The organism is Streptomyces asoensis (assembly GCF_013085465.1).
Taxonomy (GTDB): Bacteria; Actinomycetota; Actinomycetes; order Streptomycetales; family Streptomycetaceae; genus Streptomyces; species Streptomyces cacaoi_A.
In genome coordinates, this window is record NZ_CP049838.1 from 9,726,540 (window position 1) to 9,839,534 (window position 112,995).

Here is a 112,995-nt window from a genome sequence, read left to right on the forward strand (position 1 = left end):
GACGCCACCGACTCGGTGACCCGGTCGAGCCGGCGCGGGTCGCGCTCGCCGACGCGGTAGGCCCGCAGGGACGCCTGCCACGCCGCGTGCGCGATGTCCCGGAAAGGGAGGTCCGCGACCGTGAGGGCCACCGGGATGGTCTGGAAGAAGGTGCCGACCGAGTTGCGGCTCTCCACGGACGTCCGGTTGGCGCAGAAGAGCCGGAACGTGACGTCCTCCAGCTCGCTGATCGCGCTGATCAGCACCGCGAGGGCGCCGGTCAGCACGGCGTTGACGGTTGTGCCGTGGCGTGAAGCCGCCTCCGCCAGCGCGCGCGCCGCCGTTCGGGAGCGCATGGTGATCTTCGGGAACCGAGGGGATTCGGGAGTCCGCAGGGGGAAGGGGAAACGGTCGTTGGGGAAGCGCGAGAGCTGGGCGGTCCAGAACGCCTCGGCCCGGGCCTCGCTCCGGCCGCCGGCCCGGCGCTGCGCCGCGGCGTGCTCCCGCGGCTGCACCAGAGGGCGGGGCGGTCGGGCGGACAGGACGTCACGTTCCTCCGGCGCCGCCGCCAACAACTCTCTGATGTCACCGGCGATCACCTCGATGCCCCAGCCGTCGGTCGCGACATGGGAGAGACACAACGCCACACCGGAGACGATGCCCGAGACGGTGACCACCGCGACGCGCAGGGGCCACTCGAACACCGTGAAAGGAAGGCGTCTGAGCTCCTCCAGGACCGCCTCGGACGCCTCGAAGGCGGCACAGTGGTGGACCTGGACAGGGACCCTCCCGCTCGCGCAGACGAACTGCCGGTACCCACCGTCCTTCTCTACGTTGAGCCGCGTCCGCAGGGACTCGTGGCGCTCGATCACCACCCGGAGAGCCTCACGGACGTCGTCGAGCGTCGTCCTCGCGCCCGTCTCGCACTCGATCAGCACATCGAGGTTCATGTGCTCTATGTGAGGGGCGGAGTTCTCCATCCACAGACACACCTGTTCCTGACCCCAGGTGAGGTCGGCGACGCCCGAGGTGCCGGCGCTGAACTCGACCAGGACCAGCTCGGTTTCGTGGCGTTCCACAGGACGGCCGACTCCTCGCTCGCTCGGGTCGTACGGGACAGCCGGCCAGTCGCTCGGACCCGACGTCACCCGAGTGGTCTTCGCAGGCCAGGTGGAGCGAAACAGACGGGCAGGACCGTAGTGGAGCGATCACGCGCCGCGCAAGGGTTTGGTCGCGTTGCGCCAACTGCCTTGCCTGGCAAGGCAGGACGACAGTGGTGTGAAGATTCCCAAGGACTGGTGATCACCCGATCGAACTCACATATTCTGTCCGGCGTCGCGTTCGGAAACATAGGGCTTGCGTGGCGCGGGTGCGCTGGGCAGGCCGGGAGAGGAGCGGACGGGTGAGTCACGCACGCGGTCCGGAAACGGACCCGACGGGGGACATGCGATGACCGACGGTCTGGCGGCTCGACTACCTCTGGACCTACTGCGCGAGCGCAACCTGCGACGGTTGTTCTGCGCGCAGGCCGCCTCGGTGCTGGGCAGCAGCATGATGCCCATCGCCCTGTCCTTCGCCGTGTTGGAGCACGGCGGCGGGGCGAGCGGGGTGGGCCTGGTGCTGGGCGCGCAGACCGCGCCCCTCATGGTGTTCCTGCTGGCGGGCGGTGTGCTCGCGGACCGGTGGGGCCGCCGGGTCACCATGATCGGGAGCGACCTGGTCCGCGCGGCCATCGAAATCACCGTGGTGGTCATCCTGTTGACCGTCGGTATGCCGCTGGGCGGCTTCGTCGCCTTCGCCGCGGTGCTCTCGGTCGCCGCCGCGTTCTTCCACCCCGCCTTCCACGGCTTCGTCCCGGAGGTCGTCTCCGGCAAGCGCCTCCAGGAGGCCAACGCCCTCGGCTCCACCCTCAATTCGATCGGCTCGCTGTTCGGACCGGCCGTCGCCGGCGCGCTCGTGGCCTGGACCGAGCCGGCCTGGGTCATCGCCATCGACGCGGCCACCTTCCTGGCCAGCGCGCTGTTCCTGGCCGGAGTGCGCACCTCGTCCTCCGCCACGGACCCCGCTCGCGAGGACGAGAGCTTCTGGCACCAACTGCGGCACGGGTGGCGTGAGTTCAGCTCCCGCACCTGGCTGTGGTCCCTGCTCGCCTACACGTCGTTGGCGTCCACCTTCGTCCTGGGGCCCGTGATGGTGCTGGGGATCACCTTCGTCGGCGGTAAGGAGAACGGTGCCGCCCAATGGGGCACCGTCATGGCCGCGCAAGGGGTCGGCTCACTCCTCGGCGGATTCGTGGGAATGCGGCTGCGCTTCCGCAGGCCGCTGCTGGCGTCCGTCTTCTGTACGTTCGGCCTGGGAGCCTTCGCCGGCCTCCTCGCGCTGCGCGCGCCCGTCTACGTCCTGGTCGTGGGCTCGTTGCTGTCCGGCGCGGGATTCGCGCTGCTGCACATCCTCTGGACGAGCAGCCTCCAGGCCGATGTGCCGTCCGATGCGATGTCCCGCGTCAGCGCGTACGACGGTGTGGCGACCGTGCTCTCCATGACCGTGGGCTACTGGTGGGCGGCTCCGACCGCGGACCGGGTCGGGGCCGCACCGTTGCTGTGGTTCGGCGTGGTGTGGACCGTGGCGAGCGCCGCCGTGATGGTCACGCTGCCGCAGATCCGCCGGTCCGCGCCGGGCGCGGAGAAGGGCGGGGGCGACGACGGGGTCACCGCGGAGGCGCGAGAGCCCTCCACGGCGCGCTGAGAAGCGTGACGGGCGACAAGGGGCGGTAGGGCGGCGCCTGCTGCCCAGGGGGAGCCGGCCGCTGTTGCCCTCCCGGGTGGCGGGCGTTGCCCTGCCGCGCGATCCCCGGTTCCCCGAGAGGTTTCCCGAAGAGGTTTCCCGAAGTGGCAGGTCCCCGAGCGGGATGCCGTCCAACCGCAAGGAACGAAGGGGAAGTCGATGCCGGAGCCCGGTCTGTCGATCATCGCCGGAGCCATGAGCCCTGTCCCCGACCACGTGTACGCCATGTTCCGCGCCCAGGCCGAACGCCACCCCGGGCGGACGGCGGTCCGGCATGGTGGCGAGGCCTGCACTTATCTCGAACTGCATGCCAAGGCGGAGGAGTTGGCAGCTCGGCTGTTCCGCCGAGGGGTACGCCCCGGCACACCGGTCGCCGTGTACACGGAGCGCGGCCTCCACGCGGTCGGTGCCCTGCTGGCCATCCTGCGGCTGGGAGCCACGTATGTGCCGATCGACGTGCACCATCCGCTGGAGCGTTCCCGGGCCGCCCTGCGGGCCGTCGGTGCGACCTGCGTACTCGCCTGCGGCGACGTGCCGTTCGACTGCGCCGAAGCCGTGGATCTGCGCCGTCCCGAGCCGGGGGAGGAGGTTCCCGCCACCGCGCCGCTGCCCGCCCCCGACGATCCCGCCTACATCCTGTTCACGTCGGGTTCGACCGGCGTGCCCAAGGGAGCCCTGCTTCCCTATCGTGCCCTGTCGAATCTGGTCTCCTGGTTACGGCGTATGGCGAGCGTGGGCGTGGGGGCCCGTACGGTCCAGTTCTCCCGGGTGAGCTTCGACGTCTTCCTCACGGAGGTGCTCGGCACTCTGACCACCGGAGGTGAGCTGCTGGTGCTCGACGAGTCCCGCCGGGCGGACGTCGAATACCTCCTGCGGTTCTGCGAGGACCGGCATGTCCAGCGGCTCCATCTGCCGTTCTCGGCGCTCCGCCCCTTCGCCGAATGGGCGGAGTACAAGAAGGCGTTGCTGCCGAGTCTCGTCGAGATCTCCACGGCCGGCGAACAGCCGTATGTGACAGCCGCGTTGGAGCGGCTCCTGGGCGGTGGCGCCCGGCCGATCCGGCTCACGAACCAGTACGGCCCCACGGAGACCCACGTGGTCACGGAGGCGATCCTCACCGGCGATCCGGCCGGCTGGCCGCGCACGCCGTCGGCCGGAGTCGCTCTCGACAACACCGTCGTCGCCCTGCTGGACTTTGCGGGCGCCGTCGTACCGGTCGGCGACGAGGGCGAGGTGAGCGTCGTCGGCGCGCCGGTGGGGCTGGGCTATCTGGGGCCGGCGTCCACGGAGTCGGGCGCGGGTTTCGGCCCGATCGAAGCGCTGGGGGGACGCTGGGGTTACCGCACCGGCGATCTGGGTCGGATCGAGGGCCGCGAACTGCTCCTGCGCGGCCGGATCGACGACCAGGTGAAGATCAGCGGACACCGGGTGGAGCCCGGCGAGATCGAGATCCTCGCCGACCGCGCCGCGAGCCTCGCCGAAGTCGCCGCCGTGGCCGTGGACGCGCCCGGAGGTACGCGGGCCATGGCGCTGTTCGCGGTACCGGCGCCGGGGGCCACCGTGGACCCGGACGCCCTGCGCAGTGCACTGGCCCGCCGCCTGCCGGAGGCCGTGGTGCCCAGCCGCATCGTCCTGTGCGAGGCGCTGCCCCGCACCAGCACGGGCAAGATCGACCGCAGAACCCTGGCCGAGCGGCCCGCCGAGCGCGAAGCCGACCGAGCAGCCCCGGCCGTCCTGTCGGCCCCGAAACCCGCGCTGACGGCGGACGAGGCACGGATCGCCGGACGCCTGGCCGCGGTGCTGGGCCTGGAGGAGGTCCTTGCATCGGATTCCTTCCTCTCCCTGGGCGGCAGCTCGTTGCAGGCGATGACCCTGATGACCGGGCTGGCGGCCGAGTTCGGCAGCGCGCCCGGGATCGACCGGCTGCTGGCCGGAGCGACCGTGTCCGACCTGGCCGGTCAGCTGCGGGCGGGCCGCTGGGAGGAGGCCGACGACAACCGCTCGCCCCACGAGGCGAATCCCTCCGTCCCGACCGCCCCCTCCGGCTCCCACGTCCCGACCGTCCCGAGCGACCCGACCGTCCTGTCCGTGCCCGCCGGCGCATCCGGGGAGAGAACGACGCGGTTGCTCCCCGCATCCACCGTGCAGTCCGAGATCTGGCTGGCCGGCCGGCTCGGAGACCCGACGGCGTACAACGTGACGATCGCCCTCGACGTCACCGGCACGCTGGACCACGCACGACTGCGACACGCCCTGCGGCGCACCATCGCCCGGCACCCGGCTCTGCGCGCACTCCTGATGCGCAGGCGTGACCGTATCCTCGTCCACCACCCGGAGGACTGGCCCACCCCGTTCGAGTTCGAGGAAGTCGGCCCGGCGGAGACCCGGACCGGCGCGGAAGCGAGTGAACGAGCCTTCGCGGAGCGGCCGTTCGACGTGCGAACGGACCTGCCGATCCGCCTGGCCCTGCTGCGCGGCCCGAGCCGGGACCGGCTGGTGGTCGCCTTCCACCAGCACGCGGTGGACGCCCCCGCCATACAGACGGTCATCGACGATCTGGCCCACTGGTACCGCAGCCCGGACGGGGCCCCGGAAGGGGCTGCGGATGACACCACGGGCGCAGCGGCGTTCGGTCCGCAAGCCGGTCCGGGCCCGGCGGAAGCCGCCACGCTGGCGTACTGGAGATCGGCTCTCGCGGGCGTCGCCCCGGCCCATACGACCTGGCTGCGGCGTGAGGGCGCGTCCCCCTCCGGACGGCCGGTGCATCGGCGCCTGGAACTTCCCTACGATGTGCTGCGCCCGGACCGGAGCGCACCCGAGAGCGGCACGGTCACCCGGTTCGCGAGGATCATCGGCGCCTTCGCCCACGCCGCGCACGCTGTCGGAGCACCCGAGGAGTTCCTCACCGGTGTCGTCTCGACGCGCCGAGTCCCAGGGGTCTCTCCCTCCGTGGGCTGCCACTTGGGCCTCCTGCCGATCCTGCTGCGGCCGGCGGCCGAGCTCTCCGAGACGGTGACCGCCGTACACGCCACGATGGCGACGGCGCTGTCCCACCGGCAGATCTCCCTCGGCGAGCTGGCCTCCGTCCTGCCGAGGGGCTCGGCCGTGACCACGACGTTCGGACTCGACGACGCGGAGACACGCGAGATCGACTTCGCGGGAACGCGCGCCACGACCCGCTACGTCCACGCGCGCACTCTCCAGTTCCCCCTCGCCCTCACCCCGTGGACGAGCCCGCTGGGCACCGCGGGCCTGGACGCGGTCTTCGACGACGGCCTCTACCTGCCCCACACGGTCGACGCCCTGCTCAGCGAATGGTCCCGCCTCCTCCGCCACTCCGCGAAGCCGCGCTGACCTGCTTTCGGCGTCTCGCTCCTTCCCCGAGGGATCGCGACGCGGACTCCCACGTGTGGTCCTCACACGAAAGCGGTGAGTGTCCGGGGGACGGAGCTGCTCTGCTCTGGGCGCGTGACGTTGGGAAGACTTCACAGGCAGCCGCCCGCTGCGCGCCGTCGCACACGCCCGGTTCGCCCGCTGGCGCCCGGCCGCCCGCGGGGCGACGACCGTCACACCGTCCTCCGACCCCCTCACTCCCCTCGGGCACCGCTTCGCCCAGCACATGCTGACCACTCTGGACACCCTGTGCCGTCCGCGCGTCCCGGACCCGGCCCTGCGCCACGCAGAATCGGCGGCCCGCGCCCACCGCAGTGCCTGGCGGAACCGGAACGGGGACGGGCCCCGGAAACGGCCGGCATGACTCCGGGCGGCCGACGTGCCCCCGTTGTGAATGAGCAGTGCGTTGGCCGGTCCGAGCGTCGTCCGTGGTTGGGCCCGTCCCAAGTCACTGATCGCCGGCCGACGGTTGTCGGGCCAGGAATTCTTCGAATGCCGCCGCCTGCTTGGGGTCCATGAATCCCTGGCGCGTATGCATGGCTCTGTCCACGAACCATGCCGCCTCGTCGGCGGTCATCTGCACGGCCACCACCGTCCCGGCCCGGGCGAAGCTGACGCGCCTGCCATCGGCGCGCACGTACCGGGTGTAGGGCCCGTACTCCTGCGGGCGGGCCAACGGTTCGACCCGCAGTCGTCCGACGTCCCACGTCGTCTCGTTCGCCTCCTCCTCTTCCGGGGCCTGCGGCATCGGTGCGGGTGTGGGGTGGTCGGCCCGGGCCCAGTGCTCCAGCTCGGCCACCACCCGCGCCGGGAACAGCACGCTCACCGGCACATCGGCCTCGGTGAGCACGACGCGTTCGCCGGTGGACTCGACCAGCGAGACAAGACGCTCATAGTCGATCGGTTCCGGAACGTAACGGCGCTCAACAACGATTTTCACATCTTCCACGGAGTCGGACGCTATCCGTTGAGCCTCGGCTCCAGGCGGTCGGCAGTGCCCAGCCGGTAAGTCTTGTACGGCTCCATGAGTTGCGGGGCCGTTGTGGGATTCGGAGGAAGTGGTGCCCCGAGGGGGACGGTTCTGCCACGATGACCTCGGCACGCCGGCGCGGACTTACGGGGGAAAGATGGGGGAAGCGGAGGTCGTCGAACTGGAGTTGCCCGACGGCGGCGCGCTGTTGGTACGAGCGTTGCCGGTGTCGGTCAGCGGGGACGATCTGGATCACGAGCATGGCGGGCCGTCGAACATCGGGCTCCGTGACGCTCTCTCCTTCACGGCGGTGAGCACCGCGCTGCGAGGAGTGGCGGCCACCGTGCAGGACGCGCTCCAGTCGGTGCGACCTGATGTGGTGGAGGCCGAGTTCGGACTCGAGTTCGCGCTGAAGGGCTCGCAGGTGGTGTGCCTGCTGGTCGGCGGGGAGGCCACAGCCACCTTGCGCGTACGCCTGGAGTGGCAGAACGGTTCGGTATCCGGCGGCCGGTGACGCGTATGGACACCGGTTCACGAGAAGTCCTCGACCTACTGGGCGGCTTCGTCGTTCGAGTCAGCGGTCCTGGGCTGCGCGGGGGCAGCGGATTCTTCGCGGGACGTGGCCTCGTTGTCACGTGCGCTCATGTCGTCGCACTGCCGCCTGAGCGAGGTGGCCGGGCGACCGCCGGGCGGGCCCAGGCCACCTGGCGGGGCGGCCACGCCGAGGGAACCGTGGTTGCGTTGCCGCCGACACACAGCGGCGAGGACTTGTGGACGCCTCCGGACCTGGCAGTGATCCAGCTGGACGAGCCGGTGCCGGATCACCCATGGATCCCGATGGCCGCACAGTCGCCGGGCCTGGGACAGCGGCTGTACGCTGCCGGCTACAGCACGGTCTACGAGCGGACTCCGAGACTGGGAGTCAGTGCGGTGGAGTACGAGGGGCCGCAAGAATTCGACGGCACCGGCCAGGTCTTCCTTCAGTTGAAGAACGGCGAGCTGGCCCCTGGGAAGTCGGGCGGACCGCTGCTCGACCTGGAACGGGGTGAGGTGTGCGGGGTCGTCACCACCACCCGCAGGGAGAACCTCGACATGGGCGGCCTGGCGCTCGATGTGTCCACGATACGGGCCGAGTTTCCTGAGCTGTGGCAGGCGAACAAGGCCCCGAATCCGTTGGACACGGAGCTCTGGCGGCTGCGCGCTGCGCTCCAGCACGAGTACGCGCCGGGCGGGGTACTGTCGCTGCGCGAGGAAGAAATGCTGCTCCGCTCGGCTCAACGCTGCGGTCTGGCGCCCGCCGCCTTGTACTGGCGCTCGGTCCATCGCGACTACGGTGAGCCGTCCGGCCCTCTCGACAACATGGCCGACGTGCTCCGGGAGGTCGCGGACGCACCGGCCATGCTGGACGGACCGCATCCACTTCTGATGTTCATCCGGCAGGTCGCCGATGCGGCCCCGCCGAAGGGCGTCGGTCCGCTCACGCGATTGATCGGTCTGGTGGCCCATCGGCTGGGTGTGTCCGCGCCGCCTCCCACAGCCGGACTCTCGGTGGCTTCGAGCGACCGTGTCGCAGCGATCAGCGTGCACCTGGACGCACAAGGTCCGGACAGTGAGCACTACTTCCTTCGCGTATGGAAGTACCCGGATGTGAACGAGCCGCCTTACGCCGTCCTGTGCGACGACCGACCGCTCACCCTCGCCGAGGCACAGGAACAGTTCCGGGCCGTGGTCCCGCCGGCAGTGGGGGACCTCGCGGAGATCAGCAGCAATGTGCTCATGGAATTCGCGCTGCCCGCAGCCAAGTTGAGTGCCGTGGACGTCGACTCCTGGTACCTGTCACAGTCGTGGGCGCCGGTCAGTCGCCAGTACCCCGTGGTGCTCCGCGTCCTGGACCGGAAACTGGAGACGTACCCGTCCTGGACAGCGCGATGGCGACGTCTGCGCCATGGTTGCCTCGACGGCGGTCCGGCAACGATGGACTGGGTGGACTGTCACAGTGACATGCGCCCCGAGCAGTTCTACGCCCGGTTGCAGCAGCGGCCGGCCCTGTCCGTGCTGGCGCTCCCCTTCAGCCCGGACGCCACGGAGCGTCAGCACGTGCTCGAGACGGCGTTGTACGCGGGCATCCCGGTGGCTGTGTGGACACGCGCCGGATGCTCGGCGCAGTGCCGCCTCAGGCGCACGCCGGGTCAGGACGAGAGAGCCACTTCCGGGGCCGACGAAGCTTCCGGGGCATGCGCCGGCGTGGACTTTCGCGACGCGGTCGACGCGGAACTCGCCAGCAGCAGTATCGGCAACCTCCCGGAGTTGATCATGAAGCTGCGCGTCGATGCCGCCACCGCCACCAGTCCCGGCCACTGCGGGGAGAACGTCGTACTGCTGTGGGACGACGCCACCCGCAAACTGCCCGGCGACGGCCCCGCCCTGCGGGTTCCCCAGCACACCGCCCAAGGAGGGCAGCCGAGTTGACCGACTGGCGGATTTTCCTAGGAACCAACGCACCCCACGACGGGATCACCCGACTTCCTCCACCACAGTCATGGCGAGCCTTCGACGGCGGTCCCCCCATCACCGCCGAACTGCCCGCATGGTCGCCCGTCGACATCGTGCGCGCTTCGCTCTACCAGGCTGACCCGCAGGTGTTCGACCTCGTCAACGCAGCCCTGTACCTGCGCCGCCCCCTGCTCGTCACCGGCAAGCCCGGCGTCGGCAAGTCCACCCTGGCTCTGGCCGTCGCCCACGAGCTGGGCCTCGGCCCGGTGCTCCGCTGGCCCGTGACCAGCCGTACCACGCTCAAGGACGGGCTGTACACCTACGACGCCATCCGGCGCCTCCACGACGTCTCGACCGCGAAGGAACAGGATGACGCCGAAACCGACATCGGCCGCTACATCACCCTCGGCCCGCTGGGCACCGCTCTGCTGCCTCGCGAGCAACCCCGCGTCCTGCTGATCGACGAGATCGACAAGAGCGACATCGATCTCCCCAACGACCTGCTCAACGCCTTCGAGGAGGGCGAGTTCACCATCCCCGAACTCGAGCGTGCCGCCCGGGGCGAACAGACAGAGGTCAGCGTGTCCACCGCCGACCGTGACGTCGACGGCGTTGTCGTACAAGGCGGGCGGGTCCGCTGCCGGGCCTTTCCCTTTGTCGTCCTCACGAGCAATCAGGAACGCGAATTCCCACCCGCGTTCCTGCGCCGTTGCGTTCCGCTCCAGATCCTGCCCCCGGACCACGACGAACTGATGCGCATCGTCGAAGCCCGGCTCGATCCGGAGATCAGCACGGAGGCCGCCGTCCTGGTGACGGAGTTCCTGCGCCGGCGCGACGCAGACGACTTGGCCACCGACCACCTGCTGAACGCCTTGTACCTCACCTTCCACGCCGCCCGTGGCGGCGGTGACCGAGAACAACTCGCCCACCAGCTCTTCGGCCACCTCTCGCCGCCGGCTACATGAGTACCGACTTCGACCGAGTCCTGGCCGCACTTGAGGGAATCGGGGTCGAGCCCACCGCCCGCGAAGCAGCGGAAGCACTGTGGCTCGCCACGTACATTTCCGACCCGGCAAGCACGAGTGCACCCAAGCCCGTACCCCCGGCTGCACCCGACAGCGACCAGGCCACCCGTGCGCCCCGTGCAGCCAGGCCCACCAACCGGGTCACACCCGCCACCCTGCATGCCCCCACCGCCGCCAAGGCGGTTCCAGCGGTCGGTGACGGCTCCACACTCGCCGTCGCCGTCCGCGTCGCCGATGCCCCGGCACTCACCCATGAGCTCGAACTCCTGCGAGCCTTACGCCCGCTCAAGCGCCAGGTCCCCTCTCGCCACCGCGTGCTCCTCGACGAGACCGCCACGGCCGAGCGCAGCGCAGAAGAGCGACTGTTCCTCCCGGCAACCCGCCCCGAGCCCGAACGCTGGCTCAGCCTCGCTCTCGTCATGGAGACAGGGCCCACCATGACCGTCTGGCACTCTCTCGTGAGCGAGCTCATGGCCCTGCTCCAGCGCACGGGCGCCTTCCGCGACATCCGCCTCTGGCATCTGCACACCGCGCCGGACGGTTCGACCGGCCTCCATCCCCAGGCGATACCGACGAGCGCGCTCCACAGCCCCCGGGAGATACTCGATCCGACCGGCCGACAGGCCATCTGGTGCGTCAGCGACTGCGTATCGGCCCTATGGCACGACGGACGCGCCGACCGCCTCCTCGAACTGTGGGGACACAGCGGCCCACTGGCGATCGTCCAACCCCTCCCTCAACGGCTCTGGCGACGCACCGGACTACGCCCCGAGCGCGTCCGCCTGCACACCGACACGCCTGGCCGCGCCAACTCCACGTTCCGCGTGACCTCGTCCGACAGCTCGGCCCTCCTCCGTGGACCGGCCTCAGGCATTCCTGTGCCTGTCCTCGAACTCGACCCCTCTTGGCTCACCCCGTGGACTCACCTGGTCACCGCGACCGTCCCCGGTGGAATCCCGGCAGTCGTCACCACGACCGGCACCACCCGTGATGCCGCCACCACATCCGACAGCGGCATCGTCCCTCCTGAACCCCCGCCCAACGACCCACTGAGCCTGGTTCGTGAGTTTCGTGCACACGCTTCCCCCCAGGCCTACCGCCTCGCGGGCTGCCTGGCCGGAGTACCGCTCACGCTTCCCGTCATGCGACTTGTGCAGCGCGTCATGCTCCCCGAATCACGCCCCGCCCACCTGGCGGAGGTATTCCTCAGCGGCCTCCTCCAACACACCCGTCCGATCTCGGCCACCTCTGAGTACGAGTTCGTGGAGGGAGTTCAAGAGGTCCTGCGCGGCACCTTGCGGCGCTCCGACACCAGCCGCGTCCACGACGAGGTCTCCGCCTATCTCGCGGCCCATGCCGGCGATGCCCGGGACACACCGGCTCTCGCCGTGCTGCCCTCCGGCCAGGGCAATCACACCCTGGACACGCCAGGCCGGCCCTTCGCGGAGATCGTCCTGCGCGGCGAATCACACATCCCTCGACCCGATCCTCAGCACGGACAACCCTCGAGCGACCAAGACCTCCTACTGTCGGGCGACAGACCCAGGTCGGACCTGGCCCGGAACGAGAGAAGTCGGGAGCGTGTGCGCAACGAGCTGGTCGTCAGCATCGTGAACGTACTCGCAGGCTCGCCCACGGTGGGGCAAGCCACCTCCCGAGAGGTCTGGCGCGACCTGCTCGCGGATGAACTCGGCTCGCCCGTCGAGCCGCACGTCGGGGACAGGCTGCGTCCTTGGCTGAGCGCAGTGGTGAGAGCGTGCACCACTGTGGTGGACGGGCTCTCTTGTCTGTGCCGGTCGCTGGAATACGTCGAGCAGCAGTCGCCCACTGTCGCCGCCCTGTGGCCGCTCGTGGACGAGTGGGAAGCCATCGACTTCTTCGACTACGCGGACCTCGGCGACCTACGGCCCGTGCTGTCGACCCTGTGGTTCTCGGACCTGGATGCCATGGCGCGGCGCGCGAGCCGGTCCCGGGTTCAGGAACTGCCCTGGTGGTGCCGGACGGCGTGGCAGACCTTCCTGCGGCTGGCCGGCGAGAACGTTCGGGTCGGAGAGCTCCCGCCCAGCATGGCGTTTCTCGCGCTGGCTGCCGACCGGCTGATGGAGGAAGGCCGGACGGACGCCGCCGAACTGGTGCGCCGCTTCAATCGAGACAGAGCCCAGGAACTGGGCCTGGCCGTCCCGCTGGCGGACTGGCAGCACACGGGATTCCCGCAGCCGGCGCCGTCCCTCGTACCTGCGTATGTACTCATCCAGGTCGAGCCAGATCGCCTTGAGCCAGAGCACTTCTACCTCTCGTACTGGTACCAGTCCGATCCGGAAGGCTGGCACCCCGTACGCGGCAAGACTGCCCGGTTGAACCGGGAAGAGCTGCCGGGCGCTGTGGAGCGGCTGATCGAGGAGGTCGAGGCGAGGTGGGCCGATCTGCGCCGGCCTGTGGTCCTCGAGTTCGTCCTGCCGTGGGAGCTGGTCAACGAACCGGTCGAATGGTGGTGGAAAGAGTCCGACTCTGCCTACCCGACTCCGCTGGCCCTGGACTATCAGGTGGTGGTGCGTAGCCTGGAGCGCCTACAGCGGCCTGCCTGGCACCGCCCCTGGCACAGCAGATGGCGGCAGTTGAGGGAACATCCCGAGCGGTGTCGTGCCCACTGGAGCAAGCCGAGCCCGGACGGCTCCCATTTCTTCCGCCTTGAGCGCGAACTCAAAGAGGACCCCGGCGTGGTGATCCTGATCCTCAGTCGGCCGCCGTCGGAGGACTCCGGCACAGGCCACCGCGAACTGCTGGCCGGGCTGCGGGCCGGTGTACCCGTGATGATCTGGCAGCGCGGCGACTGCACGGACGCAGCTTTCCGCGAAGCAGTCGGCCGGCTCGTGCAGGGCTTCGACCTGGGCAGCCTGACCGCTGACGTCAGGCGGTTGCGCAATGAGGCACTGGCCCTCGGCCCCGACGGATGGGACCAGCACGTCGGCCGCCACTTGACGATCCTGCTCGACGATCCGGAGCGCAAGCCCGGCCCGCCCGGCCCAGCGGTGTAGTCCGTACAGCTGTGGAAGTGCCCCACACCTGCGGCCGTTCCAGCCACGACCAGCCGGCCCGCGCGGTCGGCTCCCGCATGGAGCCGATGCTCGGAGCAGCGGACGGTAGACGCGCGACGGCACCCACGGCGAAGGCCGGATCGTCGGGGGCCGGGGTCCCGAGGTCGGGGCGGTTCGCGATACCTTCGATCAGCGCCTTGAGGTCCGACCTGCTCACAAGAGTGGCGGCGCGTCGATTTCCCTGATGCATCACCTGTCGGGGTGCGGGGCTGTCGCGGGTAGTTCCACGGTGATGCGGATCCCGCCGGCAGAGCGCGGGGTGAGGGTGAGCGTTCCGTCGTGTGCGTGGGTGATGGTCTTGACGATTGCCAGGCCGAGGCCGACGCCTGCGCAGTCGGCGTGTATGCGCTCGGTGCCGCGCTGGAATGGTTCGGTGAGTGTCGAGGCCAGCTCTGGAGTGAGCTTCTCGCCGGTGTTCTCGACAGTGAGCACCACAGCTTGGGGGCGGACGCTGGAATCGACCCACACGGTGCCCTGTTCAGGCAGGTTGTGGACGATCGCGTTGTGCACGAGGTTCGTGGTCAGCTGTAGCAGGAGCGCTTGCGATCCGGTCGTGGGGGTGATGTCGCCGGAGGTCTCGATGGTGACGCCGCGTTTCTCCGCGAGGGGGAGGAGCGTCTCGGTGGCCTCTTCTACGAGCAGGGACAGGTCGACAGGTTCCCGGGTGAAGGACCTCTGGTTGGCGTGGCTGAGCAGGAGCAGTGCTTCAGTGAGGTTGATCGCTCGGGTGTTGACGACGTGGAGGCGGTCGATGACCTCGCCTGCGTCATGGTGGGGATCGGTGCGGGCCACGTCGAGAAGCGCCTTGGAGATCGCCAGCGGGGTGCGCAACTCGTGAGAGGCGTTGGCTGCGAATCTCTGCTGTTCGGCGACGTGGGCTTCGAGCCGTTCGAGCATCGTGTCGAAGGCGTCGGCGAGTTCGCGGAACTCGTCTCTGCGCCCCGGTAGCCGGATTCGGTGGGAGAGCGATCCGCTCGTGGCCATGCGTGTGGCGCCCGTGATGCTGATCAGCGGGGCGAGCATCCGGCCGGCGAGGAACCACCCTCCCACGAGGCCGAACACCAGCAGGAATGCCAACACTGCGGCTGCCCGCGGAGCGAAAACGTGCAGGAGGTTGGACCGGACGGGGAAAACACCATGAGTGGGGGTGCCGGTGGAGCCGGGGACGATGAGCGCACGGTCGGGGACGTAACGCAGGAGGAACAGCCACACCGCCGCGAGCAGCAGGGCGCCGGCAAGCATCAGGAATCCGGTGTAGCTGAGGGCGAGTTTGAGGCGAACGCTCAACCCAGGTGCCCTATCCACGCTCGCCTCCCTCGTGTCCGGCCTCTGGTTGCGTGTCGATGCGGTAGCCGACGCCTGGCACGGTGGCGATGATCCAGGGTTCGCCGAGGCGCTTGCGCAGTGCCGAGACGGTGATGCGCACGGCGTTGGTGAACGGGTCGGCGTTCTCATCCCACGCGCGTTCCAGGAGTTCCTCGGCGCTGACCACACCGCCTTCGGCAGCGACGAGGACTTCGAGTACGGCGAACTGCTTCCTGGTCAGCGCCACGTAGCGGCCGTGCCGGTAGACCTCTCTGCGAAACGGGTCCAGCCGAAGACCCGCGATCTCCCGCACGGGCGGCCTGTGGTGGCTACGTCTGCGGTCGAGCGCTCTGATCCTGAGCGCGAGTTCTCGGAGTTCGAAGGGCTTCGTGAGGTAGTCGTCGGCGCCGAGTTCGAACCCGGAGGCCTTGTCGTCGAGACGGTCGGCCGCGGTGAGCATGAGGATCGGCATGCCGCTGCCGGAGGCGACGATGCGTTGGGCGATTTCGTCTCCGGACGGTCCGGGAATGTCTCGGTCGAGGACGGCGATGTCGTAAGTGTTGATGCTCAGCAGTTCCAGAGCTGTGTCGCCGTGACCTGCGATGTCGGCCGCGATCGCTTCCAGGCGTAGGCCATCGCGGATGGCTTCTGCCAGATACGGTTCGTCCTCGACGATCAACACGCGCATGCCGCTGATGCTACGAGCCGACGCATATCGTCGGCGTATCGAAAACCACATACATGCCGGCAACACCGCGCTGCCTTGACTGGCGGCATGGCTCAGATCCCATCATCGGCACGAAGAACGACCCGCCGGTTTCAGCAGGTGGACACGGTGGAGACCGGGCAGGGCGGCGACGGTCGCCGGGACACCGGCCCAGGTACCCGCCGCGCGGACATCCGCCGGGCGATCCGCCGGGCGATCCGTGTCGGCTCCCGGCTGGGGCCCTGGAAGCGCGGCCTGGTGCTCGCGGCACTGGCGCTGCTGCTGGGCCTGGTCATGCTGCTGCACGCGAAGATCCCGAACCGGGTCGGCAACCTCGGCAGTCTGGCGGAGACGATCCTGCCGTGGTTCGGCTTGTGCATCCCGGTGCTGCTGGCCGGGGCGCTGTGGCGCCGCTCCGCCTCCGCGGTGGTCGCGCTGCTGCTGCCGGTCCTGGTGTGGCTGAACCTCTTCGGCGAGCTGCTCAGTGACAAGTCCAACCCGGGCAGCGACCTCACCGTGGCCAGCCACAACGTCGGCGCCGACAACCCCGACCCGACCGGCACCGCCCACGCCCTGGCCGCCTCCGGTGCGGACGTGCTGGCCTTGGAGGAGATCACCCCGCAGGCGAAGGTGCTGTACGAGAAGGAACTGGCGAACGCGTACCCGTACCACACGGTGCAGGGCACGGTGGGGCTGTGGAGCAGGCTGCCGCTGTCGGACACCCAGCCGGTCGACATCGAGATGGACTACGGGCCGCTGGCGGACACCAAGCCCGTCGCCGTCAGGATGGCCTACACCCGGGCGCTGCGCACCACGGTGGCCACGGACCAGGGTCCGCTGGCGGTATATGTGGCCCACCTGGGGTCCGCACGGGTGAATCCCAGGGCGGGCTTCTGGACAGTCTCGCGGGACAGAGGCGCGCACGCGCTCGGCAAGGCCATCGCCGCGGAGCGGAATGAGCGGGTGGTGCTGCTCGGCGACCTGAACGGCACCATGGACGACCGCGCGTTCGCCGACATCACCTCGCAGCTGCGCTCGGCCCAGGAGGCGGCCGGGAAAGGCTTCGGCTTCAGCTGGCCGGCGAAGTTCCCGGTGGTGCGGATCGACCAGATCCTGGTCCGGGGCGTGCAGCCGAAGAGCTCGTGGTCGCTGCCGGCCACGGGCAGTGACCACCTCCCGGTGGCGGCCGGAATCAGCTGGTGAACACCGCACAAGGGCCGGCGCTCCACCTGCTGTGGATGGCACTTGGCTCTCGGGATCACCAGTCGAACGGGCCAGGAAGTCCGGTCAGGTTGTGTCCAGGTCGGTTTGCAGCAGGTGGTGGTCCGAGTACGGGGTCGGATGCACACGGTGCTCGAGCGGGACGACACCTCGCAGGAAGATGTAGTCGAACTTGCTCTGCCAGTCGGTGGTCGGCTTGCAGTTGCCGGTGAGCGAGGGACGGCACTGGGGGTCCGTATCCGCGGCCAGTGCCCATATCCGGGTGAGTTCGGGTGCGTCCGGCACGGCGTTGAAGTCGCCGAGAACGATCGCGCGCTCGTGCCGGGCGACGGCTGCGGCGAGTACGCCGGTCTGGTCCGCTCGGACTGCCTCTTGACGTCGTTCGGCAAGGTGCGTGTTGAAGACCCGCAAGCGCTGGCCGCCCACAAGCGTGGTGACTGCCATGTACCCACGGTCCTCGGATCCGCCGTCGGGGTACTCCACGTTGACGACGTCTGTCATCGGTGCCGCCGAGAGAACCGCCTGGCCGTAGGCTCCCGGACTCCACGGCGTCCCCCCGCAGCGGCCCCAATTCCGAAGAACCGTCCCGTACTCGACGTGGTAGACCAGCCCGTGGAGGTCCTCCAGATGGTCCCGGATGCTTTCGACGTCCCGCACGCACGCTTCTTGCAGGCCGATGACCTGGGGCGCATACGTGGCAATCTCCGCAGCCCGGTCGACGTTGCTCTCCTCGCAGGGATTGCAGATGTTCCACGTCATGACCCGGTTCGGCACGACGTCCCGGACGGCTTCGTCGGGCAGTGATCTGGCGGAGGGGTCACCGCCTGGTGCGCTGTGGCCTACCAGCACCACGCAGGCAACGATCAAGGCACCCGTGAGCAAACGCATACCCCTACCGAGCACCATCGCCTCCGCGAAGTGGATATCCATGGCATCTGACGTCTCCGTGCACGAGGTTATGCGACGGGGTTGTCAACAACACATACGGTGGCCCGGATGGCCTCCTGCGCGACGCGAGACGGAGGGGGCTGCGCGGCCGTGGAGTCGAGGCGGGCTCCGCAGAACAGGCGGGTCGCGGTGAGCCCTGTTTCCCGGTGGCGGACTTGAGCCGGATGCCCTCCGGGCTGGGGCTGGATGCTCTCGACGAAAGATGTGGCCGAAATATCGGGACCGGCGTGGCGGCTTCGTGTCGGGGGAGCTCTTTTCGCTGCATGACGCCCCCTGGTGCGACTTTCCCGCCGTGACCGTGACAGGCGACCCGGTCGCCACCCATTTCGAAAACGGCGTGGCACTTCTGCGCTACGAGGTCGAGAAATAGGCGGAATGCCCCGAGCCTTCGAAGAATGGGACGCCGGTGATGCAGTTCGTTCGGGCATCGGCCGACGTCCGCTCTTCCGCTACCGGCCCATCCCCGCGTCGATGGCGAGGAGTCGAGGAACACGTTGAGCTGACCCTCGTAGTTCGGCCTTGGGACTGGTGAGGTCGCACCTCGAGGTGTCGCGTACGGCCCGATGAGATCGCTCCTGCCATCACTGTGTGTGGTCGCCGGAGCCCCGCTCCAAGGTTGTCCCGTAACTACTGGTCAGGGGTAGATGATCTTGCTGTGGCTGGTGTGATGACGGCGTCCGGGCCGTCCTGAACTGCTCGCCGTCACGACAGCTTGGTTTGATAACCTGTAGCGATGAGCGAGGCGTTGGACGAGGGTCCGTTCTTTCACGGAACAAAGGCCGAGCTGCGGGTCGGAGATCACCTCACCGCCGGTTTCCGTTCCAACTACCGGCCCGAAATCGTGATGAACCACATCTACTTCACCGCGTTGCGTGACGGCGCGGGACTCGCCGCCGAACTCGCTGCCGGCGACGGGGTCCCGCGCGTGTATGCCGTCGAACCGACCGGGGAGTTCGAGAACGATCCCAACGTCACCGACAAGAAGTTCCCCGGCAATCCCACCCGCTCCTTTCGCAGCAGGGAACCGCTCCGGATCGTTGGTGAGGTCACCGACTGGACGCGACAGACACCCGAAGCTCTCCAGATGTGGCGAGACCGGCTGGCCGCAATCCGTCTGGATGACCGCGCTGAAATCATCAACTAACCTCGATCTTTCGTGATTGGCCGTCAGCTCCTGTTGGCGGCCGATCTGTGTTCGGCGGTGTGTTTCGGGTGTGACGGCGGTCCGACTGTCGCGTCGGGTGGGCGCCGGGTTCCACGGCTCCGGTGGGGCGGTGCTACTCGTAGGGATGGGAACGTGCTTGTCAGCCCGGGTCCGGAAGGGTTGCGAGTCGCTGGATCGCCTCCGTGATCACATCGGTCCAGGGCCAGTGGCGGGCGAACCTGAGGTGTCGGCGGCGGGCTGTGGTGACGAGCTGGGCGGCGGCGGAGAGCAAGCGGAGTCGCAGGCGGTGGGGCTCCCAAAGCCGGGCCGTGCCGGTCAGGGCGAGCATCGGCATCCAGGCCAGCAGGTCCAGGGCGATCTGGACGATCTCCAACCAGATCTGATTCTGCGCGCTGTCGTACAGGGGCAGGTTGCGCAGGCCGGTTGAGCGGGCGGCGCGGATGCGGTCCTCGGCGCGGGCCCGCTGGCGGTGCCGCAGCTCCAGCTGGGCGATCTTCTGACCGGTGGTGTTGGTGGCGAAGCAGGTCAAACGCAGCCCGTCGGCGTCGGTGAAGCGCAACTGGGCGCCGGGGTGGGGGCGTTCCTTGCGGACGATCAGCCGCATCCCCTTGGGCCAGCCCTTCAGACAGTCGCTGCCGGCGTCGAGTTCGGCGACCCAGGCGCCGTCGCGGACCTCGCCGTCCGGCTCGACGGCCGGTGTCCACGCGGATTGTGCCGCATCGAGCTCTGCTATCTCGTCCCACACCTGCCGGGATGGTCCCTACGGATCCGGAGATCGAGGTTCGAATCCTTGCTGCTACCTGCTACCTGCTACCTGCTACCTGCTACCTGCTACCTGCTACCTGCTCCTTGCTCCCTGCACCCGCGGGGATGGTCCCCAGGGCACCACCTATCCATGGGGCAAGCTGCATTGCTTCCCGCGCCCGCGGGGATGGTCCCGACCACATTGCCAAGGCGATGACGCGCGGGTCTTCGGTTCGGGATCCGCTGTACCTGAAGGGTGTTGGGTTCGCTCAGTGGGCTGGTGGGGTGTGCGGGGGGTGTGAGCTGGGGTTGTGGGGTTCGCTCGGTGGGTGGGTTTGGGGCGGGTGTGGTCGGGATTCGTGAGGGGTGGCAGGTATCCAGGGGGAGGGGCCACCGGGTGGGAGGGGTTGGGAGTGTGGTGTTGAGGCTGGTGCGGTTGGTGTCCGATGACGGTGACGGCGGTGCGGGGCGGGTGCGGGGGCGGGGGCGGGTGCTGGCGGGGTGGGGGAGGAGGGGTAGCGCGCCGCGGCCGCCGGCCTCGCGCTGCTCGGCTACCGCCTGGCTGAGGAAAGCACTTGGCCTCCCGCCCACGTACCTCCGGCGTAGCCTGCTCGGGAGCACGGACCGTGACGATGCGCCTGGTTCGGCTCCGCTGGGCTCAAGGAGACTGCTCGTCTGCGGGATCGGTGTCAGCGGTCCCTGCGAGCATACGGATCATGAAACGATCCGACGATCTCTTGGCAGGGCTGGACGACATCGACTGGGCAGCCCTAGGGCACGCCTACGGCAGCGCCGAGGACGTGCCCGGCCAGCTCCGGACGGTGTGCGGGCCGGACCAGGAGGCCCGGGAGAACGCCTTCCGCAGCCTGTTCAGCAATATCTTCCACCAGGGCACCCGGTACTCGGCCTCTCCGTACGCCGTGCCGTTCCTCGCCCGAATCGCTGTCGCAGGGCCGACCGGCGCTCGGGCCGACGCGCTGCTGCTGCTGACCCGTCTGGCCATTGATTGGCACGACGAGTACAGCCTCCCGCTCGGCATCGACACCGCCGCGTGGCGCGCCGCAGCCATCAGCCCCGAAGAAAATCTGCGCTGGTACGACGAGCAGATCGCCGCCGAGACCGACGAGGAGCGGCTGAAGAACTTGCGCGAGGGACGGGCGTACTGTGCGGCCGGGCACCCCGTCGATGCCCGCGAGGGCGCACTGCGCTCCTACGACGCGGTCCGCGCCCAGCTTCCCGTCCTGCTCGAACTGCTCGGCGACCGGGACCCGGAGATCCGCACCAAGACCGCGTACCTCCTCGGCTGGTTCCCCGAGGAGGCCGACGCCACCCTGCTCCCGTTGCTGGCCTGCCTCGACGGCGAGCGGGACCCAGGCTGCATCGCCACGGTCCTCGTCGCGGTCGGACTACTCGCCGACCACGACCCGGACGGCCGGGTCCGGCACCACCTCAACCACGAGCACCCCTTGCCGCGCTGGGCCTCCGCCACCGCCCTGACCCGCTTGCTGGTCGCGCACCCGGCTGCCGCGCCCGGCCTGCCGCCGGCGGAGCGCATCGCCGCCGAGCTGGCGGCCTTCGGCGCCGGGCCGGCCCCCGAGTCCGCCACCGCCCACCATGCAGGAGACCTGCACAGCTACACCGTCCGAAGCCTGCTGCACCTGATGGGCGCCACCGAGGACCCGGACGGGGTCCTCCTGGAAATCGTCCGCGCCCTGCCCCATCTCGAGAAGACCGGAGTCGTGCCCCGCCCGTTGGCAGCCCGCGCCGAGAACCTGCTGGAAGCCCTGTTCGAACCCACGGACACCACAACGGTGTTCACCGAGCTCTCCCCAGGACGCCAAAAGCTGCTGAAGGTCCTGGCCGAGCTGCTGACCGCCGAGGACTTCCAGCCCGTGCCGTTCGGCTCAGACCTCCACGAGCAGTTCACCCAGTACGGACTCCCCGGCACCTGCCCCGCCCTCCGCGCCTACGTCGGACTGTCCACCGCAGGCGAGGACCCCAGCGCTCCCCTACCCGACCCCTGGGAACCATTCCGCAACCACTGATCCCACCGTCCCTCACCGAGCGCTGGCCGCTGGCCGAGATCGGGTGACAGGAACCGAGCACCGGTCAAACTCACCTGACAAACGGTCAAGATCCCCTGTCAGAGGACACCTTTCCCTACTTCTTGCGAAGGTGCTCAGGTGTCAGGCCAGCCGTTGGGCAAGCCGTGGCGACTGTCCGCCGAGATCCCCTACGACGGCACCTCGGTGACCACCGGCCCGGCGATCGCGAGTCCGTGAGCTATTTACATCATGATCAGGTGGCGAGTTCGAGGGCGACGACGGCTCTGATGACGGCACTGATTGATCCGGGTGGTGCTGCAGCGGAGCTTCCGCAGGAGCCACCAGGATTTGAGGGTGGCCATGGCGCGTTCGCCAAGGCTGCGGATCTTGGCGTGATCGCGGTTGTGGCGCCGCTGCCAGCCGCACAGAGTCTTGCCGTGGAACGGGACGCGGACAGCAAGACCTGCGCCCTGATACGCCTTGTCCGCCCAGCACTTGATGTCGTCGGCGGCGAGTGCGGCGGGAATGCCGTGGGTCCGGGCCCAGGGCTTCGGCGTAGTCACTTGACGTCCGGTTCGTGACGATCCGTCGGCTCGGCGGATCCGGGGAATGCGACAGGAACGGCTTCCAAGATCATGGAGTTCTCGACGCCCCGTGATCCGACTGGAAGACCGTGCCTGCCGACGCATCATCGCCGATCCCGCCTGCCTTTGACCAACTCCGCGAGCATCCCGAGGCCGTACCCGAGGAGATCCCGGACCTGCTGGCGCGACTGGCCCAAGTGCCCGACCCGCGAGATCCGCGCGGCGTACGGCACGCACTGGTCGTCGTACTCGCGCTGACCGCGTGCGCGGTTCTGGCCGGAGCGACCTCTCTGCTGGCGGTCGGTGAGTGGATCGCAGATGCCCCGCCGTCCGTCCTGGAACGCCTCGGCATACGGCCAGATCCACTGTGCCCGAAGCGGTTCCTGCCTGAGGAAACGACAGTCCGACGGCTGCTGGCCCGCATCGACGGCGACGCGCTGGACCGGGCGGTCGGACGCTGGCTCGCCGACAGCCGCCCGAAGGCGACCGGGCTGCGCGGCCTCGCCGTGGGCGGAAAGAGCCTGCGCGGCGCGGCCAGAGCGAACGGCCGCAAGATCCACCTGCTCGCCGCGCTGGAGCACGCCACCTGCCTGGTCCTGGCCCAGCTGGACGTCGGCGAGAAGACCAACGAGATCACCTGCTTCCAGCCGCTGCTGGACACCGTCGCCGACCTGGCTTCAGCCGTGGTCACCAGCGACGCGATGCACACCCGGCGCGAGCACGCCGACCACCTCCTCGGCCGGGGCGCCCACTACATCGTGATCGTCAAGGGCAACCAGAAGAAGCTGCGCAAGCAGCTCAAGTCCCTTCCCTGGAAGGACATCCCGCTTCAGGGCCGCACCCGGGGCACCGGCCACGGCCGCTCGGAGATCCGCCGGATCAAGGCCGCCACCGTCAACAGCCTCCTCTTCCCCGGAGCCCGCCAGGCCGTCCAGATCAAGCGCCGGCGCACCGACCACAAGACCCGCAAGACCACCGTCAAGACGGTCTACGCCGTCACCAGTCTGACCGCCGAACAGGCCACCGCGGCCCAGCTCGCCGAACTCGTCCGCGACCACTGGAAGATCGAGACCCTGCACCACGTCCGCGACACCACCTTCGCCGAGGACGCCTCACAGCTGCGGACCGGCAACGCGCCCCGAGCGATGGCCACCTGGCGCAACCTCGCCATCGGAGCCCTCCGCACAGCAGGGGTGAAGAACATCCCAGCCGGCCTCCGCCGCAACGCCCGCGACCCTCGCTGCCCCCTCACACTCCTCGGCCTCGGATGATCACGAACCGGACGTCATGCGACTACGCCGAAGCCCTGGGTCCGGGCCGCGGTCAGATCGTGCACGGCCCCGGGCAGTGCGTCCGATGCCCAGATCAGGCGTCCGGCGGGATCGGCTATCTTGCGATCCGGGGGCTCACGGCGCCGCGAATCCAATCAGATCCGATGGTGATTGCTGACAGGGTTTGATGACAGATAGGGTCCGATCCTCCGTACGGAAGGAGCCCCTCGGTGGCGAACCTGGTCTACAAGCGGGTCTCGACCGACCAGCAGTCCACCGCCCGGCAGAACCTCGTCCTTGACGAAGCCGGGATCGAGGACCCGGTCGTCTTCGAGGAGGACCCGGGCACCTCCAGCCGCCTCCACCCCCTCCAGCGCCCGAAGTTCCGCGAACTGCTCACGTACGCGCGGCCGGGCGACACCGTGCACATCTCCGAGATGTTCCGCCTCGTCCGCGGTACCGGCCACATCCTCGACGTGCTCGACGTCCTCCACCGTGACCAGGTGGCACTGCGCATCCACGACGGCGCGTTCTCCGCGATGGACCTCACCGCCCGCCGCCCGCGCACCGGCGAGCTGCTCTCCACCGTGAAGTTCATGGTGCAGACCCTCGCCGCCGCCGGCGAACTCCAGCGCGACCTCCAGCGCGAGCTGACCTACGACGGACTGCGCGCCGCCGAGGCCAAGGGCAGCAAAGGCGGACGCCGCCCCGCCGTGGCGGCAGACAAGACCGACGCCGTACGCACCGCGTACCTGGAAGGCCGCTCCATCGCCGCCCTCGCACGCGACCACGGCGTCAGCCGCGGCGCGATCCGCACGGCCGTCACCGACCTCCTGCCCGACCACACCGCCATCGAAGAGGACGTCCCAGCCCCGGAGCTGCCGGTCACCCTCGACATGCCGGGCAAGGTCGCCGACTTCCTCCGCGCGGCCGACCTGGAGCCCGCCGAGCGCGCCGCGCTCGACCAGGGGGTGACCGTACGGCGCGGTCAGGGGTACACCCTTCGCGTCACGGCTGTGCCAGCGGTCCACCGCCAACTCCTTGCCCGCTGCCAGCCGCTCGACGCCGGCCAGGGCGTCCCCGCGGTCCCGGCCCAGCGCAAGGCCCGCCGCGAGTACGAGAACCGGGTCAGCACACTCGTGCCGCCCGAACCATGATCGTTCTCATCGATAACCGCTGTACCGATTATTCGACGCTCGGGGTAACGGAGAAGGTACTCGGGAGGGTGAGTGTGCCCGCGCTTTGCCTCTGCCGGCTGCGGTCGTGTGGTGCTCTGGTCGTCGGACGGGTCAGCGATGGCAGGGTCGCTGGCCAGCCGCCGGGTCCGGACCGGCCCTGCGGAATGGCACACAGGAGTCACGGGCATGTGCGGAATCAGCGGATGGATCTCCTACGACCGGGACCTTTCCCTGGAGGCCAGGACGCTTGAGGCAATGACGGAGCCGATGGCCTGTCGCGGTCCCGACGCGGCCGGGTCGTGGCTCGCCGGACACGCCGCCTTCGGCCACCGCCGCCTGGCCGTCATCGACATCGCGGGCGGTACGCAGCCCATGACCGTCGAGCGAGACGGCCGCACGGTCCTGGTGACCACCTACAGCGGTGAGGTCTACAACTACCGAGAGCTGCGCGCCGAGCTGGAGGGTCTGGGGCACATCTTCCGCACGAGCAGTGACACCGAGGTGGTGCTCCACGCCTATCTTCAGTGGGGCGATGAGTTCGCGGGCCGCCTCAACGGCATGTACGCGTTCGCCTTGTGGGATCCCCGTGACCAGGAACTCCTCCTGGTGCGCGACCGGATGGGCATTAAGCCCCTGTACTACTACCCGACCCGTGACGGGGTGCTCTTTGCCTCGGAGCCGAAGGCCATTCTGGCCCATCCCGCGGCGCGCGCCTGCGTCGACGCCGAGGGCCTGGCGGAACTGATCGCGTTCACCAAGACACCCGGGCACGCGATCTACAAAGGCATGTACGAGCTGAGGCCCGGCCACACCGCACGGGTCAGCCGAAGTGGTCTGGCGGTCAGGCGCTACTGGGCCCTGGAGGCCCGCGAGCACACCGACGACCTCGACACCACCGTTGCCCGCGTACGCGAGCTCCTGGAAGACATCGTGGCCCGCCAGCTCATCTCGGACGTGCCGCTGTGCTCCCTGCTCTCCGGCGGCCTGGACTCCTCGGCCATCACCGCCCTCGCCGCCCAGCGCAGCAGCGGACCGGTTCGCACCTTTGCGGTCGACTTCAGCGGCCATGCCGAGAACTTCAGCGCCGATGGCCTGCGCTCCACCCCCGACACCCCCTACGCCCATGCCCTGGCCGCGCACGTGCGCTCCGACCACACCGACATCATCTTGAACACGGCCGACCTGACCGACCCCGGACACCGCGGGGCCGTGCTGGCAGCCCACGACCTTCCCACTCGGTTCGGCGACGGCGATACCTCCCTCTACCTGCTGTTCAAAGCGGTCCGCGAACATTCCACGGTCGCGCTCTCAGGCGAGTCCGCGGACGAAGTCTTCGGTGGCTACCGCTGGTTCCACGATCCCAAGAGCGTGAATGCCGACACCTTCCCGTGGATCGCTGCCGGCGTCGCTGGCGGATTCTCCGGCAGCACAAGCACCCGCGAGGCCCTGCTGGACCCAGGGCTGCGCATGAAACTCGACCTGGACGGCTACACGGACGGGCGCTACCGCGATGCCCTGGCCGAAGTCCCGTACCTGGCCGGCGACACGGGCCTGCAGCACCGGATGCGGGAGATCAGTTATCTCCACCTGACCCGCTTCGTGCAGATCCTGCTGGACCGCAAGGACCGGGCCAGCATGGCGACAGGCCTGGAGGTCCGCGTCCCCTTCTGCGACCACCGACTGGTCGAATACGTCTTCAACACCCCCTGGGCCATGAAGACCTTCGACGGCCGGGAGAAGTCCCTCCTACGCGCCGCCACCCGCGACCTACTGCCCCCCGCCATCGTTCAGCGGGCCAAGAGCCCCTACCCCAGCACGCAGGATCCCCACTACGCGCAAGCCCTGCGCGCCGGGCTGAGGGCAGTTCTTCGTGACGGTGATGCGCCGGTGCAGCCCCTGCTGGACGCGGCCGTCGTGGCCCAGGTATCCGCGGCCGACGCGAGCCAGGACATCCGGCCGGGGGCCGAACTCGTCCTGGGTCTGAACGACTGGCTGCGCCGCTACAACGTGGCACTGGAGATCTGACCCCGCGGTACAGCCGTCAGGGAAGTCCCTGTCATGCCGCTTGCGTCTACGCAAGGGGCCAGTGGGGCCAGTTCCAGGAGCTGGAACTCCACTTCGAACGAGCCGGCCTGCCGCTTCGCGCTCACCAACGGCTGGACGCGCAGGCCCAGGCCCTCGGCGATGCGGTGGAGGGCATAGAGATTCCCCAGGCTGTTGAACCCGAGGAGAAGGCGGCCACCGTCCGCGAGCCGTTCGACGCCTTGTCGCAGGAACCGCTCGTGAGTGACGTAGCCGCTGTCGAAGATCGCCAACTCGATCTCGCTTGTGCACTCAAAATCGCCGGGAGCTTCCACGACATTGGAGTTCCAGAAGATGAGGTCGAACCGATCGCCGGGCTCCAGAGCGTCAAAGAGGTCACTGCGGAGGGTGCGGACCCGCTCCGTGACGCCATGCCGAGCGGCGTTCATCCGGGTATTGCGCACGGCAGCCTCGGTGATGTCCACCGCGGTCACCTGTGCGCATCCACGCAGCGCCGCGGTCACCGCGGTCACACCGGTACCGCTGCCAACCTCAAGAAAACGACCCCCCACCGGGTACGGAACCCAACTGGTAAACAACTCGGTGGAAGCGGTGTGCAAGGGCGAGAAGACTCCCGGCAGTAGATCCCAGCGCATGTCCAGGAGATCGAACCCTCCAGGGCGCCCTTCCACCGCTCCGTGGCGGTCAGCGAGCCTCACGCCCACGGCGTACTTCTCCAGTCCGTCCCGCACAACGCAACTCCCTCATCGGGTGAATCCGGCACTCCCAAGAACGATCACTGGAGCGGGCAGCGCCGGGTTGCGTGGATTTTCACTCAGAAGTGACACCGACGACCTTGCCTGAAGGCAGGCATTCCCCTTCAGAGCATCTGATCGACGGCGGCCAGGGCGCCCCCGGCAGTCCAGGCCCAGCGCAGGCCCGCCGCGAGTCGAGAACCGGGCCAGGGCGCTCACGCCCTGACCATGATCGTTCTCAGCGCCAACCGCTGTACCGATGTTCCAACCGACGCCAATTGCATTGGATGCGAATAGGAGACACTCGTCCTGGAGGCAGGCTCAGGACCGCACGGAAGCGGCTTCACCAGGGTCTTGGCCTCAGAAGTACGGTAACGGTCTCGTCGGCGAGTATCTGTGTGTCTCACTCCATCGGGCGATTGAACTGCGAAGACACCCCCGGGTCGCATCTGATGCGAAATTCTCGCGTCAGATGCGATGGACGGAGAGTGATGGCGGATGGGTGGGGACGGTCTCGTTCCAGGGTCTGCTCGACTGCACGTGGTAGACGGTCTGCCGCTGCTGCGGCCGGATGAGCAAGTCTTCGAGGCGATGATCAAGGGCTGGCGCAACCAGCAACTCGCCCGGAATCTCTCGCCGGGATACGTCGATGACCAGGAACGCACCGTCCGGGCCTTCACCCGGCATGCCGATGCCATGCAGTGGCAGTGGACGCCACAGCACGTCGACGAATGGTCGGCCGACCTGCGGGCCGTGCACGGCTGTGTCCGCTCCACACTGCGCAACTACCAGGGGTCGGTACGACAGTTCTGCGACTTCCTGACCAACCCCGCCTACGGCTGGGGCGACGAGTGCCTACGGCACTTCGGGACTCACCCCGTCCAGGTGGTCTACGACTGGAACGCCGCGACGCACGCCGACGAGGCCGAGGGCGAGCCAGAACGCCGAGCCAGAACGCCGAGCTTTCACCAGGCCCGAGTTGGAAGCGTTCTTCGACCATGCTGACGAGGAGGTCCTGCGCGTTCGTGGCAAGGGCCGCAAGGGCTGGTTACCGGCCTTCCGGGACGCCGCTTTGTTCAAGGTCGCATACGCCTACGGCCTGCGCCGCAATGAGACCCGGATGTTGGATCTCACCGACTTCGGCGTCAATCCGGAGGGCCGGGAGTTCGGAGAGTACGGCACCGTGCTGGTCCGCTATGGCAAGGCCAAGAAGGGGTCGCCGCCCAAGCGTCGCAGCGTGCTGACCGTCTGGCACTGGACACCCGGCATCGTCGAGGAATGGATCAGCGAGGTCAGGCCCGGGATGCGGCATTCGACCAGCCGGGCCCTCTGGCCCTCCGAGCGAGGCCCGCGACTCGGGCTCCAGCGGCTGGACTCCCGCTTTGCCGCCTACCGGGACGCCCTCGGTCTGGACCCCGCGCTGGAGTTCCACTCGCTGCGCAGGTCCTACATCACCCATTTGATCGAGGACGGCCACGACCCGCTGTTCGTCCAACAGCAGGTCGGCCACGAGCACGCCTCCACCACCGCGATCTACACCTGCGTCTCCTCCGACTTCCGCACCCGCTCCCTGCGACGGGTCCTGGACGCCACCATCGAGGCCGCTCCTCGGCCGGGAAGGACCTCCTGATGCCACGCCAGATCAGCTATCGGTGGCGCCTGCGCGAGTTGATGGCTGCCCGAGGTATGTTCACCGTCGCCGAGCTCATGCCACACCTGACCGAACGTGGCATCACGCTGTCCTCCTCCCAGGTCCATCGCTTGGTCTCCGGCACCCCGGAACGGCTGTCCCTGCCGGTGCTGGCCACCCTTTGCGACATCCTCGACTGCACGCCTACCGACCTGATCGCCACCTCGGCCCAGAACCTCCCGGCCCGCCGCGCGGCCGGCGAAGAAGCGCCGATCAACCTCGCTGCCCGGCGGCCCACACGGGTCCGGCTGACGCCCGAGGGATGAGCGGTGACGCCGGAGGAGTACGAGCGGTGGGTGATCCGCGACTGCGCACGCTGCGGCCGTCGAGCCTCGAAGTCCGCCGAGTGGTCGGACGGTCCGATCTGCCGGGCCTGCTACGACCGCGCGATGCGCGTCCGCGGCCTCTGCCCCGGCTGCCGAGCCGACCGACTGCTGCCCGGCCGAGACACCGGCGGCACACCGATCTGCCGTGACTGCGCGGGGATCGTCCGCGACTTCTTCTGTGACCGCTGCGGCTTCGAGGGATTGCTCCTCGGCGGACGCCTTTGCGAACGCTGCACCCTCGGCCGACTCCTCAACGACGGCACCGGCCGCGTCGCTCCCTCACTTCAACCGCTGGTCACCGCCCTGCTGGAAATGGACCGTCCCAAGAGCCGCCTGAGCAGATGCAGCCAGTTGCTAGGGCGGGGCGGCGGGGTCGAAGCATGGGCCGTCGGTGAGCTGGCGCAGGCGCAATATCGGGAACTGAACCTCCCTCGTCGAATCGGTCGAGCGGCCCGCTTGCTTGTGCGCGCCGGAGGTGAGCTTCAGGAACGCCTCGTGGATGTCGTCGCGGATCTCCCAGCGGATCCGTAGCCGTCGGAAGCTGTGGATCCACACGTTCGTCCGCTCGACTACCCAGCGGACCGAGCCCAGGCCGGGGCCGTGCGGAACTCGGCGTCGGGCGATGACCGGCTTGATGCCGCGCTTCCACAGGAGCCGACGGTACTTGTCGAAGTCGTAGCCCCGGTCGGCGAACATGCCGCGGCTGGTGACGGGGGCGACCGGTCACTCACCCAGCTACTGCCCCTGCTCGACGCGATCCCGCGGATGCGCGGACGCCGCTGCCTGACCCGACACCACCCGCAAAGCATGGTCGCTGCACCTGGCACCGACCACCAGCGGCCGCACCCCGCCCTCACTCATCAATTGCCCGCGCCACTACCGCACCGGATGAGTTGCGCATACCGAAACGACCCCCACACGCCCCTCCCGGCAGGCCCCCACGCCAGACCACCGCTGCGTTCAGCGGCGAGAGGTTGATGGCGACCCTGCGCCATCAACCCTGACGGTAGTGCCGGACCCTTCAGGGACCCCCATGCGTGGGGAGAACGAGCTTGCTCGCGGCGTGACAGCGGCTGCCCTGGGCAGACCCCACTCGTGTGGGGAGGGCGGCAGCTTGGGCGAGAACGGTGACGTGATGCAGGACGCACCCCCACACAGGTGGGGAGAGCCCTTCCCGACGTGCCTGTTCACGGGCGGTCGGCTCGGCCTCCTACTCGCTCGACTTATCCGCTGCGGCGACCGAAAGCAGGACAGCGCCAGTGGGCCCGGTTGCGGCATGTGAAGGTGCGGCGCGACCGTTGCACGCCGCAGTCCGCCTTTAGCCGGGCTGCAAGCTTGTGGCGCGGTCCACTCAAGGCGACCGCGCCCAAGGACCTGCCTCGCTGCAACAAGGACAGGCCGACTTCCCCTGTTTTCCCGAGTGGTCACGGCAGGGGACGCCGTGGTCTGAGCAGAGCTCGAGCAGTCCCGCCTCCAAGGCCGGGCCGGGAAAGCACCCAGCAGGCGAGGACGGCGAGGCGAGCTGTCGTAAGTGCACACGCCGACAGGACGCATGCGGCCGGGCTCTTGGCCGGCGGCCCTCTCGGGCCTGTTCCCGTGGCGGGCGCTCACGTGAGGTGGCAGGAGCGCGAGAACGGCCGCTATGGCACCGGCGAGAGGCCCGACTGCGGCCATGCCCACGATGGCGACAGGCCACCGGCTGACGGCAGCGCCCGCCGATAGACGGCCCGCCGCGCCGAGAGAGCCATCGTCGGGCCGGCCCAGGACGTCCCCGAGCAGCGGCGTGCCGCGCAGCGCGACGCAGTTCATGGCGTTGCAGGTGGCGCTGTGCGGCAGCGGGCTGCCCGGTGCCCCCGTGAGCGCCTGCACTGTTTGCGTGGACCTCGCACGTCGGACAGCCGGAAGGAACGTCCGGCCACACAAAGCGACGGCGGCCCAAGCGGACAGTGCCCAGCTCGCCCGGGGCGCCGTCAGCCGCGGACCGTCTGCACAGCCGCAGCCCCAGTGTCCACAACCCGTCAGCCACTCCGTAGCCTGCAGTTGCAGCGCAGCCGCACGGGAAACGACGGGGGAGTGCCGGTGCTGACCGTTCCAGGCGGGCCAGCCGGCCGCAACTGCATCCCCACACGTCGTCATCAAATAGGCCGACTTCGAGGAGTTCCCGTTGGAGTCGGTGAGAAGACCGGTTCCGGGCAAGTCGACCAGCACCACGTAGGGAACACTGTCGGCCAGGATCGCATTGGCGACCTCCCACCAGGCACAGGTAGAGCACTGGTACGTCCCCGACGCACTCCATGAGTTTAGGGGCGAATACGGGGCGGGCTCATTGCAGTCGCGGCACCGCTGCATGTACCGCTCGTCCCAGCACCACTCCAGCAGCGCCGTTACGCGCTCCCGCATACGCATCCTGGCCGCCATGCTCGCCCTGGCCGAGAAGTCCTCCACGTCGATCCAGAGCACCCAGCGGCTGGAGACCAGTTCGGTCAGGCTTCCCATGGCCTTACACCCTTCTTGCTGGACGCTGCTGTGATGTGGAGAGCGCTCCGACCCATCCGGGAAGGCGGCCGGTGCCCGCACTCGTGTTAGCTTCCGCTGCCCTGCCCGTCCGGGGAAGAGCCCGCCGGCTCACCGTTGTGGGACACGTCCTGCGGATTTCAGCGCCCTGTTGCGAAAAGATGCTGATCAGAACAGGTCCATGTCTCAACGGAGATGGGACAACTTAAGACACCGCTCACCTGTTCGCTTTACGGTGCGCGGCGTGGTTGCCCAGGATGCTCCAAAGGTCTCAAGTTCGCTGGGCTGCAACCCGGTTGGACTGCTTTGAGGCCTCCCGAGTGGCTCACAGCAGAGATGAGTGCAAATGGACATCATCAACAGCCGCGCCCTGCCGAGGCGAGGCCGCCCCCGCCGCCGGAACGGGATCAGCTGGCCGGAGTGCGTAGTGATCATCATCGTGATCACCTCGGCCGCCGTCCTGGCTGTGCTGGGCATCTCGCCCACCAGCACAGCCCTGACTCTCAGCGCAGGCAGCGCAGCAGCCGTTCACCTGTTGATCCGGCTGAAGGGAGCGACCGTACGCAGCCAGCGCTGACACCACCATGAGGCGTCCCATTGACGCCCAGTCGGCAGCACACCCCCCACCAGCCCACGGCTGGCCAGCTTTGGCGCACTGGCTCGAACAGCTGCGCCAAAGCCGCGGGCTGAGCTTCCGCAGGATGGCGTCGGTATCGGCACGTATTCACAACAGCACCGCGGAGCCCTACAGTCACGCAAGCTTCGCTCGGGCAGTAAGCGGGCGCCCTGTGCGCTGGGCCCTGGTGATGGCGTTCACCACCGTCTGCCGTGGCGACCTCGCAACGGCCCAGCGCCTGTGGCGCAAGGCGGCCGGAACCCTGCCGCCCCGGCCGGACGCCGGCACGAAGCCGGAGTTCATCACCACCCCGGACCAACTACTCAACGCTATGAGGAGGATCCACACCGACTGCGGGGAACCCACCCTGCGGGAGCTGCGTCAGCGAGCGGAGAAGGCTGCTCTTGGTGACCTGCTCGCCCCCAGTACCAGCAGCGACATCCTGGGCGGCAAACGACTGCCACACCCCGCATACCTCACCGCCTTTCTCCAGGCATGCGCCCAGCCCGAACACACCTGGCCGGCCTGGCAGGCAGCTCTGCAGCGCGCAAAGCAGCACTCCCGTGCCCAGTACGCCGCCTGGCGTTAGGACGATGATCACGGGCGCTGCGGCCGGAGTCACTCCGGCCGCAGCGCTTAGCTGCGGACCTCACGCGCGGTGGGGAGGGCTGCTGGAAGTCTGGCGCCCGCGGTGAGTGGGCCCGACAGGCCCACAAGCCTGAACGACCCGCACCCCTGCTGCACGGCTAGATGCCGTGAGCCATTCCATGAGCCCCGAGTGAGCGCTCGGCGCTGTCCAGGAGCTCCTTGTAGGTCAGTACCTCGATGCGGCCCAGGTGGGTGTTGATCGTGCGCAGCACCTCATTGATCGTGCCCTCCGGGACCCCGGGCTGCGCGGCCGGATGGCCGATGAGGACGAGAGCGCGTGCTCGCCGCGTCTCCAGAGCGAACTGATCGCGGATGCGCAGCCGGTGCTCGTCGAGGTTCACGAGGTAGTTGAGAGCCTGGCCCACTGCGTCATGGATCTGTGCACTGGGTACCCAGCTTCCGCGGTGCCGCTTCACCAGTGGTCCGCGCAGGGCCATCGAGCGTTTGATCTCCACGATCTGCAGCGTGCCGTCACCGCGGATCAGCGGGATGTCCAACTCGTCGCCGGGCACCAGCCTGCGCCGTGCGGCCTCGCCGGCGAACTGCCCCCCGAAAATCCAGAACTGCCCCTGCAAAGCCCTCTGAAGGTCGTGTTCCGAAGCGTGCGGGTCTTCGGCCACCTGTCGCAGTGCCGTCAGGCCCGCCCTGCGCTGCGCGAGCTGCAAAAGCGCGGCGAGAGCATGCGCGTCGTCCAGGGCGTCGAGCGCGTCCAGGGCCTGGGCGCGCGCTGGACGATTCCCAGCAGGCGCTTGAGGCTGCGACGGCCCTCCTCGGTGTCCGCGGACCCCTTGGCTGCCGTGCGCGCGCCACCTCGGGCCTGCGGCGGCCGCGGGGCACCCGAAAGCACAAGCTCCAAATCCATGCGAGGAGCCTGCTCGAAGGCCGGGGCGGAGCTGTCGAAGCACGGGCCGCCACTGAGCTGGTGCAGGCGAAGCAGCGGGAACTGGACCTCCAGCGTTGCGTGGGTCGAGCGGCCCACTGGCTTGCGCACGCCGGTGCGGACCCATGATGCGGCGGGTGTCTCCTGGTCCACGGTGAACTCGCCGAGATACCGGCACAGCTGCTTGCGCTGCTCGAGGACCCGCAGAGGCAGTCCGCGCCGCAGGTGATGGATCAGCATCTGATTGTCCCGGCTGACGTAGTCGCCGTCCTGCAGACACCCCGGCACACGAAGGACGTCGCCGTCCCAAGAGGGGGCCGGCTGCCTGTCGGGCGCTGTCCGTACGAACAGGAAGGTGTTCGGGGTGGTGCCGCTGGAGCCGCCGTTGCCGGACCGGTTCCCGCCGTACACGTCGTGGAGCTGGCGACGCTGCACGACGGTTCCCGGCGGAACGATCCAGGGGATGCAGCCCACGGGATCTTCTGCCGCGGTTCTTTGCAGGTGCGGTAGTTGTTCCCACTGCTGCCGGGACAGGTCCAGGCGCGGGATCTGCCGCTGTGACGGCTTCCGTCGTGACAGCAGGGTGAGGTTTCAGCTCGCCGTTGCGTTCGATACTGGCTTTCGACACGGCGCGGTCCGCAACCGCGAGGCATCCCTGCACCGATCCCTCCCCGAGCCGGTACGCCTCCGCATGCCCGTGCCCATCATGGTCGCCAGCACTGACAAACGACCCCGTCCCCGCCACCGGGCGGAAGCCGGGAACCGGTGGCGCCGCTTCCGGAATGTCCTAAGCGGGCAGTTGACGTGGAGGCGAGCCGCGACGCGCGGAATTCCGACCCATCGCCGACCCACGACCCCCGGCATTCCCAATAGCTCCGCCACGCGCCGGGTACTGCGCTGGTGCTGCCGGACCAGGTAACGCATCTGCGCCCCCGCGGACTTGGGAACGGGGCGCGTGAACGCCCCCTGCACCGCCTTGTCGAGCTCTTCCTCGACCGTGACCATCGTCTCGACCCCTCCTGCTCTCCGGTGTCCTTGGCGGTGACCTCACCGGTCTTGATGTAGCGGGCGAGGTTGGCGGTCTTGCCGTCGGCGGTGAGCTGCTCGAGGACGTCCGCCCCCCACAGCACGCTCTGGGTGCCCTCGTGCTTGACCATCCCGGGCGACACTCCCAGCCGGAAGCTGCCCGGCACGGTCTTGCCGTCGGCGCCGTAGGGAAGGACGTCCAGGGGGCTGGGGCCGTCTGCGGCGTACACGGCGCAGTCGGAGAGGACCGCGACCGGATACTGTCCGGTGGCCGCTGCCAGGTGGAGCGTCTTGCGGTGCATGTTGATGCGGGCCCGGGAGATGACGGTGGCGCGGATGTCCGGGCGCCAGGTCGGGCGGGCGAGAGCGGGCCGGACCTGTCCCGGCTTCCAGCCGCCGCCGCGGGCCTTCCCCTGCCGATGCCGCCCTTCACGGTCATCTTGACCGCGTCCACGACGATTCCCAGCTCCGGATCACGGCTCTTGTATCCGTCCATCGCCTCCAGGAACTGGTGGGGGGACAGCTTCTCCGCGACGCCGAGGTCCGCCATGGTGGCGACGTAGGCATCGCGCAGCCGCTTGTACCAGCCGTCCAGGAACCGGCCGCTCTCACGGCGTACCCAGGCCTCCACGGGCGCGACGTCGTAGCCGAGCTCGACGGCGTACGCCACGGTGGGCGTGGCGTACCAGGCCGGACCGGTCGGGCGTTCGCCGGTCGGCGTGAACGGGCTGGGCATCAGCGCGGCGTCGAGGTCGCGCCACTGCTTGCCGACCTTCACCCGGGACAGGTCGACGTGGGAGAGGTCGACCAGCCAGGAGCCGGGCACCGCTGCGTCGAAGACCGGACCGGTGACGTGCACGGGCCGTGTGGCCAGGCCGACGACGGCGCCGTTGGCAGCCGCACCGAAGGCAAGGTTCACATCCAGGCCGACCAGGTGCCGCTGCATGCACTCGGCATCGGTCAGATCCCGCGCCCAGTCGTAGGCCTCCTCGAACAGCCTCTCGCCGGGCCCGCGCACGTGGAAGCGGGGCAGGTGCGCCAGGACGGGGTGCCCATCGGTCGCCTCGCACGGCGCGGGGTCCATCGGCTCCGTTCCCAGCGAGCCGGGCCGGTGCTCGCGGTGCCGTCTGCCGTTCTCGTCCGGCTCGCTCGCGCGGGTCGGCGGATTGAGGGTGGTCATCAGCTGCAGTCCCGTCACCGCGGTGGAGCCGACCGGCGTCATCACCCGGGCCGCGTACACCCCAGTACCCGGGCGAGTTCTGCGGGCTCCAGCTGGGCGGCGTGTCCCCAGGCGCGGCCGTCGAGGGCACGCCAGGAGGGGATGCACAGCTGCACGCACTGCCGGCGGCCGCCCTGGGCGGGTCGGTAGATCCGCGCCCATGGCCCCAGCCCCCGCTTGGTCAGCTGCCAGTCCGCGCGCTCAAGCTGCCTGATGGCCTTGTGTCCCTCCGGCAGCCGCCCGGCGAGGCGCTCGGCCTCCGACAGGACGGCGGGCAGGCCGTAGCGCTCGCACGCGGCTTCGGTGAGGACCAGCAGCGGGTCGGCGTCCTTGCCCGAGCCGTGCAGCTTCTCCGTCCCCAGCTGTGCTTCGGTCAGCGTCCACTCCACCAGCGCGGGCAGTGACTTGGCGGGCACGTCCAGGATCAGGCCGCCGACGCCGTACCCGGTCACCTGCCGCTCGGCGTCCGCGTCGAGGACGAGCAGCGGACCGTGCGCGTACGTACTGCCGGGGGCGGGAGGGGCGGCCGGGGCGGCCTTCTGCGCGCCCGGGCGGCGCGAGGCCGGTGAGGGCCGGGCGGCACGGGCCGCACGCGGCGCGGTGGCCGCAGCACCCGCCGCGGCGGGGGACGCAGACGGGGGCGGGGTCGTCTCGGGCGTGTCCCTGGCCGCAGCCTCGGGCACCCCGCCCGCGGGCGCATCCACTGTGGGCGCCGGTCCGCTGAACGTCTCCGCCACCGGGGCGTCGTCCGGCGGTGCGCCGGTGGGTTCGGGGGCGGGATAGAGCTGCGCGAGCTGCTTGAGCAGGCGTGCGTAGGCCTCCCGCTCCGGCGGCCGCGGCTCGGCCTTGCCCGACTCCCAGCCGCTGACGGTGGCCCGCCGTACGTCGAGGGCGGCGGCCACCTCGTCCAGGGTCAGGGCATGGGCCTGGCGCAGCCGCTTGCGCTCCGCCGGTGGCGGCAGCGGGGAGCGGGACGCGACCAGCGCGTCGACCGCGTCGAACAGCTCGGACATGGGACACCTCCGCTCTCACTCTACCCCATGAAACGTACGTATCGCGTACGGAGAGCGTGCTTTTCACGTACATCTTGCGTACGCGGGTGGTAGGGTGCTCGATCGGAGGTGCCCTGACCGTGTGCCTGCGAACCTTGGGCGCGGCGTTCGCGTCATCGACGCTGATCGCGCTGGTCGGTCCGATGTCGGACCCGGGTGCGCGTGTGGGTGCGAGAGCCTGCGACATGGTGGAGGGGGATCGATGACAGTGCAGAGCGACGGCTGGGCCGGCATGGGCTGGGACTGGACGGATGTCGGCGACATTCGCCGGCGTCTCGACGAAGGCGCTGATCCGGAGAGATGGAGCGGGGGCCGACCGTTGCATCGCGCAGCGGTGTTCGGGTCCCGGGAGGTCGTCGCGGAGCTGGCCGGCAGGGTCGCTGATGTGGACGCCCTGGAGGACGGTGTGACGGCGCTGTGGGAGGCCGTCGTTTCCAGGAAGCCGGACAACGCACGAGCCCTCGCCGCTGCCGGGGCCGATCCCTGGCGGCTGTCGCTCGGCGGCTGGTCACCGGGGCGGCTGAGCCTCGCCGGACCGACGCCGGGCCTGTTCCCAATGCCGGACGGGGTAGCCCTGACCGACACCGAGCGTGCGGCAGCGCAGGAGGCCGACCGGCTCACCACGGCACTGGGCGCATTCGACTACGACGGCACTGGCCTGGCCTGCGTGGCCGGCATTGACGCGGCCGAGGCGGTGCGCCGTCTTCAGGCGACACCGGTGGACGGCGAAGTCATCGATGAACTGCTGGAAGATCCCTACGCGTACGACATGGACGAGAGCCTGCAGATTATCGGCGTGACGTCGGTGCCGGGCGGCTGCGTCGTCACCCAGCCCTGGGGATACGCGCCGAGCATGCCGGGCGTGCTGGCCCGGTTGTCCGCCGGCGCGGTCTGCTACGGCCTGTACGCCAATCCCAAGAGCGGCAACCAGGGCAGCATCGCCCGTCATGGAACCATCGAGGGCTCAGACCTGCACCCCGGCGGAGGACCGCACGAGAACGACAGCCCCGGGGAGGTGCTGGCCTCGTACCTCTACCAGCACAGCGCCGTCGCCTACGCCTGCGCCTTCGCAGAACTGCGCCTGAACGACAGGCGCGCCGTGGCCGGACCTCCCGACATGTGGGTCGAACTGCCCCGACGCGACTACTGGAGTCACTGACTCACCCAGGCCATCGTCGCCGTGCTGCCACACGCTCGGACAAGCGCGCGACAGGCCGCACCGTCTTTCCGGCTCCGGGCCGCCGCCCGGAGGCCGTCCTTTCGGGATCGAGAAAGAGCTGTCATGACTGTGGTGGAACTGCCGCGCCCCGGCCACCCCGAGCGCGCGCGGCTTTTTCCCGACCAGACCGAGGCCGTCCAGCGGCTGGCCCGGCATCTGCGGCGCCTCGGAACGCGGGGCCTGTTCGTGTCGGCGACGGGCACCGGCAAGACGCTGGTGTCCATCCGGACGGCGGACGAACTCGACGCCCGGCTGCTGCTGTTCGTGGTGCCTACCCTGGACCTGGCGGTCCAGACGGCGCTGGCCTGGCGCCGCGACGGCCACAGCGAGCACATGGTGATCGTCTCCTCCCTCGACGCGAGCGGACACGACGGCCTCGTCGCCGCCCGTGTCATGTCGACCACCGACCCGCACGCACTGGGCGGCCTGATGTCGGTGGTGGGGGAGGGCGACGACCAGATCCCCGCGTTGACGGTGATCTGCACCTACGACTCCCTGAACAAGATCGAGGAAACCCAGAACACCGGGTACGCGGTACCGCCGTTCGACCTGGCGATCATGGACGAGGCACACCGGATCGCCGGCCGCACCGACAAGAAGTGGGCCGCCGTCAACGACGCCACGCGCATCCACGCGGAACGCCGCCTCTACATGACCGCCACCCCCCCCCGCATCTTCGCCGCGCCGGAACTGGCCGAGTCCGCCGACACCACCCGCCCCCGCCGCACCCGCCCCGCCGCCCCCGCCACGGACGCGGAGGCGTTCGCCAACTCCATGGACAACGAGGCCGTCTACGCCAAGAAGGTCTTTGAGTACCCGCTGGCCCAGGCTGTCGAGGACGGCCGGGCGGCGGACTACCGCATCGTGGTACCAACCCTCACCGACACCGACCTGCGCCACCGCCTCAACCTGCCCGCCTCCGGCACCACTCCTGGCGACAGCGGTGAGGCGGACGGCGCGCTGCGCACCACCGCCCTGCACCTCGCGGTCCTGCGCGCCATGACCGAACACGGGCTGAAGAAGGTCCTCGTCTACTTCAACCTCGTCTCCGACGCCCGCCTCTTCGCCCGCGAACTCCCCCACACCCTGCGCCTGCTGACCATCTTCAGCCTCGCCCGGGAGATCCGCCGCGGTTTCCCGACTTGAGCTCACCGTCCCGGACCGGCTGCCCAGCGCCTGACCTGACCCCGCGACGCGTCAACCGGCGGATTACCGAGCAGGCGCGCCGGCTGCGCCATCGGGTGCTGCCGCAGGTGTCCCGCCGCAAGGACCAGGACGGCTTCGCCGTCCTGGCGAAGCGATGGCGTGTCGAGCGGGCGATCTCGTGGATCATGAGAGCCAGGAGAAACGTGCGGGACTACCAGCGGCTCATCTCCCACAGCGAGGCCCACATCACCTGGACCTCCATTACCCTGATGGTCCGCCGGCTTACCCGACCTCCCCGGCCACCGCGCCACACCCCGTCGAACCGGCGAAAAACAGCCGCCAAGCCCAAGCCCATACGCATCCGGATGCAGCAGCCACAGGCGATCCGACTGGCCCCCACCGTCTTGCGCTTATCTCGGGCAGCCCACCATTTGGCCGGCCGTGAACCAAGTGCTGGCCGACCCCTCCGATCCGTCTCACGCGAACCAGGCGTTCGGATCATCCGGGACCCGGCGGCCTCTGCCCGGAGCGGCAGCCATGATCGTCTCTAGATAACCAGGCAGGGCGGATGCGGGAGTGATGTCATGCACGTCGACGATGCCGTCCATGAGCACGACCGCAGGCCCGACCTCGTCGAGGTTGGCGCGTGGGTACCGTGTGACCAGACTCCACCAGCCGCCATGGACTCGGACCACCCGCCGCGGCTGCTGTGGTGCCCAGGACTCGTACACCGCCACCGCGTTCACAGCAGATGGATCTCCCGCAGCGTATTCAGTGGCGTACTCGCCGAGCTCCTACAGCAGTCCAGCCACGGACGGATGCTGCAAGGCAGTGGGCACAGCGATGTCGACCAGGCGCAACTCGCACGGGTCAGGAGCCGTGATGCCGTCGTTGTACTCGCCCCACAAATACCGTTCGCGGTAAGCCTCCCAGGTACACCAATCCGCAAGCTCCCGGATGAGCCGACTGGCCAGCTCATCCCGGACTGCCAGGGCTTTGTCCCGTGGCGCCGCCGCGGCAACGGATGGTGGGGTTCCCGAGCCCTTCTCCGTCGGGAACGGCGGGTGCCTACGACGTTTACCCATGCCGCTCACTCTGGCACCGCCGCGCCTTCAGCGGGAGGGCGCATTGGGGTGCGAGCCCAGACGTATCCCACTGCCCAACACAGAACGTCACAGATCACCGGATGTGAAACAGCTTCCGAGGGGGCGTTTACATCACTTTTAGTGCGTTCTTAACTGGTATGTGGTCTGGCTGTGATGAGGCCAGTGATCCTGGAGGTGCTGGCGGGTCCTGAGGGGTGATGACCCCGTGGTCTCGCCCGCACTCCTCCTGTTTCATCCCGGGATGCGCCGTCGTACACCGTTCGCCTCGCGCGCCTGGTGCGCGTTCCTGGGCCAGGCCGGCAGCTGGCCGGTACTCCAGAATCATGGCTGAGCGTCGTCGCTATCCGAGTGATCTGTCCGATGCCCGCTGGGAGTTGGTCGAGCCAGTCCTGACCGCATGGCGGGCCGAACGCCGCGGCCGCGGGCTGGACATCGGCCGACCGCCCAACCATGACCTGCGCAGTCTCCTGGACGCAGTCCTCTACGTGAACCGCACCGGGATCCCCTGGCGCTACCTCCCGCACGACTACCCGCACTGGAACACCGTCTACGCCTACTTCGCCCGATGGCAGGAGGAAGGCGTATTCGACCAGCTCAACAGCCTGCTGAGGCGTCAAGTGCGCCGGAAGGAAGGCCGGGAGGAGGAACCGAGTGCGTGCGTCATTGACTCCCAGAGCATCAAGACCTCTACCAACGTCCCCGCGGCCGGCCAGGGCATCGACGCCGGCAAGAAGATCGTGGGCCGCGAGTGGAGCATCGTGATCGACACGGTCGGCCTGCTCCTCGAGGTTCTGGTCACCGCGGCCGGCGTGCAGGACTCGATCGCCGGCCAGGCCCTTATCGACAAGGTCGCCGCCAAGCGCCCCGCCGTCCGCAAGACCTGGGTCGACGGCGGCTACCGCCAGCACCTCGTTGAGCACGCCGCAACCCTCGGCATCGACATGCACTTCGTCCGACGCGCCCCCGCCACCAGGGGATTTGCCGTCCTGCCTCGCCGTCGGACCGTCGAGCGCACGCTCGGTTGGCTGATGAATCACCGCCGTCTCGCCCGCGACTACGAAGCCAAACCCCACCGCTCCGAAGCCATGATCTACGTCGCGATGATCAACCTCATGACTCGTCGCCTCACTCACGAATCCACCCCTACATGGCGCGGCACCTAGAACCCGCCGAATCGGGACATCAAGAGGCTAAACATTAGGAGGAAACACCCTCTGAGCTTGAGCTTTAACTTCGCTGGTAGGGGCGCTTCCGCTGCGGCGCAGTTCAGCGCCTTGACGGGCGGGCGAGGGCCCAGGGCGGGAGGGGTTTCGGAACTCCACCCCGGCGCGGTGCCGTTGCGCAGGTGTTCCGTAACCTCTGCGAGCCGGGCAAGCGATGCTGGGCACGGCCTTGTGCGAGGGTCGTAGGAACCGCCCCATGGAGCCAGGATGACGGATCGGCACGACGAGTGGCGACTCCTGAGCGGCAGCACTCTCGTTGGCACAATTTACGTCGACGAGCCGGGTATGCCCTGGCAGCGCGGGCGCTTCTCCGCGGAGCCTGCTTTCAGCCAGTTCAAGCCCTGGTTCGACGAGATCAATGCCCTCGTCGAGGCAGGGGAGTTCGAACGGTTCGACGTCGTCTACGACCTCATCGAAGGTGCCCTGACCCTGCAGTCACCGTCGGGACCCGTTGCGGAGTTCCTCCTCCACATCGATCAAGAGTGCGCCTGTTTTCGTTGGGACGAGGCCCCAGCAACAAGTTAAAACTCAAGCTGAGAGGTCGTTTTCGTCCTTGAAGTGAATATTCCACCGTATTCCTCGGCGTGTGGGTGTCGTCGTGGCGGGGCTGACGAGTCGGATGCAGGGCATGGGTCGTGTGGGGTGACCCGAGAGGCGGAACGCGCCTTACGCCTGTCTCATCCCAGGACGTCCGCCGCATGGTCGGTTCAGTGACGAGGGATCACCGCCGCCGCCAGCACCGGCGGACCGGAGCCGATGTATTTCCACCGCCTTCGCGCTGGGACTCGTGCCAGCGACGACGTTTTCGGCGAAGACGGCGCCGTAATCGGTATCTGCTGATGCGCATGCCGCACTCGGTTCCTGCACCCAGGATCAGCAGCACTGCCAAGACCGCCTGAGACACGCAGGCCACCGGCAGATCAGCCCAAGAGAAGCCGTAGCTGATCAGCGCCGAGCAAGTCGACCCCACGCCCAGGACCAGGAAGAGCCGACTCGTCTCACCGGGAACCGGCCCTCCCTTGACAGCCCACTTCTTCATGCCTTCGACGAACAAGAAGGCAACCAGCGCCGCCACTTCGAGCCCTGCCAACAGGACCGCCAGGCCAATGTCCAGGATCCACTTCAACATGCTCACCATACTGAAGCGGGCGGACAGCCACACGCCTGAGTACGGCTACTCAAGTGGAGTGGCCATCAAGCGGGACTTCACAATGTGGCCGTCGCAAAGGTTGCGGCAGGAGCACTTTCTGACGAGGCCACCTGGTCCGTGCTTCCAACGCCGGGACAGACGCCTGGGCGCACGCCCTCTGTCCGGCGGTATCACCTGGTCATGACCAAACGCCGTGCGTATCCAAGTGACCTGTCCGATGCCCGCTGGGCGTTGATCGAGCCGGTGCTGTCGGAATGGCGGGCCGAGCGGCGCCGGTATGTTCAAGGGTCCGCTGGATCATTCAAAGGCCGAAGATGTAGGGACGCGCGCCAGGCCCCGCCATACAGCATGCCACCCGCACCGGCACGACGATCAGCGTGAGCGGCATCGCCCGGCAGGCCGGCGTCGACCGCACCTTCCTCTATCGTCACCGCGACCTGCTCGCCCTCATCCACGCCGCCGAACGGGCACTTTCTGCCTCGGACCCCGGAGTCGGGCCCTCGGCCAGCCTCGCCTCGCTCCAGGCTGACCTCGCCAACGCGCACGCCCGCAACACTCGGCTTGTCACCCAGACCCGGCGCCTGGAGCGACGATTGTCCGAGCTGATGGGCGAGCAGACGTGGCGGGAGTCGGGACTCGGTGCCCCCGCTGACCAGGAAGAGCTTCAGCGCCAGGTCTCCCGCCTGGAACAGGTGAACACCGAGCTGTCGGCGCGGTTGGCGAAGAGGGACGCGGAGCTGGAAGCTGCCCGAGCGGCCAACTGCGAGCTGGCCGTGGTGGCCGGCGCGTCACGGCCGCGGGTGCGGACGAGGTCATCGACCACCTGGCGGCGTGGGCGCTGGTGTCGGCGGGCGGCGTACGCGTCTTGCCGAGCGGGATCGTACCGCGCCGCCGGCCCGGGTACGGCCGCCTTTACCGGTTCACGGTGCCGGGGGCGGGTCGTCCGCCTGCCCTCGCCCGAGGGCACGGCGGCGCATCCCCGAGCGCCCACGGGCCGTACATGCCAAGGTTCTGCTTCCTCAGGTCGCGGGGGATCGGGAGGGACGCGCTGGTAGGGCGATCAGCTCCACCAGGGAGCTCGGCGAGTGCTGTCGGATTCGCTCGACGTACATGTGATCCGGCTCTGGTCCACTTCGTGTGGTCGCGTACACAGGGTGACTGTTGGTCTTCGCCCAATGGTGGGTGGATTGAGTGGTCGTAGGCGGTCAGTGCGCGCATGACTGGCTGGCCGCGCATGAAGCTGGCTCCCCGCATCAGGCTCCTGGAATCAATCTCCTAGGCTGGCGCGGTGACTGATGAGCAGGAGTGGGTGCAGCCGTCGGGGGTGTGGGCCACGGCGGTGGGGGTGGCCAGGGTGCGGGCGCTGGAGACCGAGCGGGAGAACGCGCTGTTCCGCGACCCACTGGCACAGGCCTTCGCCACCGCCGGCGGCTTGTGGCCCTCCTCGTCGCCGCTGCCCGATGACGAGGCCGCGCGACGCCGTCGGCCGGCCGTGGCGTTCTCCATCGTCATCAGGACGAAGTTCCTCGACGACCTGTTGCAGCAGGCCTCCGCGTCCGGGGTCCGGCAGGTCGTGCTGCTCGGCGCCGGCATGGACAGCCGGGCCTTCCGGATGGACTGGCCCGAGGGCACCCGGCTGTTCGAGGTCGACACCGCCGCGCCACTGGACTTCAAGGCTTCGGTGCTGCGCCAGGAACGGGCCGTCGCACGCTGCGAGCGGATCACCGTCGCGGTGGATCTGCGTGAGGACTGGCCAGGCGCGCTGGCCGCCGCAGGGCACGACGCGGCCGTGCCGACCGCGTGGATCGCCGAAGGACTACTGATCTATCTGCCCGAGGACGCGGTGGAGCTATTGCTGGCCCGGATCAGCATGCAGTCGGCGGCAGGCAGTCGTATGGGGCTGACATTGGGCTCGCGCGGCGTGATCGAGCGCTTCGGCGCGGACGCCGCGCCGGGATCGGCGGCGTCCATGTGGGTCTCGGAGATGTCCGACGACCCGGTGGGCTGGCTGGCCGGGCACGGCTGGGAGGCCGACAGCCACACCCTGCGCGAGCGCGCTGCCGCCTACGGCCGTCCGATCAGCACCCCGCCGCAGCGCGAGGAGCGGCCCGGCGGGTTGATCTCGGCGGTCCGCCGGGAGAGCGCCTCCCGGTTCCCTGGATGATCGATTCCAAGGGGGCCTGATGAGTGGAGCCAGGTTCATGCGCGGCCGGCCGGTCATGCGCGCACTGAGCGCCTACGACCACTAAAGCCGGCCCCGGCCTCGCGGCCGTCGAAGAGCCGCTGAGCGTACTCGGGAGGCAGGTGGACGGTGAGGCGGCGGAAGCGTCCGTCGTCGGTGGTGCCGGCGGGGGAGCGGTAGCCGAACCTGGCGCGGGTCTCGATGGTGATGCCGGTGGCCGTGGCGGCTGCCTTGCGCCGGCGCTTGCAGACCAGCGGCTGCCGGCGCGCCCTGACGGCCCGGGTGCTTACGAGCTGCCGCATCAGGTAGCCGATCTGCCCCTTGAGTGTCTTCGGCGGTTCCTTGGTGAATGTCTCGCGTCCGGCGCGTTCGAGGGCGTCGTCGATGTCTCCCACGGCGGGTCATTCTCCTTCGTCGTAGGTGGCGTCGTGGCCGTCGCCCTTGATGTGGCGGGTGGGGTTGCGGTCCTGCCCCATCAGGTCGACCGCCCACGCCATGCTCTGCACACCCTCCACCTTCATCCCCGACGAGGTCGATCAGGCGCGCAACCGCCGAAAACCGGCTCTCGCGGCGGACGGCCACCGCATTTCGCCCCGGCCGACTATCGCGAGCGCCACGCGGTCGAGTGCGGGATCAACCGCCTCAGAGGCACCGCGCCGTCGCCACGCGATACGACAAGCTCGCGGTCCGCTACGAGGCGACTGTCCTCATCGCAGTGAGCTTTTTCAGAGCGGCCACTGATCGAGTGATGGCTGAGCCGAAGCACGCTGGTTGTCACATAGGCAGGCTTGCTGTCGCTGTGGCCGAGGCTGCATGCGTTGGACCCGCCGGTCATTGCTGTGGCCAGGACCCCTCGCAGCCGACCAAGGTCGAAGTCGGCAGCACCGACAACATGCAGATCTACGTCTGCCCGACCTCTCCCGAGCATCCGCACACCGACCTGATCCAATGAGCTGTCGAGCCTGTCACACACCCCGCAGTCGGTGGCAGAAGTGCCGCCGCGTCAGAGTGTGTGACAAGCCGTTGCCTCACGGCGGAGTGACCCGCAACGCACGGGGCTCCTGTGCCGTTTGGGGAGGTGTTCGAAGTCTCAACTCATCGGCACAGGAGCCTCGTTGGTGGCCCATCCTGCCGCACTCGACTTGCCGCGCGCGCTGGTCGCCTTGGTGTACCTGCGCAAGCACGACACCCTCGCGCAGATCGCCGCCGGCTTCGGCATCTCGGTGGGCACCGCCCACGCCTACACCCACACCGTGGTCGACCTGCTCGCGGTGCGGGCACCTGGCCTGCTCAAGGTCCTGCGTGAAGCCGACCCGGACTTCGTCCTGCTCGGCGGCACCCTCGCCGCATGCGACCGCCTCGGCGACGGCCGGGCGGACTACTTCGCCAAGCACCGCCGCCACGGCGTGAACGTCCAGGTGGTCACCGATCTGACCGGACGCCTGCTGTGGATCTCGCCCGCCCTGCCGGGCCGGACCCATGACCCGACCGCGTCCCGCACCCACCGGATCATCCGGTTCTGCGAACGCCAAGGCGTCCCGATCCTTGCCGACCGCGCCTACATCGGCGCCGGACCGTGGGGCACCACACCGGTCAGACGCCCACCCGGTCGCGACCTGTCGCCAACCCAGAACACCGTCAACCGCGCGGTCTCGGCAGTACGGGCACCGGTCGAACGGGGCGTGGCCCGCCTGAAGTCCTGGCGGATCTTCCACCACGCGCGCTGTAGCCCGAATCGAATGTCGTAGCGGGGGAAGACGCAGCAGGCGCTGACCGAGACGACTGCCAAGGCTCATCGGTATGTCCTCCGTCCGCTCGTACGTGGTGACTCCTGACGCATACCGATCCTGGTCTAGGTCTGGGACTGATCCGCGGCAGCCATGGCAGGTTTGCGGCGGTTCGCGATGAGGCCGCCCGCGGCACCCAGTGAGACCAGGCCCATGCCGGCGGCGGTCGCCATCCCCTTCACTTCGGCTCCGCGGCCCAGCCGGGTGGCAGGGCGGCGTCGGCGGTCGGTGCGGTCGGCATCGGTTTGGCAGGTGCCACGTCACTGGAGGTCTCTTCCACGGGGCGGCCGTGGCATTCGGGTGCACTCCCGGACGGTCCGACACGCGGCGCTGGGCGCGCTGACCGGCTAGGTCTTGTCCGGCCGATCATGTGACTGGTCCGTGTCCGGGTCGTTGCTGTGGACACGGGGCGAGGGGATGAGATGTCCTCTCAAGCCGGCCGAGTTCGTCCGCTGCTCCGAGTCGGGATGCCGCACACGGCGCAGCGGATCGGGACCCAGCAGCCTCTCTGTCTCCAGTTCAGCCCAGTCCGCAGCGATCGAGTGCGGCACGGACCTGGTTGAGCCCCTCCACTCTCCAGTGGCCCCGGTCAGGCATTTGGTCGTCTCGGCGCCAGCGCCAGGCCGAGAACATCGCCCAGTTCAGGGCTCGGCACCGGTGAATCAGACCGTGGTCAGCCCCCGCATAGTGCTTTGCCACTTCTTCGGGCGCATGGGCGAGGTCGAACTCGATCGGCCCACGGCAGCACGTGGCGAGGTCTACGAAAAGCGGCCCTCTCCTCGTGTTCAGGAGATTGCCCGGATGAGGCTCGCCGTGCAACAACTGGTCGCCGGTTTTGTCGATACTGATCGCGGCGCTCAGCCCACGGAGTGTGTCGCTGAGGAGTTCCCGGTCAGAGTCGGGCAGTTCGGGGGACCGCTCCCGGTCGTTCACCTCTCTCAGTGCCACGGCGACTCGATCGGTGAAATGCGGTGCGCCCAGATCGATCTGGCGCAGGGCGGCATGGTGCCGCAGGAACACGTCTGCGTAGTCGGCCGGCGCGATCTCTGATCGCACAGGTTCGTAGTAGGTCCAGAGCGAGATGGCGAAGGCGTCACGCAAATAGACTCGGTGCTCGACCCGAGGGTCGAGCTCGGCCACCGGAGCGTCGACGTCGGCGAGACGGCGAGCAACCTCTACCTCGAACTCGGAATCAGCCAGATGTCCCGAAGGCGCGACCCGAGCCAGAACATCGCAAGGGAGCAGGCGCAGCGCGACCCGGTCCGAGTTGTGGATGACGATCGCATCGTCGACCTGAAGGCCCAGCTCCGAAGCGGTCGCCCGTCCTGCCTCAACTGCGCGGCGGAGTTCCAATGGCTCCATACCGTTCTCCCTCATGGTTGAGTACACATACACGTCTGGGGCAACGGCGACGCCCCCGGAGTCCTCGTGAACATCATTCGGCAGCCACACCCGGACCCGGCGACAAGCATCGCAAAACGGGACCTGCACAAGCCCTCGGATTTATTCGGCCGATCATGTGACTAAAGCGTGTTGCAGAAGGCCGTTATTTTGCAGGTCAGAGCCCGTCCCTGGCTGTTCTAATCACGCGGTCAGGGCGAGGTTGTGCATGTGGGCGACAACTTGGACCGCGTGGTGGAGGCCATCGCCGTGCTGTCGGCAGTCTCGGAAGGTCTTGTAGTTCTTCAGCCGGCCGATCGCATGCTCGACGCGTGCACGGACCCGGCGATGCTCCGCGTTGTCGGCTTCCTCGCCAGCCAAGAGAGGCCGGCCGGGTCGTTTGCGATGCGGCACGACCAGGCCGGTGTTGATGTAGGCGCCGTCACCGAGCACGGTGACGCCCTGGCAGTGCTGTGGCAGGCCGGAGTTGCGCCGCACGTGGGCGTCGGCCCTGTTGCCCGGGGCCGGACGGGCGGTGGCCACGACCAGGCGTGTGTCGGCGTCGATGATGACCTGCACGTTTGCGGAGAACCGGTAGTTGCGGCTCGAGGCGCCGACCTTGCGGTCGCGGACCGGGACCAGCGTGCCGTCCACGATCCACAGCCGGTCTGCAGCATCGACGGGACGTGGGCCGGCTCGAGCGCGAGGAGGGGCCGCAGCCGCTGGATGACCCTGCACACCGTGGCCGGCGAGACTTCGAACAGGGGTGCGAGCTGCCGCGTGGTGAGGTTCGTACGGTAGTAGACCGCCACCACCAGCACCCGGTCGGCAAGCGGCAGACACGATGGCCGCCCAATGCGCGGCCCCTCGCCACCCTGCTCCCGCACCACCTTCAGCAACCGCTCGAACTGCTTCATCCCGACAGTCCTTGAGGGACGTACACCCGATGGGCTGTTCGAGCAGTGGACGCGTTGGTCGCGATGGCGGTCACGTGGGTGTCGGGCCGACGCCTTGAGCCGTCTGGGGACTTGATCCCCATATCCAGGGCGGTGGTGGTGCCCGATGCTCTCGTGACCGCCAGCATCGTCAACACTGCTCGCGTGCTCTGGCTGCCCTGGGTGAAGTGCGAGCCCCCAGCCGGGCCTCCCAACGAACCGGTGCTGGGAGCCGACCTGAGCTAAGTCGGTGCTTCGTTCTGACATCCGGTCCCTCGTCCCTGGAAGCTGTACCCGGTGTGACCGCTGCTGCCGCCGTTCGGCCGGTGACCGCCTGGGCTGTGGAAGGCCACGTGGCCGCCGTGCTGACCATCAACGACGCAGACTTTGACTTCCTGGAACCGCCTGCGCTTGACGCCGGGTAACGGAGGAGTCTGAAGCCGGGCCAGGGACTCTTCGCCGAGCCAGACGACGAAGCCATTGACGCCGCTCTTGACGCTGCACGCGAGCGTTGCAGTCGGATCCTCGTCTTGGACGAGTGACCGTCTGCTTGGGCTGGTGGGCTCACCAACAAGGGCGTTGACGGCGTGGTCTTTGCCTTCGGTGCCGGCGAGTATCCAAGGAGGACGACTACTCCGGCGTGGCGCCGTGAGCGGGGGCGGAGACTGATCGGTGGATCGCCTTCCGGTCGCACTTCGGGAAGAGCCAGTTGATCACCAATTGCCGCCAACAATCGGCCGCCGCTGAACATGAACGAAGCCACAGGCGGCTATGCCGACCATGGAGCTACTGCGCTGTTCGCCACGGCGGTCTTTTCTGCGCCGCAGCGCAGATGGCTCTGCCCGCCCGCGCGGTGGTGGGCGGGGAGATGTGTGAAGTCCTCAGTGAAGGCGTACCGAGGCGCCGTAGCTGTCCCTGGAACGGCGCACGGTGACGGGTACGGCAGGTGCCGGCCACGCTTGGATGAGGTACCACTCAGTGACCTCATCAGGGGCGAGGTCAACTGCGATGTCTCGGCCGCGGGCGTGAATGCGCAGCCGGTAGTCGCCAGGGCTGTTGAACGACAGGACGGGAAGTTCTTCGTCCAGGTCGTCCATCAGGCCGCGGACCATGAGATCGCCCGACGCGGAGTGCGCGGAGAGCTCCACGATCTTTTGCGAGTCGTCGTTGCCGGGTGCGGGGGCGGTTTCGTGGATCGTGACGGTGACGTCCACCATGGCAGCGACGGCGGAGGGGTATTCGCCGAGGAGACCTTCGATGGCGACGGCCTGGCTCATCCCGGATCTGAGCCGGCCGGATATCAACCGGACCGGGCCCTGCACGCCCGGCCCGACTCCGCGCCCTGGGCACCGGCACCGCCCCGGACCCGGACTATGACGGCGACCGTCCACGACTTCCGTCGCGCCGCAGCGGCTGCCGTCGCGGCAGGCGCCGCCGGCGTGGAGATCCACGGCGGCAACGCGGCCGTGACGATCGCCGTGACATCCAGCAGTGACGGCCAGGGCCGTGCCGACCCGTACGGCCTCGCGCACACACGCGTGAAAACGCGGGGCAGGCGGCACTCACCGCACGCAACACGCACAGCATGCGTTGCCGGTCCCCAGAGCCGGCCCCGGGCCGAATCGAGGCGTCACTGCGCGTCAAGCGCTGCGCGTCCAGGAGCCGAGCACCATCAACGTTTTGGTGCCGGTGACGCCCCTCTCCCGGCGGAGCCCGTCGATGACCTTCTGCAAGTGCGCGATGTCCCGCACCCGTACATGGACGAGAGCGTCAGGGTCTCCTGCGGTCGTGAAGGCCGCCTGCACCTCGGGCACTTTGTGGGTGGTTCCCAGGATCTCGCCGACGGCCGTATTGCCGGTGTAGCTGAGCTCGACGAAGGCTTCGATACCCCAGCCGAGTTTCGTGTGATCGATCTGCACGGTGAAGCCGGTGATGACACCGATGTCCCGCAGCCTGTCCACGCGGCGTTTGACCGCGGCCACGGACAGTCCGACCTCCGGGGCCATCTCGGAAAAGGAACGGCGGCCGTCCTCCCGCAGCAGGTCGAGCAGCTTGCGATCGACGTCGTCGATCTCATTCAGCGGCATCTCTTGATCCCCTTCTCGACGCAATAAAACAGAGACGATCGGGCCCTATGTGCAAAGAGTTTGCACGTACAAGGTTGAGTGCCGCAACAACTTGCGTCAACGGGTGCGCTCTGTTGTGCTGGTCTCCAGCCCGGCTGAGGGTTGGCCGTCTGCGAGGCCTGCCCCGGCTGCGGGCACGCGACGGCGTTCCAAGGACCTGCGGGTGCCTGCAGGCCGCCTGCGGCCGAATCTGAGAAAGGGCAACCGCACCATGCCTAAGAAGATCATCGACACCGGATCGTCTCTCGGTCCGTACTCGTCCGCCGTGGTGGCCGGCAACCACCTCTACGTGGCGGGTCACTGTGGATTCCTTCCCGGCACCCCGAACATCGCGGAGGGCGGGCTGGAGGCGGAGTTCCGGCAGACCCTGAAGAACCTCGAAGCGACGATCCTGCAGGCCGGCTTCCGCCTCGAAGACGTCGTCTCAACCACCTGCTACCTGCGCGACATGGACCACTGGCCGCTCCTGAACAAGATCTACAGCGGCTACTTCACCCAGGACGTGCCCGCTCGCGCTGCGGTCGCCGTTGTGGGCCTGCCCCTCGGCGCGAACCTTGAGATCACCTGCGTGGCCTGGCGCGACGACACCGGCACAAACTGAGCAGCGCCGCCGAAGACCTCTCCACCGCTACCAAGAGTCTCTCCATGCACATCCCATCCCCTGCCGTGTCCGTCGACTCTCCCGAGCACGCGCCTGCGTCCAAGTCCTCGTCCGAGGCCCCGGCGGCGCTGAAGGACTCCGGGGCTGTCGGCCTGGGCATGTTCCCTCTGGGCGTGGCTTTCGGGGTGCTGGTCGTGCATTCCGGGCTGAGCTGGTGGTGGGCACCGGTCATCTCCGGTCTGGTCTACGCCGGCTCGCTGGAGTTCCTGCTCGTGGGGATGATCGTCGCCCTCGCGCCGCTGGCGCAGATCGCCCTGTCGGCCTTCCTGATCAACTTCCGGCATGTGTTCTACGCGCTGTCCTTCCCCTTGCACCGGGTCAAAAGCCCGGCCGGGAAGACGTACGCCGTCTTCGGGATGACCGACGAGGCATACGCGCTCACCTCCGGCGTCGCGGCCCGGTCCTGGTCCGGCCGGCGCATCCTGTGGCTGCAGGCGTTCCTGCAGACCTACTGGGTGTCGGGAGCGACCGCGGGCGCCCTGCTCGGGGCGGTGATCCCCCCGCAAGTGGTGGGTCTGGACTTCGCCCTGACCGCCCTGTTCGCGGTACTGACAGCCGACGCCGTACGGGCGCGGCGCGAGCTTCCCACGCCGGTACTGGCCCTGATCTGCGCGCTCGTCGCACGGTTCGCCTTCCCCAGCCAGATGCTCCTCGTCGCCTTTGCCCTGTTCACCACCGCCCTGTTGGCCCGCTACGCACTGACCGAGAGGGCCGCCCGTGCCTGACACGCCCCACGTCTTCGCCGCCGTCGCCGTGTGCGTCGCCATCACCTTCGGCCTGCGGGCTCTGCCCTTCGCCGTCCTGACGCCCCTGCGTACCAGCGCGGTGGTGCACTACCTCAACGCCCGCATGCCGGTCGGCGTGATGCTGATCCTCACCGTGTACACGCTGCGCGACCTTTCCCCGGCCGCCCCGCGCCAGCTGGTGGCGCCCGCGATCGCCCTGGCCGTCACCCTCGGCCTGCACCACTGGCGGCACCACGCCGTGCTGAGCATCTTCGGTGGCACCGCAGTCCACGTAGCCCTCGCCAGCACCCTCACCTCCCACTGACCTCACCAGGCCGGCCGCGAACGCCTTCAACCCGGGCGTCCGTCGCGGCATCCACCAGCGTCGCGGCCCTCCTTCCGGCGAGGCCGACACGCGGGCGGATCGTCGCCACCGTAGGCGGCGAACCCGGGAGAGCGACGATGAAGGCCGGCCAGCAGCTGCCCAACTGCCCGGCAGAAGACGGGGCGTCCCGGGCAAGCAGCTTCTTGGCCAGGCCCACGACCGAAGCAGGGAGGGATTCATGTACGGAATCCAGGTTTCACAGTTCGGCACCGAGGACGTCCTGACCTACACCGAACTGCCCGCTCCCGAGCCCGGCCCCGGGCAGGTCCGCGTGCGGATGCACGCCGTCGGCGTCAATCCCGCCGACACCTACATCCGCTCCGGCGCCTATGCGTTCTACACCCCGCAGCTGCCCTACACCCCGGGCTTCGACGGGGCCGGCATCGTCGATGCGCTCGGCCCCGGCGTCGACACGGTCAAGACGGGCGAGAGGGTCTTCGTGGCGGCGCTGGGCACGCCGGGATGCTCTGGAACCTACGCCGAACTGGCGGTCGTCGACGCCCGCGCGGTTCACCCGCTGCCGGCCGCCCTGTCCTTCGGCCAGGGCGCGGCGGTCGGCGTCCCCTGCCTGACCGCTTGGCGCGCCCTGTTCCAAAAGGCCCGGCTGAAAGCCGGCGAGAAAGTTCTCATCCACGGCGCGAGCGGCGGCGTCGGCATCCACGCCACACAGCTGGCCCACGATGCCGGAGCCATCGTCATCGGCACCGCAGGCTCCAGCACGGGAGCAGATCTCGTCCGCGCCGCAGGAGCCCAGCACGTCCTCGACCACACCACCCCCGGCTACCTCGACGAACTGGCCCAGATCACCGACGGCCACGGCGTCTCGGTGATCATCGAGATGCAGGCCGACATCAACCTGGAGCGTGACCTCGAAGCCCTCGCCACTTACGGCCGGGTGGTCATCGTCGGCAGCCGCGGCAGCCTGGACTTCACCCCCCGGCTCACCATGCTCAAAGAAGCCACCATCCAGGGCACCGCACTCTGGCACGCCACCACACAAGAAGCCGCCGACGCCCTCACGGCCGTGGCGAACGGACTCGACAACGGAGTCATCCAACCGGTCGTCGGAGATGAGATCCCCCTGCGTGAAGCGGCCGCAGCCCACCGCAGGGTCCTCGAACCCGGAACCCGAGGCAAGCTCATCCTGACCACCAACTGACCATTGTCCGCTCGGCTGGCACGGCGCCACCGTGCCTCGTCGCCGCCCCACTTCTCCTCAGCCTCCGCTGCGCTCATGGAGACTGCGTCCCCGATGACCTCCCAACCTGCCCCCCCCGGGCCCGCTCAGCGATCACCAACGCTGTCACGAACGTGGACTGCACCGAGTCCGCCAGGTGCACCGCCTTGCGCACGTAGTCGCCGACCTGCGCCAGATTCTCAGCCACCATCTGCGCGAAGTCCCTCTAACCCTCCGCGCGCAGTTGTGCGGCCCTCACCATCGCGATCCTGGCGATGTCGGAGTCGGTGAAGCTGTCCACCGGCAACTCTGCCGGGTTCACCTGGACGGTGACCGTCTCGCTACTCATGGCGAGGATCGTAGAGGCGCTCAGCCGCCTCACAGTCCTCTGGCAGCTACAAGGCTCACGGCCCATTTCCCCAGGTAGACACGTCGAACTGCGAGCCTGTGAGGCTGCGAGGTGCAGCGCGACAACGCATGTCCACCGCCGTATCCACGCCCGTATCCAGCGATAGTCAGTGGCATCGGATCACCCGGATCTGGTGAACCGACTCCTTGGCTCTGACGACAGTCACAACGCCGGCTCTGCGCGGCCGCCAACGGCAGCTGCGCGGAGCCGGGAGCCCGGCGTGATGGTGCCTGCTCAGGCCGCCGGGGTGTGCCTCCCTTCGGCTGCCTGCACCTGGCCCATGGCCGCGGCCATGAGGACGCCTGTGACCATCGGTACCTGTGCGGGGTCGGCCAGTTCGAAGCCGGGCAGCTTGCGGATCACGGCCGGGATCAGATCACCGAGCGGATCGAGGCGGTCTTCGTCTCCGTCGTCCTGCTGGCCGATGATGTGCGCGGTCAGCACACCCACCAGGAAGACCGCGCCCCGGGACACTTCCTCCCGGCCGTAGGCGTCCATCGCGGCCTGGACACGCTGCTGCGCCCGCTGGCGCTCCTTCTCTGGCGTGCGCTTTTCTAAGATCCGGTACGAGTGGCAGTCGGCCGTCGTGCTCTGGGATCGCCTCTCTGCCGCTCGCGATCTGGCCGACCTGCGTGCAACGGAGGGGCCGCCGTTTCGGTACTACGAGCAAGCCATCCACGAGATCGCGGGCGACGTGGACGACTACGAGCGAAAAACAGGGCTCACTACCTGGCGGTACGCGGCCTCTGCCACGGTCCTGGGCGTCACTGTGCTGGAGCGCATTGCCAGAGCGAAGCCGCCGCTGACAGCCACAGCCGTGGAAGAGCTGTGCCAGGAGCCCACCCTTGGCCGGCTGCGCGAGGCATTGTCGGTGTCGGCGGCCGACTTCCTGCCCGCCCGCGAGCGCAGCCCCCTTGACGAGCGGAAGGAAATGGCGCAGCGGTGGGCAGAGCTGCGCGACGGCGTGGACAGTGCGCTCGAGTCTATTGTCGAGATCGCCGAAGACAAGGGAGCGGCCCATCCCAGGACCGAGGAGGAGGCGGCGGGCTCGCTTGATGACCGAGCACAGCCCACCCCACACAGATCCGGTGTACCAGGGAATCCTGGAACAGCCGCTCGTAGTGGCAGAGGAGGTCCCGTACGGGATCAGCCGGGTCATCAAGGGCCGCTGACGCCCACGGACCGCATCGGATCTCCGGAGAGCAGGGGGCCAGCATGACGACGGACAACATGGTGGCGAGCGACGACGACGTGCAGGCGGTGCGCCGCTGGGTGCGGCTCTCGTGCACCGAGCCGGGCACTCACCTGCCCGCCTGACCGAGATCGCGGGAGACCTCCGGCTGTCGACGGCCGTGGTCCGCTCCGCCCTGGAGCAGCTCGCCGCCGAAGGGATGTGGCCCTGTTCGAGGGCTACCGGCTGTACAGCGTCGGCACGACGACTCCGACCGAGCGCGCCTACCGGCTGCTACGCACCGCGGTCCACCGCAGCTACGAGCCCGGCGAACGGTTCATGACCCGCTACGACATCGGGCAGAGCTTTGACATCGGCGGCAAGGAGGCCGCGGCCGCCGTACGCCAGCTGATCGCCGAAGGGCTGCTGACAGGGCCGCGCGGGCAGTACGTCAACGCGTACAGCGTCCAGCAGCAGCGCCGGCGCGTGAAGCAGCTGCGCGAGCGCGCCAGCCGACCTGCGCCGCGAGGCCCTCGAACTGATGAGGGCGGCCCGGGAGATCGAGCAGGAGCTGCCCGCCGGCGGCGACTCCCAGGCGACGTAGCCGCGCCCTGCTCGCGTCCCGGGCCGGTGTCACGTGTCCTCTGACACCGAGCCTGGATCGTTTGCCAGTGAAGTTGGATCGGTGGCGTCAGGCAACCCCGAAGGGGCGGAGGCTCGGCGAGTACGACGCCCTCCAGGTCCGCAACGGCCAAGCAAGTAGGGCTTGCCGCCGAAGCGCGGCAGCGTGGTGACCGTCTGGCAGTGGACACCCGACCCCGTTGGTGTGTAGATCAGCGAGGTGCGGCCCGGCATGGTGCACGCCTCTGAGCGGCCCTCTGGCCGTCCGTACGGGGACCTCGGGTCGGACTCCGAGGGAATGACCTGGCTGTCAGCGGGTCGGTCGGGGCCCGGCTGCTGTGGACCGGGCCCCGAGCGTGTGTTCAGAGTCCTTGCGTCAGGAAGACTGCGTCCGGGACCTGGACGGTCTCGGGGGCGGTGCGGGGAAGGAGGCCGAGGATCTGAGCGACGACGTACTGTGCCGACATCATGGCTCCCTCCTGCCAGCCGGGCAGCGGTGATGCCTGGTCACCGACGACGTAGAAGCAGCCGTCGCCCTCGGGCTGAAGGAGCTGCTTGTAGGCGAGCTGGTGGTCGGGGTCGGCCGGGTCCCAGTCGGCCCAGCCGCCGAGCTGGTGGGGCACCTTGTGCCAGGCGATGGTCACCCCCAGGTCCTGGGGCACGGTGGTCTTCTCGCGGAATTCGCGGTGCATCTGTGCGGCGCCGTCCCGGGCCAGGCGCAGCCGGTCGGCCGGCGCGAGTTTGCCCATGTCCTCGGCGTGGTCGCCGAAGTTGTACGCCCCGGTGAGGGTGCCCGTCTTGGAGAAGTAGTCGTTGGACGGGTACCAGAACTGGGTGATGGGGTGGTCGGTCCAGCTGATGCCTCCGTAGATCTGGTTGTGGTCGTCCTCCCAGAACCGCCGGTTGGCCTGCCAGCCAACCTTGCATGTCGGCGCGAAAGCCACCGCTTCCATGGCGTTGCGGAACCCCGTGGAGAAGCCGGTCAGCGTGAGCTGCTTCAGGACCGGCAGCGGGATGTTGCTCACGCAGTAGTCGGCCGTCGTCGTCAGTTCCTGTCCGCCCGTGCGGTAGGTGACGCTGACCGCGTCGCCCGTCAGGTCGATCGAGGTGACCTCGGCCTCGAGTTCGACGCTCACGTCGTACTCGGAGGTGATGCGCTCGGTGAGGGCGTGGACGATCTTGTCCATGCCGCCGACGGGCTGGAACATCGTGGCCTGCCACAGGTAGTCCACCGGCTGGTAGAACCTGTACTTCCAGAACTCCGACTGAATCAGTTCGGCGAGGGGCAGCGGGGGTGCGGGCCGGGGGAATTCGTGGACGTCGAGGGGCTCGTCGTAGCCGGAGCGAGTGGAGCCGTGGTACTCGCCTTCCTCGTCCAGGTCGCCGAACTTGCGCAGCAGGTCACGCAGCGGTCCGGTGAGCTCGTCGCGCTCGGTCAGGGTGGCGGAGAGGAGAGCGGCGAGGTGGCCGCGGGTGTCGTTGGCGATCCGCCGGTTGCGCCAGGTCTGGCCGGGCGGGGTGTGTCCCGCCGTGCTGTGCAGGACGTTCGCCGTCGTCTCCATGATGTACGGCTCCAGAGACACCCCGAGGTCGGTGCAGTAGTTGAGGACTCGGCGGTGGTGGTACGGGATGCGGCCGGGGCCGAGGTTGAGGTACAGGTCCTCGTCGAAGGCGCAGGTGTGGGTCAGCACCGGGCTGTTGCCCTCGCCGTCGAGTTCGTACAGCTTGTCGCCCTTGCGGGCGGTGCGGTTGCGGCCGCCGGTGCGGGTCTGGGGCTCCAGGACCGTGCACCGGTAGCCGAGCCTGCCCAGTTCGTAGGCGGCGGTGAGTCCGCCGACGCCTGCGCCGAGGATGAGTACCGACGGCTCCTCGCCGGCCGCCGCGCGTGGTGCGGCGGCGAAGTCCGGCGCGGTGCCTTCGCCGGAGCTCAGCGGGCCGGCGAGGCCGGACATGGCGTGGTAGAGCGACTGTGCGGATTCGGAGGGGGTGGCGGACGTGCGGGTGCTCATGGCTCACCTCTCGGGTGGGACGGGACGGTGCCGCTCCCGGTTCGTCTGGCTCCTGTGGCTTGTGCGGTGAAGAAGCCCGTGGGACCGGCCGCGGGACGGCCCCGAAGGAGACGAGACCTGGCCATGAAGTGCCGCGCGAAGTACGAGTTCGGCCTGCGCAAGGGGTCCTTCCCGGTCTGTCGCAGGCGGACGCCGACCGTCCGGGTGAGCACACGGAACGGAAGCTGACGCACGCCAGCGTGCGCCCGCGCCTGCCGGCCCGCGGCGGACGACCTTCAAGGAGCCGTGTGCGGCCGGAGGGAGGTGACTGCGGTGCCGGGTACGGCCAGGAGCAGTCCGGAACCCCGGCCTGACGCTTCAGGGAGCCCCTGCATGCCACCTGTGGCTCACCGCACTTGCGGCATATGCCGCCGTAAATATTCTGATTAGTGGCAATAAGGGTGGTGCGGTGCGTGGTTTCGCGCTGGACCACCCGTTCTGTGCGACTGGAGGAGTTCCCAAGATGCAGCAGCCTCACCCGGCGGACCTGCGCGCGGTGGCGACCTACCGCGATGACGGTGATGTCAAGCTTGAAGGCATCTCACTCACCTGGCGGATCGGCGCAAACGCCTCCGACCAGGGCACCACGGAGCCGTCCGACTGGAACAACGGGCGCCCGGACTACCCGCACCACTACGAGGTGTGGCTGGACGGGCGTCCCGCGCAGACGGTGGACCTGTACTGGGCGGCCTGGTATCCGCACTGGCAGTCGGCCAACCGGCACTGGGTGTCCCTCGGAGAGACCCCCGCCCTCGAGTACCGGGCCAAGATCCGGGCCCGGCACGTCGACGGCGCCTGGGGGCCGTTCACGGATGAGGTCGCCGTCGACACGTCCACGTCCACGCCTTATGACGCGCACATCCCCGCGCGCGCCGAGGAGCGTGGGGTTGACGGCCGGGAGCGGCACGGGAGTCTGGAGTTCCCGGTCAGCCGGGCGATCCGGGCGATCCGTGACGAGGACGAGGCGCCGATCTGCCAGAAGGCGCGCGAGTTGAACACCTCGACCACCTGGCAGGAAGTGGTGCCCCCCGGCACAGCCGGCAACCCGCCGTGGAACGAGGCCCGCGGGTACCTGGAATACCGCAAGTTCTTCCAGGGCGCCAACGTGGCATCGGCAGCGAATCCCGCCTTCCAGGGCCTGGATCTGGCCGGCGGGGACGGCCTGGGTGACTGGCCGACCAGCACGCTTGAGGCCGTCGACGGCCGGCACACCTTCACCTACAACTACCGGCAGAACCACATGGGCCCGAAGTGGACTCACCAGTGGTTCATCACCAAAGAGGACTGGCACCCGGCCCAGGGAATCTCCTGGGACGTGCTGGAGCCGACGCCCTTCATGGTCGAGTACCACGGCAGCGGCACACACGCCGACCAGCAGCTGCACTACACCACCGAGGCACTGACATCCCGGCAGGGACGACACGCCATCGTCAACATCTGGGGCGGCGGCGACGCCGGACACGACTACAAGGGCGAGTTCTTCGTCAGCGTCTCCGACGTCGAATTCCGCTAGGGCGCGTATCGAGTCGTGAACAATGTGCCTTCCAGAGGCCCGTCCCGAGGTGCCTGCCAGCGTGGGAGAGGGACATGTCACGTCCTGTGCCGGCCGGAACATAGATCATCGCGGTGCTCCTCGGGGGGATCGTCATTGGGTCAAGTCGGAGCTCGAACCCGGCGGCGCCCGATGCATCACCCGATCAGTGGCCACGCTGAAAACGCTCAGTGCTTCCGTTCGCTCGTCGAGCCGGCACGGTATCAGCGGCGCGGGCGGAGTTGCTGCCCTTCGCGGGCTCAACGGCTCTTGTACATCGTGACCGTGAAGCTGACCTTCTTACCGTTGTGGTAGTCGGTGCTGTCCCACACTGAGATGTGAGACCTGTCCTGCATCCGCAGCTGCAGCACCTCATCGGCGTTGCTCCAGTTGTATCCGACGAACTGGAAGTTCGGCTCGGGACTGTCTCCCATTCTACTGTTTCCCCAGCTGCAGATATGCGACGAGTCGTTCTCGCAGACGGACCAGGCCCTGGCGTACAAATGGCAGTCCGCTCCCTGCCATACGTCGATACGCTCCAGCCTCGCGTCGGACGAGCGCCACGTGCCGTTGAACCGGCTGGCGGAGCACAAGGCGGCTGCTTCTTTTGTCGAGGTGACGGTCAGCACCACCGAGAGGGAGAGCGTCAGGGCGGCCGCCAAGAGCACGGCCATGATCTGGCGTAGTGGAATGCGGGCAGAAGAGACCTGTGTCATCGTGAACCTCCGATAGCGGTCGCAGCGCGGGGCATCCCGTCCTCACACGACGCGTCGTCCCCCTCCTTCGACTGAACGCCACCCATTCGGGCCCGGATCATTTAGCCCTTTACCCCCTGCCTATTCCAGAGCAGCACTCTGCAATCCTGACCGCAAGTCGGCAGGATTTTACATTTCGCGCACGATTCAATGATGATTGCGATCAAAAGTGGATCGGTCAATTGAGCTTCTTCAGCCTTGACGCTCCAGGGTGAGGATGGCTTTGGCGATTGACGTCATGCGGTTCGGACTGCATCGGGACCTGCGGAAGATCCGCCAGGATTTCAAGCGGGCGACGCCGCGTTCGACCGGTGCCCGTGCCGCGGCCAGGGCCCGGTTGGCGGTCCTCTCGGTGGGGGTGAGTTCATGCAGGGGCCTGCGTTTGATGCCCGTGGTCAGCCAGGGGCCGCCGCCCTGGTAGGCGAGATCGGCCAGGATGGGAACGCCCTGGCGCTCGCAGATGCGGATGATCCGGTGGGTGCGGGCGGCGGTCAGGTCGTGGGCACGGCCCGGCAGCGCGGGTGAGAGCCACAGCAGCCGGCCGTCCGGATCGTGACCACCTGTACGTTCACTCCGTGCCGGCGGTGCTTGTGGGAGTAGTCCGCGCGTGAGTCGCCGACCCGGTCGCACTCGGCGAGGGTCCCGTCCAGCAGGACGAAGTCGGGGTCGGCCTCGCGCAGGGCCTTCATTAGACCTGGCGCACGTTGGGCGAGCAGGTCGGTGAATGCGCTGGTGTAGGCGTGGGCGGTGGACTCGCTGATCCCGAACCCGGCAGCGATCTTTGCCAAGGTTGTGTGCTCACGTAGGTACACCAGTGCCACCATCGCGCGCTGGGACGGGCGGAGCTTGCAGCGTCGGTCGCCCTCACGGGTGACGATGAGCATGGTGACCGCGCGAGATCGCTGGCCTGACGGCGCGGAAGCCAGCGGACGCGTTCGCCAGCGTCGACATTGACGGCGGTGCCGGCATGCTCGTACCGGATGTAGTCGCTGACGGGTTCGGACACGATGCGGGCCCGGCGGACGACGACCCCGCGGGCGACCGTGCGGCGGATCAGCTCCACCCACGGCCCCCAGTACGGGGACGCCGGGTCGATGTCGCGGGTACCGGTCCTTCGCCAGGTGGCGAAGTCATCCGCTTCGCTGGCGACTGCGTAGGTGTCGCGCATCTCGAGGTGTACGGCGCTGTGCCGGGCGCTGTCGAGCAGCTCACTGAAGCTGGGCACGCTCGGCGACATCGCACGCCTCCCTCAAGATCGACACCATGCGGGCGGGGATCCGCACCACTTGCTCGTGGTCGGGGATGCCGACGGCGTGCCCGGGCAGTTCGAAGGCGGCGCAGTGCGCCTCCGTGTCCGGGTCGGGCGTCCATCCCTGAATGACGAACTCGCCCTTGTTCTCGTCGACTCAGACGGTCGGGCTCTCGCCGGTTCCGGTGTTGCCCGGGGCTTGGCCGACTGGTTGGAGTCGACGTGGCAGAGCCTATGTAGACCGTGACCCCCCCCATCCCTCAGGCAGTCGGTATCGCCTGGTGCGCGTGGCACGAGGCGTACTCCAACACGGCTCGCCCCGTTCGGGATACCAGCCGCGCCCGCCTCTTCGCCTGCTACTCCTGCCGCCAGGCGTAAGACCTCGTCCCCCTCGCCGACCAGCCATGAACTCCGACTTCGTCAACGCGGCCGAGATGCTGTCCGTACCAAGGCGGCCGGGCCGGCCTCCGAGCGGATCGACGGGAAGCGCTGCGTATGGTGCGGCGGCGCGGCCTCGATGGATCTGGGACCGCGGCTCAGCGTCATCGACGGAGTGCTGAAACGGTGGGAGCTGCGCGGCTGTCGCTCGTGCGCGAAGCGTGAGGCCGGACGCGTGCACGACATCCACATCACCACGTGCGCCCGCAGCGTCCGTCGGGACTACTGCCCGGAGAGCAAAGCCCTGTACGCGCTCGCGCAGACCCGCTGAGCCTTCGCCTGCTGAGGTTCGCCGGCGCCGATTTCGTCGGCCAGATGGTGCGCGGCCTGTTCGATCTGCCCATCGACCTCGACCGCCTCGCTTACCGGCCCGGTGCCTTCGCTGTACGCCGCTCTTCAGCAGACCCCCGGCAGTTCACCGAGGACCAGGGAGGCATATCGAGCCGTACGTGCCGATGGGCGAGTACAGCCGGGGCGAGGGTCAGGCGGGCGAGGTGTCGGGGCGGGCGTCGTACAGGGCGCGGGCGGCGTCGATGTGCGTCAGGTGCGTGATGCTCCACTCCAACAGGGGTGCGGTGGCTTCGCGGAGGGTCTTGCCCATCGGAGTGAGTTCGTAACTGACGTGCGGCGGCATGACGTTGCGGACGGTTCGTGTGAGGATCCCGTCGCGTTCCAGGCCGCGCAGGGTGACGGTGAGCATACGCTGGCTGATCCCGTCGACGGCCCGCTTGAGTTCGGTGAAGCGGCGCGGCCCCTGGCTGAGGTTACGCACGATCAGCAGCGACCACTTGTCGCCGACGATGCCGAGCACTTCACGGGCCTGGCACGGGTTCTCCGGACGTGTCGGCCGCGACTCGCCGCCCAGTGTGCCGCTCATGGTTACCTCCAGAGAACCGGGGCACCGAAATGTGCCTTATTGATCGGGGTGCGGCAGGTGCAGCACGATGATTTCGGTTCCTGAAGAGTACCGAGGCACGAACAGGAACCTTCATGCCCCCGTGCCTCCACGTCCCGAAGAGGAAAGAAATTCCCCTGATGTCAACTTTTCTGCTGGTACACGGCGCCTGGCACAGCGGCCAGTGCTGGCAGCGGGTGGTCCCGCTGCTGGAATCGGCCGGACACCGCGTGTTCGCGCCCTCACTGACCGGCTACGGCGACAAAGCACACCTGCTCGGTCCCGAGGTGGGGCTCGACACGCACGTCGCAGACGTCGTCGAGCTGATCCGCGAGGAGAACCTGACCCAGGTGGTGCTCGTGGGTCACAGCTACGCGGGACTGGTCATCTCGTCCGTGGCCAACGAGGTACCGGAACGAATCGTGCACCTGGTGTACCTCGACGCGATGGTCCCGGAGCACGGTGAGACCGCCGTCGACGTGCAGCCCATGACCCAGAACCTGATCGACCTGGCCGCCACGTCCGACAACAGCTGGCGCATCCCGCCGCTGCCTGAGATGCCACCGCCCCTCGGCCTCTTCGGAGTCACCGACCCGGCGGATGTCGCATGGCTGCGTGCGACGCTCTCCGACCAGCCAGTGCGCTGCCTGCGGCAACCGGTCCGACTGGACAACCCTGCCGTGGACTCCATTCCGCGCACGCACATCCACTGCGTCGGCGCAGAGCCGGAAGGCATCGTGCGGCGGCCCGTTCCCGCGATCCAGCCCAACGGCTCCCCAGCGCGGATACGGGAACTGCCGACCGGGCACGACTGCATGATCACCATGCCGGCGGACCTGAGCGAACTGCTGCTTGAATCCACCCTTCGGTAGCGTCCGGACCCTAACTGCGACAGCGACGGCTCCACCGACCAAGACTGTCAGCGACAGGATGGCCCGACCGGCCCTACCCCGCTGGCGGTTGGTCCGGTTCTCCGAACCTCGGCACTTGCATCGGATGCATATCGTCCCGAATCCGCAGGAAACGCACGGGGTGCCGGTAGCGGCCGTCGTCGACGGCAGTGTCCGCGAGGAACTCCACCACGACATCGGGGTGGACAGGGTCGAACTCCAGCTCGCCGCGGGTGCCCCGGCCCGCGGTGAAGCGGCGACCGTGCCACGGGTGGTCGGGACCGGCGGGGCGCACCCGGTTTCCTGCGCTCGGCCGAGGAACACAACGCTCACCGCCACTCCATCGACGCCGTGACGGCCTGGCCGCGGTGCGAGGTCCTCATGTGATCCGAGAAGGACCAGATCAGCGGCAGCCCGGGGAGGCTGGCGAGGCCCTGTAAAGCGGTTTGGGCCCCTGTGACTGCCTCTGTTGGCAGTTTGCTCAACGTGAAGCCGCACGTAGTAGCCCAGCCAGGCGACGACCGCGCCGAGTGCCACTGCCCACGAGCGACGGATGGACGCGGTACCGACCGCAATCGATCAGGGCTCCCGCACGGCCGCCGCGAACGCCCTGCCTGTCCCCTTCCACCTGGCGGAACAGCTCGGCGAGCCGACCGGCACATGACCGGATCCTGGGGTTCAATGCCGCCCCGCATCCGGCGATGTGAGCGGATACGAAGGGCTGTCGCTGACAGGGGAGGGGCACGACCGCGGACGTCCGTCGACTGCTGAGACCCCGGCCCGTGAACACGGCCGGGGTCTTCCGCTGTGCGAAGCCGCCGTGGTGGCGGCGGTCGGCTCAGTCGGCGGCGAGCAGGTGGGCGGGGGCGATCCGGGACAGCCCCCGGATCGGCACCGTCAGAGCCGCCACCACCAGGGCGGTCGCCGCGAGCGTGGCCAGCAGCGCGGCGCCGACGACCGTGAACAGGTGTCCGTGCAGCACGCCCCGGCCGAGGGTCAGCACCCCGGCCAGGCCGGCCACCGCACCGGACAGGCCGCCCAGCAGAGCCAGTCCGACTCCCTCGTAGAGGGTCAGCTTCGCCAGCTCGCGGTTGGTCCAGCCGGTCGCCCGCAGCACCGCGAGATCGGCGGCGCGTTCGCGCTGCGAGATGACCAGGACGTCGATGGCGCCGGCGGCGCCCAGCAGCAAGGACAGGGCGACGCTGAGGTAGTCGGCCTCGCGCGCCTGCGCCACCACGGCGCTGCCGAGCAGCGACCCGGCCACCTCGCCCCGGAAGGCCAGCGTCAGGGCGAGCAGCACCGTGAAGGCGGCCACTCCCAGCGCCAGTCCTGCCGCACCCAGCAGCGTGCGGCCCCGCACCCGCAGCAGGTTGAGCATGGCCAGTCCGGCCACCGAACGCACCGGGCGTGCGCGGAGGGCCGCCGTCACCGGGGGTCGGACGGCTTCCATCGGTCCCAGCCGGGTGGCGAGCCAGGCGGGGATCAGTCCCGCCGCCGTGGCCAGGAGGAGCGCCACCGGGAGCACGAGGAGTGACTTGGAGCCGGCTTCGGACTGGCCCAGCACCCGGCCCAGCACGTATGTGAGTACCGTGCCCGCGGCTCCGGCGGCGAGGCCGATCACCGCCAGTTCGCCGAGGACCAGGCGGAGCACTTCGCCACCGCTCCAGCCCAGGCAGCGCAGCGTGCCGATCTCGATGCGACGTGAGCGCACCGAGGCAAGCGCAGCCTGGCCGAGGAAGAGCGCGCACACGACGAGGACCAGCACGAAGAGCACCGCGCTCTTGGTGTCCACCGCCTTGAGAATGCGCAGTGCCACGCCCTTGGCGACCCAGCGCTCCGTCACCTGTGCCGAGGCACTCAGCGTCACCGTCTGCGGCGCGGGCGAGCTGCCGACGGTGACGTCGACCTGGAGCCGGGGGTAGGCGGCCCGGATCGCCCCGGCCACCGCGTTGACCCGAGCCCGGGAGGCGGTGTCGACGCCGGTCACTCCGGCCACCCGGATCCTGATCGCGCTGACCGGCGCCTTGTCCTGGAGGCTCGGGACCCGGCGGCTCTTGGTGAGCGCGGTGATGGAGTCCATCGTCGTCAGCATGGTGGGCGGCGGGCTGACGTAGCCGCCCAGGTTGCGGTCGGGCTCCAGCGGCTTGCCGTGGAGCTTCGCTCGGGTCGCGCTGTCCGCGCCGGTGACCTGCGGCACCTGGTAGGTCTCCAACGGGGTGTCGGAAAGGGGTGAGAAGCCGGGCAGTTTGCCGGTGTCGTAGCGGCCGACGAGGTGGACGAAGGGATTGGGCAGGCGTCCGGAGTCGACGCCGTCGCAGGTACCCAGCCCGATGCAGTTCGTGGCGACGTGGCTGGTCACCTTTCGGTACTGGGTGCCCTGGTGGTTCTCCTCGGGGACGTTGGTGAACGGCTGCTGGTCGTAGTTGGTGATCCACAGGCTGGGCTTCTGCGGCGGCTGCGCCTGCGCGGCGAGGTCGCCGTCGGAGCTCCGGCGGTAGGTGACCGGGCCGACCGTCCAGTAGGCCCCGGTGTCGAACGAGTCCTCGGTCAGTGCCTTCCGGTAGCCCTTGCTCAGGTCGACGCGGGTCCTGCCCACCGTGGTGCCGCTCAGGCCTCGGACGAAGCTGCCGGCTGTCGGGTTGCCCAGTTTCGAGGGCAGCTCCGCCGGGTCGCCGACGTCCAGCCGCTCCACGGTGGCGTCGAGCGTGCCGGTGGTCAGCGGGTTGTCGCTGAGCAGCGCCGGGATGTAGGAGTCGTGTTGTCCGTGGACGCTCTTGGCGGACGACACCGTCCACGGCTTGTCCTGCTCGGTGAGCATCCGGCCCGAGGCGATGGTGTCGCCCAGGCCCACCAGCCGGTCCTCGGCCACCGGGTCGATGGCGGACAGCAGCACGGGGTAACTGACCGGAATGTCGATGGTGGCCTTGTCCTGGCCGGACTGGCAGTTCATCCGCGAACTCAGGTCCGGGTCGAACGGCGACTTGTCCCTGAGGTCCTCGGCGATGATGTTCGGCTTCAACGGCAGATCCAGGTTGAACTCGGTCTGCTCTGACTTGTCCCGGTTGAAGTAGAAGCAGACGTCGTACTTCCCCTTGATCCGATACCGCTGGGTGCTCTTGTCGGCCTCGCCCGTTTCCAGGGTGTCGGACTCGAAGAGGCCGTCCGACTCCGACGCCGACGTCAGGGGGGAGCGGGTGAGGTAGACGTACTCGTCGGAGGTGCGGTAGGTGCCCAGTCCGGAGGTGAGCGTCGGGCTGATGCGCAGGATCTGCCGGCTCGCCTTGCCGTCCAGGAAGCGGGACACGTCCACGGTGACGGTGCTCGCCACCATGAGGTAGCCGATGTTGGCGACCGGCGCGGCCACGTCGACCCCGGCCATGCCGTCGATGCGCCGGTACTGGTCCATGGTGATGCCACCGAACGTGCCGGACAGGAAGTTCGGCGAGACCAGACCGCTCTGCCGCTCCACGTCCGTCTGCGAGTCGGGCGGGCGTACCAGGACGTCGTACGCGGACCGTGCGTTCTTCCGTACCGTGCCCACGGTGGTCGCCTGGCTCGTGCTCACCGTCGCGGTCAGCAAGGTGAAACTGGTCGCCGCCACCAGGATTCCGGCGGCCAGGGCCAGCGCGCGCCCGCGCCGCCGCCGGAGCTGATCGAGGATCATCGCTATCACGGGCGCAGGCCCCCCAGCCGGTCCAGCACGTCGCCGGACGGTGTGACCCGCTGGTCCGAGGTGATCCTGCCGTCCTGTAGACGCACCACCCGGTCGCCGTTGGCGGCGACTTCCGCATCGTGGGATGCGATCAGCATCGTCATCCCGTACCGCTCGCGCAGCGACATCAGCAGGTCGATGATCTCCCGTCCGATGACGCTGTCCAGGTTTCCCGTGGGCTCGTCGGCCAGTAACAGTCCCGGCCGGTTGATCAACGCGCGTGCGACGGCGACGCGTTGCTGCTGGCCGCCCGACAACTGCGAGGGCAGGGCGTCGGCCCGCTGGTCCAGGCCGACAGCTTCGAGCAGCTCCATGCCGCGCGCACGCCGGTCGAAGTCCACTCTGCGCGGCAGGACGGGGGCGAGCACGTTGTCCAGCACGGTCAGCGCGGACAGCAGGTGGAAGCGCTGGAAGACGAAGCCGATACGCCGCCGGTGACGGTCCAGGTCCCGGGGCGCCAGCTGTGTGCCGTCGATCTCGACGTGCCCCTCGTCGGGCTGGTCCATGCCGCCCGTCACATGCAGGACGGTGGATTTGCCGGCGCCGGACGGCCCGGTCAGCATCACCACCTCGCCGGCTGCGACCTCCAGGTCGACCTCGTCCAGAGCGGTCAGCCCGGGATACCGGCGACTCACCCCGCGTAACGCCACGCTCACAGCCATTGATGCAGCCTCGCCCTCGTACATTGCGCCACATACATTGCGGCAATTCAGGGGTATGTTGTCACAATGTAGAAGGGACGTATATGCCGCTCCACCACGCCGTGCTCGCGCTGCTGACCCGGCGACCGAATCACGGATACGAACTCAAGGCCCGGTTCGAGGAGGCCGTCGGTCCGCAGTGGGGTGGCCTGAACATCGGTCACCTCTACCAGATCCTCGAACGGCTGGTCCGTGACGGCTATGTCTCGCGCTCGCAGGTCACGCAGACCGACCGGCCCGACAAGAACCTCTACACGCTCACCGAGGCGGGCGAGGCCGAGCTGCGCTCGTGGGCGACCACCGCCTGGGTGCGCGTCGGCGGCTTCCGCGACGAGCTGTTCCTGAAGCTCCTCGGCGCTGTCGCGCTGGGCCCGCAGGCCCTGACCACGCTGATCGATTCACAGCGGCAGACGTACCTGTCCGAGCTCGCGGGCCTGGCACAGCAGCGCCGCGCCCACGCCGACGAGCCGCTGGTCGCCGTCCTGATCGACGCCGCCATCGCGCACACCAAGGCCGACCTCGGACTGCTGGACAGCGCCGCACAGCATCTGGGCCCGCTCGCCACGGCACAGAGTGCGCAGGCGCCGGAGCGCCCACACACACAGGTGCAGGGCGACACCGACGAGGCCGCCGGTCATGGCGGGATGAGAGGGGACCGTACAGAGTCCGCTTAGGGGCGATGCCGGGACTCTGTGGGTGATGTTCGCGGGGTGCTGACGTCCGGGCTGGTGGCGTGTCTGGCTGTTTGAGAGCGGGGTGGTGTCGGCGGTGGGGGGCGGTCGCGGTGTCGCTGGGGTCGGAGAATCATCAGCGGATCCCGGTCAGGACGGTGCGGACAGTGCGGGCTGCGTGTCCTGCGATCTCACGGTCGCTGGGAGTGAAGCGTCGAGTGGTCCGATGCGCCCATCGTGAAAGATGTTCTCGCCCAGGCCAAAGCCAAGGTGCAGCGAGGCTAGCGATCGCCTGAAGATCACTGCCCCTTTCAGGCGCGGTAGCTCGCGCCTGGCGACACCCGGCGGGGCGCTGGTCGCTGATTGACATGATGGGCGGCGGCAAGATTTCAGGTGTCTCCAGGGGGCGACTATGACGTTCAGGACCGAAGCCGATTCCGGAGTCGCCGATCGGGACGAGTGGTCCTATGCATCGGCTGTCGGCGTCGGACCACTCCGGTTCGGCATGGCCGTCGAGGAAGTGGTCGAGGCGGCTCAGGTTCTCGGCCAGACGCAGGTCAGCGATTGCGCACGGGACCACGCGATCTTCTCGCCGACTTGGAAGATCGAGGTCCGTCGCGGGGCGGCCCCTTTTCCGCTGGCCGTCACGGCTTACGTGAGCCGGGCTGTGGGATTGTTCTGCATCGCAGCCGATGCCGTCCACGGTCCCCAGGTGAGGTACGACGGAATCTCGCTGGTCGGAAGGGACCTGTCGGAACTGGAGAGCGACGCAATCGCGCATGCCGAGGCAGTGGACGGGCACTTTCGCTACACGCCCGAGGGCTATGCGGGACCGGATGATCCCGGGGTGGTCATGCGGGGGCAACTCGTCGGGCAGGTCCTGCGATCGCGTCCGTTGTTCATGGTGAGGCGCGATGGCGCGAATACCGAATGGGACTCGATGCCTTCCGAGGAGTATCGCCACGGTCAGTCAGCGCCTGACGTGGCGTGACTCATGGCGAGGGGCTAGGAGATCGCCGACCCATCGTCGGCTGGGGCCACGCGAGATCAAAAGCCGGGGCCGCGTCAAGCAGATCTACTCGGTCCTCTTCGGCCCGAACTCCTGGACCGGCTTCCTGGACTCCTTCAAGCACGTGTCCGACCGGCCCACCCGTATGGAAGGACTGCTGGTCTCCCTGGTCGCGTTGCTGGTCGCCGAGAGCTGCAACATCGGCCTGACCGGCCCCGACGACCTGCTGCTCCACTCCGGTTCGAAGAAGTGACGGCGCGTGGTCCGCCGCGCATGGATGTTCCTCGCCCTGGCTAGGGACATCGCCAGCCCTGTCGACATCAATGCTGCCAACGAGCGCGGGCGGATGTACTTCAAACACCCCTTCAAAAACCTGGGTCATTCAAGAAACCTGGACCACCGCGTCCTGACATGATCCGGGGTCATGAGTGACCTCCCAGCCTCGTCCGGCCATCCCGAACTCCTCGTCGCCGAACCGCTCGTCCGCACCGAGATCAAGATCGGGTACGCACGGGTGTCGACCGGCGGACAGAAGCTCGAACGGTAGATCGACGCCCTCACCGCCGCCGGGTGCCGGAAGATCTTCTCCGACAAGAAGTCCGGCAAGACCGACCTGCGCCCGGAGCTGAAGGCGTGCCACGCCTTCCTCGACGCCGGCGACACGTTGGTCGTCCCCTCGCTCGACCGCTACGGCCGCAGCCTCCAGGACCTCATCAACATGGTCGCCGCCCTGCGCGAGCGCGGCATCGGCTTCACCTCGCTGCACGAGAACCTCGACACCACCACCCCCGGCGGCCGGCTCGTCTTCCACGTCCTCGCCGCCCTCGCCGAGTTCATCCGCGAACTCATCGTCCAGGGCACCCGCGAGGGCCTGGCCGCCGCCCGCGCCCGCGGCCGGGTCGGCGGACGCCCTACCGTCGCCACCGAGGAAGTCATCAAGGCCGCCCGAGACCTGCTGCCCGACCCCGGCCGCTCCATCACCTCGATCGCCAAACTCCTCGGCGTCTCCCCGGGCACCCTCTACAACCACATCCCCGACCTGCGCGAACTACGCGCCGGAGTCGCCACCCGCCAGCTCGACGCCACGGGGCGGTGATCCGTGCCGATCCGTCCCGAGAACCGCGACCGGTACCCCGCCGACTGGAAAGCGATCAGCCTCCGCACCCGCACCGTCCGCGCCGCCGGCCAGTGCGAGTGTGAGGGCGAGTACGGACGCGGCACCCACACCGGCCGCTGCCCCAACCTCAACGGACAGCCCGCGTACGGCACCGGCTCCAAGGTCGTCCTGACCGTCGCCCACCTCGACCACACGCCGGAGAACTGCGACCCCGCCAACCTCCGGGCCATGTGCCAGGGCTGCCACCTGCACTACGACCAGGACCACCACCACGCCCGCACTCGGGCCGAAGCCCGCCGCACAGCGCTCGAAGCCTCCGGACAGCGCATGTTCGAGACGTAGAGAACTCGCTGATCAAGCCCATGATCGTTCTCACAGGATTTCCTGTACCTCAACTACTGACACCCGGTGCGGAAGCCCTGGCCCGGGAGGCCGCCGACCACGGCGACACCGAAGCCCTGCTCCGCCTGGCCTCGCCGATATCCAGGGCCCGTCCGTGCACGAACCGTGGCTGAGCGGCTTCGACCGGCTGGCGGCCGGCGACTACCCCGACCCGATCGTGGACCTCTCCGACGGCCTCACCTGCTTCAAACGGGCCCGCGGTCTTGCCGAAGCCTGAGATCATTTCCGACATGGACATGAGGCAGGTGCTGACGGACTACGCGACGACCGGCGGCGTCGGCGTCCTCAGGCCCAGAACCACGCTGGACGCCGTCACCGAGGTACTCGGACCACCGGTCGAGGCCGACTACTTCCTCCACCCGAAGGGGACCTGGCCCCGGACCTTCGTGTACGGGGACGTGCGCCTCGAAGTGTGCGGCTGTCGCGAGATCTTCCGGGTCGCGCTGAGCACCTGGACCGGGACGGTGGACGTGCCGACCGGGCGGCGGGGGGAGACGGTGACCCTCGCGTCGGAGGTCACGTTCGGGGAGCTGGAGGAGTTGCTCGGTGCGGCCGGGGTGGAGGGGGAGATGCGGACGTTCCCCACGCTGACCGACCAACTCACCGTCGTCGTCGGGGAGTACCCGCAGGGCGTGGACTACACCTTCGTCGTCCCGGACTCCGCCGCACCGGACAGCGCCACCCTGCACAGCGTGATCGCGAAGGATCTCGACCACACCTGCTAGTGCTGTGACCGGAAAACGTTCACCGGCCCGGGGCCCAGGGCATCCACCGGATTGTGTGACACGGAGGGTTTGCTCGTTCCGTTAGGGTGCGCCGAATGGACGACAGCACTTCATGGCAGCACTCAACGGCGAATCAGACCCTGTACTTCCATCCTGACTATCTCGATGCAGTACGCGCCGAACAGAAGACGACCACGGTACGTTTCCGTGACCCGGTGGAGATGGGCCCGGTGAGCCTGGTGTTCGAGTTGGACGACGAGGTGGCACTGCCGGGTGTCGTCACGCAGGTCACTGCTAAGACGATTGCTCAGTTGAGCGAGTCGGACGCTCGAGCGGACGGTTTCCGTGATCTCGCCGAGCTTCACGACAGACTGCGGTTTCACTACCCCCAGATCGAGCCGACCGACACCATCGCCATCGTGCACTTCCGGTTGGCGAAATAAGTGAGTGACCTCAGGCATCGGCTGATCAATGATCAGCCAGCACCAGAGATAACCCGGCTCGTCAGCAGCCTTACCAATCGTTGCCGCGCACGAGCTTGACGAGGAGCTCGGTATCGCGAAGATCGGAGAGCACATCCGCGCCAGTGGTCCGGAGCGCCGCGCCGTCCGTACCCCGTCGCCGAGGGCCGGCATGAACAGGAAGGCGGCAGGGGGAGCGCCGTAGAACTCCAGGTTCTCGCGGACCGCCGCCCTCCTGCCGTACCGGTCCGAGCGCTCGATGCCCCGGGCCTGATACACACTCGCGCCCAGGGCCTGCGACCGCTCGACGGAGATGCCCTCCTCGCCGTAGCCATCGGTGAAATCCGGGGAGGTCCGTCACTCCTCCTCGGCCAGGAGCAGCTCTTTGGTCAGGGCGTCGCGTGCCGCACCCGAGACGACGTGCACCGTCCACGGCTGGGTGTTGCTGTTCGAGGGGGCCGTCCGTGCGTCTTCCAGCACGCCGCGGATGTCCGAAGGGGACAGGGCGGTGGGCAGGAACTGCCGGGGGGATCGGCGGGAGCGTGCGATGTCGGTGAAGGGTGATGCGGTGCCGGGCAAGGCGGTTCCACTCCGTGGCGCGCGCAGTCATCTGCCATGCAGCGCCGCGCGGAGGCCGTTGCGGGTGCCGGCGGGCTTGCGGATGCTCGCAGGCAGCGGCGTGCCGAAGCTGCAGTCTGCCGCGCGGGGGACTGTGCGCTCTTCGTGTTCGTCTTCGTTCGTGGCGTGCCGGCGCTGCCGCCCTCGTGCCGTTGCGTGCACGAGCGCCGCGTCGGGTGACTCAGCGGTGGGCGGCGCGGTTCATCTCGACGACGTCGTCGACGGTGGGGTTGGCCGGGAGGGCCGCGAAGCGTTCCGGGAGGCTGTCGCGGATGGCCGCGTCCTTGACGCGGTCGGCCGCGGCCAGGGCCGCGGGCAACTCGTCGAGGGTCAGTTCGGTGCAGTAGGCGGGACTGTTCGGCTGCTGGCGCCAGGAGTCGGCCAGCGTGCCGGCGTCGTAGGGGTCGAAGCCGGTGTCGTCCACCAGGCTCATGGCCACCTTCCGCGCCTCCTCGGAGTCGCCGGCGACGGGGATGGCGAGGCGGCCGGGCGTTCCGGCCGGGACGCCCTTGGTCCGCTGGGTTTCGGCCAGGGCGGCGTTCCACGCCTTGACCACGGGGCGGCCGAGCAGCTCGGCGGTGTACACGCTCTCCACCTGGCCGTTGTCCACCGCCTCGATCGGCTCGCTGAGCATGCCGGGGTAGTAGTTCGAGGTGTCGATGACCACCGTCTCGTCGGGCACTGACACGAACAGGTCCGCCAGCTGGCCCGCCACCCCGAACGGGATCGACAGGACGATGACGTCCCGGCCCTGGACGGCGGCGTCGGAGAGGTCCGCCGCGCGGGCCCCGGACTCCAGTACCTCCGCCCGGACGGCCTCGGGGCCGCGGGCGTCGGCCACCTGGACGTCGTGACCGGCCGTGCTGAGCCTGGCAGCGAGGTTCCCGCCGATGGCGCCAGCACCTATGACAGTAATTTTCATGATTTGTCCCTTAGGAGGTTGTGTCGCCCCTGGGGGCAGCACGATGTGATGGATGGGTGGTGGTGCCGCCTGGCGTTGCGGGGGCGGAGCGGGGTGCCTGGCGATTTACGCCTGGGTGTCCTGCCGGCGGTAGCCGCTCGCGATGAGCGTGCGGAGCCGGTCGAGCGACTCCTCCTCCGTACCGGTGCCCTTGATCCAGGCAACGGAACAGGCCGCGAGGAACAGGTCGTGCCCCCGCACCGACGCGCGCACGCGCCCCGCGAGCTGGGCGGCTCGCACGTACTGATCGGTGGCGGAGATGAGGATGTCGCAGGGAATGGTGAGCGGGTTGTCCGGCTCCTGCGCCCGGGCCGCGGCCATGAGCGGATCCGGCAGCCCGCTGAAGGCGCTGAAGTACTCCTCCATCGCCCGCAGCCACTGCTCCAGCGCCTCGGCGGGGTCGCCGAGTTGCTCGATGTCCGCCTGGCGGGCCACGAGTTCCTCGGAGCGGGTCTGCAGCACGGCCGCCAGCAGTGCCTCCCGGGTGGGGAAGTGCCGGTACAGGGTGGCGGGTCCGACGCCCGCCTCCTTGGCCACCGCTTCGAGGGAGGTGCCGACCCCGTGCTGTAGGAAGTGACGCTGCGCGGTCTCAAGGAGGGCAGCGCGGTTGCGCTGGACGTCCGCGCGGGGCTTGCGTCCTCGCTGTTCGCCGGCGCTCATGCGCCCTCCTGCCTGTTGTGATCCTGCGGCCGCATCAAAACGGATGCTGCCTCCGTACTTGGTCGAGAGTAAAACGGAGGCAGCATCCGGTCAAATGGGCGGCCCGAGCGTGGAGCCCGGACCTCGCAGGAGGTCGACACATTTAGCCGTAGAGCGCAGGGCAAAAGCCGTGCGGGCTGCACCATTTCAGAGTGCCCTTGTCCGGCCCCTCCAGCGCCGAGCCCGGCCCGGTCCCCGGTCCAGGACGTCAGGGGGTGAGCTGTTGGTGGCCTATGACGGAGAGCAGTTCGAGTTTGCTGTGGCTCTCCGTGCCGGGGCGAGTGGTCAGCACCACCAGGGTCTGGGCGCGGTTCTCGGTGTACAGGAGCTGGGGGTCGACGTCGATGCGACCGAGTTCGGGATGGAGGATGGTCTTGCAGTCGCCGTAGCGGGCGACCTCCTGAAGTTCCCACATGCGGACGAACTCGGGGCTGTGTTCCTGGAGTTCGGCGAGGATCCGGGCAGCTCGGGGGGTGTCGCTGCCGGCTGTCAGCGCGGCCCGCAGGCGTGCCGCCTGGGCGCGGCCGTGGTGTTCGTGGGTCTCCTCCGGAAACACCAGGCGTTCGGCAGGGTCCATGAACCAGCGGTAGTAGCCGCTACTGGCCAGACCGGTGTGGCGGGTCTGGTCGCCGAGCAGCGCGATGGCCAGCGGGTTCATCGCGAGGGTGTCGACCAGGTCGGTCGTTACCAGGGCCGGGGAGTCGTCCAGGCGGTCCAGGACCCGCATCAGCGTGGGGCTGACATGCTCGGAGCGATGGAAGCGGGCTGGGGCATTGTGGCCGATGAGACCGAAGAGATGGTCGCGTTCGTCCAGCGTCAGCCGCAATGCCCGGGCGAGAGCCGCGGTGACCTGGACTGAGGGCTGCGGACCACGCTGCTGTTCCAGCCGGGCGTAGTAGTCGGTGGACATGCCGGCGAGCTGCGCAACCTCCTCGCGGCGCAGCCCCTGCGTACGCCTGCGCGCCCCCTCGACCAGCCCGACGTCGCGGGGCCGCAACATCTCACGCCGGTGGCGCAGGAATTCCGCCAGTTCCTTCTTGTCCATGCCGTCCATCCTCGCCGCATCCCGCCCGGCTATCCAGAGACTGCCGATCCATGGCTGAGCAGTGCTCTCCCACCCGCGCGAAGCCGCTCATACAGCCGACGCGAGGGCGCGCGCAGCGAGACGACCCGATGATCACCTGCCCCTGCGTGACCCGCTGGGAAATTCGCCGGCTGTCGGCGGTACGCCGCAGGCCGTCGGCATGGAAGGCGGCCTGCGGCGACGGGCTCCGTCGAGGACGCCTGACGCTTTGGACGGGCCCCGGGCCCCGTCGCCCGGGCCTGGCCCATACGACGAAGTTCGTCGTGTGACGGCGCTCGCGTGCTGTTGTTTCCCGTCGGAAACAACAGGTCGCTCAGCTGCCGCTGATCATGGCGAGGACGTCGTCGTAGGAGCCGTTGGCCTGCGCGTCGCGGATGAACCTGGCGCGCTCGACGACAATCTCCTTCGCGTCGGGCTTCTCCCGCAGCAGGTCGAGGGTCTCGGTGAGGAAGTCGTCCAACGGCATGGAGTGTTCGCTGTCCTGCTGGCCGAGCAGGGTCGTGCGCACGCCCGGCGGGACCACCTCGATCACCTGGACGCCGGCGTCAGCACCGGCGAGCTGGATGCGCAGGCTCTCGGAGAAGGAGTGCAGCGCGGCCTTGGTCGCGCTGTAGGTCGGGGTGCTCTGATACGGGACGAACGCCAGCGCCGAGGTGACGTTCATGACGACCGCGTCGTCCTTGCCCACCAGAAGTGGCAGGAAGGCGTACGTCATCCGGATCGTGCCGAGCAGGTTGACGGTGACGTGATCCTCGGCGACCGGGAGTTCGGCCGGGTCGAGGAGGTTCTCCCGCAGCATGATGCCGGCGTTGTTGACCAGGATGTTCAGCTCGGGGTGGCTCGCCGCCACGGTCTCGCGGGCCCGGGCGATCGAGTCGGGGTCCGCGACGTCGAGGACGAGCGCCTCGATGCCGGGGTGCTCGGCCGTGATCTCGTCGAGGAGTTCCTTGCGCCGGCCGGCGACGATCACCTTGTTGCCGGCCTCGTGCAGGCGCAGGGCCAGACCGAGGCCGATGCCCGAGGTTCCGCCGGTGATCAGGATCGTGTTGCCGGTGATCTTCATGGGGTCTTGTTCCCTCGGTACGGCGGGCCGGTGAGCGCCCGCAGCCTCGACCGTAGGGGCGCCCGCGCAGGGGCGGGAGAGGACGGCTTGTCCATGGATCGGCGCTGCCCGGCCGAGTCGTAGAAGACGCCCCTGCCGGTCAGCGCCTCCAGACCGGGCACAGGGAGCCGCTGGCCCGGTCGGGAGCGTTCCGCACTCCGGCCGTCACCTCGGCCAGCGGCTTCGAGGACGGCATGACCCTGGACGTCCCCGGACGGCCACGCGTGGTGGCAGTACCCGGGCACACACCCGGCAGCGTGGCATTCCATCTGCCCGCACAGGGCACGGTATTCACCGGGGACGCGCTGGTCACCCACGACGGCCTGGTGGGTCTCACCGGCACCGGGCCCCAGATCATCGGCCCGGTATTCACCCACGACACGGCACAGGCACGAACGTCGCTGGAGGCGTTGACCTCGTTGGACGCGGGCCTGATGCTCCCCGGTCACGGCGACCCGCTCCACGGCAGCGTCGCCGATGCCGTGGCACAAGCCCGACACACCCCGTCCTGATTCGGCGCTCGCAAGGTTCTTGACCGACGCGGGGAGCCAGCGCGAGGGAACGGCCGCGCGAAGGCCGTGGCACCAGCGAAGAGAGCGCAGACAGTTGCCGCCCGCAGCGGCGCGGTCGAGTCGCGAACGTTCATGGTCCCCGAAGACCAGCAGCTCAAAGGGGCCGGGGCGGCCTATGTCCACCAAGGCGGTCACGTTTGATACCACCGTGTGCGTGCTCGTACTCTGCGAGGACACCGGGCTACGCGGCCGGCGCCGGCTCACGTCGATGGAGAGGGTGTCGAGTTCGGCGCCGAGTTCGTCGCGGCTGGTCATGTCCGGCAGCCCGCTCGGTTCGGCGGTCACCAGCTCGCCGCCGAGGGGCAGTTGCCCGTCGGTGATGGTGCGGTTGCGGGACTGCCGGTGCAGTTCGGTGGCCTGCCGCAGCAGGTCCCGCCGGGTCAGGCCGGGGGAGAGGGCCTCGAGGGCGCCGATGCGGATCAGGCGCTGCGCGAGCGGCAGCGACGGGAGGGCGCGCAGCCACAGGTCCGAAGGCCGGTGTAGGGCAGCCCGGCCACCAGACGGGCGACCTCGGCTTCGCTGATGCCTTTGACCGTGGTGAACGCCAGGCGTACGCCCCCGCCCGGTGCGCTTTGCTCCACGCGGGTTCGACGCCACCCGCCCCGCGAAGGGGGCCAAGTGTGACCGTTCGCGACTGCTGGCAGATGTTCACCCTTGTTGGCGAAGGCCTCGAGTCGATCACCGGCGCTGCCGCGACTCGTCGAGGCCGGTGGCACCTGATCTTGATGGTTGACACCCAGGGCTTCGGCACAATCGGGTGGCATTCGATTTGCGTTCAGGCCAGGCCGACTTCGACAAGATCAAGGCGGTTCATGGCAACCGCCACGCCATGAGAACCGGCGACATCCCGCCACCGTGTAAACCTGTCACCACTCTCCGTCCAGTCCTTGTTTAGCCTATCGAATTTCGATAGATTTCCATCGCAACTCGATGGAAGGATGGGTCGTGGGAAAGCTGACAGTACGTGCGCTGCGCGCCGTGCTCGTAGTGGTGCTCGCCGGCACCGTGTGCGTCCAGGCATTGATGGTGTGGACATTGGTCAGCGGGAACGACCCGGAGGACGGGTCGCTCCCGCTGACCGCGCTGCGCGTGATCACGATCCTGGGCATGGTGTCGGCCCAGGTCGCCCTGGTCTGCGTATGGCGGCTGGTGACCATGGTTCGACGCGGAACCGTGTTCTCCCACGCCGCCTTCCGGTACGTGGACGGCGTGATCGGCGCGATCGTGGGGGCTGCCCTCGTGTGGTTCGCGGTCACTGCCGTCAATGCGCCGGGCCAGCGGGACGACCCGGGGGTCACCGTCATCATGGGCGGGGTCGGCGTGGCCATCCTGGGAGTCGCGCTCATCGTGCTCGTGCTGCGGATGCTGCTCGCCCAGGCCGTCGCGCGCGACGTCGAAGCGGCGCAGATGCAGGCCGAGTTGGACGAGGTGATCTGATGCCGATCGCCGTCGACATCGACGTGATGCTGGCCAGGCGGAAGATGTCCGTTGGCGAGCTTGCGGACCGCGTAGGCATCACTCCCGCCAACCTGGCGGTACTCAAGAACGGCCGGGCCAAGGCGGTGCGCTTCGCGACGCTCGCCGCGCTCTGCGAGGTGCTCAAGTGCCAGCCGGGCGACCTGTTGCGCTGGGAGACCGAGGACGCCGCAGGCGGATGACGTGCCCTTCCAAGGTCAGGGAGTTCTCGGCGCCCGTGATCCGAGTAGAAGACCGTGCCTGCCTCGACAGGGCCACAACGAACCACCCGATCGACCTCGGCATGCCCAGTTTGAGCCAGATCGCAGGCCGCGGCTGACACACCTGCGGGCGAACGACGCCGGTCCGACCTGGACCGCCCGACCTGCGCGTCTGGCCGCAACGTTGCACGCGGTCTTGACCGGTCGGCTGGGCCGCAGCGTCATGCCAGTCGGCATGGCTCGCCACAGTGGGTTGCCCCGGAAACGGACACCGCGCCGCACGTGGGTCGGGGCCGCCCTCCGACGTCAGAGCTGCTCGGTGGGCATGATCCACAGCTCGTTGGCGGAGGCGTGGCGTGGGCGGGTGACCATGTAGGCGACGCCGTCGGCGATGTCCTCGGGGGCGAGTGCCTCGGTCTGCTCGAAGAACGGGGTGATCAGCTCGTTCTGGACTTCGGGCTTGTTGTGGGAGGCGAGTTCGGTGCTCACCCCGCCGGGCTCGATCACGCCGACGCGGACGTGGCGCTGAGTGATCTCCTGGCGCAGGGACTCGGTGAAGCCCTTGACGCCGAACTTGGTCAGGTTGTAGACGCCGTAGCCGTCACCGGCGCGGCGGCCGGCAGCCGAGCTGATGTTGACGATGTCGGCGACGCGGCGCGGGTCCTGTTCTGCGGCGGCCAGGAGGTGCGGCAGGGCTGCGTGGGTGGTGTGGAGCAGGCCCTGAACGTTGATCTTGATCATGCGGTCCCACTCGTCGGTGTCGGCACCGACGACGGGGCCGATGAGCATCAGGCCGGCGTTGTTGACGAGGGTATCGAGACGTCCGAAGCGGTCGACGGTCTGCTGGACGGCGGCGCCGGCCTGGCCGCGGTCGGTGATGTCCGCGCCGACCGCGAGGGCGGTGCCGCCCGCCTTCTCGATCTCTTCCTCGACGCGCACGCCCCCGAGCTGTTCGTCGGCTGGGAGAGGTCCGCCGGCGACTGCATCGCCCAGCTGCACCTGTACGCCGGACGCAACCCCGACGATCCGCAGTTGACGGAGCTGATAGGCGAACTGTCGCTGCGTAGCCCCCAGTTCCGCCACATGTGGGGCAACCCGGACGTCGTCTGCCACAGCATGGGCACCAAAAGCTTCCACCACCCCCTGGTCGGCGATCTCACGCTCGACTACGAGGTCCTCGACGTGTCCGGCGACCCCGACCAGACCCTCGTCGTCTACACCCCCGAACCCGCCTCACCGTCCGCCGAAGCCCTGGGCCTGCTGGGCAGCTGGACCGGCACGCCCACGGACACGGCGACCACGCCATACCAGCAGGCCCCAGCCACCGAACGGCAACAACGCAACTGACTTGCACGGCCCCGTGGCAGCGGCACCCCCTACCCACACGCGCCTCAGGCCTGCCCTTGAACATCCCTCACGGAACGATTTGTCGGCATTCGCGCATAGTCGGGCCGGACGAAAACACCAGGAGACCCCCCATGATCCGCTTCTTCGCCCTCATCGCCCGCGCCGAAGGCGTCTCCTCCCAGGAGTTCCACGACCACTGGCGCCACCCCCACGGCACCATGGGCAACCGCATCGCCAACATGCGCAGCTATGTCCAGGGCCACCAGATCCACACCGACCTGCTCGGCCAGGACCAGGCGAGCTACGAGGGCATCGCCATCACCGGCTTCGACAACATCCAAGAAGCCCTCGCGTTCGGCAACGAGCCCCAGTACGTCGAACACGTCCAGCCCGACGAACCGAACTTCGTCGACCAGTCCCGCCTTCTGTGGCTCTACACCACCGAGGAAGTCCTCGTCGGCCGCGCGAAGCCCCAGGACGGCGCCGACTACGCCGACACCCTCTGGAACGACCTCGACCACGGCACCAGCATCCAGCTGCTCCAGTTCATCCGCCCCGGCAACCCCGACTGGGCCGGCGAGGACGACGCCGAACTGGGCCGCCGCATCGGCGCCCTGCGCCACGCCCGCAACCCCGCCGCCTCCGAAGCCGGCGACGCCAACCCCGACCTCATCGGCGCCCGCCAGCTGTGGTGGCCCACCCTGACCGCCTTCCAGCAGGGCGTCGCGAAGGACCCCGACGCCGTCAAGCAGCTGCTCGCCCAGGGCGGCGACGCCCACACCGCCCTCGTGCGGTCCGAGCGTTTCCTGCGCTGACCCACTCCACCGTCCCCGACCCGCATCCCTCCACCAGGAGCACCCGACCATGCACCAGTTCCTCGAAGAAGGACTCGTCTTCAGCCCTTCTCCGCCGAGGAAAACATTGCTCTGCCCAACGGACGGTAAGAGAAGAATCAAGCTCCTGTCGCACCCCCCTCTGTCGGCCAGCGTGCGCAGTGACGCGCGCCCCGCCGTGGTCCGTGTCGCCGGAACCCGCTGGAAGATCGAGGAGACCCTCCAGGCCGGCAAGGGCCTCGCCGGCCTGGATGAGCACCAGGTCCGCCGCCACACCCTCTGGCTGCGCTGGGTGACCCTCGCGATGCTCGCCCACGCCTTCCTGGCCGTCATCCGCGCCGGCGAGCACTACGAATACCCCGCCCCCACCGGACTCATCGCCCTCACCTGCAACGAAATACAGCGACTATTCGCCCTGCCCGCCGCATCCCCGAACGACCAACGCGACCATCGCCTGCACTGGTCCCTATGGCGTCGTCGACACCAGGCCCGCGCCTTCGACTGCCACTATCGCCGACGCGAGGCCACAACGTGAAGATCGGCAACTGCGGATGGAGTATTAGTTGACTGAGCTCAGAAGCAACCGACCGAAGTCAGTGCGGTCCGAGGGGCCCCTCATGCCGCCGTTAGCGCCGCCAGGGCGCGGTCCATCGCGTCGTTGAATTCTTCCGGCGTCAGCGGTAGCCGGGACTTGACGTCCCGACTCCACTGGTCGGCGAGGACCTCGGCGGAGCCCGCCTCGACACCGCTGAGCGCCGCGTCGGCCAGGTCCGACGGCGCGATCTTGGCCACGGGCCAGCCCGCGGCCATGTCGGTGTCGGCCAGGCCGAGGTGCACCGCTGTCACGAGCGTGCCCTGTTCGGCGAGTTCCAGGCGGACGCCGTTGGTCATGGCCCAGGCGGCGGCCTTGGCCAGGTGGTAGGCATTGGCGCCCTTGCCCCCGAACCATGACATGGCGGAGAGGACGTTGACGATCGCGCCCCCGCCGTTCCTGGCGAGCGCCGGCGCGAACTCCCGGATCATTCCCAAGTGGCCGAACAGGTTGGTCTCCAGCTCGTGCCGTACCGCGTCCAGCGAACCGTTCACCAGGTCGGTCCCCGTCTGGATCCCCGCGTTGTTGATGAGCAGCGAGACGTCCGGGGCGGCCTCGGCTGCGGCCCTCACGGATGCGGGATCGGCGATGTCGAGGGGCAGCACGTCGACCCCGGGCAGGTCCACGGTCTCGGGCCGGCGAGCCGTCGCGTAGACCTTGCGGGCGCCCCGTTCGAGCAGGCGCTGGGCGAAGGCGCGGCCCAGGCCGCGGTTGGCTCCGGTGACAAGGGCAACTGAGTTGTTGATGTCCATGCCCGGTACGCTAAAACCTGACGTTAACGTCAGAGGCAAGTGCTGGTCTCAGGGCCGGGGTGAGAGGAATCGCCATGACCGTCACAGAGGCCGCGGCCGAGCGGCTGATCCGCATCGGCGAGGTGGCGCGGGGTGCCGGCGTCTCGGTACGCGCCGTGCGCTACTACGAGCAGCAGGGGCTGCTCATCGCGGAGCGCAGCCCATCCGGCCAGCGGCTCTACCGGCAGGATGCCGTCCCCCTGGTCCGTTTCTTCCAGCAGATGTTCGCCGCTGGCCTGACCAGCCGAAGGATCGCGGAACTCCTTCCGTGCTGGGACTCCGGGCACACCGACGCCGAGCAACGAGCCATGCTGCGCGCCGAGCGGGACCGCATGCAGGCCAAGATCGACGACTCGCAGGCTGCCCTGGACCGCCTCGACGAGGTCATCGCGATCACGGACACGCACCCGTAGGCGCGGTCGGTCGGACGACGCACCAGAGATCTACGGCTGGAGTACTAATTGTCCCGCTCGCTTCCGGCGCGCCTGAAATATCCAGGCAGGGCCGAGACGAGCAAGCTCCCGAAGACCAGGGGAATACACTGAACTTGAATGCGTGATGTCGGTCTGCCGTCTATGAGAGCTGCCGTCACACCAGGGCGATGGGCCTCGACGCGCAGCGTGCGTCCATCAGTGGACGATGGACACGATCTGGCAGGCGGCTTCGGAAATCTGGCGGTCTCCGCTGATGCGGGCCCGGGTGAGGGCAGTGCCAGGATCAATGCCGCGGGTGCAGAGTCGCCAGGCGGTCTCTGGGTCCAGCCGCACTGATGCGGTGGGCCGGCCGCCGGGTGCTTCGGCCAGTGACCAGCGGTCCGCGGTGGCGGTCACGGTCCAGGTGCCGACGGCCGGCTCATCGATGACCACCTGGAGTTGTGTCCCGGCGGGTGCGGGCGTGTCACGCAGAGTGTGGGGCAAGGCCCTCATGAAGGTGTCCAGGACCGTGGACAGAGCGTTGGGCTCCGTTTCGGTGTCGCGGCCGGTGGCGTGGCGGATCTGCTGGCGGTGGGTCCAGTACTCGGTGAACTCCCGGGCGACGTCCAGCCACTTGGGCGCCGGGTCGACCCCTGCCCAGGACACTCCCAGGCCCGTTGCGTCGAGGTCGTCACCCTCGAATTGACGGGCGACCCGGGTCCCGGCCAGTTCCAGGGCCTCGATGATCTCGGCGGGGCTGTGATCGGCGTGGAGGTCGATCCATTCCTGGTTGACCCGGTGGATGAACGCTTCCAGCGTCTCCCCGAAGGCCATGGCGCGCCGGTGGCTCTCTGCGCTCCAGCCGAGGCGGCCGTGGTAGTCGCCGAGGATGTGGGCGGCAAGATCGTGCACGGTCCAGCCCGGGACCGCAGCCCTGCTCCACTCATTGCGCCGCAGACCGCGTAGCAGGTCGAGGAGCGACGCCAGCTCTGGCCCGAACAGCGGGCGAGCGTCAATCGGCTTGCCCAGCCAGGAAGGGTCGGATGCGCCGTTGGGCTGGAGACTCATGGTCAAAGCCTGGCAGCCGGCAGGCTCGGTCTGCCATCGAATACCCACTCACCTCACGGACAGGAGGGGGCATGTCGGTCAGCCACCCATCATCAGGCCAGTGCCGACCAGACAGCCGTCGACCAGATTGGGCCGGTACTGGATCTGCTTGAGCCTGCGCTTCACAGCCCGGGTGATCTGGGCGAGGTCAGCCGCGGCGAGGTTACCGAGGTCGCGGTTGACCAGCGACCAAATGCCAGTGTCCACCGCTGATCCGCCCCAGCCATGTGCCAGCGGTCCACGCTCCAACTCGCCTTCAAGCTTCGCCACTTGCGCATCGTCGAGCTGGGGTCGTCCGGGTGATCCCTTGGCGGCGACACCGGCCGCGCCGCGTTCGCGCCAGGACCGGCGCCACCGCTCCACGGACCGCTCACTCACCCGCAGTACGGCGGCGACCTTCTGGTTCTTCTCCCCGCGCTCAAAGCGGTCCACGGCCCGCAGTCGAACCCCCTCCCGCGCTGCTCTCCCGGCGTCGGTCAAGCCGCCGCCTTGCGCATATCTCACGAGCTCCTCAGCTACCTGACCACCGCAGAGGCGTCAGGAGAACGCCCCGACATCACCCGATCAAGTTCAGTAGCCCGCTGGCTCTCCATCGGTCAGAACCGCGATCCCGAACGCCCTGGTGTCGGACCCGTCCGGGGCTGATCAGCGACAGGCGGCGCTGTGGTGGTGGGGTCGCGGGCCCCAGGAGCCTGGTCCATGAGACGGCCGGGCCAGGAGGGTGTACATGCCGCGGCGTTCCGACCCCCGATCAGGGGTCGGAACGCCGCCGGTCGTGCCGGGTGTCAGGTGCCCATCAGCCTGCCGTATTCGAGCGGTTCAACGAGGCTGCTTTTTCTTGATGTTTCCGATGTAGAGGTAGCAGGCCCCGTAGATGCAGACGGTGAGGAGCAGGAGCACCCAGCCCCCTGAGTTGCCCGCTGCGATCAACGCCACGGACAGGATGACTCCGGCCACGGCGAAGAGTGATGTGAACAGCATCCACCGCTTCACCGCCGCACGCTGCTCCACGGACCATCCGACGTTCGGCATGTGCACTCCTTTGGTAGAGGTTCGGGGCCGGACCGAGTCTGGCGTCGGCCCCGGACATCGGGTTCCAGCCTCCGCTGACCGTATTGGAGGCGATCTGTCCCACACTCCACGAGATGGCGTAGCAGCCGACCGCGGCTCCCGGCGAGCCTCCCAGCGTCGCGGGCGCGGACGCGGTCACGGCGGCGCCGCAGGCTGCTCCGGCCAGGCGCGCGGCGACGGCCTCCACCATGCCGTCCAAGCTGTCGCCCACATGCACAACCTCGCTCTGACCGCGTGATCAGAACAGCCAGGGACGGGCTCTGACCTGCAAAATCTCGGCCTTCTGCAACACGCTTTACCGTGACTGCCGGCCAGCTCGGTCGTCGGTGTGGTTATGGGTGGGGACCTTGCTGATGTGCGTGTGTGGGCGAGTGAGTTGGATGCGGTGCACCGGCGGATTGTGCACCGGTTCAGCCGGTCGGAGCTGCGGGAGTCGGCGCTGGCCTACATGTGGGGTCTGATCGCTCCGTTGCAGCGCAAGAACGGCTGGACGCTTGCCCGACGGCACGCGCAACGCCACGGTGGCCTGCCTGGAGCAGGAGAACGTGCAGCTGAGGCACGCGGTTGATTCCCACGCGACGGTCGACCAGGCCCTGGGCGTCCACATTGAGATCCACCGGACTCCGCCGGCCACGGGGTTCGAGGTGCTGAGTGAGGTCTCCCAGCACACCAACATCAAGCTGCACACGGTCGCTGAGATGGTGATCGACTGGGCGCTGGAGCAGTCACTGCCGGAGCAAGTGGAGCGTGCACTGGGCCAGGCCGTGCAGCGCCGCTCGGGTCAGGACGGTGCCCCGGGCAGGCCCCAGTAGAGCGGTCAGGGTTCGAGGGCCTGCTCGAGGGTGGGGTAGCAGGTGATGACGGCGTCGATGCCGACCAATTGGAGGACGTGCAGGACGGGTTTTTGCGCGGCGGCGATACGCAGCTCGGATCCAGGTGGTCACGTGTCCCTCGGTGTAGCGGGCGCCGAAGCCGCCCTGAGGCAGGATCTCGTCGATGGCCTTGAGGTCGGCATCGGTGAGGGTGAGGTCGGCGGCGCCGGCGTTTTCCGCGATGCGCTTCGGGCTGCGGCTGCCGGGGATGGGCACGATGTGCTCGCCCCGGGTCAGGAGCCAGGCCAGGGCTAGCTGGGAGACGGTGGCACCCTTGGTCGCCGCGAGCTCGGCGAGCAGCCCCACGGCTTCGACGTTCTTCTCGAAGTTGCCCGGCTGCCAGCGCGGGTCGACGTTGCGTATGTCGGTGGCTTCGTACTGGTCGGCGGGCCTGGCGGTGCCGGTGATGAACCCGCGGCCGAGGGGGGAGTAGGTGACGAAGCCGATACCTGGTCGAACGTATTCGCAGGTCGCCGCGATGTGGCTTCAGGAGCGCAACGCCGGACTGACGCCGAGGATGCAGGTCGCGGTGTGGTGGCGGTGTGCGGCCGCGCACGAGTGGGAGGAGCGGATCTCCGACCGCACCGCGATGCCGAAGTGGAAGAACGGCGTTGTCGCCGCCTGCCACAAGTGCGTCGGCTACCGGGTCTCCCGCACCTTCCCCGTGTGCGGGCACACCGCGAGGGTGCGGGCGCTCGCGCCCTTCGGGCAGGAAGCGACGGGGCCGACAGGCGGCCAGGTCGGTGTAGCCGCCGAGATCCGCTAGGCGGTGCTCGGGCTGGTCGACGAGGTGATCAGCGTGCACGCAGGCGTACCGGCACAGCGCGGTCAGTGAACCGCTGACTCTCTGAGTGCGGCGTCACGAAACCAGCGATGGATGCCGTGAAACAGGCAGGACCGACTGATCCTCAGCGGTTCGCTCCGCCTGGCTGATCTCGGCCCAGACGGCGTCGAGAGACAGGCCGAGGGTGTCGGCGATCGCTGCGATGGTCGGGAAGGCGGGGGTGGCCACACGGCCGGATTCGATCTTCCGAAGAGTTTCCGGCGAGATGTGCGAAGCGAGCGCCACGTCCAGCATCGAGCGGCAGCCCCGGGCTCGGCGGAGCAGGGCGCCAAGGCGCTGTCCGCGTTCTACCTCGGCGGGGGTGAGCGGCAACCTGACCATGACCCCATTCTAATACCGGTACAGTTAGACCGGGATAGTTATTGGACGTACACGAGAGGTCCCCCATGATTGAGATCCTGAACTCCGCGCGGCTCGAGCGGGCGAGGGACACCGGCGCCCTGGTCGGAAACATCCTGCACACGCTGAAGCAGCGCAGCACGGTCGGGACGAACCTGCTGGACATCGACCAGTGGGCCAAGGAGATGATCACCGAGGCGGGAGCGCAGTCCTGCTATGTCGACTACGCGCCTTCCTTCGGGCGCGGCCCGTTCGGGCACTACATCTGCACGGCCGTCAACGACGGAGTGCTCCATGGGCGGCCTCACAACTACACGCTGGCAGACGGGGATCTACTGACTCTCGACCTCGCCGTAGCCAGGGGCGGGGTGGCCGCGGACGCCGCGATCAGCTTTCTGGTGGGCAAGGCCAGGCCGGCGGAGAGTGTCGCGATGATCGAGACGACCGAACGTGCACTCGCCGCCGGCATCGCCGCCGCCAAGCCTGGGGCGCGCATCGGCGACCTCTCCCACGCCATCGGCACGGTTCTCAGCAAGGCGGGCTACCCGATCAACACCGAGTTCGGAGGCCACGGCATCGGCTCGACCATGCACCAGGACCCACACGTCGCGAACACCGGACGGCCCGGCCGCGGATACAAGCTGCGCCCCGGACTGCTGCTCGCTCTGGAGCCCTGGGTCATGGCCGACACTGCCACACTCGTCACCGACGCCGACGGTTGGACGCTGCGCAGCGCGACAGGCTGCCGGACCGCGCACAGCGAGCACACCATCGCCATCACCGACAGCGGAGCCGAAATTCTCACCCGGCCGTAAGGGGGGGGTAGCGCACTGGCGACCTCGCGTATTCGGCTGTCGCGTATTCCTCTCTGCGTGAGGTTCCCTGGAGGCGGAGAGGCTGTCACCGCAGTTGTCCAGGCCCGGGCAGGCGTTGAGCGAGGCAGCCCCCAGTCCGAGTCTGGGACGCGCGGCTATACGCTCCAGCTACTTGACGCGGATGTCATGCAGCGGGCGGAGGCGCGACAGCTGGTGGGTTGAGGCGGGCGAAGCCTTCCTGGCGCTGGTAGGGGAAGTACGGGTAGGGCGCTGTCTTGCCGCTCGCCGCATCGAGTTTCGCCATTTGGTCGGGCGTGAGCGTCCAACCGACGGCACCGAGGTTCTGGCGAAGCTGGTTCTCGTCGCGGGCGCCGATGATGACGGAGGAGACGGTCGGTCGCTCCAGCAGCCAGTTGATGGCAATCTGCGGAATGCTTTTGCCGGTCTCCTGCGCGATCTCGTCGAGGGCGTCGACCACGCGGTAGAGGTGTTCGTCCTCCACCGGCGGGCCGTAGTCCGCGGTGTGGTGCAGTCGACTGTTGGCCGGTAGCAGCTGGCCGCGGCGGACTTTGCCGGTGAGCCGTCCCCAGCCGAGGGGGCTCCAGACGAGGGCTCCGAGGCCCTGATCGAGCCCGAGGGGCATCAACTCCCATTCGTAGTCACGGCCGATGAGTGAGTAGTAGACCTGATGTGCGACGTACCGCGGGTGGCCGTACCTCTCCGCGCTCGCGAGGGACTTCATCGCCTGCCAGCCGGAGAAGTTGGAGATGCCGAGGTAGCGGACCTTCCCTGCTCGTACGAGATCGTCGAGTGTGGACAGGACTTCCTCGATCGGCGTGCCGGAGTCAAAGGCGTGCAGCTGGAACAAGTCGATGTAGTCGGTGCCGAGCCGGCGCAGGGCGTCCTCGCATGCGGTGATCAGGCGCGAACGAGAGGAGCCCGCATCGCCTGGTCCGTCGCCCATCGGCAGGCTGGTCTTGGTGGACACGATCACCTGGTCCCTGCGGCCTTTGATCGCTTCGCCCAGCACCTCCTCGGAGGCCCCGCTGGAATAGACGTCGGCGGTGTCGAACATCGTGATCCCGGCGTCGAGGCAGATGTCCACGAGACGGCGTGCTTCGTGCGCATCGGTGTTGCCCCAGGCACCGAACAGCGGCCCTTGGCCGCCGAAGGTGCCGGCGCCGAAGCTCAGTGCGGGGACCTTGAGGCCGGATGCGCCCAGCCGCCTGTATTCCATGGCTGTTCCTCTCTCGTCGCCTGACCTAGCTAATGGTCCTGTGGTTCCGTTAACGTGGGTCCCAACGTAGCAGGTGCGAGTGATTAACGAAACTGGAGTCCCGTTATGGGGTTTGAGGGTGCGGATCCGGGGACCGTCCGTCCTGGAGGGCGCACGGCGCGGGTGCGGGCGTCGGTGCTGCAGGCGGCTGGGGACGCCTTGGCGGAGCATGGCTTTGCCCACCTGGACCTCGCCGATATCGCGCGCCGTGCCGAGGTGGGCAAGACCACCGTCTACCGCCGCTGGGGAACGGTGACCGGCCTGGTGGCCGATCTACTGCTGGACATGGCCGAGCAGTCACTGCCGCGTACCGAGACCGGCTCGCTGCTCGGTGACCTCACGGCCAACGCCCGGCTCGTGCAGCGCACCTTGGCCGACCCGCGGCAAGGAGCGCTGTTCAAGGCAGTGATCGCCGCCGCCACCTGCGAGGCGAAGACCGCCGAGGCCCTGCACCGCTTCTACGACATCCGCGTCACGGAGTGGGCACCCTGCGTCCAACAGGCCATCGACCGGGGCGAGGTGCCCGAGGGCACCGATGTCCACGAGGTCATCCGTGCTGTCTCCGCCCCCCTCTACTACCGCCTGCTGACCAGCAGTGACCGCCTCGACGAAGCCGCCGCAGACCAGGCCGCCGAGGCCGCCGCGGCTGCGGCGCATGCGGGAGCGTACCTGCGGGACGACGAAGGTCGTGCGTGACCGGCTTCCCGCAACAGCCGTCGCTGGGCGCGGGTCACCGTGCGTGATCCCCGGGGCACAACGTTTCCAGGTTCCGGCCTCTTCGGCGAGACGGGTGGTGTGGTCGTCGTTGTAGCCGAGCATCAGGGCGATCACTGGGGCCGGGGCTTGGAGGACGAGGTGGCGGATCGCCGCTGTGCGTCCTGGCCGGGTCGGAAAGCCCAGTCGGCGGAGCCGAGGTGCCATGGCTTCCGGGGTCATGGGCTGTCCGGCCCGGCGGCCGGGGAAGTGCCACCGGATATCGGGGTTGGTCGCGGTCTTGGTGTTCGGTCGCTGCCCGGGCGGCGAAGAGCTCCAGGAGTTTGCGGTGCTCGGGGGTGCTGACCGTCGGCAGTTTCTCGGCGAGCCATCGCTGGAACGGCAGCAAGTGCCGGTCGGCCGGCGGCAGGACGCCGCACTGCATGAGCAGGTCCCGCAAGTAGGCGACCGATCGCCACGGCGCGAGCTGGCTCAGTCCCTCGTGGGTGAGGGGACTTGGTTGCGGGCCACGTTATTTACCAAACCTGGGCAAAGCGTCTTTCTGCACTAGTCCTCGGCGCCTCTCCGTGCCGCGACCGTGGGTGCGCCGCCTCTTGCCTTTCGTGGCGTGTGAAGCAAGCGGGCCGACATGGTGCGAGGTGTGGAGGTGGTCGCCGAGGGGAGCCGTTTGTCACCGGTGCTTGGACGTCAGTGTTGTGTCGCCGGGCGCTTGGCACGGTTTTGGGGTCGTGACTTGGTCAGGCCGCTTTCCATGGCGGTGAGTAGGGTGAGGGCCGCGTCGAGGTGGGTGGTGTCGTGGCCGACGGCCGTGGCGACGGCCGCGGCCCATTCCCGTCGGACGAGGGCGTAGTTGGTGCGCCCCAGTTCGGTGGTGTGGACGGTCACCCCACGGCCGTCGCCCGGATCGGCGCGCCGCTCGACGAGGCCCTTCTGCTCCAGGCCGCGCAGGACGGTGGAGAGGTTGGTGCGCTGTAGGCCGGTGGCGGCGGCGATGCGGCTGGGCGGGGCGGCATGGTCGTGCTGGAGATGGCGCATCACCATGCCCTCCGACGGCGACAGGGGGATGGCCCGCTCGTCGGTGTAGCCGCGGAACTGGATCTCCCGACCGACGATCAGCATGAGGTCGGCCAGCTCGGCCCACCGCCGCGCGTCGTCCGATGTCATCGGGCCCGTCGGATCCGTCTGGTGTTTCTGGTCCTCCGTCACGGCCCCAGAGTACGGGGTTGCCCGCAAGTAGTTATAGGCCCATACTGCCTTTGGGGTCATAGTTATGACCTCATAACAACAACCTGTGGGAGCTGTCATGGCGACAACCACCTCCTCCCGGCATGCCGGCGCGGCCGCGATCTCTCCGTATGCCGCAGCCCGTGCGGGCGGCCTGCACCCGGTAGGGGTGCTGATCCTGCTGGCCGGCGCCTTCCTGCCGATCATGGACTTCTTCATCATCAACGTGGCTCTGCCCAGCATCGACGCCTCCCTGCATGCCTCGGCGTCCTCCCTGGAGCTGGTGATCGCCGGGTACGGCGTCGCGTACGCGACCCTGCTGGTCCTCGGCGGCCGACTGGGCGACCGATATGGCCGCCGCCGTATGTTCCTCGGGGCACTCGTCGGCTTCGTGCTGGCGTCGCTGGCCTGCGGCATCGCCCCGACCGCGGGCGCGCTGATCGTGGCGCGCATCGTCCAGGGCGCCACCGCAGCCCTGCTCATCCCGCAGGTGCTTGCCACCTTCCATCACGTCCTCGAGGGAGAGCGGAAGTCCCGGGCAGTGGCCCTGTACGGCGCGACCTCCGGTATCGCCGCCGTTGTAGGGCAGTTGGTGGGTGGAGTGCTGGTGAGCGCCGACATCGCCGGGACCTCCTGGCGGCCGATTTTCCTGGTCAACGTGCCCATCGGCGTGGTGGTGCTGCTCGTTGCGGCTCGTGTCGTGCCCGACACCCGCTCGTCCCACCCTGTGGGCGTCGACCTGCCGGGCACCGTGCTCTTCGCCGCCACTCTGACCGCCCTGCTGGTACCGCTGACCGAGGGGCCCTCGCTGGGCTGGCCGTGGTGGACCTGGCTGTTGATCGGCGTCGCGGTCGTTCTGGGCGTCGCCACCTACGTCGTGGAGAAGCGCGCCGAGCGGCGCGGTGAGGCCCCGCTGCTGCCGCCGTCCCTGCTGCGCCTGCCTTCAATGTCCAGGGGCCTGGTCATGGTGTTCGCCTTCAGCATCGGCTTCGGGGCGTTCATGTTCGTCTTCGCCCTCACCGTCCAGAACGGCCTGCATGCCGACCCTTTGCACGGCGGCCTGGCGATCCTGCCGATGGCCCTGCTGTTCTTCGTCGGATCCCTCGTGGCGCCGCGCGTGATCACCCGGTTCGGCCGGGCCGCGCTGGCGGGCGGCGCGGTGGTGCAACTCCTGGGACTGGCCTCGCTGGTTACGGTCCTGCTGGTGAAGTGGCCGCACGTCGGTCTCTGGGCGATGGGCATACCGCTCGCCCTGGTCGGCGCGGGCCAGTCAATGCTCTTCGCGGGCCTGTTCCGCAGCGTTCTCGCCGACGTCCCCACCCACCTTGGTGGCATCGGCAGCGGCGTACTGATCACCCTCCAGCAGAGCGGACTCGCCCTCGGTGTGGCCACCCTCGGCACCCTCTACCTGGCTTTGTCACCGCATGGCGTTCCGCACGCCTTCGCAACTGTTGAGTACGTCCAGATGGGCATCGTCGCTCTGCTCGCCGTCGCCGCCGGTGCCCTCCCGCCTTTCCTCGACGTCACGTCCGCCTCCGTCCCGGTCGTCGACGCCTGAACCCGCCCGCCGGAAGGGAGCGCCGGTCAGTCACTTCCGTTCGTCGCGAGAGCGGCCCGGGCTGCCCCTCGCCGACGGGACCCGCCGGTGGCCGGCGCGACATGGGGAGAGTAACGCCGACAAACCGGCTCTGACCTCGGCAAACGGAGCGTCTTTCGCGCACAAAGATGCGTCACTACGTCGTTGACCGGAGATCCGCGACGAGGCCAGGGTTGTGGAGCCACATCGGTTGCGACCAGCTGTTTCCCCGGTCACCGAACTGCGTGCAGGAGGCCGTGATGCTCCAGACGGATACCCGTGAACACACCGAGCCCGCGGGTGACCACGAGGCCGCTACCGCGGCCACGGACGCGGCTGCCCAGCCGGACGAAGCGGTGGACCGCCGAGAACTCCTCTTCCAGCGCTGCCTGTGGTGCGGGACCGCGGCCTACCGCCGGTCGTTCTGCCGTGCCTGCGGGTCGACTGCCTTCACAAGAGAGCACAGCGAGGGCTCCGGAATCGTCATGCGCAGGAACGGGCACGTCCCGCTCAACACGTGGTTCGTCGCGATGGACGAGGGCTTCCACCTGCTCTGCCAGGTCACCGGGTCGGCGCCGGTCGCCGTCTCGGTAGGAGCACGGGTGAGTGTCGTACGGCCCTTCGCTCCCCACGGGCAAGGCCTGCCCCTGGTCGAACTCACCCACCCGGCGCCGCCTCTGGAGCGCTGGTGGTGACGGAAACAGTCAGGACGCATCCGCCTCGCACCCGCGGGAGGATCAGAGAGGAGAGTGCGTGAACACTCAGCACTGCACGGACGAGCCGGCGGGCATCGACGACGGCGATGGACGGGGCGCGCTGGAAGGCCTGCGCATCGCCGACTTCTCCCGGGTTCTCGCGGGCCCCTACGCCACCATGCTCCTTGCCGACCTCGGCGCCGAGGTGGTGAAGATCGAGCGGCCGGGCAGCGGCGACGACACCCGGGCGTGGTGTCCTCCGGCGGATCACGAGGGCACCTCCACCTACTTCCTGAGCGTCAACCGGAACAAGAGGTCCGTCGTCCTGGACCTCACGACCGGCGCCGGCCGCGAACAGGCCCGCGCGCTGGTCGCCGAGTCCGATGTGCTGGTGGAGAACTTCCGCCCCGGCACGATGGAGCGGCTCGGCCTCGGCCATCGCGAACTCCGCTCCCGAAAACCGGAGTTGATCTACTGCTCGATCAGCGGCTTCGGCAGCGGTGCGGGCGCGGCGATCCCCGGATACGACCTCCTCGTACAGGCCGTCGGCGGTCTGATGAGCGTGACCGGAGACGCCGCCGGGGAGCCGGTGAAGGCGGGCGTGGCTCTGGTCGACGTGATCACCGGCCTGCACGCCTCGCTCGGCATCCTTGCCGCGCTCCGCCACCGGGACTCCACGGGAGAGGGCCAGCTGGTGGAGGTGAACCTGCTCGGGTCGCTGCTGTCGGCCATGGTCAACCAGGCGTCCGCGTACGCCGTCGCCGAAGTGGTCCCGGGCCGCATGGGCAACGCCCACCCCAGCATCGCCCCGTACGAGACCCTCCCCACGGCCGATCGTCCGATCGCGCTCGCGGTCGGCAACGACCGTCAGTTCGCGGCGCTCGCCGACATCGTCGGGGAGCCCGGCCTCGCTCTCGACGACCGCTTCCGCACCAACAGCGACCGCGTCGCCCACCGCGCCTTACTGCGGGACATCCTGACCACACGGCTCAGCACGGCCGGTGCGGACCACTGGTCGGCCGTCCTGCTGGCCGCCGGAGTGCCGGCCGGACCGGTCAACACCCTCGACGAGGCATTCGCCTTCGCCCACAAGCTCGGCCTCCCCGGCATCGTCGACATCCCGGCCGACGGGACAGTCGACAGGCCCTTCCGCCAGGTCGCGAGCCCCATCGCACTGAGCGGCACGCCGACGCGGTACCGCCTGCCGCCGCCCCGCCTGGGCCAGCACACCGCGGAGACTCTCCACCGCCTTTCCGACCCCACCTGAGCGCCGGGAGAGCTGTCACCCGACCGCTACCCGCGCCGTCATCACGACCGAATCGACCATCGCAACCATCAGGAGCCCACGATGAGCCGCAAGCCGATGAAGGACCCGCTCGAACTGCTCGACCTCTCCTTCGCCCTGACCGACGAGGAACGCGAGATCCAGACCACCGTGGCCAGGTTTCTCGCCGACCGGGTGCGCCCGCACATCGCCGATTGGTTCGAGAACGCCCACTTCGCCCGCGAACTCGCCCCGGAACTCGGAAAGTTGGGGGTGCTCGGCATGCACCTCGAAGGGTACGGCTGTGCCGGCACCAACTCCGTCAGCTACGGCCTGGCCTGCCTGGAGCTGGAGGCGGCGGACTCCGGTTTCCGCAGCTTCGTCTCGGTTCAGGGCTCGCTGTCGATGTTCTCCATCTGGAAGTGGGGCTCGGAGGAGCAGAAGCAGGAGTGGCTTCCCCGTCTGGCCGCCGGTGAGGCCATCGGCTGCTTCGGGCTGACCGAGCCCGACTTCGGCAGCAACCCCTCCGGGATGCGCACCAGGGCCGTCCGCGAGAGCGGGGGAGACTGGATCCTGAACGGCTCCAAGATGTGGATCACCAACGGCGGCATCGCCGACGTGGCCACCGTCTGGGCGCAGACCGAGGAGGGTATCTGCGGCTTCCTCGTGCCGCGAGGGACTCCTGGCTTCACCACCCAGGACATCAAGCAGAAGATGTCACTGCGCGCCTCCATCACCTCCGAGCTGTACTTCGACAACGTACGACTGCCCGACTCGGCGCGCCTGCCCCTCGCGGAGGGCCTGCGTGGACCGCTCTCCTGCCTGAACGAAGCCCGCTTCGGCATACTCTTCGGCACGCTCGGCGCGGCCCGCGACTCCCTCCAGACGGCCATCGAGTACGCCGACTCCCGCATCCAGTTCGACAAGCCGATCAGCGCCTTCCAGCTCACCCAGAAGAAGCTCGCCGACATGAGTATCTCCCTGGGCAGCGCCGCACTGCTCGCCGTGCACCTGGGCCGGCTCAAGGACCAGCACCGCATCAGGCCCGAACAGATCAGCGTCGGCAAGCTCAACAACGTCCGGGAAGCGATCGCCATCGCCCGGGAGTGCCGCACCGTCCTGGGCGCCAACGGCATCTCCCTGGAGTACTCCCCGCTGCGCCACGCCAACAACCTCGAGTCCGTCATGACCTACGAGGGCACCAACGAGATGCACACGCTGGTCGTCGGTCAGGCGATCACCGGATACCCGGCATTCCGCTGACCACCCGGACCGAAGGAAGACGACCGTGAACACCGTCGTACTCGTCAAGCAGGTCCCGGACACCGGCGGAACGAACCCTGTCTCAGGCCGACCACACCCTGGACCGGGAGGACGCCGACCTTGTGCTGGACGAGATCAACGAGTGTGCCGCGGAAGAGGCACCGACGCTGAAGGAGTCGGCGAACGCCGAGGTCGCCGTCGTATCCATGGGACCTGATACCGCGCTCGACGCCATCCGCAAGGTCCTGGCCATGGGCGCCGACCGTGGAATCCACATCTGCGACGACAGGCTCCGGGGCGCCGACGTGGTGACCACCGCGAAGGTGCTGGCAGTTGCCGTGCGGACGGTGGAGGACGTCGACCTGGTACTGGCGGGCAACGCGACACCGACGGACAGTCGAGTGCGGTTCCCGCCATCGTCGCGGACCTTCTCGGCCTGCCGCAGCTGACGCACACGCGGGAGCTGCTGGTGGTCGAGGGAAGGGCGCGTGCCGAGCGTGAGACCGAGAGCGGTGAGGCGACCCTGGAGGCGCGTTGCCCGCATTGGTCAGCGTCACCGAGAAGATCAACGAGCCGCGCTACCCCTCGTTCAAGGGGATCATGGCAGCCAAGAGGAAGCCGGTGGACACGGTAGATCTCGACGACCTCTTCCCCGACGCGGCAGCCGCCGGGCTTCTCGTGACCCGCACCCGGGTGGTGGAGGCAGTGCCGCGGCCGGCACGGGCCGCTGGAATCCGTATCCCGGACGACGGCTTGGCCGGCCAGCAGCTCGCCGAACACCTGATCGCCCAGGAACTCGTCTGACCCATCCCGTATGAAGAAGCAGGCACCTATGCCCGATGTCGTCGTCCTCGTTGATCACGACGGGGAACGTGTCCACAAGTCCACACTCGAGCTCCTGGCCGCCGCACGGAGGCTGGGTGACCCGGCTGCCGTCGTCGTGGGAACTCCCGGCACAACGGCCCAACTCAAGGAGTCCCTCGGGCGCCACGGCGTCACCAGCGTCTACGCGGCCGAGTCCACCGAAGCAGGCGAGTTCCTCGCCACACCTGCGGTCGAGGCCCTGGAGCTCGCGGTCCGGGAAGTCTCTCCCGCCGCCGTCCTGGTCTCCGCAACGACAGACGGCAAGGAGGTGGCCGGGCGCCTTGCCGCACGATCGGACGCCGGGCTGCTGATCGACGCGGTCGACCTGGACACGTCCGGGGCAGCCACCCAAATCGTCTTCGGAGGGTCGTACACGGTGCGCTCCTAGGTCTGCCACGGCACGCCGGTGCTCGCGATGCGTGCGGGCGCTGTCGAGCCGGAAGAACATCCGGTGGATGCGGTGGAACGAGAGATTCGACTGCCGTCGGTCGATCCGGCGGCATCCGCCCGCATCACCGCCCGGCGGGCCGCGCTCGCAGGTGGCCGTCCCGCACTCACCGAGGCGACCGTCGTCGTCGCCGGAGGTCGCGGTGTCGGAGGAGCGGACGGCTTCAAGATCGTGGAGGAACTGGCCGACGCCCTGGGCGGTGCTGTCGGCGCCTCGCGCGCCGCCGTCGACGCCGGCTACTACCCGCACCAGCACCAGGTCGGGCAGACCGGCAAGTCCGTATCCCCACAGTTGTACACAGCTCTGGGCATCTCCGGGGCCATTCAGCACCTCGCGGGAGTGCAGACCTCCAAGACGATCATCGCGGTCAACAAGGACCCCGAGGCGCCCATCTTCGGCCTCGCCGACTACGGCGTGGTGGGCGACCTGTTTGCGGCGACTCCCCAGGTCACGCGCCAAGTGGCCGCCCGCCGCCAGTGAGCTCGAGCAGCCAGCCGCCCGGCAGGCGTCCGATATCCATGCCGCCAGCCTGGCAGCGCTCGCTGGTCACGGCGCGGCAGTCCGGGGCCGTGACCTCGCCGATCCGGCCATGCACCACTTTCCTGTCGGTGCCATCGGCGGACGCTGGGGTTTCGCCGATCCGGCCCACTTCAGCCGCCTCTTCAAGACGGTTTACGGCATGAGCCCCCGGGAGGCGCGAGGGGCCCGCCGATGACGTCTGCCGTTGATCGACGGCAACGAACCGGGAGCCTGCGCACTGTGTGACGCGAACGACACCGGTGGCTCGGTGCTCATGCCCCTGAGGCACGGGGTCCGCGTCCGACGGTCACGGCACGACCAGCACGTCGGACGTGGCACAGCCAGGTGTGTCCGAGGCTTGGCCGGGAGCTTCCGCCGCCCTGGCATATCCGGCCCGGACGGCAGCCTGGGCACAGACGTACCTCAGCCTAAGCGCTCCTCGATCTGGGCCCTGCCGCCTGCCGATCTCTTTGGCACCTGACGGCAAGGGCCCTCGTCCGGCGCGCTGGTGACAGCCGCGCAGTGCCGCTGGTGGATGCTGCTGCCGCGACCATCCCCGGTTCGGGGCTGTCGATGACAGCATTGACGTGGCGACCGGTACTGCCTGGGACCGGCGAGAGAGCGCTGTGGGCCCTCAGGCCGCTCGGTAGCTGAAGAATCCCTGCCCTGATTTCCGGCCCAGCAGACCCGACTCGACCATGCGCCGCAGCAACGGGGGAGGCGCGTAGAGCGGTTCCCGGTACTCCTCGTACAGGGCTTCGCCGATCGCCGCCACGGTGTCCAGACCGATGAAGTCGGCAAGGCGCAGCGGGCCCATCGGGTGGGCGCAACCGGCGGTCATCCCTGTGTCGATGTCCTCCGCGGTCGCCGTGCCGGAGCTGACCATCCGGACTGCTGCCAACAAGTAAGGAATCAGCAGGGAGTTGACGACGAATCCCGCGCGATCCTGTGTGACGATCGTCGTCTTGCCCAGGGTCTCGCCCGCGAAGGCACACATACGCAGCTCCGTGGCTTTCGAGGTGTGCAGCGACGGGATCACCTCGACTAGCGGCATCTCAGGGACCGGATTGAAGAAGTGCACCCCGACGACCGTCTCAGGCCGTCGGGTCACGGCCGCGAGCCGGGCAATGGGGATCGAGGAGGTGTTGCTGGCCAGCACCGCATCCGGGTGGGTAACCACCTCGTCCAGTTGTCGGAAAAGCGCCCTCTTGGCCTGCTCGTCCTCGACGGCGGCCTCGACGACCAGGTCCGCTCCGGACAGGCGGGAAAGATCTTCGGTGACCGAGATCCCGGCCAGAGCGCGTGCGCGGCCATCGGAGGTGAGGGCGCCGCGCTTCTCTTTCTTGAGCAGGGAGTCCGCCACGCCCGCCAGCCCGGCCCGGGCCCTGTCCTCGGTCACGTCGCACAAGGTGACACGCAGTCCGGCCCGTGCGCAGACCTCGGTGATGCCCCGGCCCATCTGCCCGGCGCCGACGACTCCCACGTGCTTGATCGATGTCATGTGCTCCTCCGCCTGTCCTTCCGTCCAGCGCCGGTCCACCGACGGCGGACGGCCTGTGGTCCCGTGTTGAGCGTAGGCCTGGTACAACCCCTCTGACCTGCGTCGCCAGTGCGTCTTCCGCGCACAAACATGCGCCGATTCGTCGTTGGCCGGCTTGCCGCGCGCAGACCATGATCATGGCGGCGCTGCCGTTGCCCGTTGCCCGCTGTCCGGCGCTCGGGGACTCCGCCACGGTTTCAGTCGGCGGCAGTTGTCACGGCGGCCGCCTCCCGCAGCCGGCGGATCACGCCTCGTACCGCAGGCGAGGTCTCCCCTCTGCGGTACGCACCCACCAGCCGGGTGGTCAGTGCTACGTTCGCCAGCGGTCGGTAGGCGACCCCCGGTATCCGTACACGGCGCAGAGAGTCCGGCACCAGTGCCACGGCGAGACCGCCGCCCACCAGAGTGAGGGCGGCGATGAAGTCCCGTACTCCAGGCGCGCACTGTGGGGTGAAGTTCCCCTGCTCCGCCACCTCCAGGATCTGGTCGCGGCAGCCGTACTCCTCGTCGAAGTGCGGGGCCACGAACCGCTCGTTGCGGAGCTCCGATGCCGGTACCGCCTCGTACGCGGCCAGCGGCGCGCCGTCCGGCAGCGCCAGGACGACCTCTTCGGTGAGCAGGCAGCTGGTCGTGACCCCGGCCGGGTACTCCGGCCGCCAGCGCAGGAAGCCGACGTCGATGTCCCCGCAGGACAGGGCCTCCAGCTGGGCCGGTGTCTCCAACTCACGTACTTGTAGGGTGAGATGGGTGTCGGAGGCCGAGCACCGGGTGAGGACGTCAGTCAGCACACCGGAATAGGCGGCGGAGGCCACGTAGCCGATCTCGGCGTGCCCCAGTTCCCCGCGACCGGCGCGCCGACCCACTGCCTCCGCCCGGGCGGCCTGCGCAAGGGTGAGCCGTGCCTCTTCGAGGAACAGTCGCCCGGCGCCGGTGAGCGCCGGGCGGGTGCGCCGGCCGCGGTCGATGAGGCGGACTCCCAGGTGCGACTCCAGCGATCTCACCTGGGCGCTGAGTGCGGAGGGAGCCAGATGGAGCCGATCGGCCGCGCGCGCGAAATGCAGTTCCTCAGCGACGACGACGAACGAATCCAGCCAGCGCAGTTCCATCGGTTACTCCGTACTGCCGAGCGCAACGACCGTGGGACGGTCACCCCGCGGCGACGTCAGGGCAGGACAGGATCGCCGCGGGGTGAGCTACAAGACGTCAGGGGATGACGACATAGTTGCTGAATCCGCCGTCGCGGTCCTCGAGCCCCGAGATGGCCTCGTTGACCCTGGACAGCGGGAACGGCTTGGCATGCAGGTACGACAGGTCCAGGGTGCCCGTGGCCACCATGTCGGCGAGTTCCTGCCCTTGGGCGGTGCTGAACCAGTTGGATCCGATCAGCTGGACCTGCTCGTCCATCAGCCACTTCACGTCCACGGGCAGCCGGTCGGCCACGCCACCGACGTTGACGACCCTGCCGCCTCGGCGGACGCCCTGCATGGAGTCGAGCATCGTCTCCACCGGGGCCTTGGCGCCGAGAGCACTGATCACATAGTCCGCGCCCTCGCCGCCAGTGCGGGACTTGGCCCACGCGCCAGTGGAACCCTCGCCCAGCCGGAAGACCTCGACTCGGTCCGGGTCCAGCTCCTTGACGCGCTTGAGGAGTTCGTCGTTGCGGCCGGTCCCGAGGACCCGGGAGGCGCCGGAGGCCAGCGCGAGCACGGCCGACGCGACGCCGAGGGTGCCCGTGATCCCGTCGACGAGCGCGACCTGCCCGGGACCGGCCGCAGCGTTCTTCAGGGCACCGTAGGCCGTGCCGATGTAGCCCAGCTTGCCGGCCTGCTCGAACGTCATATTGTCCGGGATGTTGACGATCGAGTACTGCGGAGCGGTCATGTACTCCGCGAAGCCACCGTAGGGGTAGAGGTCGAAGATCCGCTGGCCGTCACGGGAAGTGCTGAAGTAGCCGTTCAGCGTGAAGTAGCGGCAGCGGCTCAGCTCCCCGCCCCGGCACACCTGACAACTGCCGCAGGACCGAAGCGGGTTGACGTAGACCCGGTCACCCGGCCTGGTGTGCAGCACCGCCTCACCGACCTGCTCGACCACGCCGGCTGCGTCCAGACCGAAGATGGCGGGGAACTTCGGCAGCGGCTGGTGCGGGAACCAGGTCGGCCAGTTGTTGATCACGTTGGCCATGTTCGGCACGATGCCGCATGCCTTGACCCGCACCAGCACGTCGGTCGGGCGCGGGGTGGGCACGTCGATCGTGTCGACCGTCATCGGCTCACCGAGCGCGTGCAGTCGTGCAGCGAGCATTTTCGCCATTGAAATACTCCTTGAAACCGCTCCGTTCCCATTAGCGGGTGACGGAGGCATTCTTGTTCGGCGACCGAGGCGGCGTACCGGCGGCTCGGTAATCACGTCTCACGTGTTGACGCGCCCTACGACGCTGAGTTCTGCGAATTTGGGAAGGGGTTCGGGTAATTTTCCTCGAGGTCGATGCCCAGAAGTCCCATGATGCGGACGCCGGAGTTGTACCAGGCGATGGACAAGGACAGTTCGACCATCTGCTTGTCCGTCAGGTGGCCGGCGGCGGCTCGCCATGTCTCTTCCGAGACGTCGACCAGGAGCGTGGATTCCTTGGCGAGGCGCATCACCGCCTTCTCCGTCGCGTCGAACAGGTCGGACGTCTCGAAGTCGGCCACCGCGGCGAGCTGCTTCTCGGTGAGCCCGGCTCCCAGCCCGTGCGACTGGTGGTGTGCGACCTCGTACGCCGACCGGGTCGCGTGCCCGACGGTCAGGATCGCCAGTTCCCGCAGCTTGGGGCTGAGGTCGGCGGCTCGTAGCGAGTTGGCGTAGGTCAGGAAGCCGTCCAGCTGGGTCGGCGCGTTGGCCAGGGCGAGGAAGATGTTCGCCGTCGGCACCTTGCGTTCGGCTTCCAGCCGGTCGTACAGGGGTTTTTGTGACGCGTCTGCGTCCTCGCGGTGCAGGTAGGGAACTCGTGCCATGGTGACTCCTGGAAGCAGGGAAGGTCAGTGCTCGGATTGTTCGAGCAGGAACCGCTCGAGCGACATCGGCTTCGGCGGCTCGGCCGGCGGGATCTGCGGCACACCGACGAAGGGCGATGCCTCGAAGTACCACTTCTCCTGAGCCGGGAGGCCCCAGCGGGCATTGGTGCTCAGCGATCCCGCGTCCCAGCGCACCGGCTCGATCTCCGTGTCGATGGTCTGGTAGTGACTGTTGAAGACCTCCACCCGGTGCCCGTCAGGGTCGCGGAGGTAGGCGAAGAGCATCCCGCCCGGGCCGTGACGTCCAGGCCCCCGCTCCACGCCGTCGCCGTAGCCGGCGATGCCCGCCCAGTCGCAGGCGGTGAAGATGTCATGGCTCTCGGAGACGGTGTAGGCGAAGTGGTGCAGGGCGGGCCCGGTGTTCTCGACGATCGCGAGGTCGAGACACGTGCCCTTGCGGTACATGAACGCCCCCAGCAGCTTGTCGCCGTGTGCCAGGTACTCCGAATTGCGGAAGCCGAGCTCTCCGTAGAACGCGCACAGCTCGTAGGTGTCGGGCGCGAAGGTCTGGTAGTGGTCCAGCCGCTGCGCGTGGGCGCCCTTGTACTGCTCGAAGTTGATGTGCAGCCTCGGCCGGGTCTCCATGTGCGCGCACAGCTCCAGCGGCGTGCCGATCGGGTCGCTGACGTGCAGCGTGCGCCCCTGGTACGGGACGTCGACCCACTCGGCGGGCAGGCCCCGCGCCCGGAACCAGGCATACGCGAGGTCGAGGTCGTCGTCGAAGAACACCCGGAAGCCGATCCTCCGGCACCTGCCCGCGCCGTCTTCGTCCAGCTCCAGGACGAGGCTGTGATGGCAGGCCTCGGACAGGCCCCGCAGGTAGCAGGTGCGCTCGTCCTCATCGCTGACGACCAGTCCCAGCACGTTCACGTAGAAGTTCCGGCTCTCGGCCAGATCCGCGACCGTGAGCCGAACGTGACTGGAGCGGGTGATGTTGAAACTCGGGCGCAGATTGACGGGTGGCAGCATGCTGGTCTCCGGGCTCGGATCGGCTCTGGATTTCGATGACTGTAATACGGTGGGGCTGTTTTACGGCTTGGTCGTCGAAGGCCCGGCCGCAGCGAATGTGAATGCGGACCATCCACTGAATTCAGCGGATTCACCGAGGAACTCCTCGATGCGCAGTACCTCGTTCCACTTGGCCATGCGCTCGGAACGGGTGAACGAGCCCACCTTCAACTGGCCCGCGTCCCAGCCGACGCTCAGATGGGCGATCGTGATGTCCTCGCTCTCGCCGGAGCGTGCCGAGACGATCGTGCCGAAGCCGGCGTCCTTTCCGGCTCGAAGGGCCTGGAACGCCTCGGTGATGGTGCCGGCCTGATTCGGCTTGACCAGGACGGCGTTCACCGTTCCGCCGGCGGCCGCGGCCTCGACGCGCTTGGCGTTCGTGACCAGGTAGTCGTCGCCGATCACCTGGCAGCGGTGGCCGTAGCGCCGGGTGAACTCCAGCATGCCCTCGTGGTCGTCCTCGCCCACCGGGTCCTCGACGGACAGGATCGGATACTGCTCGATCCAGCCGCCCAGCATGTCGATCAGCGCGGCGGTGTCCAGGGTGCGGTTGTCCAGGGCCAGCGTGTACCCCTCGGCAGTGCCGAACTGGGAGGCCGCGACGTCCAGGGAGATGCCGACCTGGGCCGAGGGCGCGAAGCCCGCACTCTCGATCGCCCGGGTCAGCGTCTCCAGCGCCTCTTCATTGGAGTCGAACGCCGGCCAGAAGCCGCCTTCGTCGGCGACCCCCTGGGCCTTGCCGGCCTTCCGCATCAGGCCGCCGGCGGCCCGGTAGATCTCCGCCGTCCAGTCCAGGGCCTCGGAGAAGCTCTGCGCCGCGGGGCAGACGACCATGAAGTCCTGGACGTCGACGCGGCGGTCCGCGTGGGCGCCGCCGCCGAAGATCTGGATCTCCGGCAACGGGATACGGACCGGCCGGCCGCCCGCGAGGTGCTGCCACAGCGGCACGCCCGCCGACGCGGCCGTGGCGTGCAGGACCGCCATGGACGTAGCCACGATCGCGTTGCCGCCCAGACGGCTGCGGTCGGGGGTTCCGTCGAGGTTCACCAGAAGCCGGTCGACGGCTTCCTGGTCGGCCGCGTCGCGGTCCAGGAGAGCGGGCGCGATCTCGGCGTTCACCGAACCCACCGCACGTCGGACGTCGAGTCCGCCGAAGCGGCTGCCGCCGTCGCGCAGGTCGAGCGCCTCGCCCTGGCCCGTCGAGGCTCCGGCCGGTGCGATGGCCCGCCCGAGGGCGCCGTCCGCGAGGTGAACCTCGACCTCGACGGTAGGCCGGCCGCGTGAGTCCCACACCCTGCGGCCGTAGAGCTTGGCGATCCGCGCGTCTGTCATGTGCGGTGCAACCTTTCGGAGTTCGGACGATCAAGGTGATGAGCGGTGTTCGCGCCCGTTGCCGGAGTCGAACGGCCCGCAGCGGGAGGCGTACGGAAGGGGTGCTCGCCCATGAACGGGTGCGGACCGCCTCCGAGGGGCGGCGCCCATATCGGCGGGGCGGTGACGAGGCGCGAGCGAGATGGAGATTGACGTGCTCGGCCGTGCCCCGATCGTGCTAACGATAGCGCAATCGTGCGAAGCGAAGGCGACTCTGTCAAGGGGGTGGACCGTATCCATACCCTGCGGTTCTGCCGACTTGTCGCCGCCGTGAACGCCAATGCTATCGTTCGCATTACCCGGTGATGCCGCACCAAGATCTCCGGCGGACCCGCGTTCTCCTGGACGGACGGACAGCGCAGGCGGCGTGGGTCCGCCGGACCGGGTCCCGGCCGATGGGAAGGGTGCCCGACATGACAGCCCAGCCCTCCGTGTCGCCGATGACTCTCACCACCGTTGTGGCCAGCACGCGCCCCGGGCGGGTCGGCAGATCCGTCGCTGACTGGTTCACTCTCCGGGCCGCGGAGTACGACCAATTCGAGTCGCGCACCGTCGACCTGTATGAACTGGCACTTCCCTTCTTCGACGAGCCGTATCCCCCGGCCCTGCGGCAGTACACCGAGAGCCACACCCGCGCATGGAGCCGGGTCGTCGACGCGTCGGACGCGTTCGTCTTCGTCACCCCGGAGTACAACGGCAGTTTCCCCGCCCCGTTGAAGAACGCGTGGGACTACCTCGTCGTCGAGTGGCAGCACAAGCCGGCCGCGTTCGTTCAGCTACGGGGGCGTCTCGGCGGGCACCCGGGCGGTGCAGATGGCCAAGCAGGTCGTGGCGAACCTCAGGATGCCGCCGATCGGACCGACCGTGAGCATCCCGTTCGTGGGTGAACTGGTCGAGGGTGGCAATTTCAGGCCGGGCAAGATCCACGAGACCGCAGCCGAGCAGGTCCTCGACGAACTCGTGCGCACCGCCCGCGTCATGCGGCAGCTGGGCAGCGGAACGTACTGACCTGGTGCCGTACGTGTGAGGGCGCCCGGAGCTCCTCGCTCCGGGCGCCCTCACACATACGGGCGGGTGAGACCGCCCCTGGCTCAGGCGGACCCTGCGACGGGGTCTCTTCCGTCCGGTGGTGCCGTGCTGCCGCGCAGGACCAGCGACCCGGGGGAGACCGACGTGTACGGGCCGTCGTTGCCCGGCTCGGTCTTGAGCCGACGCAACAGCCACAGCGCGCAGCCGGTGGCCATCTCCTGGATCGGCAGACCGATCGTGGTGAGTCCGGGGCCCCACCAGGAGAATCCCGGCTCGTCCCCGAACCCGACCACGGACAGTTCCCCGGGTACTTTCACGCCCTGCTCGGACAACTCCTCCAGGACGCCCAGGGTGAGCTGGATCGATCCCAGCACGAGCGCGGTCGGCGCGTCCGAGCCCGTCAGCAGTCGGCGCACCGCCTGGCGGCCGTGGTCCATGGACGCCGGCGGTCCCAGCTCTGTGCGCCCGGCACCGTCCGGCAGGCCGCCTTCGCCGAGGGCGCTGCGGAAGCCGCGCAGACGCTCCGCGCCCGTGGGCAGCTCCGTGGGGCCGCCCACATATGCGATATGCGTGTGTCCCTGCGACACCAGGTGGGCCGTACCCCGGTGCAGCGCCTCGTGGTCGTCCACACCGAACCACTGGGAACCGAGTGACGGGTGGCGGCGCAGCAGCTGAAGGTGCGGTACGGCCTTGAGCAGTTTGACCGACTCGCTGTGCGGGCGGGCGCTGGGAACGATGATGACGCCGGCCACCCGGTTGGCCGACAGCTCGCGAAGGTGGCGCAGCTCCACCATCCGGTCGTCGTCGGTCTCCGAGAGCATCAGCTGAAAACCCTCGGCCGCCATGTTCTTGGACAGCTCGTGCGCGATGGTCGAGTAGAAGCTGTTGCGGATGTCCGGGATCACCAGCGCGACCACGTTGCTGGAGGCGCCGCGCATCATCCGCGCGGCCCGGTTGCCGACGTATCCCATCTCCGAAGCGGTCTGGCGGACGCGGAACTTGGTCTCCTCGCTGATGCGCGGGTCGTCGGAGAGCGCCCGGCCGACCGTCGAGACGGAGACTCCGAGGCGTTCGGCGATGTCCCTGGTCGTGACCACTGAGAGCCCCCTCGAGCTGACTGATCCCATTGCCGTCACTTTCCGTGTGCCAACGATAGCGCTCTCGCTGCGCACCACGGCCGGGGCGTCGAGACGGCGGGCTGATCGACCCCTTCATGCTAACGTTAGCACTGTGGATGTGTCGTGCAGTCACCCGTGGCTGCCTAGTTGCGGAGGGGCCCGTGCGAATCGTCAGGTATGCCGTCGGCGGCGAGCGTCACTACGGAGAATTCACTGCGGATGACACCGGGATCGCGAGATTCGAGGGCGATCCCTTCACCGGGCTGTCCCCTGTGGGTCGCATCGACGACGTGGGCGATGTGACGGTTCTCCCACCGCTTGAGTCGCCCCGGATTTTCGGGTTCGCCTACAACTACGCCTCCCACATCGTGGAGACCGACCGTAAGGTCCCGGAAGTTCCCGTGTGTTTCATGAAGCCGAGTACCGCGGTCATCGGACCGGACGAAGCCATTGTCTATCCGGCGGATGGTGAACTGATCCATTTCGAAGGCGAGTTGGTCGTGGTCATCGGCAAGCAAGCCCGGCGTGTGAGGTCCTCCGAAGCCCATGAATACATTCTCGGCTATACGTGCGGAAATGATGTCAGCGATCGCATCGTGCAGCGTAAGGAAAGCGCGTTCGGAACCCTTCTGATCGGCAAGGGGCAGGACACGTTCGCACCCCTCGGGCCGGTCATCTCGACCGGACTCGACCCGTCGGGACTGGCTCTGACGACCCGTGTGAACGGGGCCGTCGCCCAGTCGGCGAGCACGGCGGACCTGCTGCTCGCCGTCCCCGACCTGGTCAGTTACCTCAGCCGCTATCTGACGCTGCTGCCCGGAGACGTGATCATGACCGGCACGCCGGCCGGTGTCGGGCCGATCCGGCCCGGCGACGAGGTCGAGGTGGAGATCGAGGGCATCGGGGTGCTGCGCAACCCGGTCGTGGCCGAGAGTCCCTGACTCCGGCCGTCCGCCGGGCGACATCCACGGGGCCTGCCCACCGCCGAGCGGTGGGCAGGCCCCGTGGATGTCGGTGGTGTGCCACCGTTTGCTGCTGGTGACGCGTCGCTGTGTGGCACAGGCCTGGTGCCCTGTGCCACACAGCGACGCGTGTGCGGTCGAGCGGGTTCGCTAGCGGACCGCGTTGTTGAACTGCGCGGTGCGGACGAATGCCAGGGCGCCGACGCCCAGCAGCGGCAGGAGCGTCACCTGGAGCAGTCCGGCCCGGCTCCAGCCGAAGGAGTCCACCAGGGCGGCGAAGAGCAGGCCCGAGAACGCCGCAGGACCGTAGTAGCTGGTGACGAAGAGTCCGGAGGCGCGTCCGATCTGCCCGGGGTGGACGGCCCGCTGCATCGCGCTGTTGGTGTTGGGGTAGATGAAGCCCAGTCCGAAGGCGCCCATGAGGAAGGCGAACACGCACTGCACGCCGACACCGGCCTGCGTCTCGTAGATGCACACGCTGATGACGGAGACGGCCAGCAGGCTCACGATCAGCAGGCTGCGCTGGTTGATGCGGTCGCCGAGCCAGCCGCCGAACACGGCCGTCATGCCGCCGAAGCCGAGGAAGCTCATGGACAGCGCGGCCTGTCCGGCGGTGTAGTGCAGCGAAGTGACGAGGTATGTCGGGTAGAGGCCGAGGAAGCCGTAGATGGCCACACCGCTGACGACCGAGTGGACGGCCAGCGCGATGGTGTTTCGGTTGTAAGCGGAGGCCGGCATGTGCTCGTAGGTCGTGGTCGAGACGACCTTCTCGGCGGAGTGCTCGGTCAGGCCGGATTTCACGAGGAACAGGGAAGCGGCGGCGATCAGCAGCCCGGCCGTGCCGAACAGGTAGAAGGGCGAGTGCCAGGTGCCGTGCGTACTCATGAGATGGACGCCGATGAGCGGGGCGATGAACACGCCGATCGAGTAGCCCACGCCGATGACGCCGAAGGCGAGGCCGCGCCGGTGGGCGAAGAACGCGCCGATCGCCGCGAAGATGGCGGCAGACTGCATGCCTTCGCCGAAGCCGGAGATGACCCGGTACAGCGTCATGTCGGCGAAGCCGGTCGCCAGCGGTGTGGCCATCGTGCCGAGGGAGTAGATCACGATGCTGACCAGCAGCACGGTCTTGCGGCGGAAGCGGTCCAGGAGGTAGCCCGCGGGCAGGCCGGCCAGGGCCATGCCGAGGGTGAAGTTCGTCGCCAGCAGCCCACCCTGCTCCAGGGAGAACCCGTACTCTGCGCGGATGTTCGGCAGCAGGGGCGGGAACACCTGTCGGTCCATCGCGTTGACCATGTAGGAGAGGACCACCAGCAGAAAGCCCACCCCGATCATGACGCGGGAAATGGGGGCGCGGCTGCTTTCCTGCGGTTCGTCGGCGGGCACCGTGCTGGTGTCGACTTGCGCTGCGTGAGTCATAGCGGCTCCTGAGAGGGAATGGGCCACGGCAGGCCGCGGCGGATCATCGCCGTACAGGCGATGACGAGAAGCGGTGAGCTGAACACGGACTCGAGGCGGCGACAGCGATGCCGTCGTCGGCCGGCGGAATGGGGCGCAAGCTGCCGCGCGGTCGGACACCGCATGCGGAATTCAGCCGTATATCGCCCGTCGGGACATCCGTGGCTATGGCGTCTTCGACAGCCGGACCCCGTGCGGACACTTATCAGTCACACGGTCGGCGCTGGCAGAACCATGAAGGGGAAGCCTCAGGCGCGTCAAGATGTAAACACCGGATTTCTTTGTACTCCTCGATTTCCCCTGGTAGCTGGGGCCTCCGGCTCTGGCTTGCCCCTGGCCGGGGCGCTCGGCGATCGGGTGTGTGCCGAACTCTTGACGTCGCGAAGGCCCTCAATGCTATCGTTAGCATCACGTGGCTGTGACAATGTGCTTCGACATGCCCCGGAATCTCGCGACCCGTTCCTGGGGCTACTGCGGCGCCGCACCGACCACAAGTCGGCAAGCGCCTGCGATTCCCGATCCCGACCCGGGCCCAGCGACCCCTTCCATCCCGCCCTGCCGGGTGGTGATTCAGACCCGCTCATCCGGTGCGGCCAGGCGTGACGTCTGGCCGCCCGCGGCGGCCGCACGATTCAGCGAGGACGACCTGCCATGAAACCACCGAGCCGCTCCGGCACCGTGCTGCTCACCGACTACGCGTGGCCCGACGACTCCGTCGAGCGATCGGTCATCGAAGAGGCCGGCCACACCCTTGTCACCGGACCTGCCGATCCCGCCCCCACCGAGGAGATCGAGGAACTGGTGGCCGAGCACCGGCCCGCCGGCATCCTCACCTGCTGGGCCCCCGTCTCCGCCACCGCGATCGGCAGCTCGCCGGACCTGCGGATCGTGGCCAGGCTCGGCGTGGGACTCGACAACATCGCCGTCGACACCGCCACCGAGCGCGGCGTGTGGGTCACCAACGTGCCGGACTACTGTGTCGAGGAGGTCTCCGACCACGCCGTCGCCATGGTCCTGGCCTGGACGCGCGGTCTGGCCGTGGCCGACCGGGAGGTCCGCGCCGGCCGTTGGAACCCCGCCGGGGCCCGCCTGCGCCGACTGTCCGCGCTGACCTGCGGGGTCGTCGGATACGGGCGCATCGGACGCGCCACCGCCCGCAAGCTCGGCGCGTTCGGCTGCCGAGTCCTGGCCCATGACCCGTACCCACCGAGGGACGCCCAGGAGGTGGAGATGGTGGGCCTGGAGGAACTGCTGCGCCGCAGCAACGTGGTGATCCTCCACGTGCCGCTCACCCCCGCCACACATCACCTCATCGACGCCGGAAAGCTGGCGTCGATGCGGCCCGGCGGGCTGCTGGTCAACGTCAGCCGGGGCGGCCTGGTGGACACCGACGCCGTCGTCAAGGCGCTCGCGACCGGGCACCTGGACGGAGCCGCCTTCGACGTACTGGAATCCGAGCCGCACGTCCCCACCGGACTGCTTCAGCAGCCGGGCGCGCTGCTCACCCCGCACATCGCCTTCTCCTCCGACGCCTCGGTCACCGAACTGCGCCGCCGCGCGGCCGAAGAGGTCGTGCGGATCCTGGCGGACGAGCCTCCGGCCCATGCCTGCAACACCCCCCATGGTCTGCCCACCCGGCCAGGAGACCCACGATGAGCCAGACCCCCACGGAGGCGAACCCGGAACCCGCGCTGACCGACTTCCTCACTGCGCACCAGCTCGCCCGAGCCGGCGAAGCGGCACGCTGGACGCCACTGACCGGCGGCGTCTCGTCCGACCTGTGGCGAGTGGACCTGCCGGGCCGCTCCCTCTGCGTCAAACGTGCCCTGGCCAAGCTGAAGGTCGCCGCCGACTGGCAGGCGCCGGTGTCGCGCAACGCCTACGAATGGGCGTGGATGCGCTTCGCGTCCCGGCACCGCCCGGACAGCGTGCCCGAACTGCTGGCGCACGACCCCGGTGCCGGCCTCTTCGCAATGGCGTTCCTGCCCCCCGAGCGGTACCCGATGTGGAAGGCACAACTGCTGCGCGGCGAGGTGCGGGTGGCGACCGCCGCGGCCGTCGGAGAACTGCTCGGCCGTCTCCACGCGGCGAGCGCGGGAGAAGCGGCCCTCGCCGCGGAGTTCGCCACCGACGACAACTTCCACGCCCTGCGCATCGAGCCCTACCTGCTCGCGACCGCTGCCGCGCACCCCGACCTGCGCGACATCCTCGACGCC

At 68.6% G+C, this 112,995-nt stretch carries 103 protein-coding genes and 19 pseudogenes (2 of these 122 running past the window's edge); 68 read left to right on the plus strand and 54 right to left on the minus strand.

Features of this window, described 5'->3' with window-relative positions; genetic code table 11:
- A protein-coding gene (locus G9272_RS43100; RefSeq protein ID WP_171401625.1) for a condensation domain-containing protein crosses the window boundary here: on the minus strand, positions 1-1,058 show its 5' portion. The gene continues 721 nt to the left of window position 1, outside the view; only the first 1,058 of its 1,779 coding nucleotides appear in the window; the start codon lies at positions 1,056-1,058; the stop codon falls past the left edge of the window.
- Between the two features lie 370 nt (positions 1,059-1,428).
- Between G9272_RS43100 and G9272_RS43105 the strand changes: the two genes are divergently transcribed.
- Positions 1,429-2,724, plus strand: coding sequence for an MFS transporter (locus tag G9272_RS43105; RefSeq protein ID WP_171401626.1), 1,296 nt, complete (start codon positions 1,429-1,431; stop codon positions 2,722-2,724).
- A gap of 198 nt (positions 2,725-2,922) precedes the next feature.
- Positions 2,923-6,117 (plus strand): AMP-binding protein, encoded by a 3,195-nt coding sequence (locus tag G9272_RS43110; RefSeq protein WP_171401627.1) that lies wholly within the window; start codon positions 2,923-2,925, stop codon positions 6,115-6,117.
- Between the two features lie 487 nt (positions 6,118-6,604).
- Here the strand turns inward: G9272_RS43110 and G9272_RS43115 are convergent, their stop codons facing one another.
- A complete protein-coding gene (locus G9272_RS43115; protein WP_171401628.1) occupies positions 6,605-7,105 on the minus strand; it encodes a type II toxin-antitoxin system Phd/YefM family antitoxin in 501 nt (166 codons plus the stop codon).
- A 178-nt stretch (positions 7,106-7,283) separates the two neighbouring features.
- On the opposite strand from G9272_RS43115, the gene G9272_RS43120 reads away from it, so the two are divergent.
- The 4 genes from G9272_RS43120 to G9272_RS46000 are packed head-to-tail and all read left to right on the plus strand — an operon-like array spanning position 7,284 to position 13,679.
- On the plus strand, positions 7,284-7,640 hold the full coding sequence (locus tag G9272_RS43120; RefSeq protein ID WP_171401629.1) for a CU044_2847 family protein: 357 nt from the start codon (positions 7,284-7,286) through the stop codon (positions 7,638-7,640).
- A 5-nt stretch (positions 7,641-7,645) separates the two neighbouring features.
- A complete protein-coding gene (locus tag G9272_RS43125) occupies positions 7,646-9,595 on the plus strand; it encodes a VMAP-related conflict system protein (RefSeq protein ID WP_253268288.1) in 1,950 nt (649 codons plus the stop codon).
- On the plus strand, positions 9,592-10,584 hold the full coding sequence (locus G9272_RS43130) for an AAA family ATPase (protein WP_171401631.1): 993 nt from the start codon (positions 9,592-9,594) through the stop codon (positions 10,582-10,584). The genes G9272_RS43125 and G9272_RS43130 overlap by 4 nt, the downstream gene beginning before the upstream one ends.
- On the plus strand, positions 10,581-13,679 hold the full coding sequence (locus G9272_RS46000; RefSeq protein WP_301272165.1) for an SAV_2336 N-terminal domain-related protein: 3,099 nt from the start codon (positions 10,581-10,583) through the stop codon (positions 13,677-13,679). The genes G9272_RS43130 and G9272_RS46000 overlap by 4 nt, the downstream gene beginning before the upstream one ends.
- Positions 13,680-13,928: 249 nt before the next feature.
- Here the strand turns inward: G9272_RS46000 and G9272_RS43140 are convergent, their stop codons facing one another.
- Positions 13,929-15,026, minus strand: a complete 1,098-nt coding sequence (locus tag G9272_RS43140) for a sensor histidine kinase (RefSeq protein ID WP_171401633.1) — start codon at positions 15,024-15,026, stop codon at positions 13,929-13,931.
- 10 nt (positions 15,027-15,036) lie between these two features.
- Positions 15,037-15,732: a response regulator transcription factor gene (locus G9272_RS43145; protein ID WP_171401634.1), complete on the minus strand. Its 696-nt coding sequence runs from the start codon at positions 15,730-15,732 to the stop codon at positions 15,037-15,039.
- 87 nt (positions 15,733-15,819) lie between these two features.
- On the opposite strand from G9272_RS43145, the gene G9272_RS43150 reads away from it, so the two are divergent.
- Positions 15,820-16,953, plus strand: coding sequence for an endonuclease/exonuclease/phosphatase family protein (locus tag G9272_RS43150; RefSeq protein ID WP_171401635.1), 1,134 nt, complete (start codon positions 15,820-15,822; stop codon positions 16,951-16,953).
- 84 nt (positions 16,954-17,037) lie between these two features.
- On the opposite strand, the gene G9272_RS43155 is transcribed toward G9272_RS43150, so the two are convergent.
- Complete coding sequence (locus G9272_RS43155; RefSeq protein WP_171402423.1) at positions 17,038-17,877, minus strand: endonuclease/exonuclease/phosphatase family protein; 840 nt, start codon at positions 17,875-17,877, stop codon at positions 17,038-17,040.
- 775 nt (positions 17,878-18,652) lie between these two features.
- Between G9272_RS43155 and arr the strand changes: the two genes are divergently transcribed.
- Positions 18,653-19,063, plus strand: coding sequence for an NAD(+)--rifampin ADP-ribosyltransferase (gene arr, locus G9272_RS43160; protein WP_171401636.1), 411 nt, complete (start codon positions 18,653-18,655; stop codon positions 19,061-19,063).
- 160 nt (positions 19,064-19,223) lie between these two features.
- Here the strand turns inward: arr and G9272_RS43165 are convergent.
- Positions 19,224-19,808, minus strand: a pseudogene (locus G9272_RS43165) (transposase); the annotation flags it as partial.
- A 736-nt stretch (positions 19,809-20,544) separates the two neighbouring features.
- On the opposite strand from G9272_RS43165, the gene G9272_RS43170 reads away from it, so the two are divergent.
- Positions 20,545-21,873, plus strand: coding sequence for a hypothetical protein (locus G9272_RS43170; RefSeq protein ID WP_171401637.1), 1,329 nt, complete (start codon positions 20,545-20,547; stop codon positions 21,871-21,873).
- 253 nt (positions 21,874-22,126) lie between these two features.
- Here G9272_RS43170 and G9272_RS43175 read toward each other — a convergent pair.
- Positions 22,127-22,415 (minus strand): annotated as a pseudogene (locus G9272_RS43175) (transposase family protein); the annotation flags it as partial.
- 239 nt (positions 22,416-22,654) lie between these two features.
- Here G9272_RS43175 and G9272_RS43180 point away from each other — a divergent pair.
- A pseudogene (locus G9272_RS43180) lies at positions 22,655-23,569 on the plus strand (ISAs1 family transposase); the annotation flags it as partial.
- Positions 23,570-23,760: 191 nt separating this feature from the next.
- Here G9272_RS43180 and G9272_RS43185 read toward each other — a convergent pair.
- Positions 23,761-23,847 (minus strand): annotated as a pseudogene (locus G9272_RS43185) (IS5/IS1182 family transposase); the annotation flags it as partial.
- A 111-nt stretch (positions 23,848-23,958) separates the two neighbouring features.
- Between G9272_RS43185 and G9272_RS43190 the strand changes: the two are divergent.
- Together G9272_RS43190 and asnB are read left to right on the plus strand one after the other, a co-directional pair.
- Positions 23,959-24,885: a recombinase family protein gene (locus tag G9272_RS43190; protein ID WP_171401639.1), complete on the plus strand. Its 927-nt coding sequence runs from the start codon at positions 23,959-23,961 to the stop codon at positions 24,883-24,885.
- A 207-nt stretch (positions 24,886-25,092) separates the two neighbouring features.
- Positions 25,093-26,931: an asparagine synthase (glutamine-hydrolyzing) gene (asnB, locus tag G9272_RS43195; protein WP_171401640.1), complete on the plus strand. Its 1,839-nt coding sequence runs from the start codon at positions 25,093-25,095 to the stop codon at positions 26,929-26,931.
- Here the strand turns inward: asnB and G9272_RS43200 are convergent.
- A complete protein-coding gene (locus tag G9272_RS43200) occupies positions 26,907-27,680 on the minus strand; it encodes a methyltransferase (RefSeq protein WP_253268118.1) in 774 nt (257 codons plus the stop codon). The genes asnB and G9272_RS43200 overlap by 25 nt on opposite strands.
- A gap of 543 nt (positions 27,681-28,223) precedes the next feature.
- Here G9272_RS43200 and G9272_RS45700 point away from each other — a divergent pair.
- From G9272_RS45700 to G9272_RS43210, 3 genes are read left to right on the plus strand one after another with little or no spacing between them, the layout of a single operon-like run.
- Positions 28,224-28,688, plus strand: a complete 465-nt coding sequence (locus G9272_RS45700) for a hypothetical protein (protein ID WP_253268119.1) — start codon at positions 28,224-28,226, stop codon at positions 28,686-28,688.
- The gene (locus tag G9272_RS45705) at positions 28,663-29,313 is read left to right on the plus strand and encodes a tyrosine-type recombinase/integrase (protein WP_253268120.1); all 651 of its coding nucleotides are present in this window, start codon (positions 28,663-28,665) and stop codon (positions 29,311-29,313) included. The genes G9272_RS45700 and G9272_RS45705 overlap by 26 nt, the downstream gene beginning before the upstream one ends.
- Positions 29,313-29,639, plus strand: coding sequence for a helix-turn-helix domain-containing protein (locus G9272_RS43210; protein WP_119582293.1), 327 nt, complete (start codon positions 29,313-29,315; stop codon positions 29,637-29,639). The genes G9272_RS45705 and G9272_RS43210 overlap by 1 nt, the downstream gene beginning before the upstream one ends.
- A 537-nt stretch (positions 29,640-30,176) precedes the next feature.
- Here the strand turns inward: G9272_RS43210 and G9272_RS45710 are convergent.
- A pseudogene (locus G9272_RS45710) lies at positions 30,177-30,426 on the minus strand (transposase); the annotation flags it as partial.
- Positions 30,427-32,559: 2,133 nt separating this feature from the next.
- On the opposite strand from G9272_RS45710, the gene G9272_RS43220 reads away from it, so the two are divergent.
- A complete protein-coding gene (locus G9272_RS43220; protein WP_171401642.1) occupies positions 32,560-32,790 on the plus strand; it encodes a hypothetical protein in 231 nt (76 codons plus the stop codon).
- 211 nt (positions 32,791-33,001) lie between these two features.
- On the plus strand, positions 33,002-33,418 hold the full coding sequence (locus G9272_RS43225; RefSeq protein WP_171401643.1) for a hypothetical protein: 417 nt from the start codon (positions 33,002-33,004) through the stop codon (positions 33,416-33,418).
- 157 nt (positions 33,419-33,575) lie between these two features.
- Here G9272_RS43225 and G9272_RS45715 read toward each other — a convergent pair whose 3' ends face one another.
- From G9272_RS45715 to tap, 4 genes and pseudogenes are all read right to left on the minus strand, one after another.
- Positions 33,576-34,097, minus strand: coding sequence for a Shedu anti-phage system protein SduA domain-containing protein (locus tag G9272_RS45715; protein ID WP_253268121.1), 522 nt, complete (start codon positions 34,095-34,097; stop codon positions 33,576-33,578).
- Between the two features lie 14 nt (positions 34,098-34,111).
- Positions 34,112-34,831, minus strand: coding sequence for a hypothetical protein (locus G9272_RS45720; protein ID WP_253268122.1), 720 nt, complete (start codon positions 34,829-34,831; stop codon positions 34,112-34,114).
- A 360-nt stretch (positions 34,832-35,191) separates the two neighbouring features.
- Positions 35,192-35,362: pseudogene (locus G9272_RS45725) on the minus strand (telomere-protecting terminal protein Tpg); the annotation flags it as partial.
- Between the two features lie 17 nt (positions 35,363-35,379).
- A pseudogene (gene tap / locus G9272_RS43235) lies at positions 35,380-37,615 on the minus strand (telomere-associated protein Tap); the annotation flags it as partial.
- A gap of 241 nt (positions 37,616-37,856) precedes the next feature.
- Between tap and G9272_RS43240 the strand changes: the two are divergent.
- A complete protein-coding gene (locus tag G9272_RS43240; RefSeq protein ID WP_171401645.1) occupies positions 37,857-38,813 on the plus strand; it encodes an ankyrin repeat domain-containing protein in 957 nt (318 codons plus the stop codon).
- A gap of 123 nt (positions 38,814-38,936) precedes the next feature.
- The gene (locus G9272_RS43245; RefSeq protein WP_253268123.1) at positions 38,937-40,019 is read left to right on the plus strand and encodes a DEAD/DEAH box helicase family protein; all 1,083 of its coding nucleotides are present in this window, start codon (positions 38,937-38,939) and stop codon (positions 40,017-40,019) included.
- A gap of 476 nt (positions 40,020-40,495) precedes the next feature.
- On the opposite strand, the gene G9272_RS46005 is transcribed toward G9272_RS43245, so the two are convergent.
- Complete coding sequence (locus G9272_RS46005; RefSeq protein WP_301272180.1) at positions 40,496-40,627, minus strand: hypothetical protein; 132 nt, start codon at positions 40,625-40,627, stop codon at positions 40,496-40,498.
- An 821-nt stretch (positions 40,628-41,448) separates the two neighbouring features.
- On the opposite strand from G9272_RS46005, the gene G9272_RS43255 reads away from it, so the two are divergent.
- Together G9272_RS43255 and G9272_RS43260 are read left to right on the plus strand one after the other, a co-directional pair.
- Entirely contained in the window at positions 41,449-42,288 is an 840-nt protein-coding gene (locus G9272_RS43255) for an IS5 family transposase (protein ID WP_171401647.1), read from the plus strand.
- Between the two features lie 267 nt (positions 42,289-42,555).
- On the plus strand, positions 42,556-42,873 hold the full coding sequence (locus G9272_RS43260; protein WP_171401648.1) for a hypothetical protein: 318 nt from the start codon (positions 42,556-42,558) through the stop codon (positions 42,871-42,873).
- 196 nt (positions 42,874-43,069) lie between these two features.
- On the opposite strand, the gene G9272_RS43265 is transcribed toward G9272_RS43260, so the two are convergent.
- Positions 43,070-43,477 (minus strand): hypothetical protein, encoded by a 408-nt coding sequence (locus G9272_RS43265; RefSeq protein ID WP_171401649.1) that lies wholly within the window; start codon positions 43,475-43,477, stop codon positions 43,070-43,072.
- Positions 43,478-43,678: 201 nt separating this feature from the next.
- Between G9272_RS43265 and G9272_RS46520 the strand changes: the two are divergent.
- Together G9272_RS46520 and G9272_RS43270 are read left to right on the plus strand one after the other, a co-directional pair.
- Positions 43,679-43,768 (plus strand): annotated as a pseudogene (locus tag G9272_RS46520) (IS5 family transposase); the annotation flags it as partial.
- 1,018 nt (positions 43,769-44,786) lie between these two features.
- Positions 44,787-45,662, plus strand: a complete 876-nt coding sequence (locus G9272_RS43270) for an SAM-dependent methyltransferase (RefSeq protein WP_301272166.1) — start codon at positions 44,787-44,789, stop codon at positions 45,660-45,662.
- An 86-nt stretch (positions 45,663-45,748) separates the two neighbouring features.
- On the opposite strand, the pseudogene tpg reads toward G9272_RS43270, so the two are convergent.
- Positions 45,749-46,075 (minus strand): annotated as a pseudogene (gene tpg, locus G9272_RS43275) (telomere-protecting terminal protein Tpg); the annotation flags it as partial.
- 124 nt (positions 46,076-46,199) lie between these two features.
- On the opposite strand from tpg, the pseudogene G9272_RS46525 reads away from it, so the two are divergent.
- Together G9272_RS46525 and G9272_RS43280 are read left to right on the plus strand one after the other, a co-directional pair.
- Positions 46,200-46,395, plus strand: a pseudogene (locus G9272_RS46525) (IS5 family transposase); the annotation flags it as partial.
- Between the two features lie 400 nt (positions 46,396-46,795).
- A complete protein-coding gene (locus G9272_RS43280; protein WP_437184352.1) occupies positions 46,796-47,428 on the plus strand; it encodes a transposase family protein in 633 nt (210 codons plus the stop codon).
- Between the two features lie 558 nt (positions 47,429-47,986).
- On the opposite strand, the gene G9272_RS43285 is transcribed toward G9272_RS43280, so the two are convergent.
- The 4 genes and pseudogenes from G9272_RS43285 to G9272_RS43300 all read right to left on the minus strand — a co-directional run bounded on the left by G9272_RS43285 (position 47,987) and on the right by G9272_RS43300 (position 51,869).
- Complete coding sequence (locus G9272_RS43285) at positions 47,987-48,829, minus strand: phosphotransferase (RefSeq protein ID WP_171401650.1); 843 nt, start codon at positions 48,827-48,829, stop codon at positions 47,987-47,989.
- Between the two features lie 222 nt (positions 48,830-49,051).
- Positions 49,052-49,764 (minus strand): annotated as a pseudogene (locus G9272_RS43290) (transposase family protein).
- Positions 49,765-50,663: 899 nt separating this feature from the next.
- The gene (locus G9272_RS45735) at positions 50,664-51,059 is read right to left on the minus strand and encodes a hypothetical protein (protein WP_253268124.1); all 396 of its coding nucleotides are present in this window, start codon (positions 51,057-51,059) and stop codon (positions 50,664-50,666) included.
- 363 nt (positions 51,060-51,422) lie between these two features.
- A complete protein-coding gene (locus G9272_RS43300; protein ID WP_171401651.1) occupies positions 51,423-51,869 on the minus strand; it encodes an Lrp/AsnC family transcriptional regulator in 447 nt (148 codons plus the stop codon).
- Positions 51,870-52,071: 202 nt separating this feature from the next.
- Here G9272_RS43300 and G9272_RS43305 point away from each other — a divergent pair, with 202 nt between their 5' ends.
- From G9272_RS43305 to G9272_RS43320, 4 genes are all read left to right on the plus strand, one after another.
- Positions 52,072-52,509, plus strand: coding sequence for a RidA family protein (locus tag G9272_RS43305; RefSeq protein ID WP_171401652.1), 438 nt, complete (start codon positions 52,072-52,074; stop codon positions 52,507-52,509).
- A gap of 44 nt (positions 52,510-52,553) precedes the next feature.
- On the plus strand, positions 52,554-53,294 hold the full coding sequence (locus G9272_RS43310) for an AzlC family ABC transporter permease (protein WP_171401653.1): 741 nt from the start codon (positions 52,554-52,556) through the stop codon (positions 53,292-53,294).
- Positions 53,287-53,619 (plus strand): branched-chain amino acid transporter permease, encoded by a 333-nt coding sequence (locus tag G9272_RS43315; protein ID WP_171401654.1) that lies wholly within the window; start codon positions 53,287-53,289, stop codon positions 53,617-53,619. The genes G9272_RS43310 and G9272_RS43315 overlap by 8 nt, the downstream gene beginning before the upstream one ends.
- Before the next feature lie 238 nt (positions 53,620-53,857).
- A complete protein-coding gene (locus tag G9272_RS43320) occupies positions 53,858-54,838 on the plus strand; it encodes an NADPH:quinone reductase (protein WP_171401655.1) in 981 nt (326 codons plus the stop codon).
- 244 nt (positions 54,839-55,082) lie between these two features.
- Here G9272_RS43320 and G9272_RS46010 read toward each other — a convergent pair whose 3' ends face one another.
- On the minus strand, positions 55,083-55,205 hold the full coding sequence (locus tag G9272_RS46010; protein WP_301272167.1) for a hypothetical protein: 123 nt from the start codon (positions 55,203-55,205) through the stop codon (positions 55,083-55,085).
- Between the two features lie 294 nt (positions 55,206-55,499).
- Positions 55,500-55,763: a hypothetical protein gene (locus G9272_RS43325; protein ID WP_171401656.1), complete on the minus strand. Its 264-nt coding sequence runs from the start codon at positions 55,761-55,763 to the stop codon at positions 55,500-55,502.
- A 46-nt stretch (positions 55,764-55,809) separates the two neighbouring features.
- On the opposite strand from G9272_RS43325, the gene G9272_RS43330 reads away from it, so the two are divergent.
- Together G9272_RS43330 and G9272_RS43335 are read left to right on the plus strand one after the other, a co-directional pair.
- Complete coding sequence (locus G9272_RS43330) at positions 55,810-56,484, plus strand: hypothetical protein (RefSeq protein WP_171401657.1); 675 nt, start codon at positions 55,810-55,812, stop codon at positions 56,482-56,484.
- Positions 56,485-56,658: 174 nt separating this feature from the next.
- Entirely contained in the window at positions 56,659-57,084 is a 426-nt protein-coding gene (locus G9272_RS43335) for a hypothetical protein (RefSeq protein WP_171401658.1), read from the plus strand.
- Positions 57,085-57,419: 335 nt separating this feature from the next.
- Here G9272_RS43335 and G9272_RS43340 read toward each other — a convergent pair whose 3' ends face one another.
- Complete coding sequence (locus tag G9272_RS43340; protein WP_171401659.1) at positions 57,420-59,066, minus strand: flavin monoamine oxidase family protein; 1,647 nt, start codon at positions 59,064-59,066, stop codon at positions 57,420-57,422.
- Positions 59,067-59,568: 502 nt separating this feature from the next.
- Between G9272_RS43340 and G9272_RS43345 the strand changes: the two genes are divergently transcribed.
- The gene (locus G9272_RS43345; protein ID WP_171401660.1) at positions 59,569-60,618 is read left to right on the plus strand and encodes a lytic polysaccharide monooxygenase auxiliary activity family 9 protein; all 1,050 of its coding nucleotides are present in this window, start codon (positions 59,569-59,571) and stop codon (positions 60,616-60,618) included.
- Between the two features lie 278 nt (positions 60,619-60,896).
- Here the strand turns inward: G9272_RS43345 and G9272_RS43350 are convergent, their stop codons facing one another.
- The 4 genes and pseudogenes from G9272_RS43350 to G9272_RS45745 all read right to left on the minus strand — a co-directional run bounded on the left by G9272_RS43350 (position 60,897) and on the right by G9272_RS45745 (position 62,869).
- Complete coding sequence (locus G9272_RS43350; protein ID WP_171394579.1) at positions 60,897-61,352, minus strand: hypothetical protein; 456 nt, start codon at positions 61,350-61,352, stop codon at positions 60,897-60,899.
- Between the two features lie 231 nt (positions 61,353-61,583).
- A pseudogene (locus G9272_RS43355) lies at positions 61,584-62,275 on the minus strand (transposase family protein).
- 8 nt (positions 62,276-62,283) lie between these two features.
- A pseudogene (locus tag G9272_RS45740) lies at positions 62,284-62,628 on the minus strand (DUF6879 family protein); the annotation flags it as partial.
- Positions 62,600-62,869 (minus strand): annotated as a pseudogene (locus tag G9272_RS45745) (hypothetical protein). The pseudogenes G9272_RS45740 and G9272_RS45745, both read right to left, overlap by 29 nt.
- 288 nt (positions 62,870-63,157) lie before the next feature.
- On the opposite strand from G9272_RS45745, the gene G9272_RS43360 reads away from it, so the two are divergent.
- Positions 63,158-63,349, plus strand: a complete 192-nt coding sequence (locus G9272_RS43360; protein WP_171401661.1) for a hypothetical protein — start codon at positions 63,158-63,160, stop codon at positions 63,347-63,349.
- A gap of 210 nt (positions 63,350-63,559) precedes the next feature.
- Here G9272_RS43360 and G9272_RS43365 read toward each other — a convergent pair whose 3' ends face one another.
- On the minus strand, positions 63,560-63,955 hold the full coding sequence (locus G9272_RS43365) for a winged helix-turn-helix transcriptional regulator (protein ID WP_171401662.1): 396 nt from the start codon (positions 63,953-63,955) through the stop codon (positions 63,560-63,562).
- A 158-nt stretch (positions 63,956-64,113) separates the two neighbouring features.
- On the opposite strand from G9272_RS43365, the gene G9272_RS43370 reads away from it, so the two are divergent.
- Positions 64,114-64,845 carry an alpha/beta hydrolase gene (locus G9272_RS43370; RefSeq protein WP_171401663.1) on the plus strand — a complete coding sequence of 244 codons (732 nt, stop codon included), beginning with the start codon at positions 64,114-64,116 and terminating at the stop codon, positions 64,843-64,845.
- Between the two features lie 856 nt (positions 64,846-65,701).
- On the opposite strand, the gene G9272_RS43375 is transcribed toward G9272_RS43370, so the two are convergent.
- Together G9272_RS43375 and G9272_RS43380 are read right to left on the minus strand one after the other, a co-directional pair.
- Positions 65,702-68,527, minus strand: a complete 2,826-nt coding sequence (locus G9272_RS43375) for an FtsX-like permease family protein (RefSeq protein WP_171401664.1) — start codon at positions 68,525-68,527, stop codon at positions 65,702-65,704.
- 5 nt (positions 68,528-68,532) lie between these two features.
- Positions 68,533-69,237 carry an ABC transporter ATP-binding protein gene (locus tag G9272_RS43380; RefSeq protein WP_253268125.1) on the minus strand — a complete coding sequence of 235 codons (705 nt, stop codon included), beginning with the start codon at positions 69,235-69,237 and terminating at the stop codon, positions 68,533-68,535.
- An 83-nt stretch (positions 69,238-69,320) separates the two neighbouring features.
- Here G9272_RS43380 and G9272_RS43385 point away from each other — a divergent pair, with 83 nt between their 5' ends.
- From G9272_RS43385 to G9272_RS43420, 9 genes are all read left to right on the plus strand, one after another.
- Entirely contained in the window at positions 69,321-69,950 is a 630-nt protein-coding gene (locus tag G9272_RS43385; protein ID WP_171401665.1) for a PadR family transcriptional regulator, read from the plus strand.
- A gap of 409 nt (positions 69,951-70,359) precedes the next feature.
- Positions 70,360-70,938, plus strand: coding sequence for a hypothetical protein (locus G9272_RS43390; RefSeq protein WP_171401666.1), 579 nt, complete (start codon positions 70,360-70,362; stop codon positions 70,936-70,938).
- The gene (locus tag G9272_RS46015) at positions 70,862-71,209 is read left to right on the plus strand and encodes a Tn3 family transposase (protein ID WP_171401667.1); all 348 of its coding nucleotides are present in this window, start codon (positions 70,862-70,864) and stop codon (positions 71,207-71,209) included. Before G9272_RS43390 ends, G9272_RS46015 begins: the two co-directional genes overlap by 77 nt.
- A gap of 171 nt (positions 71,210-71,380) precedes the next feature.
- Positions 71,381-71,503, plus strand: a complete 123-nt coding sequence (locus G9272_RS46020) for a hypothetical protein (RefSeq protein WP_301272168.1) — start codon at positions 71,381-71,383, stop codon at positions 71,501-71,503.
- A 33-nt stretch (positions 71,504-71,536) separates the two neighbouring features.
- The gene (locus G9272_RS43400) at positions 71,537-72,052 is read left to right on the plus strand and encodes a recombinase family protein (RefSeq protein ID WP_437184390.1); all 516 of its coding nucleotides are present in this window, start codon (positions 71,537-71,539) and stop codon (positions 72,050-72,052) included.
- Between the two features lie 3 nt (positions 72,053-72,055).
- Positions 72,056-72,415, plus strand: coding sequence for a hypothetical protein (locus tag G9272_RS43405; RefSeq protein WP_171401668.1), 360 nt, complete (start codon positions 72,056-72,058; stop codon positions 72,413-72,415).
- Between the two features lie 154 nt (positions 72,416-72,569).
- Positions 72,570-72,692, plus strand: coding sequence for a hypothetical protein (locus tag G9272_RS43410; RefSeq protein ID WP_437184353.1), 123 nt, complete (start codon positions 72,570-72,572; stop codon positions 72,690-72,692).
- A gap of 13 nt (positions 72,693-72,705) precedes the next feature.
- On the plus strand, positions 72,706-73,200 hold the full coding sequence (locus G9272_RS43415; protein WP_171401669.1) for a hypothetical protein: 495 nt from the start codon (positions 72,706-72,708) through the stop codon (positions 73,198-73,200).
- 95 nt (positions 73,201-73,295) lie between these two features.
- A complete protein-coding gene (locus tag G9272_RS43420) occupies positions 73,296-73,643 on the plus strand; it encodes an ASCH domain-containing protein (protein WP_171402428.1) in 348 nt (115 codons plus the stop codon).
- Between the two features lie 375 nt (positions 73,644-74,018).
- On the opposite strand, the gene G9272_RS45755 is transcribed toward G9272_RS43420, so the two are convergent.
- From G9272_RS45755 to G9272_RS43445, 5 genes are all read right to left on the minus strand, one after another.
- Positions 74,019-74,240 (minus strand): nitroreductase family protein, encoded by a 222-nt coding sequence (locus G9272_RS45755; RefSeq protein WP_253268127.1) that lies wholly within the window; start codon positions 74,238-74,240, stop codon positions 74,019-74,021.
- Positions 74,241-74,460: 220 nt separating this feature from the next.
- Complete coding sequence (locus tag G9272_RS43430; protein WP_171401670.1) at positions 74,461-75,201, minus strand: NADPH-dependent F420 reductase; 741 nt, start codon at positions 75,199-75,201, stop codon at positions 74,461-74,463.
- A gap of 105 nt (positions 75,202-75,306) precedes the next feature.
- Positions 75,307-75,900 (minus strand): TetR/AcrR family transcriptional regulator, encoded by a 594-nt coding sequence (locus tag G9272_RS43435; protein WP_171401671.1) that lies wholly within the window; start codon positions 75,898-75,900, stop codon positions 75,307-75,309.
- A gap of 247 nt (positions 75,901-76,147) precedes the next feature.
- Complete coding sequence (locus tag G9272_RS43440) at positions 76,148-76,984, minus strand: helix-turn-helix transcriptional regulator (protein ID WP_171401672.1); 837 nt, start codon at positions 76,982-76,984, stop codon at positions 76,148-76,150.
- 352 nt (positions 76,985-77,336) lie between these two features.
- Complete coding sequence (locus tag G9272_RS43445) at positions 77,337-78,086, minus strand: SDR family oxidoreductase (protein ID WP_171401673.1); 750 nt, start codon at positions 78,084-78,086, stop codon at positions 77,337-77,339.
- Positions 78,087-78,319: 233 nt separating this feature from the next.
- Here G9272_RS43445 and G9272_RS43450 point away from each other — a divergent pair, with 233 nt between their 5' ends.
- A complete protein-coding gene (locus G9272_RS43450) occupies positions 78,320-78,637 on the plus strand; it encodes an MBL fold metallo-hydrolase (protein ID WP_171401674.1) in 318 nt (105 codons plus the stop codon).
- Positions 78,638-78,892: 255 nt separating this feature from the next.
- Here the strand turns inward: G9272_RS43450 and G9272_RS45760 are convergent.
- Positions 78,893-79,278: pseudogene (locus G9272_RS45760) on the minus strand (DNA polymerase III subunit alpha); the annotation flags it as partial.
- A gap of 364 nt (positions 79,279-79,642) precedes the next feature.
- Between G9272_RS45760 and G9272_RS43455 the strand changes: the two are divergent.
- Together G9272_RS43455 and G9272_RS43460 are read left to right on the plus strand one after the other, a co-directional pair.
- Entirely contained in the window at positions 79,643-80,134 is a 492-nt protein-coding gene (locus G9272_RS43455; protein ID WP_171401675.1) for a DUF2975 domain-containing protein, read from the plus strand.
- A complete protein-coding gene (locus G9272_RS43460) occupies positions 80,134-80,355 on the plus strand; it encodes a helix-turn-helix domain-containing protein (RefSeq protein WP_171401676.1) in 222 nt (73 codons plus the stop codon). The genes G9272_RS43455 and G9272_RS43460 overlap by 1 nt, the downstream gene beginning before the upstream one ends.
- 324 nt (positions 80,356-80,679) lie before the next feature.
- Here G9272_RS43460 and G9272_RS43465 read toward each other — a convergent pair whose 3' ends face one another.
- A complete protein-coding gene (locus G9272_RS43465) occupies positions 80,680-81,312 on the minus strand; it encodes an SDR family NAD(P)-dependent oxidoreductase (RefSeq protein WP_253268128.1) in 633 nt (210 codons plus the stop codon).
- Between G9272_RS43465 and G9272_RS43470 the strand changes: the two genes are divergently transcribed.
- The 3 genes and pseudogenes from G9272_RS43470 to G9272_RS43480 form a co-directional block, all read left to right on the plus strand.
- A complete protein-coding gene (locus G9272_RS43470; protein WP_253268290.1) occupies positions 81,235-81,720 on the plus strand; it encodes an MmyB family transcriptional regulator in 486 nt (161 codons plus the stop codon). The two genes, G9272_RS43465 and G9272_RS43470, sit on opposite strands and share 78 nt — an antisense overlap.
- A gap of 131 nt (positions 81,721-81,851) precedes the next feature.
- Positions 81,852-82,535, plus strand: coding sequence for an EthD domain-containing protein (locus G9272_RS43475; protein WP_171401677.1), 684 nt, complete (start codon positions 81,852-81,854; stop codon positions 82,533-82,535).
- Between the two features lie 196 nt (positions 82,536-82,731).
- A pseudogene (locus G9272_RS43480) lies at positions 82,732-83,088 on the plus strand (IS701 family transposase); the annotation flags it as partial.
- A gap of 80 nt (positions 83,089-83,168) precedes the next feature.
- On the opposite strand, the gene G9272_RS43485 reads toward G9272_RS43480, so the two are convergent.
- Entirely contained in the window at positions 83,169-83,897 is a 729-nt protein-coding gene (locus G9272_RS43485; RefSeq protein ID WP_171401678.1) for an SDR family oxidoreductase, read from the minus strand.
- Positions 83,898-83,971: 74 nt separating this feature from the next.
- Between G9272_RS43485 and G9272_RS43490 the strand changes: the two genes are divergently transcribed.
- Complete coding sequence (locus G9272_RS43490; protein ID WP_171401679.1) at positions 83,972-84,349, plus strand: MerR family DNA-binding transcriptional regulator; 378 nt, start codon at positions 83,972-83,974, stop codon at positions 84,347-84,349.
- 216 nt (positions 84,350-84,565) lie between these two features.
- Here G9272_RS43490 and G9272_RS43495 read toward each other — a convergent pair whose 3' ends face one another.
- From G9272_RS43495 to G9272_RS43505, 3 genes and pseudogenes are all read right to left on the minus strand, one after another.
- Positions 84,566-85,417, minus strand: coding sequence for a maleylpyruvate isomerase family mycothiol-dependent enzyme (locus G9272_RS43495; protein ID WP_171401680.1), 852 nt, complete (start codon positions 85,415-85,417; stop codon positions 84,566-84,568).
- 233 nt (positions 85,418-85,650) lie between these two features.
- Positions 85,651-85,960 (minus strand): annotated as a pseudogene (locus G9272_RS46530) (helix-turn-helix domain-containing protein); the annotation flags it as partial.
- A 315-nt stretch (positions 85,961-86,275) separates the two neighbouring features.
- On the minus strand, positions 86,276-86,488 hold the full coding sequence (locus tag G9272_RS43505; protein ID WP_171401681.1) for a hypothetical protein: 213 nt from the start codon (positions 86,486-86,488) through the stop codon (positions 86,276-86,278).
- Positions 86,489-86,861: 373 nt separating this feature from the next.
- Between G9272_RS43505 and G9272_RS43510 the strand changes: the two are divergent.
- Together G9272_RS43510 and G9272_RS43515 are read left to right on the plus strand one after the other, a co-directional pair.
- A pseudogene (locus tag G9272_RS43510) lies at positions 86,862-87,026 on the plus strand (IS701 family transposase); the annotation flags it as partial.
- Complete coding sequence (locus G9272_RS43515) at positions 87,022-87,339, plus strand: ANTAR domain-containing protein (RefSeq protein WP_171401682.1); 318 nt, start codon at positions 87,022-87,024, stop codon at positions 87,337-87,339. The pseudogene G9272_RS43510 and the gene G9272_RS43515, both read left to right, overlap by 5 nt.
- On the opposite strand, the gene G9272_RS46535 is transcribed toward G9272_RS43515, so the two are convergent.
- Positions 87,253-87,879 carry an aldo/keto reductase gene (locus G9272_RS46535; RefSeq protein ID WP_437184391.1) on the minus strand — a complete coding sequence of 209 codons (627 nt, stop codon included), beginning with the start codon at positions 87,877-87,879 and terminating at the stop codon, positions 87,253-87,255. The genes G9272_RS43515 and G9272_RS46535 overlap by 87 nt on opposite strands.
- Between G9272_RS46535 and G9272_RS43525 the strand changes: the two genes are divergently transcribed.
- A complete protein-coding gene (locus G9272_RS43525; protein WP_171401683.1) occupies positions 87,833-88,165 on the plus strand; it encodes a zinc-ribbon domain-containing protein in 333 nt (110 codons plus the stop codon). The two genes, G9272_RS46535 and G9272_RS43525, sit on opposite strands and share 47 nt — an antisense overlap.
- A gap of 93 nt (positions 88,166-88,258) precedes the next feature.
- On the opposite strand, the gene G9272_RS43530 is transcribed toward G9272_RS43525, so the two are convergent.
- Positions 88,259-88,564 (minus strand): helix-turn-helix domain-containing protein, encoded by a 306-nt coding sequence (locus G9272_RS43530; RefSeq protein WP_171401684.1) that lies wholly within the window; start codon positions 88,562-88,564, stop codon positions 88,259-88,261.
- A 65-nt stretch (positions 88,565-88,629) separates the two neighbouring features.
- Between G9272_RS43530 and map the strand changes: the two genes are divergently transcribed.
- Positions 88,630-89,397, plus strand: coding sequence for a type I methionyl aminopeptidase (gene map / locus G9272_RS43535; protein WP_171401685.1), 768 nt, complete (start codon positions 88,630-88,632; stop codon positions 89,395-89,397).
- A gap of 184 nt (positions 89,398-89,581) precedes the next feature.
- Here map and G9272_RS43540 read toward each other — a convergent pair whose 3' ends face one another.
- Positions 89,582-90,634 (minus strand): aldo/keto reductase, encoded by a 1,053-nt coding sequence (locus G9272_RS43540; RefSeq protein ID WP_171401686.1) that lies wholly within the window; start codon positions 90,632-90,634, stop codon positions 89,582-89,584.
- 105 nt (positions 90,635-90,739) lie between these two features.
- Here G9272_RS43540 and G9272_RS43545 point away from each other — a divergent pair, with 105 nt between their 5' ends.
- Complete coding sequence (locus G9272_RS43545; RefSeq protein WP_171401687.1) at positions 90,740-91,369, plus strand: TetR/AcrR family transcriptional regulator; 630 nt, start codon at positions 90,740-90,742, stop codon at positions 91,367-91,369.
- 705 nt (positions 91,370-92,074) lie between these two features.
- Here the strand turns inward: G9272_RS43545 and G9272_RS43550 are convergent.
- A complete protein-coding gene (locus tag G9272_RS43550; protein ID WP_253268130.1) occupies positions 92,075-92,593 on the minus strand; it encodes a MarR family winged helix-turn-helix transcriptional regulator in 519 nt (172 codons plus the stop codon).
- Positions 92,594-92,690: 97 nt separating this feature from the next.
- Here G9272_RS43550 and G9272_RS43555 point away from each other — a divergent pair, with 97 nt between their 5' ends.
- The 8 genes and pseudogenes from G9272_RS43555 to G9272_RS46540 all read left to right on the plus strand — a co-directional run bounded on the left by G9272_RS43555 (position 92,691) and on the right by G9272_RS46540 (position 99,436).
- Complete coding sequence (locus G9272_RS43555) at positions 92,691-94,169, plus strand: MFS transporter (protein ID WP_171401688.1); 1,479 nt, start codon at positions 92,691-92,693, stop codon at positions 94,167-94,169.
- A gap of 278 nt (positions 94,170-94,447) precedes the next feature.
- The gene (locus tag G9272_RS43560; protein WP_171401689.1) at positions 94,448-94,882 is read left to right on the plus strand and encodes a Zn-ribbon domain-containing OB-fold protein; all 435 of its coding nucleotides are present in this window, start codon (positions 94,448-94,450) and stop codon (positions 94,880-94,882) included.
- Between the two features lie 58 nt (positions 94,883-94,940).
- A complete protein-coding gene (locus G9272_RS43565) occupies positions 94,941-96,149 on the plus strand; it encodes a CaiB/BaiF CoA transferase family protein (RefSeq protein WP_253268131.1) in 1,209 nt (402 codons plus the stop codon).
- Positions 96,150-96,230: 81 nt separating this feature from the next.
- Positions 96,231-97,409 (plus strand): acyl-CoA dehydrogenase family protein, encoded by a 1,179-nt coding sequence (locus G9272_RS43570; RefSeq protein WP_171401690.1) that lies wholly within the window; start codon positions 96,231-96,233, stop codon positions 97,407-97,409.
- 122 nt (positions 97,410-97,531) lie between these two features.
- A complete protein-coding gene (locus tag G9272_RS45775; RefSeq protein WP_253268132.1) occupies positions 97,532-97,858 on the plus strand; it encodes an electron transfer flavoprotein subunit beta/FixA family protein in 327 nt (108 codons plus the stop codon).
- An 85-nt stretch (positions 97,859-97,943) separates the two neighbouring features.
- On the plus strand, positions 97,944-98,213 hold the full coding sequence (locus G9272_RS45780) for an electron transfer flavoprotein subunit beta/FixA family protein (protein WP_253268133.1): 270 nt from the start codon (positions 97,944-97,946) through the stop codon (positions 98,211-98,213).
- Between the two features lie 28 nt (positions 98,214-98,241).
- A pseudogene (locus tag G9272_RS43580) lies at positions 98,242-99,201 on the plus strand (electron transfer flavoprotein subunit alpha/FixB family protein).
- Positions 99,152-99,436 (plus strand): AraC family transcriptional regulator, encoded by a 285-nt coding sequence (locus tag G9272_RS46540; RefSeq protein ID WP_437184354.1) that lies wholly within the window; start codon positions 99,152-99,154, stop codon positions 99,434-99,436. Before G9272_RS43580 ends, G9272_RS46540 begins: the two are co-directional and overlap by 50 nt.
- A gap of 438 nt (positions 99,437-99,874) precedes the next feature.
- Here the strand turns inward: G9272_RS46540 and G9272_RS43590 are convergent, their stop codons facing one another.
- From G9272_RS43590 to eno, 6 genes are all read right to left on the minus strand, one after another.
- A complete protein-coding gene (locus G9272_RS43590; RefSeq protein WP_171401692.1) occupies positions 99,875-100,741 on the minus strand; it encodes a 3-hydroxybutyryl-CoA dehydrogenase in 867 nt (288 codons plus the stop codon).
- A 236-nt stretch (positions 100,742-100,977) separates the two neighbouring features.
- Positions 100,978-101,886: a LysR substrate-binding domain-containing protein gene (locus tag G9272_RS43595; RefSeq protein WP_171401693.1), complete on the minus strand. Its 909-nt coding sequence runs from the start codon at positions 101,884-101,886 to the stop codon at positions 100,978-100,980.
- A gap of 97 nt (positions 101,887-101,983) precedes the next feature.
- The gene (locus G9272_RS43600) at positions 101,984-103,081 is read right to left on the minus strand and encodes an alcohol dehydrogenase catalytic domain-containing protein (protein ID WP_253268134.1); all 1,098 of its coding nucleotides are present in this window, start codon (positions 103,079-103,081) and stop codon (positions 101,984-101,986) included.
- Between the two features lie 125 nt (positions 103,082-103,206).
- Positions 103,207-103,773: a carboxymuconolactone decarboxylase family protein gene (locus G9272_RS43605; protein WP_171401695.1), complete on the minus strand. Its 567-nt coding sequence runs from the start codon at positions 103,771-103,773 to the stop codon at positions 103,207-103,209.
- Between the two features lie 24 nt (positions 103,774-103,797).
- Entirely contained in the window at positions 103,798-104,802 is a 1,005-nt protein-coding gene (locus tag G9272_RS43610; RefSeq protein ID WP_171401696.1) for a VOC family protein, read from the minus strand.
- A 60-nt stretch (positions 104,803-104,862) separates the two neighbouring features.
- Positions 104,863-106,173 carry a phosphopyruvate hydratase gene (eno, locus tag G9272_RS43615; RefSeq protein WP_171401697.1) on the minus strand — a complete coding sequence of 437 codons (1,311 nt, stop codon included), beginning with the start codon at positions 106,171-106,173 and terminating at the stop codon, positions 104,863-104,865.
- Between the two features lie 452 nt (positions 106,174-106,625).
- Here eno and G9272_RS43620 point away from each other — a divergent pair, with 452 nt between their 5' ends.
- Together G9272_RS43620 and G9272_RS46025 are read left to right on the plus strand one after the other, a co-directional pair.
- Positions 106,626-107,099: an NADPH-dependent FMN reductase gene (locus G9272_RS43620; protein WP_253268135.1), complete on the plus strand. Its 474-nt coding sequence runs from the start codon at positions 106,626-106,628 to the stop codon at positions 107,097-107,099.
- Entirely contained in the window at positions 107,092-107,220 is a 129-nt protein-coding gene (locus G9272_RS46025) for a hypothetical protein (RefSeq protein ID WP_301272169.1), read from the plus strand. Before G9272_RS43620 ends, G9272_RS46025 begins: the two co-directional genes overlap by 8 nt.
- An 83-nt stretch (positions 107,221-107,303) precedes the next feature.
- Here the strand turns inward: G9272_RS46025 and G9272_RS43625 are convergent, their stop codons facing one another.
- Entirely contained in the window at positions 107,304-108,338 is a 1,035-nt protein-coding gene (locus tag G9272_RS43625) for a LacI family DNA-binding transcriptional regulator (RefSeq protein WP_171401698.1), read from the minus strand.
- 182 nt (positions 108,339-108,520) lie between these two features.
- Here G9272_RS43625 and G9272_RS43630 point away from each other — a divergent pair, with 182 nt between their 5' ends.
- A complete protein-coding gene (locus G9272_RS43630) occupies positions 108,521-109,300 on the plus strand; it encodes a fumarylacetoacetate hydrolase family protein (protein WP_171401699.1) in 780 nt (259 codons plus the stop codon).
- Between the two features lie 171 nt (positions 109,301-109,471).
- Here the strand turns inward: G9272_RS43630 and G9272_RS43635 are convergent, their stop codons facing one another.
- A complete protein-coding gene (locus G9272_RS43635; RefSeq protein WP_171401700.1) occupies positions 109,472-110,740 on the minus strand; it encodes an MFS transporter in 1,269 nt (422 codons plus the stop codon).
- A 690-nt stretch (positions 110,741-111,430) separates the two neighbouring features.
- Here G9272_RS43635 and G9272_RS43640 point away from each other — a divergent pair.
- Positions 111,431-112,435, plus strand: a complete 1,005-nt coding sequence (locus G9272_RS43640) for a C-terminal binding protein (RefSeq protein WP_171401701.1) — start codon at positions 111,431-111,433, stop codon at positions 112,433-112,435.
- Positions 112,432-112,995 carry the 5' portion of a phosphotransferase family protein gene (locus tag G9272_RS43645; protein WP_171401702.1) on the plus strand. It continues 489 nt past the right edge of the window, so 564 of the gene's 1,053 nt are visible here — the first part of the coding sequence; its start codon is at positions 112,432-112,434; its stop codon lies off the right edge, out of view. Before G9272_RS43640 ends, G9272_RS43645 begins: the two co-directional genes overlap by 4 nt.

Coding starts and splice junctions, on each gene's coding strand:
- G9272_RS43105 (WP_171401626.1), top strand. CDS start 1,429: ATGACCGACGGTCTGGCGGCTCGACTACCTCTGGACCTACTGCGCGAG.
- G9272_RS43110 (WP_171401627.1), top strand. CDS start 2,923: ATGCCGGAGCCCGGTCTGTCGATCATCGCCGGAGCCATGAGCCCTGTC.
- G9272_RS43120 (WP_171401629.1), top strand. CDS start 7,284: ATGGGGGAAGCGGAGGTCGTCGAACTGGAGTTGCCCGACGGCGGCGCG.
- G9272_RS43125 (WP_253268288.1), top strand. CDS start 7,646: ATGGACACCGGTTCACGAGAAGTCCTCGACCTACTGGGCGGCTTCGTC.
- G9272_RS46000 (WP_301272165.1), top strand. CDS start 10,581: ATGAGTACCGACTTCGACCGAGTCCTGGCCGCACTTGAGGGAATCGGG.
- G9272_RS43145 (WP_171401634.1), bottom strand. CDS start 15,732: ATGCGCGTGTTGATCGTCGAGGACGAACCGTATCTGGCAGAAGCCATC.
- G9272_RS43150 (WP_171401635.1), top strand. CDS start 15,820: ATGGCTCAGATCCCATCATCGGCACGAAGAACGACCCGCCGGTTTCAG.
- G9272_RS43155 (WP_171402423.1), bottom strand. CDS start 17,877: ATGGTGCTCGGTAGGGGTATGCGTTTGCTCACGGGTGCCTTGATCGTT.
- arr (WP_171401636.1), top strand. CDS start 18,653: ATGAGCGAGGCGTTGGACGAGGGTCCGTTCTTTCACGGAACAAAGGCC.
- G9272_RS43170 (WP_171401637.1), top strand. CDS start 20,545: ATGAAACGATCCGACGATCTCTTGGCAGGGCTGGACGACATCGACTGG.
- asnB (WP_171401640.1), top strand. CDS start 25,093: ATGTGCGGAATCAGCGGATGGATCTCCTACGACCGGGACCTTTCCCTG.
- G9272_RS43210 (WP_119582293.1), top strand. CDS start 29,313: ATGCCACGCCAGATCAGCTATCGGTGGCGCCTGCGCGAGTTGATGGCT.
- G9272_RS43220 (WP_171401642.1), top strand. CDS start 32,560: ATGGACATCATCAACAGCCGCGCCCTGCCGAGGCGAGGCCGCCCCCGC.
- G9272_RS43240 (WP_171401645.1), top strand. CDS start 37,857: ATGACAGTGCAGAGCGACGGCTGGGCCGGCATGGGCTGGGACTGGACG.
- G9272_RS43245 (WP_253268123.1), top strand. CDS start 38,937: ATGACTGTGGTGGAACTGCCGCGCCCCGGCCACCCCGAGCGCGCGCGG.
- G9272_RS46005 (WP_301272180.1), bottom strand. CDS start 40,627: ATGGACGGCATCGTCGACGTGCATGACATCACTCCCGCATCCGCCCTG.
- G9272_RS43255 (WP_171401647.1), top strand. CDS start 41,449: ATGGCTGAGCGTCGTCGCTATCCGAGTGATCTGTCCGATGCCCGCTGG.
- G9272_RS43260 (WP_171401648.1), top strand. CDS start 42,556: ATGACGGATCGGCACGACGAGTGGCGACTCCTGAGCGGCAGCACTCTC.
- G9272_RS43265 (WP_171401649.1), bottom strand. CDS start 43,477: ATGTTGAAGTGGATCCTGGACATTGGCCTGGCGGTCCTGTTGGCAGGG.
- G9272_RS43285 (WP_171401650.1), bottom strand. CDS start 48,829: ATGGAGCCATTGGAACTCCGCCGCGCAGTTGAGGCAGGACGGGCGACC.
- G9272_RS45735 (WP_253268124.1), bottom strand. CDS start 51,059: ATGAGCCAGGCCGTCGCCATCGAAGGTCTCCTCGGCGAATACCCCTCC.
- G9272_RS43300 (WP_171401651.1), bottom strand. CDS start 51,869: ATGCCGCTGAATGAGATCGACGACGTCGATCGCAAGCTGCTCGACCTG.
- G9272_RS43310 (WP_171401653.1), top strand. CDS start 52,554: ATGCACATCCCATCCCCTGCCGTGTCCGTCGACTCTCCCGAGCACGCG.
- G9272_RS43320 (WP_171401655.1), top strand. CDS start 53,858: ATGTACGGAATCCAGGTTTCACAGTTCGGCACCGAGGACGTCCTGACC.
- G9272_RS46010 (WP_301272167.1), bottom strand. CDS start 55,205: ATGAGTAGCGAGACGGTCACCGTCCAGGTGAACCCGGCAGAGTTGCCG.
- G9272_RS43325 (WP_171401656.1), bottom strand. CDS start 55,763: ATGGACGCCTACGGCCGGGAGGAAGTGTCCCGGGGCGCGGTCTTCCTG.
- G9272_RS43340 (WP_171401659.1), bottom strand. CDS start 59,066: ATGAGCACCCGCACGTCCGCCACCCCCTCCGAATCCGCACAGTCGCTC.
- G9272_RS43345 (WP_171401660.1), top strand. CDS start 59,569: ATGCAGCAGCCTCACCCGGCGGACCTGCGCGCGGTGGCGACCTACCGC.
- G9272_RS43350 (WP_171394579.1), bottom strand. CDS start 61,352: ATGACACAGGTCTCTTCTGCCCGCATTCCACTACGCCAGATCATGGCC.
- G9272_RS43360 (WP_171401661.1), top strand. CDS start 63,158: ATGGATCTGGGACCGCGGCTCAGCGTCATCGACGGAGTGCTGAAACGG.
- G9272_RS43365 (WP_171401662.1), bottom strand. CDS start 63,955: ATGAGCGGCACACTGGGCGGCGAGTCGCGGCCGACACGTCCGGAGAAC.
- G9272_RS43370 (WP_171401663.1), top strand. CDS start 64,114: ATGTCAACTTTTCTGCTGGTACACGGCGCCTGGCACAGCGGCCAGTGC.
- G9272_RS43375 (WP_171401664.1), bottom strand. CDS start 68,527: ATGATCCTCGATCAGCTCCGGCGGCGGCGCGGGCGCGCGCTGGCCCTG.
- G9272_RS43380 (WP_253268125.1), bottom strand. CDS start 69,237: ATGGCTGTGAGCGTGGCGTTACGCGGGGTGAGTCGCCGGTATCCCGGG.
- G9272_RS43385 (WP_171401665.1), top strand. CDS start 69,321: ATGCCGCTCCACCACGCCGTGCTCGCGCTGCTGACCCGGCGACCGAAT.
- G9272_RS43390 (WP_171401666.1), top strand. CDS start 70,360: ATGACGTTCAGGACCGAAGCCGATTCCGGAGTCGCCGATCGGGACGAG.
- G9272_RS46015 (WP_171401667.1), top strand. CDS start 70,862: ATGGCGCGAATACCGAATGGGACTCGATGCCTTCCGAGGAGTATCGCC.
- G9272_RS46020 (WP_301272168.1), top strand. CDS start 71,381: ATGAGTGACCTCCCAGCCTCGTCCGGCCATCCCGAACTCCTCGTCGCC.
- G9272_RS43415 (WP_171401669.1), top strand. CDS start 72,706: ATGGACATGAGGCAGGTGCTGACGGACTACGCGACGACCGGCGGCGTC.
- G9272_RS43420 (WP_171402428.1), top strand. CDS start 73,296: ATGGACGACAGCACTTCATGGCAGCACTCAACGGCGAATCAGACCCTG.
- G9272_RS43430 (WP_171401670.1), bottom strand. CDS start 75,201: ATGAAAATTACTGTCATAGGTGCTGGCGCCATCGGCGGGAACCTCGCT.
- G9272_RS43435 (WP_171401671.1), bottom strand. CDS start 75,900: ATGAGCGCCGGCGAACAGCGAGGACGCAAGCCCCGCGCGGACGTCCAG.
- G9272_RS43440 (WP_171401672.1), bottom strand. CDS start 76,984: ATGGACAAGAAGGAACTGGCGGAATTCCTGCGCCACCGGCGTGAGATG.
- G9272_RS43445 (WP_171401673.1), bottom strand. CDS start 78,086: ATGAAGATCACCGGCAACACGATCCTGATCACCGGCGGAACCTCGGGC.
- G9272_RS43450 (WP_171401674.1), top strand. CDS start 78,320: ATGACCCTGGACGTCCCCGGACGGCCACGCGTGGTGGCAGTACCCGGG.
- G9272_RS43460 (WP_171401676.1), top strand. CDS start 80,134: ATGCCGATCGCCGTCGACATCGACGTGATGCTGGCCAGGCGGAAGATG.
- G9272_RS43475 (WP_171401677.1), top strand. CDS start 81,852: ATGATCCGCTTCTTCGCCCTCATCGCCCGCGCCGAAGGCGTCTCCTCC.
- G9272_RS43485 (WP_171401678.1), bottom strand. CDS start 83,897: ATGGACATCAACAACTCAGTTGCCCTTGTCACCGGAGCCAACCGCGGC.
- G9272_RS43490 (WP_171401679.1), top strand. CDS start 83,972: ATGACCGTCACAGAGGCCGCGGCCGAGCGGCTGATCCGCATCGGCGAG.
- G9272_RS43495 (WP_171401680.1), bottom strand. CDS start 85,417: ATGAGTCTCCAGCCCAACGGCGCATCCGACCCTTCCTGGCTGGGCAAG.
- G9272_RS43505 (WP_171401681.1), bottom strand. CDS start 86,488: ATGCCGAACGTCGGATGGTCCGTGGAGCAGCGTGCGGCGGTGAAGCGG.
- G9272_RS43530 (WP_171401684.1), bottom strand. CDS start 88,564: ATGGTCAGGTTGCCGCTCACCCCCGCCGAGGTAGAACGCGGACAGCGC.
- map (WP_171401685.1), top strand. CDS start 88,630: ATGATTGAGATCCTGAACTCCGCGCGGCTCGAGCGGGCGAGGGACACC.
- G9272_RS43540 (WP_171401686.1), bottom strand. CDS start 90,634: ATGGAATACAGGCGGCTGGGCGCATCCGGCCTCAAGGTCCCCGCACTG.
- G9272_RS43545 (WP_171401687.1), top strand. CDS start 90,740: ATGGGGTTTGAGGGTGCGGATCCGGGGACCGTCCGTCCTGGAGGGCGC.
- G9272_RS43555 (WP_171401688.1), top strand. CDS start 92,691: ATGGCGACAACCACCTCCTCCCGGCATGCCGGCGCGGCCGCGATCTCT.
- G9272_RS43560 (WP_171401689.1), top strand. CDS start 94,448: ATGCTCCAGACGGATACCCGTGAACACACCGAGCCCGCGGGTGACCAC.
- G9272_RS43570 (WP_171401690.1), top strand. CDS start 96,231: ATGAGCCGCAAGCCGATGAAGGACCCGCTCGAACTGCTCGACCTCTCC.
- G9272_RS43590 (WP_171401692.1), bottom strand. CDS start 100,741: ATGACATCGATCAAGCACGTGGGAGTCGTCGGCGCCGGGCAGATGGGC.
- G9272_RS43595 (WP_171401693.1), bottom strand. CDS start 101,886: ATGGAACTGCGCTGGCTGGATTCGTTCGTCGTCGTCGCTGAGGAACTG.
- G9272_RS43600 (WP_253268134.1), bottom strand. CDS start 103,081: ATGCTCGCTGCACGACTGCACGCGCTCGGTGAGCCGATGACGGTCGAC.
- G9272_RS43605 (WP_171401695.1), bottom strand. CDS start 103,773: ATGGCACGAGTTCCCTACCTGCACCGCGAGGACGCAGACGCGTCACAA.
- G9272_RS43610 (WP_171401696.1), bottom strand. CDS start 104,802: ATGCTGCCACCCGTCAATCTGCGCCCGAGTTTCAACATCACCCGCTCC.
- eno (WP_171401697.1), bottom strand. CDS start 106,173: ATGACAGACGCGCGGATCGCCAAGCTCTACGGCCGCAGGGTGTGGGAC.
- G9272_RS43620 (WP_253268135.1), top strand. CDS start 106,626: ATGACAGCCCAGCCCTCCGTGTCGCCGATGACTCTCACCACCGTTGTG.
- G9272_RS43635 (WP_171401700.1), bottom strand. CDS start 110,740: ATGACTCACGCAGCGCAAGTCGACACCAGCACGGTGCCCGCCGACGAA.
- G9272_RS43640 (WP_171401701.1), top strand. CDS start 111,431: ATGAAACCACCGAGCCGCTCCGGCACCGTGCTGCTCACCGACTACGCG.